Source organism: Actinoplanes sandaracinus (assembly GCF_030009775.1).
Classification (GTDB): Bacteria; Actinomycetota; Actinomycetes; order Mycobacteriales; family Micromonosporaceae; genus Actinoplanes; species Actinoplanes sandaracinus.
In genome coordinates, this window is the sequence record NZ_JASCTH010000018.1 from 56,272 (window position 1) to 143,077 (window position 86,806).

The following is an 86,806-nucleotide window of genomic DNA, read 5'->3' on the forward strand; positions in this document are numbered from 1 at the left end:
ACGGGAGATGCGCACGGAGGCGGCGGCCGGATGGAGCCGGATCGCGGCCGAACGCAGCCGACAACTCGGACCGGTGCATCCCGAGACGGTCGACGCCCGTGAGTTCCACGCCAGCCTGCACGGAGCCTTCGTCAACGAGGCCGACCGGCTGCCACTGCTGGAAGGGCTCACCACCGACCACGAGCGCGTCCTCGGCCCCGACCACCCACGGACGCTGCACGCCCTGGTCGAACTCGCCAACCATTATGGATACACCGATCCACGGCGGCTCGCCCTGGGTGAACGCGTCATCGACCGGGTCCGCTCCGTCCTCGGCCCGGCGCATGAGGACTCCCGCAGGATCCGTCACGTCATCGCCTCCGCTCACGTCGTGGCCGGTCGCATGGACGACTACAAAGCGGTTCACGACCGCTACCCGGTCCCGGACGACGACCACGATTAGCTTGGTGACGACCTACGTTCGCCTGGTCGTTCGCTCGGGATCCGTTGCGGCCTTCCCCGGTCGCCGTCACGGAACCCAGGACGCAAGCCGACCAACGACACGTGCGGAACCCACTGACCAAACCCTTGAACGCGATTCCATTTCAGGGACGCCCTCCACTCGACAGTTCAGGACGCCGGGTGACACGGAACTTCGGCCATGCAGTGTGACGGCTCGCCGCTGGCTGACGGGCCCGGTCGCGGCACGAGTGCGTTGCTCGGTTGGGGCCACCACACGATGACGGGCTGGCCGGTACTCGCCCGATCAGCGGCCATGAGCGGACGGTCAGACACAGTCCCAGCAGAACCGGCCCTCCCGCTGATCGTGGCTAAGGAAGGCGTATCCGGTTCCCCCACCGAAGTTGAGCGCGAACGCGTCCTCACCCCAGCCCTCGGCACCGTCTAACTGGAGGAAGAACCGCCACGAGGCATCGACTTCGGGAGGCGTCCAGGGCTGCCAGAACAAGGGCTCGCCCCCGACGTAGCTACGGCAATCCACAGCGTGAAGATCGGTATCCTCCTCTACCGGCATACCGTTCAGCGCTGCGTCACGGTAGATGACCTGCCGCTCGAATGCTGCAACCGCCGTCTCGTCCGGCGTTTTCAGGTCGAGACGTAACTCCACCGGCTGCCGTTCGAACCAGTCGCTGCCTCGCCGCCACAGCGTCGGACCCGTACGTCGGACCTCGCCGCTCACAAACGGCGGCACACGCCCTCCCGGCTGAATCAGGAAGGCGTTCCCCCCTGCCTCCAGATCAAAGGTTCCGTCCTCGTCGCCGAGGAACAGGTACGCCATCGCGACGCCCGATCCAGGCAAGGGAAACTGCCCGATGAACGTCATCGGCTCCCCGGAACTCCGCGACACCGGCCAAAAGTCATCCGTGCCAGGCGGCGGGGTCCGTGTAGTGGTTCGCAACGCCCTCGCGCAGGACCGCGCGCAGCTGGGGCAGGTGCTCGGTGTCGGCGGGCAAGTGCAGGCTGTCCAGCAGGGCCTCAGCCTCGGCCGGGTCAAGGCTGCCGGAGACGGCGTGATAACTGCCGAGCAGGGCGCGGAAGACCGCCGGACGAAGCTCGGCGATGGTGGCGGCAGCCTGGTAGACGTCGCGCTTGTCGTTCCAGTCGACCGAACCCGAGTCTTCCAGGACGTGGCGGGCGCGCAGGTGCAGCGGACCGGTGGCCAGCTCGGGCAGGCGGCCAGCCGCTGCGAGGCGGCGCACATCGTCGCCGAGCAGCGCGTTGAAGGCGGTCTTGGTGGTGGTGCGCCCCCAGAACCAGTAGGTCCTCAAGTCCAGCCGCAGATGCTCGATCGGCTCCGCGACCGCCATCCGGACGCGGAAGCCGGCCCAGAAGGCATCGGCGACGGCCGGGTCGGCATTGTTGCAGACGTAGGCGTTCAAATGGGTCAGCACCTCGAAGGCACAGGTCAGGTCGAATAGGCCGTGCGCCGTGTGCACGCGCTGCACAGCGTCCAGGCTCTCGTCGGTGGTGATCTCGAATGCCGTGTGGAAGGCCACGTCTTCGTTCGACATCTCCTCCGGTGGCGTGCCGTCCCACCCCCACCGATCGGGTCCGATCGGCGCGAACCCATGGCCTGCCAGATATCGCAAGGCCAGGTCGGCATCCGTCGTACTCATCCGCGGGAGTGTGCCCGGCGAGAGCTTGGATGTCCACGCGATTGCGGCATCGCTACCCGCTGGCCTCAACTCACCCTGGCAGGGAGGGCACGGCCGCGTGAGGCAGCCGGGCGGGGCAGCGTCGGACCGTCAACATCATCCGCCCCGCCTCGCAGTGACGGGGCGAATTCGCCACCAGTCACAACGGGCCGGGGCTGAAGATCGCGGATGCCACTCGCGCCTGGTGCTGACCGTTAGTCGGGCGGGAAGAGCTCGTGCCCGGCCCAGGGATCGACCGGCTCGGGATAAGCGGGCTTCGACGAGACCGGCTCACCGTGCGCCGGCGCCACCCGCGTCGGGTCGGGCCGGGCGGGCTCGACCCGCGTCCGGTCAGGGCGGGCGGGCTCGACCCGCGTCCGGTCAGGGCGGGCGGGCTCGACCCGCGTCCGGTCAGGGCGGGCGGGCTCGACCCGCGTCCGGTCAGGGCGGGCGGGCTCGACCCGTGACGGGTCGGGATGGGCGGGCTTGACCAGCAACTGTGCGGCGGCGGCCCGCTCCTGGTTGAGCCGGGCGCGGGCCGACTCGAAGACCGGCCCGGTCAGGCCGGCCAGTGGCTCGTCCTGCCAGAGGCCGAGCGCACGGCGTACCTCATCGGAGGCCGTGCGGGGATCACCGATCCGGTGTTCGCCGCGGGCCTGGGTCAGCGCGGCGCGGAACAGGGCGGCGTCGACGGCGGTCTCGCCGGCGTGGAGGACATACCCGCCGGGGGTCAGCGCGATCAGCGACGTCCGTTCCGGGTCGAGCGCCCGGCGTAGCCCGCCCACATACCGCTGCACGATGTCGATGCCGTTCTCCGGCGGGTCGCCGCCCCAGAGCGCGGCGATGATGCTCGATATCGGCACGGGCGTGCCGGCGTGCAGCAGCAGGACGGCGAGGACCGCCTGCTGTTTGACGGGCCCGAGGTCAACCGGTTCGGCGCCCCGGTAGGCCCGGACCGGGCCGAGGATCTCGAACCGCAGCCCGACGGCGGGCGAGCCGTCGGTCATCGCACTGTCCCCCCATCTAGCAGCAGTTTCCCGACTGCGACGGTACGGCAGTCGGCAGCAGCATAACGGCGGTGCGGCGGACGGAGACTCCAGCACCGTGCCGGCGCACGATCAGGGCGCCGATCGGGTGATCGGGGTGCGGAGGCCGGCGGGACGGCACCGCACCGCACCGTGACCCCAGACACCCGCCTAGGTATGCCTAGACGGCCCGCCCACGCCGCCTAAGCATCGATGACCAGCGAAGATAGGTAAACGCTTCCGATGTGGCGGCTCGCCGGCCGGCCGACGATTGACCCATCACCAACCGATGGGGAGACAAGGTCATGTTGATGCATCCGAGCGTGTTGCTGGATCTGGCGAACGACCACAACCGTGGGTTGATCGCCGAGGCCGAGAGGGGCCGTCTGCTCGCGAGCGCCGCCCGCCGGGTACGGAAGGGCTGGGCAAGGAAAGGCGGAGCGGTACGCGGACAGCCCACCGGTACCCTGTCGTCGTGCGAAGCGTCCGCGGCGGTGCCAGCCCGGTGATGATCGGGCGAGACAGCGAGCTGCGCCGGTTGGCGCGGCTCGCTGCGGCGCGTGAGCCGGCTGTCGCGATCATCGCGGGCGAGCCGGGCATCGGGAAGACCCGGCTGGTGCACGAGCTGCTGGCGACTCTGTCGGCGGAGACGGTGGTGCTGGTCGGCCAGGCGGAGCCCGGTTCGCTGTCCCGGCCGTACGAGGTGCTGCTCGACGCCATCGACGGGCGGCCGGAGGTCGATGAGGAACAGTTGGCGGCTCTCGCGGATCCGCGGCGGAGCCCGGTCGAGCGTCTGCACACCGGCCTGGCCGTGCTGGCCGACCTGATCGGTGACTCCCCCGCGGTCATCGTCTTCGAGGACCTGCACTGGGCCGACTCGGAGAGCGCGGCGCTGTTCGAGCGGATCGCCGACCAGCGTGGGCCGCGGCTGCTCATCGGGACGTACCGGCCGGACGAGGTGACCCGCCGCCAGCCGGTGGCGGGCCTGCTGGCGCGGATGGAACGCCGGCACGCCGTCACACACGTACGCCTCGATCGTCTGACGCCGTCGCAGACCGCGGCGTTGCTGGCGGCGGCGACCGGCGCTCCCGCGCCGTTGCGCGCCGCGACGGCGCTGCACCATCGCACCGGCGGCAACCCCTTCTTCCTGGAGGAACTTCTCCGGGCACTGCCGGGGTACGACGTGGAAGCGCTGGTCGAGCAGCCACTGCCGTGGAGTCTCGCCGAGGTGTTGCGCCGGCAGGTCGACGATCTGGATCCGGTCAGTCACCGCATCGTGGAGGCGGCGACGGTGCTCGGCCACCGGATCCCGTTCGATCTGCTCGCCGATGTGACCGGCGCCGGCGAGGACGAGCTGATCGCGGTGCTGCGCGATCTGGTGACCCGCGGTGTGCTGGTGGAGTCCGGCGACGACGAGTTCGCGTTCCGGCACGCGCTGGTGCGGGAGGCGATCACCGACCAGATGCTGGGGCGGCAGCGCCGGCGGCTGCACGAGGCCGCGCTGGACGTGCTCCTGCGGGGTGGCGCGTCCGATCCGGCCATGGTGGCGCATCACGCCCGGGGCGCCGGCCGGTACGACGACATGATCACCGCGGCCCGGCGCGGCGCGGCGCTCTACCTCTCGATCGGTTCCGCCTATCAGGCTCTGCAACTGGCCGAGATGGGCCTGGACGAGGCGCCCGACGACATCGACCTGCTGGCGTCCGCGGCGCGGGCGGCCTGGCTGGCCGGTCTGCTGGACGACGCCCTGCGCTACGGCCGGCGCTGGCGGGACCTCGCGGGCAGCGCCACCGACCGGGCCGAGTCGCTCTACCTTCTGGTCCGCCTCACGTGGGAGACCCGTGAGACCGACAACATGCGTGCCCTGACCCACGACATCGAGACCTTGATCGCGCAGCTTCCGCCGGGCGCTGATCAGGCGCGGGCGATGACGGCGATCGCGCAGTCGGCGTACCTGCGCGACGAGTTCGACGACGCGGTGCTCTGGTCGGATCGCGCGCTGGCGCTGGCGGAGAAGTTCGACCTGCCGGCGGTGCGCCTGACCGCGCTGGTGGAGAAGGGCTCGACGCTGATGGACCGGGGGCCGACGGCAGCCGAGGGCCGCGAGATCCTGTCGGGCCTCATCGACGAGGCGGAGCGGCGCGGCGAGTGGGTGCTGGCGGCCCGTGCGCTGCACGCCCTGGTGGACGGTGAGCCGCCCAAGTCGCCGGCCGAGCACGCCGCGGCCCTGGAGCGGATGCGGATCAACGCCGAACGCGCCGGTTTCGAGTCGCTGGCGGTGGCCACCTACTTCCGGGGCCGTGCCCGGCTCGCGCTGCGGACCGGCGATCTGCGCGCCGCGATCCGGGCGCTGGAGGAGGGGCGGGAGCGGGACCGTAACTATCGGCGCCGGGGCCGCTGGGCGGAGTACCACGGGGTGTTCCTCGCCGGGCTCTACCTGGAGGCGGGCGAACTGGACCGGGTCGACGGCCTGATCGCCGATCTGGCGGTGCTGACCACCAATCCGCCGACCGTGATTCCCGGCATCGCGTTCCACCTGGCCTGCCGGCGGGGTGATCTTCCGCGTGCCGAGGCGGCCATGGACGAGCTTCTCGCGGCGCTGGAGGGGCAGGCGTGGCGCAGCGGTGAGCAGGCCCACGACCTGATCTCGGCGGCGCTGGAGATCGGCCTGCCGGCGCAACGGCTCGACCGGTTGGCCACCGCGCTGCTCGACGCCGAGGTGTGGGATGCCTACCGGACGCTCGTCGACGCCCAGCTGGCGGAGGCGCACGGCCGGCACGCCGAGGCCCTGGCCGGCTATCTGTCCGTCGCCGAGGCCCACATCCTGGGGCCGGCGACCCGGGGCACCGTGCGTGTCGGCGCCGCCCGCTGCCTGCTGGCGGGCGACCGCCGCGCGGAGGCGGCCGCCCAGTCGGAGGCGGCCGCGTCCCTGCTGGCCGGGTGGGGTGGCTGGCGGGTGGCCCAGCTCGCCCAGGTGCGCGCACGGCTGGGTCTGGCGCCGGCCGACGCCGAGCCCGCGGTCTCCGGCCCGGCCGCGCTGACGCCCCGGGAGCGCGAGGTGGCCGTGCTGATCAGTGATGGGCTGACCAACACGGAGCTGGCGCGCCGCCTCTACATCTCGCCGAAGACCGCGGCCGTGCACGTGTCGAACATTCTGCGGAAGCTGGGCGTCTCGTCACGGACCGAGGTGGGCGACCTCGTCGGCCGCCGGTAGGCCTCGCGAACACCGGCGTTGATCGGCGAAAGGTGCGGTGACGCCGCACCGACGGGACAATCGGTTCATGAACCAACCGGATCTCGACCCCGAGGACTACCCGCCGATCGACCCGCGGGAGCCCGTGCCCGACGACGTCTCCGCGCTCCTGCCGGACGCGCCGACCGAACTGCCGGAGGCCCCCGCCGAACCGATGCCGGACGACGGCGAGGGCGGCGAGGGCGGCGAGGGCGGCGTCCGGGAACCAGCCTGACGGTCGGTGATCCGGCCCGGCGGAATCCGCGGCGCCGGCCCGGGTGCCAGGACACGACCCCGTCCTGGCACCCGGTGTGCGCGGGCGTCTGGTCGAGATCACGGGCGGGCCGTGCCGGCGTCACGGATGGCATCATCGCCTGATGCCGACTCCTGTGACGGTCATCCGCGACGGCGCGGTCCGGGCCGCCGGTCACCGCGACGGTGACGCGATCGTGTACGACTGGGGCTTCACGTGGCAGGGCGCCGACTGGGAGCAGCGCACGTTTCTGCTGCTCGACACCGGGTTCCAGATCAACCAGCCGGTCATCTTCCCGGAACATCAGCGCGGCTGGTGGTACTGCGACCTGGTCCGCATCGTCGACGAGGGACACACCGTGCACGTCGCCGACCATTGGATCGACGTCATCGTCGGGCCGCCCGACCTCCCCTACCGGGTTCTCGACCTGGACGAGTACGGCGACGCGATCGCCGCGGGCGACCTCGACGCCGCCACCGGGGCCGACGGGCTGCGCCGCACCCAGACCTTCCTCGACCGGCACCTCAACCGCTGGCCGGACATCAGCCGCGACTCCTGGCCCGACTTTCCGCCGCGCGCCATCGCCGTGCTGGCGGACCTGCCGTTCAGCCCGCGATGGGAAGCACTGCGACCGTGAGGGCTCGCGAATCCACCGAAGCTGGCTAATCTTTCATGGCATGACGGAGCGCAAACCCCACGGAATGAGTGCCGAGTCGTGGGTCGAGCAGCAGATCAGCGACGCCGCCGACCGGGGCGACTTCGACAACCTTCCCGGTTCCGGCAAAGCCCTGCCGCCCGGCGACGACGGCGAGGACTGGTGGATCCGCGGTTACCTGCAACGCGAGGACGTGCCCGCCGACACGGCCCTCCCCATGCCGTTGCTGCTGCGCAAGGAAGCCGAGGACCTCGCCGGAGCCGTCCGTGGCCTGCCGACCGAGGACGAGGTGCGCGCCACCGTCGCCGACCTCAACCGCCGCATCGAGGAGTCGTGGCGGCTGCCCGCCGAGCGGGGCCTGTTCGTCCGCAAGGTCGACACCGAGGCGATCGTGGCCGGCTGGTGGGCGGACCGGCCGGCGCCGGCGCCCGAACCGGTTGCCGCCGACCCGGAGCCCGCGCTTTCCTGGTGGCGCCGCCTTGCCCGGTGGTCGCGGCAGCGGCCGTGAGGGGCAGCGGCCTCGCGCGGGAGGCACGGGACGGGCCGGCTGCGGTCGGCGGCGGGCTGACCCGTACGACATCTGTCTCTTGAACGGCCACCAGCGGCGCTTCGGCGGCGTTCGCCGGGGTTCCGGCCCACCGCCGCGCCGGGCTGCTGCGTCAACCGGCGAGCAGCCGGCCGGGGTTGGCGGTGAAGAACTCGGCGGCGTTCGTCGCCGGGTCGAGCGGCTCGGCGTAGGGGCGGTCGGATCCGTGCACGATCGCGGCCGCGCCGACGACCGCGGTCAGCGCGCCGATGGCGTCGGCCCGGTAGGAGGACGTCTCGTAGAAGACGTTCGGATCGGCCGGGCCGAAGGCGCCCCCACCGCGGGCGGTGAGGCGTTCGTGGTGCAGGGGCGCGAGCCCGGCCAGCGCGACGAACGCGATCCGCAGCCTCGGATGCAGCGTGCGGCCGGCGACGTGCCAGGCCATCCACGACCGGTGCATCTGGGCGACGTACGGAACCAGCGCCGGCCACCAGCCCGGCAGGTCACCGTCCTCGGCGGGGGCCGGGCCGGGATGCACCAGCAGCGGCTTGCCGGCTTTCTCCAGGACGGCCAGCAGCGGGGACAGTCGGGCGATCGCGGACGGGCTGCCGAGAGCGGTGGCCGGCAGTTGCAGGCCGGCGACCCGCTCCTCGCGCAGCACCCGGGCCAGCGCCGGCGCATCCGGCGAGGTCACCGATGCGGCCGCCCACACGTGGAACGGGTCCGGCAGCACGAGCGCGCTCGCATGCCAAACGTCGATCAGTTCGGCGCCGTCCGCGGCCGGGAGGTGCTCGATGCCGAGCGGGCTGGACAGCGACACCAGCACCCGGCCGGCGCCCTCGGCCAGTTCCCGCTCGCGGCGGAGCGTGACATCGTGGGCGGCCGGGTCCACCTGGTAGGGGTTCTCCCCCGCCAGGTGCAGCGTCCAGCCCCGCAGGCAGGGGAAGCCGTCCCGCCTCCGCAACGCCTCGACCAACGCCGGCGGCCACAGATGCTGATGGCAGTCGACCCGCGTGCTCATCCTGAGGATCCTAGGGCGTGCGCCGGAAGGCGGGCAGCAGGCGGGACGCGCCGGAGGTGAGCGCTCCCACGCGGCGCGCGTTTGAGACGATGCGGCGCATGACGAGTATCGACAGGGTGGCGTTCGGTGAGCTGGCCGACGGCACGGGCATCGACAAGTGGACGCTGACCAACACGAACGGGATGTCGGTGTCGGTCCTCACCTGGGGCGCGACGATCCAATCCGTGCTGGTGCCGGACCGCGACGGCCGGCTCGGCAACGTGACCCTGGGCTTCGCGAACCTGGACGGCTACACCGATCCGGCCTACCTCGCCGGGAACCCGTTCCTCGGCTCGACGGTCGGCCGCTACGCGAACCGGATCGCCGGGGGCGCCTTCACCCTCGACGGGGAGACCTACAAGCTGTCGCAGAACGAGGGCCAGACCACCCTGCACGGCGGCTCGCACGGCTTCGACCAGCGAGTCTGGTCGGCCGAGGCGGTCGACGGCGGGGTGCGGATGAGCTACACCTCGGCCGACGGCGAGCAGGGCTTCCCCGGCACGCTGCGGGCGAGCGTGACGTTCACCCTCGACGAGAACAACGGACTGCGCCTCGACTACGCGGCCACCACCGACCGGCCCACGGTCGTCGCGCTGACCAACCACGCCTACTGGAACCTCGCCGGTGAGGGCAGCGGAACCGTCGCCGACCACCTGCTGCGCATCGACGCCGCCCGCTACACACCGGTCGACGCCACCCTGATCCCGACCGGGGCGCTCGACGAGGTGGCCGGCACGCCGTTCGACTTCCAGGACTTCCACCCCATCGGCGAACGGCTGCGCGACGACCACCCGCAGCTCGGCATCGGCCGGGGGTACGACCACAACTACGTGCTCCACGACGGTGCCGGCCTGCGGACGGCGGCGGTCGTGCGGGACCCGGCCAGCGGGCGCGAGATGACGATCGAGACGACCGAGCCGGGCCTGCAGTTCTACTCCGGCAACTTCCTCGACGGCAAGCTGCGCGGCGGCGGCGGCCGCAGTTACCGGCAGGGCGACGCGTTCGCGCTGGAGACCCAGCACTTCCCGGACAGCCCCAACCAGCCGGCGTTCCCGTCGACGGTGCTGCGGCCGGGCGAGACCTACACCTCGACCACGACCCACATCTTCGCCACGTACGCCTGACGCGCGAACCCTCAACGCACCACCATGGGCCGGGGTCGTGGCGGGCCGGGACGCGTTCCGCCCTCGGCGGCACGCTCGCCACGCCTCGTTCCCATGGTCGTGCGGACCGGCGCGGACGAGGTCCGTATCCGCCGCGGGTTTCCCTGATCGGGTGATTGAGGGGCGTCTCGTGGGGCACACGGGCGGTATGACGAATCCGAGTGAGAATCCGTTCGCCGTCGTCACCGGCGCGTCCAGTGGGATCGGCTTCGAGCTGGCCCGGCAGCTTGCCGGGCACGGCTTCGACCTGCTGGTCGTCGCGGAGGACGAAGGCATCGAGGAGGCGGCCGCCGACCTGCGAAGGGACGGCCGGAACCAGATCACCGCGGTCCGCGCGGACCTCGCCCAGTACGACGGGGTCGAGCAGGCGTGGGCAGCGATCGAGGCGACCGGCCGGAGCATCGACGTGCTGGCGCTCAACGCCGGCCGGGGCATCGGCGGGGAGTTCGTCGGCGGCACCGACCTGGCCGACGAGATGAACGTGATCGACGTGAACGTGACCTCGACGGTGCACCTGGCGAAGCGCGCGCTGCCGGGGATGGTCGCCCGGGGCCGCGGCCGGGTCCTGATCACGTCGTCGATCGCGTCGATGATGCCGGGCACCTACCAGGCGGTCTACAACGCGTCGAAGTCGTTCACGCAGTCGTTCGCCGAGGCGCTGCACGCCGAGCTGAAGGACACCGGCGTCACGGTGACCTCGCTGATGCCGGGCCCGACCGACACGAATTTCTTCCACCGTGCCGAGATGGACGACACCCGGGTCGGTGCCAGCGACAAGAAGGACGATCCGGCGCTCGTCGCCGAACAGGCGATCCGGGCGCTGCTCGACGGCCGGGAGAAGGTGCAGGCCGGTTCGGTGAAGACGAAGGCGCAGGCGGCGGCGAGCAAGGTCATGCCGGACCGGGCCAAGGCCGAGATGCACCGCCGGATGGCCGAGCCCGGATCGGCTTCGTGAGTGTGACGATCTGATCGCCGCTCGTTCGTCATCTCGGTGCAAGGCACACTCGAACCGAGGAGGAACGATGCGGTACGCACTGCTGATGCACTACCAGGAGCCGGGTGACGGGGAACTGAGTCCCGAGATCGTCGCCGAGGCGCAGCGGGCGTTCGACGCCTACGCCAAGGCGCTGGAGCAGGCCGGGGTGCTGCACTCCGCCGACGTGCTGCGCCCGAGCGACGGGACGACCACGGTCACCCGGCGCGACGGCGGCCTGCGGGTGCAGGACGGCCCGTTCGCCGAGACGAAGGAGGCCTTGGCCGGGATCTTCCTGGTCGACGTGCCCGATCTGGACGCGGCGATCGGCTGGGCCGAGAAGTGCCCGGGCTCCCAGTGGGGTGTGATCGAGATCCGGCCGGTGGCGACGTCGTTCCTCGACGGCGGATGGACACGCTGACCGACGGCGGCAAGCGGGCGGCCGCCCTGGCCGCCCGCGACAGCTACGGGCGGCTGCTCGCGCTGCTGTCGGCGGCGACTAGCGACATCGAGGCGGCGGCGGACGCCCTGGCCGACGCCTTCGAGCGGGCCGTCCGGACGTGGCCGGAGCAGGGCGTGCCGGCCAACCCCGACGGGTGGCTGCTCGCGGTCGCCCGCAACCGGCTACGGGACTGGTGGCGGTCGGCCGAGGTGCGGCGGACCGTCGCCCTCGACCCCGACCTGGACGCGCCGGCACACCTCGACGACCTGGACGTCGACGCGATCCCGGACCGGCGGCTGGAGCTGATGCTGGTCTGCGCGCACCCGGCGATCGACCGGACGATGCACACCCCGCTGATGCTCAACACCGTGCTCGGCTTCACCGCCGCCCAGGTCGGCCGGGCGTTCTCGATGCCGGCGTCCACGATGGCCACCCGCCTGGTCCGCGCGAAGAAACGCATCAAGGCCGCGGGCATCCCGTTCCGCATCCCGGACCGGGACGCCCTGCCGGCTCGGATGGCGGCGGTGCTCGAAGCCGTCTACGGCGTGCACGTCATCGACTGGTCCACGACCGGCCCGCAGGCCCGGCCCGTGCCCTCCGAGGCGCTGCACCTCGCCGACGTCCTCACCACGCTGGTGCCCGGCGATCCGGAGGCGCACGGCCTGGCCGCGCTGGTACAGCTGTCGACGGCGCGGGCCGGTGCTCGCACCGACGGCCGGGGCCGGTTCGTGCCGCTCGACGAGCAGGACCCGGCCCGGTGGGACCACGAACTGATCCGTCGCGCCCACGAGCACCTGCGCGCCGCCCACGCACACGGGCGGTTGGGCCGGTTCCAGGTGGAGGCCGCCATTCAGGCCGTGCACTGCGCGCGGTCCCGGACCGGCGGCACCGACTGGCGTACCCTGCTGGATCTGCACCGGGTGCTGAGCGATCTCGCGCCGTCGCTCGGCGGCGGCGTCGCGCTCGCCGCGGTCACCGCCGAGGTGGAGGGCCCGGCGTCCGGTCTGGCCCTCCTCGACGCGCTGGCGGCCGATGCGGGTGAGCCGGCCCGGCGCTTCCAGCCGGCCCGGGCGGCCCGCGCCCATCTGCTCGGCCGCCTCGGCCGGGGCGACGAGGCGGCCGCCGAGTACGACCGGGCGATCGCCCTCACCCACGACCCCGCCGAGCGTGAGCACCTGCGGCGACAGCAATCAGCGTTACGACGGCGCGAGGACGGCCTGTAACCCGTCTGCGACGGTCCGCCGCCAGTTGACGTAATCGTGGGCGCCGCTGTACTCGGCATAGCTGACGTGATGGCCGTTCGCGCGCAGCGCGTCGCGCATCGCCCGGCAGAACTCGACCTGTGACGGCATGCCGTCGGCCATCGCATGGAATTCCAGGACGCCCACGTCGAGATAGAAACGCACCGGGGACCGCGGCGCCCGGGCGGCGTCGCGGATCAGCCGGCCCGGCTCACCATGGTCCGGGACCGGCCACCAGAAGCTTCCGGAGTGGGCGACCACCCCACCGAAGACGTCGGGACGGGCCAGCCCGAGGTACGTGGCCGCGAGGCCGCCCAGCGACATCCCGCCGGCGACGTCCTGCCCCGGCCGGCCGGCGCCGACGGTGGCCCGCACCCACGCCAGCAGGTCGTCGACCACGTACCGCGCCAGGGTCGGCAGTGGCCGTAGCTCCGGTTCGCGGCGGGCCTCGACGTTGTGGACCAGCAGCGCGGCCACCGGTGGGATCCGGCCGGCCGCGATCAGATTGTCGAGGACGGTCGGCAGGCGCAGCATGGTCCGGGCCAGGTGGCCGTCGAAGAACACCACCACGGGCAGGCCCTGGGCCGAAACGCCGGCCGGCCGGTACAGGGTGACCGGCAGTTCGTAGCCGAGCACGTCGCTGCGCACCCGCGCGGAGGTGAGCGAGCCCGCCGCGACCCCGGGCGCCGGGCTCGTCCACTGCTCCTCCGGAGCGCCGGGAAGTTCGAGCAGCGACCCCCAGCAGTCGTGGTCGTCGGGGTCCAGCGGGTCGCGGGAGAAGTGCACGCGGCGCGGATTGATCGGGTCGACGTGCACCGGGCCGTCGCCGTCGAGGTGCCGGGGGAACCGCTCCGGGCCCTCATGCCGCAGGCAGTAGACCGTGCGGAGGTCGGTGGGCAGCAGTCGCGCGCCGTGCCACAGGTCAGTTCCCGGCAGACGGGTCATCGGCAGGCTCACGCCCAGGCCGACCGAGGTTGCGGCGGTGTCCCCGCGCCACAGGAAGGTGACCAGGGACGTCGTGTCGTCCCCCGGATCGATGAGCGGGCCACCGGCCGCGACCGCCTCGCTCCAGAGCTTCTCCACCGCGGCCGGCGAGGGATTCGACATCAGGCGGGAGACCCGCGGACCGACTACATGACCGCCACTCACATCGATGGACGCCATAGCGTCGGACGGTAACGCATGCCCGCGACCCGCCGCGGGCCATGAGACGATCGGGGGATGCTTCGAGGAATCAGCAAGGCCCGGATCGGGGTCCGCGACCAGGAGCGGGCTAAGCGGTTCTGGGTGGAGACGATGGGGTGCGACGTCGTCCAGGACGAGACCTACGGCGACGAGCGCTGGCTGGAGGTGCGGCTCCCCGACGGTGTGGTGCTGATCCTGGAGCGCGCCGCCGGTCCCGCGCCGGCGGCGTCGCCGGGGCAGCCGAACACGCCGGTCTTCCTCTCCTGTGACGACGTGGACGCCACGTGGCGCGAGCTCGCCGGTCGCGGTGTGGCGTTCGCGCAGGAGCCGGTGGACATGCCGTTCGGGCGTTGGGCGCTGCTGGAGGACACCGAGGGCAACCGGTTCCCGCTGCTCGCCGGCCAGGCGGCGCCGTAACCCCGCTCGCCGGTCAGGCGATACCGTGACCCTGCTCGCCGATCAGGCAGGGCCGTAAGCGGCGAGCCACACGCGCACGCCCTCGTCGGCCGCTGGACGGCCCGAGATCTCGGCCGGGGCCACGCTGGCGTATGACAGCCTGCTCAGCGACCACACCGGGCTCCCCACGCCATCCGCCGGAGCCTGCCGGGAGAGTGGCACGGCGTCCCGGCGAGCTGTTCACCGTCCGGCCGGCTCACGACACGGCGACCTCGACGATCCGGGACTGATCGCCCAGGCCGTTGCCGGCCAGGGTGAGGATGCGCACCGCCTTCGTGACCCGCGGGGTGAACGTGCTGTTCACCCTGGCGGCAGTGTTGCCGCGGACGGCGGCGACGGTCTGCCAGGCGCCGTCCGCCCAGACCTGGACGTCCCAGTCGCGCAGGCCGCCCTGGGCAGCCGGGAGCGTCACGACGTCGACCCGGCTCGCGGTGATGCCGACATCCCAGTCGAGCTGATGCCAGTCGGGCCACCGCCGGTTGGTGCTGTCCGCCCAGAGGCTGACCGGGTCGCCGTCGGCCGCGCCGCAGATCGGGGTGACGGCCCGGAACGACGACGCGGTCACCCGGGCGGCGCGGCTGGTCAACGGCGCGGACGTGGCCGGGGCGGTGACCGTGACCGGGACGTCCACCCGCTGCCCCCCGCTGCTGACCCGGACCAGGCGGGTGCCGGCGGGGGTGCCGGTGGCGGCGCTGACCCGCACCGGCACGGCGCGGGTGTAGCCCGGGGACAGCCACGTCGAGACCAGCGTGCGCTGCAGGTGCAGGGCCGGCGGGGCGGACAGGTGCGCGTCGGCGTACACCGGCTGGCCGGAGGTGTTGCTCAGGCGTACCGAGAGATTTCGGGCGTTGCACTGGCCGGTCGTGATCGGAAGGTTTTTGGGGTCCACCGCCAGGTGGACCGGGTCCGGCGCGGGAGAGGCCGGCGGCAGCGCGCAGAGCAGGGCCGCGATCGTCTTCATACGGGAACCAGTCCGGGGCGGGCGCGCTCGGAGATGAACGAGGCGCGCGTGATGATCGGCGAGCCGGGCCGCGTCACGTGCGACAGCACGCGGAAGTCGGCGCGCAGCGTGTCGCGGGTGAGTTCGCAGCGCACGTAGCCGCGCTGCCCGTTGGTGAACCGCAGGTGCGGGCTGTGCCGGCGCTGCTCCTCCAGTTTGGGGATGACGTCGGCGCCGTCGCCGCTGCTGGTGATCGAGGTGCCGACCAGTTCGACGGCGACCGGCGCCGTGTCCGGGCGGGAGAAGTCGGCGCGCAGGTCGGCGGCGTAGTTGAAATGGATGTCGCCGGTCAGCACGACCGTGCCGGGGATGCGGGCGGCCGACTCCAGGATCGCCGTCCGGTCGGCGGGATAACCGTCCCACTTGTCCATGTCGAGGCGGCCGGCCTCGCCGCCGTACCGGCACTCGGCCATCATCACCTGCTGGGCCAGCAGGTTCCAGCGGGCGCCGGAGTGCTTCATGCCGTGGAGCAGCCATTCCCGCTGGACCGGGCCGAGCAGCGTACGCCCGGGCTCGTCGCGTTGCGCGCACCCGGCGCGCACACCGTCGCCGCAGGCCTGGTCCGCCCGGTACTGGCGGGTGTCCAGGACGTACGCGTCGGCGAGGTCCCCGAACCGCAGCCGCCGGTGCAGCGCCATGTCGGGGCCGGCGGGCTGCCGTGGCCGGCGCAGCGGCTGGTTCTCCCAGTAGGCGCGGTACGCGTTGGCCCGGTGCGCCTCGAAGTCGGCGGGCGGCGCGTCGAACCGGGGCACCCCGGCCGCGTAGTTGTCCTGCACCTCGTGATCGTCCCAGGTCAGCGCCCATGGGAAAGCGGCGTGCGCGGCCTGCAGATCGGGATCGGTGCGGTAGAGCGCGTACCGCATCCGGTAGAGATCGAGGGTGTCGGTGAGCAGCTCGAACGTGTCTGGCAGGCGCAGCGAGGCGTCGTGGCGGTCGCCGCCCACCGCGTCGACGGCGCCCTCGTAGATGTAGTCGCCCAGGAAGAACAGCACGTCCAGATCCTCGGCCGCGAGGTGCCGGTGGGCGGTGTACCAGCCGTCGGTGAAGGACTGGCAGGACGCGATCGCGAACCGCAGCTTCGAGGGCTGCGCCGCCTTGCCCGGCGCCGTGCGGGTGCGGCCCACCGGGCTGACATGACGGCCGGCGCGGAAACGGTAGAAGTAGTCGCGGCCCGGCCGGAGGCCCCGCACGTCGACGTGGACGGAGTGCCCGTAGGCGGCGGCCGCGGTCGCGGTGCCGTCGCGGACCACGCGGCCGAACCTCTCGTCCTCGGCGACCTGCCATTTCACCGGGAAATCAGCGCTCGGCAGGCCCGCGGCCGGCTCGAACGGCCGCGGGGCCAGGCGGGTCCAGATGACGACGCCCTCCGGCAGCGGGTCGCCGGAGGCGACCCCGAGCGTGAAGGGATCGGCCCGGGGTCCGGGTGCGGCCTTCGCGGGTACGGGTGTGAGCGCCGCCGTCAGCGCGGCACCGCCCATGGTGAGCAACCCGCGGCGGTTCACCATCCGAACCCCTCTCCCCCGAACATCGGGTATTCGGGAGAAAAGGTACCGTCCGTCGCGGCCCGAACGCCCGGGAACGCGCGAGGCGGACCGGGAACGGCCCTCAGGCGATGGTGCCCGCCCGCTGTTTCGCCTTGGCGATCAGCTCACGGACCAGCGACTCGTCGCCTCCCATGTTCTCCCAGCCCAGGTCGGTGACCACCACGACCGCGTCGTTCACCGTGGCCACCGCCGCGAAGTGGCTGACCGTCGACGGCTCCTCGTCGGCATAGCTGATCCGCTGGTCGATGCGCACCAGAGCCGAGGCGTCATCGGACTCCAGCACCGTCCACTTGCGCTGCCCCTCGCCGAGCCCGCCCGGGCACCGGTCCAGGGCCGCGTCGATGTCACGCAACTGCGCGGCGGCGCCGCCGGGCGTGTGCAGGCCGACGAACTCGATCACGACCGTCGGCGTGCTCCCCTCGGGTCCCGGAACGACGTATCGCATGGCAACCGCGTCGGTCCGGGACTCGTCGCTGGGATAGCGGCCGTCGCCACACGGCCGCAGCGGCCGCACGTGGGCGGACTCGCCCTGATCCAGCGGTTCTCCCCGCACGCCGCGCACGTCGTCCGGTTGCAGCAGCGCGCCGCCCGGGATGCCCTTCTCCTTGGCCGCCGAGGTCTGCGGCACGGGGCCGCTCCGCGCCGCGGCGGTCGCCGGCGACCCGGAGGCGGGGCCGGGCCCGGAGCCGGAACTGCAGGCGGTGAGCGCGACAGACAGCAGCCCGGCGCCGACGACGAGACGAGTCGAATGGGTTCGCATCCTTGTGCACTGCCCTCCCGGACGCCCCGCCACACCCGGCGGACATGGGCGGGTCAGCGGCGGAGGCGCTGCTGGAGGAGCTGGACCAGGTGGACGCCGGAGACGCCGGCCAGGTCGTCGGCCTGGGTGCGGCAGGAGAATCCGTCGGCCAGGAAGACGTCGCCCTCCTCGGCAGCCGACAGGGCCGGCAGCAACTGCTGCTCGGCGACCTGCACCGACACCTCGTAGTGGCCTCGCTCGACGCCGAAGTTCCCGGCCAGCCCGCAGCAGCCGCCGAGCCGCTTGACGGTCGCGCCGGCCTGCTTGAGCAGCTTGGCGTCGGCCTCCCAGCCCATCACCGCGTGGTGGTGGCAGTGCGGCTGGGCGACCACCCGTACCCCGTCGAGGGAGGGTGGGGTGTAGCCGGGAGTGGCGGCGAGGAGCTCGGCCACCGTCATCGTCGCCTTGGCGACCGCCCGCGCCGCCTCGTTGTCGACGAGCTCGACGGCGTCCTGACGGAGCACGCCGGTGCAGGACGGCTCCAGGCCGACGATCGGGACGCCCTTCTTCGCGGCCTCGTGCAGCTCGGCGACAGTGGCGCCGAGGATGCGGCGGGCGGCGTCGAGCTGCCCGGTGGAGATCCAGGTGAGGCCGCAGCAGGCCTTGCGGCTGGCGATCCGCGGCGCGTAACCGGCGTCGACCAGCACGTCCACGGCGGCCCTGGCGACCTCCGGGGAGAAGTGGTCGGTGAAGCTGTCCACGAACAGGACCACCGGCTTGCCCGTCGGGACCGGCGTGAAGGAGGAGCGGAACGTCTTCGCGGCGAACGCGGGGATGGACCGCCGCTTGTCCACGCCCGCGAGCCAGAGCGCGACACTCCGGATGCCGGGCAGTCTCATCGCGAGGTTGGCGAGCGCGGGCATCCGGGACGCCAGGCGGGACCAGCGTGGCAGCCAGCCGAGCGAGTAGTGCGACCGCGGCCGTACCCGGCCCTTGTAGGCCTGGTGCGTGACCTCCGCCTTGTAGGCCGCCATGTCGATCCCGGTCGGACAGTCCGAGGCGCAACCCTTGCAGGACAGACAGAGATCAAGCGCATCGCGTACGGCCGGGGCGCGCCAGTCCGGCGCCAGGTCCCCGTCGAGCATCTCCTGGAGGACGCGGGCCCGTCCCCGGGTGGAGTCCTTCTCGTCCTGGGTGGCCAGGAAGGACGGGCACATCACCCCGCCGAGCACCCGGGTGTCGACACGGCACTTGCCGACGCCGGTGCACCGGTGCACGGCCTGGTTGAAGTCGCCGCCGTCGTGGTGGTAGGCCAGCGCGAGCTGGGTGCGGACCGGCCGCGCCTGGGAGACGCGGATGTTCGCGTCGACCGGGTCGGGGTCGACCAGGTTGCCGGGGTTGAGCAGGTTCCGGGGGTCGAAGACACCCTTGATCTGCCGGAACAGGTTCATCGCCTCGGGCGAGTACATGCGGCTGAGCAGTTCGGAGCGGGCCCGGCCGTCACCGTGTTCGCCGGAGAGCGACCCGCCGTAGCTGACCACCAGGTCGGCGGCGTCCTCCAGGAAGGCACGGAACAGCTTGGGGCCGTCCGGCTTGTCCAGCGGGAAGTCCAGCCGGACGTGCACGCAGCCGTCGCCGAGGTGGCCGTAGGGCATCACGGACAGCCCGTGCCGTGCGGTCAGGGCGTCGAAGTCGCGCAGGTAGGCGCCGATCCGGGCGGGCGGGACGGCGGCGTCCTCCCAGCCGGCGTGCGCGGGCAGACCGCTCGGGGCGCGGCCGGCCAGCCCGGCGCCGTCCTCGCGGATCTTCCACAGCGGGGCGGCCTCGGCGGTGTCCTCGACGATGCGATGGTCGACGGCGTCGGCGGCTTTCACCAGACGCGCGGTCCGGTCGCGGACGTCGTCCAGGTCGTCGCCGGCGATCTCGACCATCAGCCACGCCTTGCCACCGGGCAGAGGCGGGACGGCGTCCGGGCCGCGACGGGCGCGGACGACATCGCAGATGCGGTGGTCGAGGCCCTCGCAGGCGGTCGGCGTGAACTCCAGGATCGCCGGGATGACGTCGCCGGCGGCGCCGAAGTCCGGGTAGCCGAGGACGACCAGGGTCCGGTGGGCCGGGTCGGCGACCAGCCGTACCGTCGCCTCGGTGACGATCGCGAGGGTGCCCTCGCTGCCGACCAGGAACTCGGAGAGGTTGAAGCCGTTCTCCGGCAGGAGGTGCTCGACGGCGTAGCCGGAGACCTGGCGGCCGAAGGTCGCGAACTCGGTGCGCCCGGTCGCCAGATTGGCGCCGATCAGCTCCCGCAGGGAAGAGACGATCTTGTCGGCGCCCGAGAGCGGGTTGGTGACCAGCTCGTCGCCGTCGATCGTGAACGCGCGCAGGCCGATCGTGTTGTCCGAGGTCCGGCCGTAACCGAGGGTCCGCGAGCCGCACGAGTTGTTGCCGATCATGCCGCCGATCGTGCAGCGGGTGTGCGTCGACGGGTCGGGGCCGAACCGCAGCCCGTGCGGCTTGGCGGCGGCCTGCAGCACCGCCTGGACGGTGCCGGCCTGCACCCGCGCCGTCCGGGATGGACCGTCGACTTCGAGAACCTGGTTCATGTGCCGGCTGAAGTCGAGGATCAGGCCCGGGCCGATGGCGTTGCCGGCGACCGAGGTGCCGGCGCCGCGGGCGGTGATCGGCACGCCGAGGTCACGGCTCACGGCCAGCGTCGCCAGCACGTCGTCGGAGTGCCGGGGCCGGACGATGGCCCGCGGGACCACCCGGTAGAGCGAGGCGTCGCTGGCGTACGCGGACCGGTGTGCCGCGTCGGTGAGGATGTCGGTGACTCCGGCCCGGCGCAGGCGGGCGGTGAGGTCGGCGCTGGTCACGCGGTCTCCCAGGCTGTATTCGTGCTGGTCCGCCTTGGGCAGCGTGCGGCGGTGAACCTGCTTTGGACGTCGCCGGACATGGTAGTCGCCGTCCGTTCACCCGCCGGCGGAGTGCTGGCCGCGCTGTGAGATCGGCAATCCGCGGACGGAATGTTGGCTCCACGCCAATAGGGCGATACATTCCGTGCTCGTACGATCCACGAAAGATCACACTGATACGGCACAAGGAGACGTGTGTGGGCCGGTTGGAGCCTCCCGCCGACGAGCGTGGGTTGCGCATCGGCGGCTACGTGGACCGGGCCAGACACCGTGCCCCCGAGCCGGATCCCGCGCCCCGCCCGCCGGGCGTGAGCCTGCCGAACATCTCCGACTACTGGCCGGACGCCCCACACCAGCGCCGCACCCGGTGGGAGGGTTTCCAGCCGGTGCCGCCCGGCGGCCGGGCCCCGCGGATGGGCGACGACGACCGGCCCGGCTCGGCGGACCGCCGCTGGCTGCAGCGGCCGGTCGTCCTCACCGGCGTGGTGGCCCTGACGGTGGTCTTCGGCACTGTGCTGCTGGCCCGGCCGCTGGCGGACTCGGAGATCCGCCAGCAACGGGCGGCGCTGCCGCCCTCGGCCATCCCGCTGGAGCCGCAGTTCGCCGTCCCGCCCCAGCCGCCGCCGCTGCTGCTCTCCCCCACCCCGTCGCTGTCACCCAGCGCGCCCGCGGTCCGGGCGGCACGGCTCGACTTCGTCACCGGGGTCACCGAGCTCACCGTGCGCACCGCCGACCTCGGCGGCCAGGAATTCCTGGTCACCGCCCCGGATGGGACGCCCGTCGAGGCCGGCGCCACGTTCGTCGACGGAGTGCTGCGCATCGACGTCACGAAGTCGGGCGGCACCGTCGAGGTCTCGCTCAACGACCGGATCACCTGGCACCTGCGGCTGGCCGCCGGCGTCAAGCTCGCCACCTTCGACACGACCACCGGCACGGTCAGCCGGATCGACCTGGACGGCGGCGCCGAACGCATCGACGTGATCCTGGGCCGGCTCGCCGGGGTCGTCCCGATCCGGATGACCGGAGGAGTCGGCACCTGGGTCATCCGGACCGACGGGCGGGTCCCGGCGCGCGTCACCGTCGGCGACGGCGCCGGGAACATCGCCGTCTACGACGACAGGCGCGGGGGTACGGGCGGCGGCGCCGTGATCGAGTCGGGAACCCTCGGCGCGGGCCCGGGCCTGGACGTCGACGCCGCCGCCGGCATGGGCTCTCTGGAGATCACCCGCCGTTGACCATCCGCCCGGCCGGCGGGCGTCTTCGCCGGCCGCGACGACATCGCCCTGGACGGCTGCCGCGCCGCGGGTCCCCGACTCCCCCACGCCACCGCGCGAAGCCGGGTGATCAGCTTGAGTAGACTCCCGGGCGCGACGGCCGGAAGGCGGAGGGGACGAGATCTGCATGAGTACGCCGCTGCGCCCGGGAGACCCGGCCACACTCGGCCGGTACGAACTGGCCGGCCGGCTCGGCGAGGGCGGCATGGGCACGGTCTTCCTGGGCCGCGGCCCGGACGGCCGCCCGGTGGCGATCAAGATGGTGCGGCCCGAGCTGGCGTACGAGTCGGAGTTCCGCGCCCGGTTCCGCAGCGAGGTGAACCGGGCCAAACAGGTGCCGCCGTTCTCCACCGCCGAGGTCCTCGACGCCGACCCCGACCATGAGCCGCCCTACCTCGTGGTCGAGTTCGTCGACGGGCCCAGCCTGGCCGCCGAGGTCCGCGAGAAGGGCCCGCTGACCGGCGCGGCCCTGCACAGCGTGGCCGTCGGCACCGCCACCGCGCTGACCGCCATCCACAGCGCCGGAGTGATCCACCGCGACCTGAAACCCGGCAACGTGCTGTTCGCCCGGGGCGGCATCAAGGTCATCGACTTCGGCATCGCGCAGGCCTTCGACGCGACCAGCCAGCACACCCGCACCGACCAGATGGTCGGCACGGTGGCCTACATGGCCCCGGAACGCTTCGACCCCAAGGACGGCCGGCCGGTCACCGCGGCCGCTGACATCTTCGCCTGGGGCGCGGTCGTCGCCTACGCCGCGACCGGCCGGACCCCGTTCGCCGCCGACTCCGCGCCGGCCACCGCGATGCGCATCCTCACCCAGCCGCCCGACCTGACCGGGTTGCCGCAGTCGCTGCTCGGGCCGGTCGAACGGGCACTGGCCAAGGAACCGCAGGACCGGCCGACCGCCCGCGAGCTGCTCGATCTGCTGCTCGCCGGCAGCGTGCCCGGGCCCGTCTCGCCGGCCCCGCAGTCGTCACCGGCCCCGCAGTCGTCACCGGCAGAGCACGCCGTGCCGATTCCCCCGGAGGCGGACACCATGATGATGGTCGCCGCCACCGCAGCGCCGGAGAAGCCGCGCCGCCACCGGACCCGCGCCGCCGTCGCCGCGGGGGCGGCCGTGCTGCTGGTGGCGGCCGGTGTCGGCGCCGTGCTGCGTTACATGGGCGTGGCGGGCGGCTTCGACGCGGCCGGCGACGCCCCCTCCACCCCGGCATCCGCATCCGCGACGGCGAAGCCGGGGCCCGCGAAATCGGTGACTCCCGAGGAGAAGCTCAAGAAGATCATGACCGGCAAGCATCGGACCCTGATCCACGTCGTCGAGATCGACCGGGACTTCGCGCTGGAAGGCAGGTACAGCGAGCTGGAAGCCAAGGACGGCACCGGCGCGAAGTCGGAGTTCGCGCTCGTCCCGGCGGGCGTGGATCACCTGATCAGGGCACTGTACGACCCGAACGGCCCGGAGGTCTGCCTCGGTATTCGCCTCATACCCAACGAGGCGGCGAAGATCGTGCCGACCACGTGCGACACCTCCGAGGGCACGCTGTTCGAACTGTTCCCCACCAAACGCAAGGACGACCAGGGTCGCCCGACCTACTACATCACCAGCGACAGGCACGGCTCCCTGCAGTGGAGAGCGGACCCTGGCGAGTTCTACGTCGATCACACCGGCGACGCTGAGCCGGCCACCACGTTCAGCTTCGTCGACCGCGGCCCCATGCCGTCGCCGTCGCCCGGCCGCTGACCCCGCCGGCCGGGGGTCAGGCCTGGTGGACCGTGGTCAACTCGGCCAGGCCGGAGACCTCCAGCAGGGGCGCGAGCAACGGGCCCGTCCGCAACTCGATCTGATCGGCCTGGGCGAACAGGGCCGCGAGGCCCGCGCTGTCGAGGTAGTGGACCTCGGTGAGATCGACGATCAGGCGGGAACCGGTGGCGCCGGTGACCGCCGAGGTCAAGGCCTCGGCGAAGGCCTCGGCGTTACTCATGTCGATCTCACCGGCGGCGGTGAGGACGATGACGCCGTCCGGTCCCGGAGCCGCCGTGAGGGTGAGCGCGGTGGTCATCAGGAAAGCCTCGCCTGCATGTCGACGACGGTGCCGGTGGATCCGGAGGTGACGGTGACAGTGTGCATGAAGGCACGCATCAGTTTCAGGCCCCGGCCACGATAGGGGTTCGCGGCCGGGTCCGGGGCCTTCCATCGGCCGGTGTCCACGATCGTCAGGCGCAGGTCACCGGCGGTCGCGGCGGCGCGGAGCCGGATCCGGCCATCCGGGTGCTCGCGGTGACCGTGCTCGATGGCGTTGGCGCAGGCCTCGCCCGCGGCGACCAGGACGTTCTGGACCGTGCGCGGGTCCAGGCCGCAGCGGTCGAGCCAGCCGCGCAGAGCGGAGCGGACCGGCGCGAGGCGGCGGGACTCGGCGGGGAACTCCAGCTCCAGCGGACCGGGATGGCGGTAGAGCAGCAGGGCGACGTCGTCGTCGTAGCCGCTCGCCGGGGTGAGCATGTCCATGATCTCGGTGGCCAGGTCCTCGATCGGGGTGCCGAGACCGTGCCGCACGGCCGCGCTGGCCTGGCCGATGCCGGCGGTCAGTGGCTGCCGGCGGCGCTCCACCAGCCCGTCGGTGTAGAGCAGCAGGGTGGACCGGGCCGGCACGGTGTACTCGGCGTCGGGCCGGTCGTTGCCGGGGCGCACCGCGACCGGACGGGACCGGCCCTGGTCGAGCAGGTGCGTGGTGCCGTCGGGATGCCCGACGATGGCCGGCGGGTGACCGGCGCTGGAATACACCAGGTGACCGGTGCCGGGATCGAGGACGCCACAGAACACGGTGGCGCAGCCGGCGCCGGGCAGCAGCGCGGCGAAACGGTCCAGGGCCATCAGCGCCCGGGAAGGGCTGGAGTCCTGCAGCAGCAGTGCCCGGCAGGCGCTGCGGAGCTGACCCATCACGGTCGCCGCCCGCAGGCCGTGGCCGACGCAGTCACCGACCACGATGCCGATCCGGCCGTCGCCCAGCTCGATCGTGTCGTACCAGTCGCCGCCGACCTTCAGCGGGCGGGTCGCCGGCTCGTAACGGACCGCGAACCCGTTCGGCAGCCGGGCCGGGCCGAGGATGGCGCGTTGCAGGGCCAGCGCGGTCTCCCGCTGCTGGTCGATCTGGTCGATCCGGCGCAGGCCCTGGCTGAGATGGCCGGCGAGCAGAGCCAGCAGCGTCTCGTCCGGAGCGGTGAACGGCCGCTCCGCGCGGGGCTCGATCCACAGGGTCATGGCGCCGTGCGGATGCTCCAGGGCGATCCCGGTGCCGGCCGACGGCTCGGAGACCGGGGTGAGCACCGGCCGGTCGCGCAGCGCGGTGATCGAACGGCGACGCTCCTCGGGCAGGCTCTCCCAGGTCACGTCCGGGTCGGTGGCGGTCACCGCGGGCACGGCGGCGTCGCCGAAGACGGCCGCGAGGACGTACGTCGCCCGCCAGATCTCGCGCACCTCGCCCAGCACCGCGGCAAGCGCGCCGGCCAGGTTCTCGGCCCGCGACAGGTGCATGCCGAGCGCGGCCAGGGCGCTGTCGCGCTGCACCGCGTGATGCTCGGCGGTGACGTCACGGAACGTGCCGACGATGACGCGTTTGCCGCTGTCCGGGTCACGGACCTGGTTGAACGCGGCCGCCGCCCACAGCCTGCGGCCGTCGGCGTGCACGACCGGGATCGTGTACGTCCCGTGCGGCTGCCCGAGCAGCATCGAGAAGGCGCCGGCCACCTCACCGTGCGCCTCGGCGTCGGTCTCGGCGTCCGGCCACCACGGATGCACCGGCAGGTACGGCAGGCCTTCCGGGCCGTACCCCAGGATGTCGGTGAAAGCGCTGTTGATCTCGATGACCGCGCCGCTCTCGTCGCAGACGAAGAACGCCTCCTGCAACGAGTCGATCAACGCGGCCCGCCAGCGGGCGTGCTGGTTGCGCAGCCGGGCCAGCTCCACGTTCGCACGCACCCGGGCCAGCAGCTCCGCGGCGGAGAACGGCTTGAACAGATAGTCGTCGGCGCCCGCGTCGAGGCCCTCGATGGACGCCTCCTGCCCGGCCCGGGCCGACAGCAGGACGACCGGGGTGCCGGCCGTCCGCGGGTCGCCGCGCAGCGCCGCCACCAGCCGCAGCCCGTCCAGGCGGGGCATCATCACGTCGCTGACCACGATGTCCGGCACGTCGGCGCGGGCCGCGTCGAGGGCGGCCTGCCCGTCGACGACCGCGGTCACCCGGTGCCCGGCCGACCGCAGCAGCCGGCTCAGATAGTCACGCATGTCGGCGTTGTCGTCGGCGACCAGCACCGCGGCGCCGGCGCCCGCCGCGCGGCGCAACTCGGCCACCGTCTCCCGCGCCGGCAGGCCGTCGCCCGGCAGCCACCGCAGCGCCTCCTGCAGGAACGGGTCCGCACCGGACGTCACCGTGACCGCGTCGCCCGGCGGCGCCGGGACGTACGCCGGCAGGTGCGCGTGCCCGAACGGCAGCCGGATGGTGAAGGTGGTGCCCCTGCCGACGGTGCTGTCCGCGGTGATCGTGCCGCCGTGCAGGCCGACCAGCTCCCGCACCAGCGCCAGGCCGATGCCGCTGCCCTCGTTGGACCGGGACCGGGCGTTCTCGATCCGGTGGAACCGCTCGAACAGCCGCGGCATCTCCTGCGCCGCGACGCCGATGCCGGTGTCGGCGACCGTCACCACGGCCGCGCCGGCCTCGGCGCGCACGGCCACCCTGATGCCGCCGTCGAAGGTGAACTTGAGAGCGTTGCTGAGCAGGTTGAGGACGACCTTCTCCCACATGCCCCGGTCCAGGTGGACCCGCTCCGGCAGAGGCGGGCAGTCCACCGCGAAACCGAGCCCGGCCCGCTCGATCGCGGAGCGGAACACGCTGGCCAGCTCGGCGGTGGTGGCCGCCAGGTCGACCGGCTCGTAACGGGCCTGCATGCGGCCGGCCTCGATGCGGGAGAAGTCGAGCAGCGTGTTGACCAGTTTGCCCAGGCGCAGCCCGTTGCGGTGGACGACCTCCAGTTCCTCGCGGACCTCGTCGTCCGCTCCGGCGAGCTGGACACGCAGGTCCTCCACCGGACCCATGATCAAAGTCAGCGGGGTACGGAACTCGTGGCTGATGTTCGAGAAGAAGGCGGTCTTCGCGCGGTCCAGCTCGGCCAGTTCCTCGGCACGCCGCTGCTGGGCCTGATAGCTGCGGGCGCTGGCGACGCCGGCCGCCAGGTGACCGGCGATCAGCTCGACGAACCCGCGGTAGGCGTCGTCCACCGGGCGGTACCGGTTCAGGCCGGCCACCAGGAAGCCGTACGGCGCGCCGCCCTGCCGCAGCAACGGCACCAGCAGCGCCTGCGTGGGCGGATCGGGCCAGTCCCCGCCGGGCAGGGCGGCGAACGACGGGCCGTCGAGGTCCATCAGGACCGGCTCCCCGCCGGCCAGCCGTGCCGTGGGCCACGTGCCGGCGGCGGCTGCCGGGTGGCCGGCGTCGATGCCGGTGGAGGCCGCCAGCCGTACGCCGCCGTCCTCACCGTCGCGGGGAAACAGGTAGGTGAGGGTGAACGGGAGGTCCCGCAGGTTGTGGCTCAGCTGGTGGCTCGCGAAAGCGAGCATCTCCTGCTGGGTCCGCACCACGCTGGGGTCGGACCCGAGGTCGCGCAGCGTCGCCATCCGCCGCTCGCCGATCACCCGGTCGGTGTCCTCGCTGACCACGCAGAGCATCCCGACGAGGGCGCCGTCATCGTCGCGCAGCGGGCTGTAGGAGAACGTGTGGTACGACTCCTCCGGGTAGCCGGACCGCTCCACGAACAGCAGCAACGCCTCGTCCCAGGTGGCCTCGCCGGTGCGCAGCACGGTGTCGATGCGGGGACCGATGTCGTCCCAGATCTCCGCCCACACCTCGCTCGCCGGCCGGCCCAGCGCCCACGGGTACTTACGGCCCAGCGTGTTGCGGCGGTAGGCGGCGTTGCAGAAGAAGGTGAGGCGCGGCCCCCAGGCCATCCACATCGAGAAACGCGAGGACAGCAGGATGCTCACCGCGGTCCGGAGGCTCTGCGGCCAGGAGCCGGGTGGCCCGAGCGGGGTCGTCTCCCAGTCGACCGCGGCGAGGTCGGCTCCGACCTCGGGATCGGCGGAGAAGTGCGCGGGAGACGGCCGGCGATCACTACCCTTCATCGCGTCCGCTTGTCCCCCTGCAGCAGGCCGTCGAAACCCTCCTGACGTTAACCGTCCGGTCGACCGGCCCGGGAGCGGGGTCAGCCGTCCGGGGGCCGCCTTACGCGGGGCGCGAAAGTGTCGGTGGCGGCTGCTACCTTCTCGGCACTGTTCCGCAAGGCGTCACTACGGCCGAGGGAGTCCACCGTGGCAATCCACGAATATCTGACGACGTTCGCGGGCCTGCCCGTCGTGGCGTTCGACGAGGAACAGCAGACGGTCGACCCGGCCGGCGCGGCCTGGCGCATCGACATGGAGTTCGAGGCCGCCGCGGGCGACCTCGAGGCCGCCCTGGAGCGGCTGCTGGAGCAGACCGCACCGGCCGGCCCGGCCGCGCTGGTCATCGGCGAGTGGGGCTCGGCCTATGAGGACGGGTTCCCGTTCGACCTGCTGGTCCGCAACGCCCCGCGCCTGACGGGGCTGCGCGCGCTGTTCATCGGCGACCTGACCGGCGAGCAGTGCGAGATCTCGTGGATCAAGCAGGGCGACATCACGCCGGTCCTCGAGGCGTTCCCCGCCCTGGAGCGGCTGTGTGTGCGCGGCTCCGACGGCCTGGAGCTCACACCGGTGCGGCACGAGAGCCTGCGCGAGCTGGTCCTGCAGTCCGGCGGCCTGCCGGCCACCGTGGTCCGGGCGGTCGCCGCCTGCGACCTGCCCCGGCTGACCCACCTGGAGCTGTGGCTCGGCGTCGATGAGTATGGCGGCGACGCCCGCGCCGACGACCTCGCGCCGATCCTGGCCGGCCGGTCGCTGCCCGCGCTGACCCACCTCGGCCTGCGCAACGCCGAGATCGCCGAGGAGGTCGCCGCGGCCGTCGCCGCCGCGCCGGTCGTCGCCCGGCTCACCGCCCTCGACCTGTCGCTGGGCGTGCTCAGTGACACCGGGGCGGAGGCCCTGCTGGCCGGGCAGCCGCTCACCCACCTCGAGTCGCTGAACCTCAGCCACCACTTCATGTCCCCCGAGATGGCGCAGCGGGTCGTCGACGAGCTGCCCGGGGTCGCTGTCGACGTCTCCGACCGGCAGCAGGAAGAGGACTGGGGCCGCTACACCGCGGTGTCCGAATAGATGCGTCTCGCCGTCGTCGGAAACCCTTCCAACCGCCGGGTCTCCCTGTTCGCCTCCGCCGTTCTCCACGCCGGGCTGCCCGCCCCCTCCGTCTTTCCGTGGCGTGATGTTCTGGTCTCCGGCCGGGTTCCCGGGCCAGGTGCGCTCGTGCGGATCGACTCGGCCGGGGAGGACGCCGAGGTGGACCTTCTCCTGCGTGAGCTGGGCGGAGGCCGGCCCGGCAGGCCGGCCGAGCACGGCGAGATCCTCGCGACGGCGGCGGCCTTCGCCGGCCTGCGGACGGCTCTGGGCCGCATCCGCGCCGGTGGCGGGGTGTTGCTGAGCCAGCCGGCGGACATCCTGACGATGACCGACAAGCCACGCTGTCACGCGCTGCTGGCCGAGGCGGGGATTCCGGTGCCGCCGGCCCTGCCGGTTTCGGTCGACGGTTACTCGTCGCTGCGCGCGGCGATGGACGACGCGCGGTGGGGCCGGGTGTTCGTCAAACCCGCGCACGGTTCGTCGGCGTCCGGGGTGCTGGCGCTCGCCGCGGCCGGGCGGCGCGTCACCGCGGTCACCTCGGCCGAACTCAGCGACGGCCGGGTCTTCAACAACCTCCGCGTCCGGCGGTACGACGACGAGGCCACGATCCGGGCGATCGTCGACCGGCTGGCTCCCGACGGGCTGCACGTCGAGCGGTGGTTCCCGAAAGCCGCCCTCGACGGCCGGGTCCTCGACCTGCGGGTGGTCGTGATCGCCGGGCGGCCCCGGCACGTGGTGGTGCGGACCAGCCGGTCGCCGATGACCAACCTGCATCTCGGCAACGCCCGCGGCGACGTGGCGGCGGTCCGGGCCGCGGCCGGCGAGCGGGCCTGGGCGGCCGGCATCCAGACGTGCGCGCGGGTGGCCGCGTGTTTCCCGCGCACCCTGCACGTCGGGGTAGACCTGATGTTCGGCGCCGGCTGGCGCGACCACGCGGTGGCCGAGGTGAACGCGTTCGGTGACCTGCTGCCCGGCGTGCTCGCGGACGGCCTCGACACCTACGGAGCGCAGGTGGCCGCGCTGGTGGACGGTTGGGCCGGTGCCGCATGCGCGACCTGATCGGCAGCCACGACCTGCTGTTCGTCACCCTCGACACGCTGCGTTACGACGTGGCGGTGGAGTGCCTGGCCGCCGGGCGCACCCCCCACCTCGCGAAGGTGCTGCCCGGCGGCGTGTGGGAGCGGCGGCACACCCCCGCCACCTTCACCTACGCCGCGCATCACGCGTTCTTCGCCGGGTTCCTGCCGACCCCGGTGACACCCGGCCCGCACGAGCGGAAGTTCGCGGCCCGGTTCGGGGGCAGCGAGACCAGCGGGCCCGGCACCTACGTCTTCGACGCCCCCGACCTGCCGACCGGGCTGGCCGCCGCCGGTTATCACACGGTCTGCCTGGGCGGGGTCGGGTTCTTCAACCCCGCGACGCCGCTCGGACGGGTGCTGCCCGGCCTGTTCGCCGAGGCGCACTGGGAGACGGCTTTCGGGGTGACCGCACCGGACTGTCTCGGCGCCCAGATCGACCGTCTCGCGGCGATCATCGGCGGGCTGCCGGCGTCACGGCCGCTGTTCACGTTCGTCAACGTCGCCGCCCTGCACCAGCCGAACCGCCACTACATCCCCGGCGCCGAGACGGACGACCGGGCGACGCACGCCGCCGCCCTCGAATACGTCGACGGCCGCCTCGACGCCTTGTTCACGCTGGTCAGCGGCCGAGGCCGGCCCTGTCAGGTGATCATCTGCTCCGACCACGGCACCCTCTACGGCGAGGACGGCCACACCGGCCACCGGGTCGCCCACGAGGCTGTGTGGACGGTTCCCTACGCCGATCTCATTCTGGATGCCCGGTGAACCTCGACGACTCGCCCTACCAGGGCTATCTGTACGCGTACCCGCACAAGACCGCCTACCGCCGCCTCGACCCCCGGCCGGCGCTGGAGTCGGTGTGGGCGGACGAGCCGCAGGACTCCCTCTTCGGATACGTGCATCTGCCGTTCTGTGAGATGCGGTGCGGCTTCTGCAACCTGTTCACCCGCTCCAACCCGCCCGCCGAGCAGGTCACCGCCTATCTCGCCCAGCTCCGCCGCCAGGCGGCCGCCGTCCGTGACAGCCTCTCCCCCGCAGCCGCGTTCTCCCGCCTGGCGATCGGCGGCGGCACCCCCACCTATCTGACCGCCGCCGAGCTCGAGGAGCTGTTCGGCATCCTCGACAGCGCGTTCGGCTCCGGCCGGGTGCCACTGTCCGTGGAGACGTCACCGGCCACCGCCACACCGGAGAGGCTCGCCGTCCTGGCCGCGCACGGCACCACCCGGATCAGCATGGGGGTGCAGAGCTTCCTCGACGCCGAGGCCAGAGCCGCCGGCCGGCCACAGCGCCTCACCGAGGTGCACACGGCGCTGCAGTCGATCCGGGACGCCCGCCTCCCGGTGCTCAACATCGACCTGATCTACGGCATCGACGGCCAGACCGCGCGGACCTGGCAGCACTCCCTCGACGAGGCGCTGCGCTGGCGGCCGGAGGAGCTGTACCTCTACCCGCTGTACGTTCGCCCGCTGACCGGGCTGGGCCGGCGCGCCCACGCCCGCGCCGACTGGGACTCCCAACGGCTGGCGCTCTACCGGCAGGCGGTGGAGGTGCTCACCGCCGCCGGATACGTCCGCCACTCGATGCGGCAGTTCCGGCGGGCCGACGCCCCCGTCCCGGACGGCCCCGACTACTGCTGCCAGGACGACGGCATGGTGGGCCTGGGGTGCGGCGCCCGGTCCTACACCACCGGCCTGCACTACTCGTTCGACTACGCCGTCGCCGTCCCCGGGGTCAGGGCCGTCATCGACGACTACCTGTCCCGGCCCGCCGGGGACTTCCGGTTCGCCGAGTTCGGATTCCCCCTCGACGGGCTCGAACAGCGCCGCCGCTGGCTGCTCAAGTCCCTGCTGCGGGCCGACGGCGTGGACGCCGCCGCCTACCGGGACCGTTTCGGCAGCGGCCACACCGACGACTTCCCGCAGCTCGCCGAGCTGGTCGACCGTGGCTGGCTGGACGCGCGCCGGACCATGCTCACCCCGGCCGGCCTGGAGCAGTCCGACGCCGTCGGACCGTGGCTGGTCTCCGGCCGGGTCCGCGAGGCGATGGGGGCGTACGTCGCCCGATGACACCCACCGACGATCTGTACGTGCTCTATCGAGGGCCGCTCGCGAGCTGCAACTACGACTGCCCGTACTGCCCGTTCGCGAAGCGGGTCGACCCGCCGGAGCTGCTGCGCGCCGACCGGGCCGACCTCGAACGGTTCGCCGGCTGGGTGGAGGCCACCACCGACCGCCGGCTGTCGGTGCTGTTCACCCCGTGGGGCGAAGGGCTGACCCGCTCCTGGTACAGGGACACGATCGTCCGCCTGTCTCACCTGCCGCACGTGGCGCGGGTCGCGATCCAGACCAACCTGGCCGCCCGCACCGGCTGGCTCGCCGAGGCGAACCCGCGGGTCGCGGCGTTGTGGGCGACCTACCATCCGGGTCAGGTGCGGCGCGAGACGTTCCTCGACCGCTGCCGTGACCTTCTCGCGCGGGGCGTCCGCTTCTCGGTGGGAGTCGTCGGGCTGCCCGAGCACCACGACGAGGCCGTGGCGTTGCGGGCCGCCCTTCCGCCCGCGGTCTACCTGTGGGTCAACGCCGCCGACGGCCACGTCTACACCGGGGAGGAGGAGCGCCGCTGGACCGCCCTGGACCCGCGGTTCGGCGACAGCGTCCGCCCGCACGCGTCGCTCGGCCTGCCGTGTCACGCCGGGGAGACCGCCATCTCGGTCCTCGGGGACGGCACGGTGCGCCGCTGCCATTTCATCCCGGCCCCGATCGGCAACCTCTACGACGGGACCTGGCGGGCGGCTCTGCGTCCGCGGGCCTGCACCAACTCCCTCTGCGACTGCCATATCGGCTATGTGCATCTGAAGTCGCTGCGCCTCCGCGACGTCTACGCCGACGGTCTCCTCGAACGCATTCCCGTCGCGTGGCCCCTCCCTTCATCCGCACTTCCACTCCCGATCGTGGCGGCGCGCTGTCCGGGTGCGCATCCCCCACCACCGGCCCGGAGCCGGCCGGCATGACCGCGGGCTCCGGCGGAGAAGGGACCATCGGATGATCAAGGTGCCGGAAGAGTTCGCGCGGTGGCGCACCCGGGTCGACGGGGAAGCCGGCCGGGAATGGTTGCGGTCGCTTCCCGCGCTGGTGGAGCGGCTGGCCGCGCGATGGGACCTCACCGTCGACGACGCCGAACCGCTGCACGGTGGACTCGGGCTGGTGGTGCTGGCCCGTCGCGAGGGGCAACGACTGGCGCTGAAGCTGAGCCGCCCGGGCGGGCCCGTCACGGACGAGGTCGCGGCATTGCGGGCGTGGGACGGCCGCGGGGCGGTGCACCTGCTGGACGCCGAGCCGGAGGCGGGCGCGCTGCTGCTGGAACGGCTCGACCACACCCGGTCGCTACGCGTGCTGCCCCTGTGGGAGGCCGCGGAGATCGCCGGTGCTCTGATCCGTACGCTCGCCGTAGCCCCTCCCGCGGGGCTGCGCACCCTGACCGAGATCGCCGCCGGGACAGCGGACCACCTGACCCGGCGCCAGCAGGCTCTCGGCGACCCGGTTCCGGCACGGTGGATGCGAATGGCCCTGCGGTACGCGAGTGAGCTCCCGTCAGCCGGCGACCAGGCGCTGGTGCACGCCGACCTGCACTACGGCAACGTGCTGGCCGGGACACGGCAGCCGTGGCTCGCCACCGATCCTCGCGCTGTCCAGGGCGTTGCCGAGTATTCGGTGCCTGAACTGATGTGGACCCGTGCCGACGAGATGCACACGCACGCCGACGTGCGCCGCCTGCTCGACCTCATCGTCGCGGCCGCGGAACTGGATGCCGGACTCGCGTACGGCTGGGTCGTCACCCGCTGCGTCGATTACTGGCTGTGGGGCCTCGAACGCGGACTCACCGTCGACCCGGCCCGTTGCGAGGCAATCCTCGGCGCCCTGATCCCCGGATCACGGTGGGCGCGCTGACCGCGCTGGTGTGGTGATCTCCCACCCGATCGGTCATCGGTGCGGACGCGATCGTCCTGATCCGCGGTTGGGAAGGGTGTTGATGTCCGTCGTCACCGACTGATCATCGACACCCTTCACCTTTGACGCCGACCGCCCACCGGGCATCGCAGTCGACGCGTGTACAGCCGTTGTGCACCTCGAGTGGCTGAGCAGTTACGGGAATACTCGTCTCAGCTCGGGATGACCGGCCGGCCGTACGGGTCGAGCGGGTAGGTGGCTCCGCCGCCCGCCGGGTAGACGCGGTGGCAGCCGCGTAGCCCCGGGTACCGGGCGTACCCGGGAGGACAGGGCGCGAGCCTCGGCCGGGCCGGTTGCATGTACGGGGAGACGGGCCGCGGCGGATAGGCGGGCCGGGCCGCCGGGTAGTAGGGCTCCACCTGGTTGGGGTAGTAGCCCGGGTAGACCGGTCGTGGCTGGACGGGCTGCGTCTGCTGATAGACCGGCGGGGCGGGCTGAGCGGGCGGGGCGGGCTGAGCGGGCGGGGCGGGCTGAGCGGGCGGGGCCGGCCTGCCGAGGGTGCCCGACTGCGGCGGAGCCGGTTGTCCGAGGGTGCCCGGTTGCCGCTGGACGGGCGCCGGCTCGGCTGGAGGCGCGGGCGGGTTGTTCTCGGTCTCCAACTTTTGGCCCAGATAGTCGAGAGGCGCGTTGCCGACGTTGGTGGCCAGCTCGTTCCCCTCCTTCAATACCTTGACACCTTTCGATGTAGTGTCCACGGCTTGCTTGCAGGCTTGGCCCAGAAGGCCGCCACCGCAGGGGCCAGCGGGTGTCGCGGCAGCCGGCCCCGCTCCGATCGCCGCGCCCGCGAGGAGGCCGATTCCGGCCGCCAACGCCCGGGTCAACGTGTTCATGGTGGTCCGCCTTTCGGGGTGGGTAGTTCCTCCGGATGGCAGTCCACCACCTGTTTTCGGGCGTCGTTTCACATTCGGTGAGGGGTCGGCCGTTCAGCCATGCTGGGATCGGCTGAACGGGTTGCCACCAGGGGGCCAGGCCGTGGGCCCGCGACCGGGCCCGACACACTCAAGCGGCTCATCTCCGGAGCGGGGCCGTCGGCCACGACGAAGCGGATCCCCTTCGAGACGCCGCGGTCGGCGAGGCGATGCGCGACGGCGACGGCCGGCTGACGCCCCCTACCACCCGCCGGCGAGATCGGACGGGTATCGAGGTTACCGGGCCATACCCGTCGCCGGGCGTGCCTCTCCGCCCGCAACGGGGAACACCCACGGAGAACGCGGGTCAGGTCTGGACCAGCGGCCGGTATTCGTCGCCGGTGAGGCCGAAGGTCCAGGCCACGCCCTCGCGGGCGGTACGGGTCCGTGGTGGGACGCGCAGCCAGTAGACGCGGCTGGTGCCGTCGGGCTCCGGCGTGGAGTTGACCACCTCGACCATGACCAGAGGCTCGTCGCCGGGAAGGTCGAGCCACCACAGGGTGCCTGTCTCGTCGGAGCCCATGTCGCGGGCGCCGGCCTCGCGCAGATAGCGCTCGTAGCCGAAGTGCTCCAGCATCACGCGACGGATCTCGGCGTTCTCCTCCCGGCGGATGCGGTCCACCGTCAGAGCCGGCAACTCGGCGGCCAGCGAGACCGGGATGGGCATGCCGCGCCAGGCCCACAGGCCGTAGCCGTCGGGGAACTCCATGGCCGCGCCCTCACCGCGGTGCAGACGGCCGACGTTGTCACGGGCCAGCGACACCGGACGGTCGGTCAGCACGGCGGCCCGCTCGTTCGCCCACCACCAGCCGGCGTGCCGGGCCACCTCGGCGAGGCCGGTCAGGCCGGCTGTCAGCCCGGCGCCCGGGCAGAGACGGTCGGCGGCCTCGAAGGTGGACAGCCAGGTGCCGTCATGCTGGCCGTAGATGGCGTCGAGCACCGGCACGCGCACCGCGCGGCCGTCGTCGCCCGGGAAGTCGGTGGCCAGGTCTTCGCCGAGCCGCAGGCGCAACCGGGCGGCGAGCTGGTCCATCACCAGCACCCACGAGCGGCGGCCGGCGGCGGCGGTGAGCTGGGCCCAGCCGTCGGCGCCGAGGATCTCCACGGCCGCCTTACGAGCGGCCGCCCACGGCTCGGTGCGCACCTGGCGGCGCAGCGACCGGCCGGCGGTCTCACCCGGGAGCCGGCCTTGGCCGCGCAGCTCGGCGTGCACCTCGACGAACCAGGCCGGGGCGTCCGGGCCGGGCGCGGCGGCTCCGGACAGCAGCGCCACGGCCGCCGCGCCGGCGCGGGGCGAGCCGAACCAGTAGATCCGCTCGGGCGCCGGGGCTCCGGCCAGCCGGTATGCCTCTCGCACCCCCGCCTCGGCGGCCGGGCGATCGGCGGCGCCGGTCTCGACCGCGGCGGCCAGCCACTGGTCCTCGACGGCCGCGGCCATCGCCTCCTGAGCGTGACTCAGCTTCATTTCCCACTCCCCCACAGTCCGCGTTCGGCTCACTCATGACCGGCTCGACAACGAGCCGCCGACATCCCACCCGCGCCCACACCACACACCGCCGGCGCGATGACGAACGGCCGTAACCCACTCCGCGACCCCGCTCGGTCGCCGTCACCTCGATGACGGACGGCGGAACTGTCAGTCCGCGACCGCGCGGAAGGCGCGGCATGGCTCGGCCGGCGCCGGCGCATTACGTCCGTCAGTCCGCGACCGCGCGGAAGGCGCCCGGGATGTACTCCCGCTGGCGGATCACCCGATAGTGACCGGACGGCAGCGAGATCGGCCCGTGCTCCTCGTGAGTCACCCGGCCGTGCCCTGGCACGTCGAGGAACATCCGCTCCGGATCGTCGAGGTCGGCGATCAGCCGCAACCCCGGCCCGCCGACGACGTGGGCGTGACCGGTCGCCTCGCCGCGCGCCAGCACCATCCGCCCGCGCCGGTCGCGGGGAACCGGCGCGCACGCCGGCACCTCGGCCTGCGCCACCGGAATGATCAGCACGTCGCCCTGCCGGTACATCGGACCTCCCGAAGAGTTCGACCCTGTCGCGCCCCGGACGCTACCGACGGGGTATGACACTTTCGGCCGACCCTCGCCCGACCTGGGCGAAAGCCGTCAGCCGGCGGCCCGGGAGAAAGCACGCCAGGCCAAAGCCGGGCGAAGCCGTCAGCCGGCGGCCCGGGAGAAAGCACGCCGGGCCAGAGCCGGGCGAAGCCGTCAGCCGGCGGCCCGGGGCGAGACCAGGCCGGACTCGTAGGCGATGACCACCAGTTGCGCGCGGTCCCGGGCGTGCAGCTTGGTCATCGCGCGGTTGATGTGGGTCTTGGCGGTCACCGGGCTGATCACCATGCGGGCGGCGATCTGATCGTTGGCCAGGCCCCGCGCGGCCAGGACGACCGCCTCCCGCTCCCGGTTCGTCAGCTGGCTCAGGACGGCGGCGGTGTCCGCGGGCGGCGGCTGGGTGACGTACCGGTCGATCAGTTTGCGGGTGATCGAAGGCGCGAGCAGCGCGTCTCCGCGCGCGGCGACCCGGACGGCGTGCAGGAAGTCCTCCGGCTCGATGTCCTTGACGAGGTAGCCGGCCGCTCCGGCGCGCAGCGCGTCGAAGACGTACTCGTCGAAGCCGTAGTTGGTCAGGATCACCACGTGCACCCCGGCCAGGGCCGGGTCCGCGGCGATACGGCGGGTCGCCTCGATGCCGTCGACCAGCGGCATCTGGACGTCGAGCAGCGCGAGGTCGGGTAGGTGCCGCCGGGCCAGGTCGACGGCCTCGCCGCCGTCGGCGGCCTCGGCCACCACCTCGATGTCGTCCTCGGCGTCGAGCAGGGCGCGGAACCCGCTGCGGATGAGCGGCTGGTCGTCGGCGAGCAGGACACGGATCACGGCACCCGCTCCACGGGCAGTTCCGCCTCGACGGTGAAGCCACCCTCGTCACGCGCCGACGCGCGCAGCCGCCCGCCGAGGGCCGTCACCCGTTCCCGCATGCCGAGCAGGCCGACGCCGGGCACCGGCTGCGACTCGGGAGTGGCCCGGCCGTCGTCGTCGACCCGCACGGCGACCGCGCCGGGGCGGTAGTCGATCCGGACCGACGCGGTCGCGGCCGCCGCGTGCCGGGCGACGTTGGTCAGTGACTCCTGCACGATCCGGTAGGCGGTGCGGTCCACGGTCGCGGGCACGCCGGCCCGGTCGCCCTCGATCGTGCACGTCGCGTCCAGCCCGGCCGCCCGGGCCCGCTGCACCAGATCGGGGATCTGCGCTATCCCGTACCCCGGTGTCTTGTCGTCGTCGCGCAGTGCCTCCAGCGTCGCCCGCAGCTCCCGGGCCGCTTCGCGGCCGGCGTCGCGGATCGCCAGGAGCACGTCCGGCACCGGTTCACCCTTCTTCCGAGCGAGGTGTACGGCCACCTCGGCCTGCACCTTGATCACCGAGATCTGGTGGGTCAGTGAGTCGTGCAGTTCCCGGGCGATGTGCAGGCGCTCCTCGTCGGCGCGGCGCAGGGCGCTCTCCTCCCGGGTGCGCTCGGCCTCGTCGGCCCGGCGCTCGGCCTGGCGCAACGCCTCGCCCGCCGCGCCCGCGGCGATCAGCCAGGCCAGTTCCAGGACGCTCCGGGACCGCTGGAACACGTCGTCGAAGCCGGCGAGCATCGCGGTGAGCGGCAGGGCCACCAGCATGGCGACGCTGGTCGCCACGGTCGCGGCGAGGCGCCCGGCACGGACCGCCGCGTAGACCGCGACCAGGTAGGCGACGGCGAACACCGGGAAGCCGGCGGCCTGGTAGCCGACCGCACAGACTCCGGTGACGATCAGGACGGCGACCGGAGCGATCCGGCGTACGGCCAGAGCCAGCCCACCGGCGGCCAGCAGCGCGTAGCCGAGCGCCTCGGGCCCCGCGCCGGAACGCTCCCCGGAAAGCCCGTTCACCAGCAGGATCGCCGCCACGCCGACGGCGATCGCCCCGTCCCGCAGATCGATCCGTCCACCACTCATGCGGGCACCCTAACGCCGACGGCGGCCGCGGCGAGTCGTGCGGATGTGGGCGTGCGCGTCTACCACGGACGCGGTAGACGCGGTGTTCCTGCCACGCCCGCGGCAGTGTCAGGTGTCCACGCCTGTACGACGCGGCCGGGCCGGTGCGGCAGACACGATCGGTCCACAACAATCCGAACAACCGGAGGAAATCGTGTCCACCTTCACCCCTGAACGTCTCATCGGCGCCGTGGCCGCGCTGGCGGCCCTGGCCGGAGTGATCGCCGGCGTCCTGGCACTGACCCGCCCCGCCCGGCGGCGGCCGATGATCGCCCTGGTGACGGGTGTGTTCGGCATCGTGGTCGGCGGGCTGGTGGTGGTGACCGCCGACGGTGGTCCCGGCACCGGCAACGGCATCGTCGGCGGGTGGGCGGCCGTCGTGCTCGGTCTGATCGCCACCGCCATGGGAGGCCTCACGATGTCGCGCCCCGGCCGGCTCACCCGACGTTGAGCTTGGCGACGGTGGTCACCTCGCCACCACGGATCGTCAGCAGAGCCGGGGACAGCTGATCGTCGTCGAAGGCCGTCACGAATTCCTGGAACGGGACCGGGCACGTGCCCGCCCGAGTCTGCGGGTCCGTGCATCTCGCCGGGTCCGGCCGGAAGTCGAGGTATCTCCGCTCGGCGGCGAGGGGCAGAGCGACCTTGATACCGCTGCGCACCGACACGTACCTGCTCGCGCACTTCGGGGTGTTCTCCGGCAGTCCGGATCGGCGGCAGTACTCCGCTCCGGTGATGAACTCGGCCTGTTCGGCGATGGTGACCCGGCCCTTGTCGTAGACCATGTCGGTCTCCACGGTGAGGGTCGCGTCACCGGTCACGAAGGCGGGCACGGCGGGCGCCTCCGGGTTCGTGCCGGAGCGCAGCCGGGCATCGGTGAACGTCACCACCGCCCGGCCACCGGGCGGGGCGGTCGCGCCCAGCAGTACCCGCCCACTGACCAGGCTGTTCTCCTCCAAGGAGCCGCTCAGCACGGGAGCGCCGTCGATGCGGACGGCGGCCTTCCGCTCATCGACGATCACCTGGACCAGGTGGGCCGCGCCGATCGTGGTGGCGCGGCGCTCCGAGGCGATCGGAACGTCGCCGCCGCCACCGGTCGAGGCGAGCAGGCGAACCTCCTCCGGGCAGACGTCGACCCGGTAGGCGTCGGTGCCGGCCTCCTTCTCGACCCTGGCCCGGAACCAGATCGACGCGCAGGAGCGGTCGCTGCCGAGCTTCGCCCGGACGCTGAGATTCTGTGTGGGCGGGAAGACGGTTTTCAGGAAATCGCCGCACGTCATCTCGCTCGACGCCTTCGCGGTGACCCGGAGTCCGTCCTGGTAGGTGCACGAACCCTGGTCGGCGGACGCGTCGACGAAGAAGGAGTCCGACGTCAACGGGTCGAAGATGGCCGGCCCGGCGACGACCGGCGCGGCGGCAGGCGTGGTCGCGGTCACCGGCGGCGCGTCCCGGTCGCCCCGCTCGCGCAGGGCCGCGCCGGCGCCCGCCGCGGCCACCACCGCGGCGGCGGTCACCGCGCCGATGAGGGCGACGTTGCGGCGGCGGCCGCGCTTGCGGGCGCCGGTCTGGTAGCGCCCGGACTGCTGGGCCGCCTCGGCCGAGCGCCGCAGGCTCGCAGGCAGCGGCGGCGCGCTCGGCGCACCGGAGACCAGCAGCCGGTCGAGCAGTTCCGGCGCGGTCGGCCGGTTCTCCGGCTCCTTCTCCAGCGCCGCGGTCACCAGCTCGGCGAGGTACGGCGGCAGGTCACCGATCCGTGGTGGCTGGGTGAGGATCCGCGCCGCGGTCACGGCCGGGCTGTCCCCGCCGAACGGGGTCCGGCCGGTGCCGGCGTACGTCACGACCGCGCCCCAGGCGAACACGTCCACCGCGGGCGTGAGCAGCCGGTCGGTCTCCGGGTCGAGGCGTTCCGGAGCCATGTACGCCAGCGTCCCGACCACCTCCTGGGCCCGCGTGTGAAAGCTGGTCGGCTCCAGGGGCCGGGCGATCCCGAAGTCGATCACCTTGGGGGTGCCGAGGGCGAACAGCACGTTGCGCGGCTTGAGGTCCCGGTGGATCACTCCGGCGCCGTGGATCGCGGCCAGTGCCGCCGCCACCCCGACGGCGACACCGTGCAGGCTGCCGCCGGTCAGCGCGCCCTGGTCGGCGACGACCTCGTTCAGGCTCGGCCCGTCCACGTACTCGACGACGAGGTAGGGGGTGACGTGGTCCGGGTCGGCGTCGAGCACCTCGGCCGTGCAGAACGGCGGGACCTCCCGCGCCCGGTTCACCTCGCTGCGGAAACGGGCCCGGAACTCGGCCTCGTGCGCGTACTCCGACCGGATGATCTTGACCGCCACCAGCCGGCCGCCGGGATCCTCGGCGAGGTAGACCGACCCCATGCCGCCCTCACCGAGCCGGGACAGCGTCCGGTATCGCCCGATGGACCGCGGGTCGGTGGGCCGCAGGGGATTCGCCACGGGGTGACAAACTACCGGGGACCAGCCGGAGGTGGGGCGTGGCCATCAGCACAGCCGTGTGGGCGGTCGCCGGACGGCGCCTGGCCTGCGCCGCGGGCACCGTCGTCGGTGACCGTTATCACGCCAACTTCGACGTGCTGCACCTCGATCCCGGGCGGCCGCTCGCGGTCGTGGCCGACGGCATGGGCGACAGCGAAGGCAGTGCGGTCGCCAGCCGTACCACCGTGACCGTTTTTGCCCGGGAAGCGGCGACCGCGAGCGGACCGGCGGCCTTGCGCGCGGCGGTGGCCGAGGTGCAGCGGACCGTCCGCGCCGCGGGCCGGAACCTGCCCGGGCTCACCGGCTGCACCCTGACCGCTTTCGCCGGTGACGGCGAGGGCGGGGCGTGGCTGGTGCAGCTCGGCGACTCGCGGGCCTACCGGATCCGCGACGGCATCCTGGAGCTGCTCACCGCCGACCACACCGCGGCCTGGCTCGGTGTGCTGAACGGCTGGTACCGGCCCGACTCACCGGAGGGATACCTGGCCCGGCACCGCCTGACCCGCTTCGCGGGCCATCCCGGCATGCCGGAACCCGACCTGCTCAACATCAGCCTGCGCCCGGGCGACCTTCTTCTTCTGTGTACGGACGGAGTCTCCGACCAGATCGACGACCGGACCCTGGCCGACCTGCTGACGGCGGAGAAGGAGCCCGCCGCGACGGTCGAGCGGGTGCTCGCGCGGACTCTGGCCGCCGGTGGCGCCGACAACGCCACGGCCGTCGTCATCCGCGTGGGGTGACCGTTCTCATCCTCCCGGGCATTCATTCGCGCGGGCGGTGACGGACCCTCATCCGCGCGCGCTGACCCGGTGCAGTACGAGCAGGCCGCCGATGCCGGGGACCAGGCCGAGCAGTCGAGTGCCCGCCCCGAGGCCCGGGCGGCGCAGCGTCAGGATCACCACGAACAGGTAGGCGCAGCCGTGCACCGGGCCGCCGAGCGAGGTGATCGCCGGAACATGGGCGGTGGCCAGGTTGAGCAGCAGGACGGCCAGCGAGACGAACTCCGCCCACGACGCGGCCTCCAGCGGGCGTCCCGAGATCCGCACGGTCAGGATCCCGTCGTGGAGCCGGGACGGATGATCATCAGCACCGTCACGGTGGCCCACAACAGGTTGAAGACGCCGGTGACCATGCCGAGACGGGCCGGTGGAGTCGGTGTTCCCGCCAGCGTGCGCTCCTGTCCGGGAAGGATCACCAGGCCGAGCAGGAGCGCCGCGACCGCGGTGAGACCGATCGAGGTGATCAGCCATGCGTCGCCGAGCACACCGAGGCTGCTGGCGGTGGCCAGGCCGAACACCGGGACGGCCACGCCGATCAGGCTGTAGACGCGGCAGATGCGGTGTAGCAGGGCGAGCCGGGCCCGGTCGCCGACGGTGGCCGAGGGAGCGAGGACACGACGGGTCACCGCGGGGAACATGCTGGCCGCGACGGTCACCGGGCCGATCGCGACGATGGCGGCGAGCACGTGCAGGGAGAGCAGGAACTTTGTCACGCCGGGGACGTTAGAGGCGTGATCGGCGCCGGAGAACTGGCTGGATTGCCCACCTGCAACGGATTCTGGCCAAAGCAGTCTCGTAGGGTGCGACGCATGCACACGATCGCCGTCCTCGCCCTGGACCGGGTCATCCCGTTCGATCTGTCGACGCCGATCGAGGTGTTCAGCCGGGTCCGGCTGGCCGACGGCTCCACGCCGTACCAGGTGCGGATCTGCGCGGCGACCGAGAACGTCGACGCCGGGGCGTTCACCCTGCGGGCGCCGTGGGGACTGGAGGCGCTGCTCGACGCGGACACCATCATCCTGCCGGGGTGCGCAGAACCGGGCGTAGCCGTACCAGAGACCGTTCTTGATCATTTGCGGAAGGCCGCCGGAGGCGGCGCCCGGATCGCCTCCATCTGCGCCGGCGCGTTCATCCTCGCCGCGACCGGCCTCCTCGACGGGCTGCGCGCCACCACCCACTGGCTCGCCGCCGCCCAACTCGCCGAGGATCACCCGGAGACCGAGGTCGACCCGAACGTCCTCTACGTCGACAACGGCCAGTTCCTCACCTCGGCCGGCGCCGCCGCCGGCCTGGACCTATGTCTGCATCTGATCAGGCGAGACCACGGTTCGGCGGTCGCCGCCGACGCGGCCCGCCTGTCGGTGATGCCGCTGGAACGCGAGGGCGGCCAGGCCCAGTTCATCGTGCCCGGCCACCCACCGGCGCCGCGCGGCTCCGGCCTGGAGCCGCTGCTGCGCTGGATGCAGGAGAACACCAGCGCCGACCTCACCCTCGGCGACCTGGCCGCGCGGTCCGGGATGAGCGTCCGCTCACTGAACCGGCACTTCCGCGAGCAGACCGGCACCACTCCCCTGCAATGGCTGTTCAGGGCCCGTGTCCGCCGGGCGCAGCACCTGCTGGAGAGCACTGACCAGCCGGTCGAGACGATCGCCGGTCAAGTCGGGTTCGGTTCGCCGACCGCGTTCCGGGAACGCTTCAAACGCGTCGCCGGAACCAGTCCACACGCCTACCGGTCCACCTTCCGAGGCCGAAACTGATCGAGATGCCCCCGACGTGCCCTCGGCGGGCCGGGCTCGCTCTCCTCAGCCGAAGATCGATGACACCCACTCGGGGTGGTCGATGAACGGGTTGCGGTTGCGCTGGTAGTTGGAGTAGATCACCTGGTTGCGGGTCCTCTCGGCGGCATCCGGCGGGTCCTGCGCGTTCCACGCCACCAGGGTGGAGAGCTTGCCGAGGTACGGGACGCCGCCGTTGCCGGTCACGTTGTTGACCTCGAGGTTCGCCCAGGAGTCGTCGCCCTCGTAACGCACCGCCATGTAGAAGACCATGCGGGCCACGTCGCCCTTGACGGCGGCGCGCGGCTCCCACGAGTCGGAGTCGGCATAGTTGCCGGAGGCGCCGGAGACCGCGCTGCCACCGTTGTCGAAGTCCAGGTTGCCGCGCAGAGCGTTGACCGTGACGTCCTCCGGCCGCAGGTGGTGCAGGTCGGTGCCGGGCCCCGCGCTGGTGCCGAAGTCTCCGTGCGACTGCGCCCACACGTGCTCGCGGTTCCAGTTGCCGCTGCTGCCACCGTTGAGCGACTTGGACCGGCTGAGCCCGGAGTACAGCAGCTTCACGTTCGACGGGTTCGCCGGATCCTGGTCGGTGACCTTGAGGGCTTCCCAGACCGCGTCGTACGACAGTTTGGTCGTCCCGGTCGAGATGATGGTGTGCAGCGCCGATTTGAGCCTGGGGCCGGACTTGCCGATCGCGGCCGCGTAGTAGGCGTCGGTGCTGCTCGACGTCGTCGGGGAGGCGGTGGCCGTGGCCGTGGCCGTCGGGCTGGTCGTGGCGGCGGCGCCGAGGGTCATCGCGGCCGGCGACTTGAGGCCCGGGTGCGAGAAGTACGCGGTCAGCGTGCCGGTCACGGTGAGCTGCTTGCCGATCAGCGACGGATTGCTCAGCAGCCCGAACGACGACCGGTATGAGCTGGTGATCTGGACGTACAACATCCGGGCCGTGCTGGTCTCGGTCCTGCTGTCGGCGATGGCCAGAGCGGTGTCGCCGGTGAAGGAGCTGAACTTGACCGTGTTGGCGGCGGTGGGCTCGCCGACGATGTACCCGGCGACGGTACCGGTGCCGCTCTGCCCGCTGATCGCCTGAGCGACCGTCAGCGGCGCCGCGGCGGCCGCCGAGGGCGCGATGGCCACGGCGACGAAGGCGGCCAGGAGGCCGACGAGGGCGGGCATGGTCAGCGCGACGATGCGCCGATGACGAGTCGGACCGGGCATGGAGGGCTCCGTTCGCCTACCTGTATAGACAGGGATCAGTGTGAGTGAGCGGTCCGCCGCCGGGTCCATACCAATTCGGTCATACGCGCTGCCGGAACGGCCGGCTCTGCCGGCCGTTCCGCGTGGTTCCCAAGGTGGCCGCTGTCTCCTCGGCCGTGTCCCGCTTCACCGCTTCGCCGTGCGCGTCGCCGCGATGCCCACGGACGGCTCCTACTTCACGGTGCGAGGAACGCCGCCAGCGCGTCGGCGGTGAACGCGGCACCCTTGTCCGACATGTGGAGCAGGTCGTCGCAGTACAGGCCGAGGCTGTTGTCCGACGTCGGCGAGACCTGCCGGGCCGCGAGATCGAAGTAGGCGACCCCGCTGCCCCCGCCGTGCCCACCGGTGTCCTCGGCCGCGATCTCCCGCCAGGCTTCGGTGAAATGTGCGAAGTCCTGCGCACGCCGGTCGGCGGTGACCCGCGGCGGCCCGTAGACGACGAACGACGGATCGGTGTCGGTATGTGCCCGCACCGCCGCGATGATCGTCTGAAGGTTCTCCTTCATCACGGCGGCGGGCACACCGATCCGCCAGTCGTTGACGCCCAGTTGCAGGATCACCAGATGTGGCCGGACGGTCCGCAGCCGGGGCGCCCAGGCGTCCACACCGGAGGCGAAGTCACCGCTGGTCCGGCCGCCGTGTCCACCGTTGTACAGGTGGATTCCCCGGTCGGCGTCGCCGTCGAACGTGGCGAACCCGTGAATCCGGGCGCCGGGGTCCAGGCAGGTGACCACGATCGTGTGACGGCCCGGAGCCAGGGCGGACGACGTCCACTGCGCGTCCCTGCCGACCGGCGCGCCGCCGCCGACCGAGGCGGCCACGGTGACACCGTCGACGGTCACCGAGAACCTGCCGCTACCGGAGATCGAATACCACACCTGCGCGCTGGTGCCGATGAACGCGTAGGTCAACGTCTGCCCGGCCCCGGTCAGGTCCACGGCCTTCAGCCCCCAGCCGGCGGTCTTCGACCTGGTCCCGCCGCCGTGCGAGACCACCGGCCACCATTCGGGCGTACCCCACGCTGCCACGTAGTTGTCCCCACCGGAGGCGCCGGCCACCGGAAACATCGACCGCAGGTTCTCCACGAGCACGTGCGCGTAGCCCCGGCCGAGCCCGGTCGCGCCCACACTCTCGCTGCTGGAGGACCCCAGAACGGCGATCACCGCGGGCGCATAGCGCCGGTTCGCCAGGGCGGCATGCCAGCTGAGCAACGGCAGCGCCGCGGCCGGGGCGGCGGCGCTGGCCGGCCCCGCCGTCGCCGTCGCGACGGCCAGGCCGCCGGCGAGCAGCCCTCCCGCGCGTATGAACGATCGACGATCCGTCACGTTTCCCCCCGGGTCGGTGACAGCGAACCCCCGCTACATCGCCGGGCTTCTCTTCGCACCATCCGACCAGACCGGCGCAAGGCCCGCCCGGCGTCGCCACCACCAGGTGACAAGCACGCCCACCAGGGCGCCGACGGTGGCCAATGCCATGTCCTTGTGGGCGTCCCACATGTCGCCCTGCTGGCCGTTGTAGGCCTCAGCATCACCCGGCGCCAGCGTCAGAGCGATCCCCCACTCGAACAGTTCGTAGAGCGCACTGGTCGACAGCACCGCCTCAACGGCGATCAACGGCGCCCACCGGCTACGCACCGCCCGGACGATCACCGGACCGAAGCAGATCCCATAGGCCAGGTGAACCAGCCGGTCGAAGTGATTGCGTTCCCACCCCGCCACCTCCGACAGCCGCACCCCCAGAAGCACTTCGGTCCACTGGTCGTAGGGAACGTAGGAATACATCCACCGCGCCGCCACCGAGTGCAGGCTCAAAAAGATCAAAATCAAGACGATCGAGGGGTACGGCAGAGCCCGCCACCGGTGCACGAACAGCAACGCCACCAGTCCGATCACCGTCAGCGAGTGGTGCATGGCCTGCTCGGCGGGATGCGGTGGCCACCACCAGGAGGCAGCGAGCAACACGAAGAACCCGGCCAGCGTCCACCGGAGGCGGCGATCATTCACGATCGGCGATCTTAGCCAGCGGCGTCACCACGCTCCGCCGAACTGCCACCGACCAGCAGCGTCGCCGCGGGCCCAGAAGCCCTCACCCGCCGCCGCGACCGCTCGCACCGTTCCCCACAGAACCGGCCCCACCGCCACCGGCCCGCAACCGCCGCTGCCTTCGCCCTCCCACAGGGGGCGGGGCACCCAGCCGCCATCACCGGGCTCGCCCACACGCCGCAGGGCAGTTCCGGTTGTCTACCGGTGGGCTTCACCCGCGCACCTCATAAGGGACTCTGTTGGCGAATTCTGAAGTAGACGCTCGCCCCGGCATGATCTCCTTTGATCATGCCGGGGCGAGCGTCGTGGAGGTTGGGGTGTCGCTGCGTCCGATGGACCTGTGTGAGGTTCCGGAACTGACTGCTCGTGTTGCCCGGACCGCGTTCCCGTCCGGGACCGCCGCGATGCGGGTGCGGGACGCCCTGAGGACGATCTTCACCGACGACATGTCCCGCGCCGCACCTGGGGTCAGTCCTGGGGCTTCGCGTTGGACGGCTGCTCGGTGTTGGCGGCTCGCACACTGCTCCACAGCGTGTCGTACCAGCGGTCGGGCGCGGCTGCCGGGGCGGGTTCCGCCACTTGCGAACCGGCACTCTCCTCGTCGCCCATGACTACCAGAGGTGTCTCACCCGGGCGCACGTAGTACTGCTGCCGGGCCATGATCCGCACGTACTCCGGATCGTGCCACTTCTCCAGTTGCTTTGCCGTTTCGGCGATCTTGGCCCGCTGCGCGGCGGCCGACTGCTTCATCTCGGCGATCTGGGACTCCTGCTCCAGATACATCCGCAGAGGGTACGTGTAGGCGAGCGCCAGCGTGATGACGAGCGCGATCAGGATGGTTGCCCGGCTGGTCAGCGCGGGGGGCCGGTGAGCATCGGTGCGTTCGGCGGCGGTGCCGCCGGATGAGGAGCCACGGGGGGTACGGCGGGCGAACGGCGCCCGGACCGGACCGGTGTTCCGCGCGCGGGACGGGGTGTCGCGGGTGCGTGCGGTGGTGTCGCGGGTGCGGGCCGGGACGGCACGGCCATCGGCACCGGCGCGGCGGCGGCTCGGGCCTTGGCCGCTCGGCGTGCGGCGTTCCGTCATCTCCGTCCTCCCCGCTAGCCGGGCCGGTCATGACACCCGCCGGGAAACCTAGTCATCCGCGGCAGAAGACCACAGTGATCTTGGGACTAGTCCCAGTAGTTGAACAGGCCCTCGCCTAACGTCTGGGGCTGCCAGTAGCGCATGTCGTATTGGCTGATCCGTGGCCACTTCGCTGCGTCGATCGGCCCACCCAATTCTGTGGCGGTCAGCAGACGGAATCCCGGTGTGGCTTTCAAAGCCGCGACCAGGTCGGGAAGGTCGACGAAAGTCAGCGGACCCGCTTCACGTGCTGGGGTGAACTCGATGACGCGGGGAACGGCGAGTGCTAAGAGTGGGGCGTCGCGGACGCAGACCACCGCGACGTTTCGGCTTGAGTAGGTAATGATCGCCTGGTGAAAGTTCGGCGTCGGCTCGTCGCTGATCCGGAACTCAGTCAGCTCGCCGCCGGTTCGTCGCGCGACCTCGTAGCAGACGCGACGAAACGCCTTCAGGTCGGTCACGACGACCAACCCTACGCCCCCGGCCCGCCAAGCAAAACCATATGGCGCCGGCAAGGCGCATACCGCTTCACGGCGACGAACCTACGCCAGGTAGGTGTTCAGGTCATACGCAACGTGACGGCGTCGCGGTCGCTGCGCACGCTCGGCGGCAGATCAGTGCTCGGGTCGGCTCGGCGCCCGGCTTACACGACGCAGGACACCTACGCTGTTCAAGCGCCGGGCGGTGGGCCCCCATTCGTGAGGTTCTCCCCGAGCGATGCCCTCCGTCCGACGTTCGTGGCGCGATTCCTTCTCGATCCCCACGCGGACACCACGAAACGGTGGCCAATGTCGACGCGTTCGTCGACATTCATGATGGCACCACGTGGGCGCTGACGATTTCACCGTTGACGAGGTCGCGGGTCCGTTGGCGCGGTGAAAGGACACTGGCGAGGCTGCCAACGGCAGCTACTTTGGGTGGTCGCCCAGCTCATCGCGCCGGAGCCGGGCGTTGCGGCAATGACCGCGGCCATCCGGGAACTGGTGCGCACCGGCGAGATCACGAGCGTCGGTGTCAGATGCGACCACCCAGACTGAGACGACTCGGACACCGCCGGTGAAGTGCCACGCCGCTAACCAGTACTCGGACTGCGGCTATGAGAGTAGATTCTGGCGATCGGTACGGAACATTCGCCTACGTCCGCCGACTCAACTGGCAGGAAGTGAGGAAGCCTTGTCCAGCGGAATACCCCGTTCGCCGCTCGTCCTGTCGATCTCGTGGGGTCGCATGGATGTCGAGAACCTTGAAGTGGGCAAAGACTTCAAGCTCTACCCCGGCGGTGGTCGCCCGTGGGACTGGTCCGAAACCGGAACCCGGCACAGCCCCGGCATTCAGCCCGACGATGTCGAGGAGCTTCTGGCTCATGGGGCCACGAACGTCGTACTGTCGCGCGGCATGCAGCTGCAACTCCAGATCGACCCGCGCACGCTCGACCTACTAGACGAGCGAGGCGTCACGGTCCACGTGGCCGAGACCACCGAGGCGGTAGAGATCTACAACGACCTTATTGCCACCGGTATCGCTGCCGCGGGCCTCTTCCACTCAACCTGCTAGACGCGATCACGAACCTACCCCCTCAGCGGCATGAGAGTGAGCCTTCTATCAAGCCGATGCCCGCTGTCAGAAGCCAGGTCGACTTCCGTAGCCGTGCGGAAGTGAACCACCGTCGTCAGCTCAGCGGGAGCGGCGTCCGGCGGTGGGTAAGCCGTGCGTCCGCGGCGATGTCGTAGCGGTGCAGCACCTTGCTGATCAGCGCGACCGCCTCGTCGAGGCCGTCGAGCACACCGACGGAGATATGGGTTGTGATCGGCGTTCCGTCGACGGAGCTGAGGCCGGCGCCAGCACCGACAGTGCGTTCAACGCGGCGCGCATCGTCTCGATACAGCGTTCCAGCCTGTTGATCTCACGCACCGCCGTGATGACGTGGGTCGAGTCGGTGCGCTGCTTCCCCCTGGTCTTCACCAGGCCGGACGCTCGTGCCGCGTCGACGACAGCAGTGAACACGGCCTGCCGCCGGCCGCCGTTGATCAACCGGGAGCGGAACTCCGAGAGCACCGAGTAGTCGAAGCCCGGATCGGTCAACTCCAGGCCGAGGGCGTACTTCCAGTCGATGCGGGCCGTACGGCGTCCGCGGCCTGCCGATCCGCCAGGCCCTCCGCGAACTGCAACACCGACACCAAGGTCAACCGGGCAGGAGACAGCGCCGGTTTGCCGCGCGAAGGGAAGGCGTCGCGGAACATGTCGTCAGTAAGGATCGGCCCCAGGAAGTCCCGTACCCCGCATCGCGGCAGTCCCGGACGGGAACGCGGTCCGGGCAACCCGAGCAGTCAATTCCGGAACCTCACACAGGCCCATCGGACGCAGCGACACCCCCACCTCCACGACGAACGCCCGGCATGATCAGGAGAGATCATGCCGGCGCGAGCGTCTACTTCAGAATTCGCCAATAGAGTCCCTCATAAGGTCCGGGGCGTACTCCACCGGCATCGGGCTATCCGTGTTCCAAGGCCAGCCGTGGCAGTCTGCGCGCCAAGCCCGCCGGCAGCCACCAGGCTCGCATGCCGAACAGGTGCATCGTGGCCGGCAACAGCAGGCATCGGATGATCACCGCGTCCACCAGCACCGCCACCGCAAGCCCGAGGCCGAACTGTTGCAGCATCCGGTCGGGGGACAGAACGAACGCTCCGAACACCACGATCATGATCGCGGCTGCCGCGGTGACCACCTGTCCGGTGGTGGCCAGTCCCTCCCGGACCGCTCTGGCGGCATCCCGGGTCTGCTTCCATTCCTCGTGCATGCGAGCGAGCAGGAACACCTCGTAGTCCATCGACAGCCCGAACACGATCGCGAAGATCATGACGGGGACGTAAGCCTCGATCGGGCCCGGCGGCACACCGAACGCGCCGTGTTGGAACACCAGCGTGATGACGCCCATCGCCGCCCCGACGCTGAGCAGGTTGAGCACTGCGGCCTTCACCGGAATCAGCAGTGAGCGGAACAGGACCAGCAACAGCAACGCGGACAGACCCACCACGACCGCCACGAACAGCGGCAGCCGCCCGGCGATCGCAGCCGAGACGTCGATGACCGCGGCGGTCGGGCCCCCGACCAGCACCGAGACTCCGTTGTCACGGGCCACCGGACCGAGCACGTCGTCACGCAGGGCGGCCACCAGTTTCTCGGTCGCCTCGTCCTGCGGAGCCGACGCGGGGAACGCGATCACGGTGGCCACGTCGCCGCCCTCGGCAAGGATCGGTGGGGTGGTGACAGCGACGCCGGCGGTGGCCCCGAGAGCCCGCTGAACCGCGAGGGCGGCCGGCTCGGCAGGCCGTCCCGCACCATCGACCACGACCACGAGCGGACCGTTGACGCCGGGCCCGAACCCCTTGGCCAGCAACGCAAACGCCCGGGTGCTCGTCTTGCTGTCCGCGTCGTTGCCGGCGTCGGCGAACCCGAGCCGCATATCGACAACCGGTGCGGAGATCGCGACCAGGGCGACCAGCGGCAGCAGGACAGCCGGCCATGGCCGGCGCGCCACCGCGTCGCTCCACCGGCGCCACACCCGGCCCTCCACCCGTGGCGCCCGGCCTCGGTGGGCCGCCTTTTCCTTGCGCCGCAGCACCGTGCGCTCCAGGCGGGCACCGAACAGGCCCAGTAGCGCGGGCAGCAGCACCAAGGCGGCCAGCATCGTGACCAGCACGGTCACCGCCAGAGCCACCGCGACGCCCTGCAACGCGCCGAGGCCCAGCAGCACCAGCCCGAGAAGCGCGATGATCACCGTGGTTCCCGCGAAGAAGACGGTGCGGCCCGCGGTGTCCAGTGCGGTCCGCACGGCCACCGCCCGCTCTGCCCCACCGACCAGCTCGCCGCGGAACCGGGAGAACACCAGCAACGCGTAGTCGATGCCGACGCCGAGTCCGACCAGGATCACCAGCGGAGTGGTGAAATCGGCGACGGTGGCGACATGCGAGGCCAGGGCGACCAGCCCGATGGCAGTGCCCACCGCGAACACCGCGATGATGATCGGCAGGCTGGCGGCGAGCAGCGACCCGAACAACAGGACCAGCACCACCAGGGCGGCGAGCAGCCCCACTCCCTCGGCCGCGCCGCCCTCCGCCTCCTCGGCCGCCCGAGCCGGATCGCCTCCGACCTCGATGGTGAGCCCCTTGCCGTCGGCCGCCCGCGCGGTGTCGATGATCCGGAGGGTGTCGGCGGTGGGCATCGTCTCGGCCGGCACGTCCAGTGCCACCGTCGCATACGCGATCGTTCCGTCCCCGGAGATCGCGGTCGACGGGGCGGAGCCGGGTGGATAGGGGCTGACCACCTCAGCCACGTGCGGCAGTCGTCGCACCTCGGCCAGCATCGCCTCGACGGCGGCCCGGGTGGCTGGTCGGTTCACTCCGGCCGGATCCTGGACGACGACGTCCAGGGTCGCACCCGCCCGGATCGGCGCCCGGTGGGCGAGCAGGTCCTGCGCCTGTTGCGACTCGACGCCGGGCAGTGTGAAGTCGTTGCGGAAATCGTCGCTGGCCAGACGCGCTCCGGCGGTCACCCCAACCAGCACCAGCACCCACAGCAGCAGCGCCGTCCACCGGTGCCGGTCGGACCACCCGGCCAGCCGCTCGAACACGCTGCGCCTTCGTTCGACGGCCACGGTCATCGTTTCCTCCATCGAGACGTCGTCGCGCTCATGGACGGTGACGCTATGGAGGCCGGGCGCTGCCCCGAAACGCCCTGAGGTGGTCTCCTGTCGTACCCCCTCGGGGGGATGACGGATGCTCCCGTGGAGGGATCCGCGTGACCGTGGCGTCGCCGTACGCTGACTCTCGTGTGGGCGAAGATGGGAACGCGCGGCCGGACCGCGGCGGACGCAGCGGTGGCGCTGACCGCCGGGGCCTTCACGATCGTGATGCTGAGCGAGGGCGGCCTGGGCACAGCCGAGCCGGGCTATCGCGCCCTGGATCTGCTCGGGGTGGGCCTGACGGTCGCGACGGCTGCCCCGCTGCTGTTCGCGCGCCGTTTCCCCGGGTTCGCCTGGGGAGTCGTCGCGCTGGCCAGCCTGTTGCTCATCGTGAGCAACTACGGTCTCGATGTGCCACCGGGCCCGTTGATCGCGGCGTGTGTGCTGGCCGAGGCGGTGGGCGGTGGCGAGACGCCACGGCGGCGCCTGGTGGCGGCCGTGAGCGTCGCCGCCTACCTTCCGGTGGCGTTCATCCTGATGGCTCTCGCCGGCAAGTCGATCGCCGACATGTCGTCCGGCCTCTTCGCATGGGCGGTCATGTTCGCGCTGGTCTGGATCGCCGGTGATCGCAGTCGCCTGCGTCATGAGCGCATCGTCGAGTTGGAGGAACGGGCACGGCTGCGCGAGCAGGAGATGGCGGCGCAGCGGCGGGCCGCCGCCGCCGAGGAGCGCACCCTGATCGCCCGCGAGTTGCACGACTCCGCCGGGCATGCGATCAACGTGATCCTGGTCCAGGCGGGTGCGGCCCGGCTACTGCACGAACGCGATCCCGAGCGTTCCCGGCGCGCCATCGAGACGATCGAGGAGGTAGCGCACAGCACGATCGCCGACATCGACCGCCTCGTCCGCGCGTTGCGAACCGCACCGACCGACGCGAGCCCGGCCCCTGCAACCGTCGCCAACGCCACCCCACACAACGCGAGCCCGTTGAGCACGAACCCGCACAACCCCAGCCCACACAGCTCGAACTCCCGCGGCGCGGTCCCGAGCGGCGCAACGCCCGCCAGTATGACGCCGAGCGGAATGGCGCCAAGCGGCACGGCACCGGGCTGCACAGCTACGAGCAGCACCGTCCCAAGCAACACGACTCCGAGCAGCACGACTCTGAGCAGCACGGCTCAAAGCGGCGCAATGCCGGACGCCGTAATGCCAGGCACCGTGATACCGGGCACCACGAGGCCAGGCACCGCAATGTCGGGCACCGCGAGGCCAGGCACCGCAATGTCGGGCACCGCGAGGCCAGGCACCGCAATGCGGGGCGGCACGACACCGACCGGCACGACGCCGGGCGACCTGGTCGCAGGCGCCGGCACCCGGGCCGGCAGGGCTTGCCGCGCCGTGGACCGGGACGACACGACCCTAGGCGCGGCGACCTGGGCCGATGTGATCCCGGCCGATCCGGCCCCCGCCGACACCGCGGCCCTGGAGCAGTTGGTCGACCGGCACCGAGCCAGCGGCCTGCGGGTGGCGGCGACGTTCCACGGCGCTCCGCGCGGCCTGCCCAGCGGGGTCGCCTGGGCGGCCTACCGGATTCTTCAGGAGGCGCTGACCAACGCCGCCCGGCACGGTTCCGGGTCGGCCGAGGTGCGGATGTCCTACGGTCCAGCCGCGGTCGACATCGTGGTGAGCAATCCGGTGGGCGACCAGACCCGCCCCGGGGGCGGCATGGGCATCATTGGCATGAAGGAACGCGCCGCGCTGCTCGACGGGACGCTCGACGCCGACCCGGAGGATGCCGGCACGTTCCGGTTGCGGGCCCGCCTGCCCTATGTCGCGCCCGTGGCCATGGAAACTCCCGCATGACCGGCCACGCAGCCGCCACGGACCGGGCCACCGCCGATCGTCCGTTGCGGATCCTGGTGGTCGACGACGACGATCTGATGCGGGCCGGGCTGCGGGCCGTCCTCTCCAGCGACGATTCGATCGCCGTGGTCGGCGAGGCAGCCGACGGGTACGAGGCGGTGGAGGTCGCCCGGTCCACGACACCGGAAGTCGTGCTCATGGACGTGCGGATGCCCCGCCGGGACGGCATCGCCGCCACTCGCGAGCTGGGTGAGACCGTGCCCGGGGCTCGGGTGCTGATCCTGACCACCTTCGAGGACGACGACTACGTGTTCGGCGCGCTCAACGCGGGCGCTTCCGGGTTCCTGCTCAAACGCACCCGCCCGGAGCAACTGATCGAGGCCATCCACATGGTCGCGGCCGGCGACTCGCTGCTGTCGCCGTCGGTGACCCGCACGGTGATCGACCGGATGGCCGCCAGCGCGCCACCCGACCCGGCGATCGTCGGGCGGCTTCGCGAACTGACCGCCCGCGAGCGTGATGTGCTGCAACTGGTCGCGCGAGGCCTGTCCAACCTCGAGATCGCAGCGAAACTGTTCGTCGAGGAGTCGACGATCAAAACCCACATGAAGCGAATCCTCGCCAAGCTCGATCTGCGCGATCGTGTCCAGGCGGTGATCGTGGCCTACGAGACGGGCCTGGTCCGGCCGGGCGCCGCAGGACCGCACGGCGACAGCGGATGAGCCCGGCACGATCCGCGGTCAAGGCCCTTCGATACCGGTGCTCGCCGGTCTGATCCACGACGGACACCGGCCCGCTTGGAAGCGCACGAGGCGCTCGTCGAGCGGTGGATCGAGGGGTAGGGCCAGCCTGGTTCCACCAGCAGCCGAGCCGTCCCGCGCTACACCGCTACGATTCCGCCACTCACCGCCACGGCGCGGGCTGCTGCCTCTGGTTCCACCACGGGGTGTTCGCCGTCATGGACCACGGCTGCCGGCGCTCGCTCGAAATCAACGGTTCGGGGTGCCGGGGAGCTGGTGGTGTCAGGGTGGCGCTTCGGGCGTACACGAGAAAGGTCCTGATCTTGACCCTGCGACGTTTCCTGGTGCTGCACGACTACGGCATGGGCGCACTGTGGTGGTGGGTTCGGGCGCGCTCGGCGCGGGAGATCGTGGAGACGTTCGCCGAGGTGGAGGTCATCGACGATCCGGAGGACCTGGCCCGGTTCGCCGACGGCGAGCTGACCGAGGTGGACATCGACGCGCCCACCATGCCGGAAGCGCTGGACGAGTTGCGCGAACAGCGCGACGCCCAGCGCGGCCGGCCCGGGTTCGGCGCGCTCGCCGGGCGGGACCGGGTCTGGCTCCGGCAGCCCGGCGAAGAGGGCGTGGTCTGGGCTGAGGAGCTCGGCCCGGACGGACGACGGCTGCGGCAGGTCGAGGTTCAGCCCGACGGAACCCTGGTCCCGAGCCGCGCGGAGGACTGGGCGTTCAATCCGCCGACGGATCTTCACGACCCGGATCTGGTGCGGTGGGAGATCACTGAGGACGAGTTCGAGCAGCTCTGGGATGCGGCCTGATTTTTTGTCGGTGGGTGCCGCTACGGTGTGCGCCATGGTGACCTTCCCGCAGCTGGAGTCGTGGATCCGCGCCGGCGACATCGACAGCGTCGTCACCGGTCTGCTGGCTCTCGACGAGCCGGCCCGGCGCGCCTTGGCCGCTCCGGTCAAGGGCATCCAGTTGCACTGGTCCGACCCCGAGTTGCAATCGATCATGATCAGGCTCGAGGCGCGCCGCGCGTCGGTGAGCGTCTCCGACGTCCAGTGGCGTCGCGGGCGACAGCGAGACGGCGCGTTGTGCGTCGCCGGCGTCGCCTGCCTGCCCCGTGCCGCCGATGTCGTCTCCTGGCTGCGTTCCGACCGATTCCGGCAGGCGCCATTGCCGGAGACCCTCGACGCCGTCGTGCGGCTGCTGCGTTCCCCCGGCCGTCCCTCGCTGCCCGCGATCGCCCGGTCCATGGCCGACAAGTTCCGGCCGGCCCAGATCGACGAGCAGTGGCCGCTCATCGAGCGACTGCTCGCCGAGGCCGAGCTGCCCCTGCCGGTCACCGAGGCGACGGTGCGCGGGTGGATGCGCCGGGTCGGCGCCGACCGATATCGTGAAGATCTGGCCGGCCTGCTGCGCGCCGACCCACTCCTGGAGCGGTTGCTGCCGCACGTGTTCACCATCCCCCTGCTCGGCCAGGAGCTCGACGAGGAGTGGACCAGGGCGCTGGCCCGGCTCGCCGCCGAAGGCGCCGTCGACCGGCAGTCCCTGCTCGACGGCTGTGCGCTGCGCTTGCACTCCGGTGACCGGCCTGGGGTGATCGCCCGGGTCGTGGTGCTGCACCGTCTGCTCGACCCCACTCCCGGCGAGTTCGCGGCCCGCCGCGCGGAGTATGCGGGCATGCTCGCCGGCCCGCATTCCACCGTCGCCGAGTTGGCCCAGCTGGGTCTGCGCGCCGCCGATGACGCCGGCCTGCTGGAGCCCGACACGGTGGCCGAGGCCGCGTTCGCGGTCCTGCCCCGTAAGGAGAAGAAGCTGGTCCGCGTTCAGCTCGGCTGGCTCGACGCGGCATTGACCCGCAAACCCGACCCGCTGGTCTTCGAGGCCCTGCTCACCGGCCTCACCAACCCGGCCGGCGACCTCGCCGAGCGCGCTCTTCGGGTGGCCGCCCGACACCTGGCCGACTTCGGCCCGGCCGAGCGGGACATGCTCGCCGCCACGGCCGCCGGCCTCCGGGGTGACCTGCGCCGCCAGGCCGATGCTCTGCTCGGCGCGACGGGCGACACCGCCGGCGTCCCTGAGGCGACGATCGGCGAGCTGACACCCGTCGCCGCGCCCACGCCCATGCCGGCTCCGATCGCCTCGATTCCGGAGCTGGTCGCCGAGTGCAGACATCAGATGTACCAGGCGGAGGATCCGGTCCGCTTCGAGCTGATCCTCGATGGACTGGCCCGGTTCGCGGCGACCGACCGCGGCGCCCTGGTCAAGGCGCTGAAACCGATCCTCCCGCAGTGGCGGATGCCGTTCCCCAACCTGCTGCACACGATCGTGAGCGGGGAACAGGTGGCAGAGGACTCGCCGTGGTGGCCGGTGCAGGCCGCGCCACCGCACTGGATGCTCGTCGAGCGGATGGACGAGCTGGCCCGGCAGATGTGCCGGACCCCACCGGCGGCCCTGCTGGCCACACCCGCCACGGTGAAGGGTCACGTCGACCCTTCCCGGGTGCTGCGGCTGCTCGGCGACGGTGCGGAGCCCGGTCCGGTGGACCTGTCCCAAGCTCTGTTGCGCCTGCCCCGCGAGGTCGATCCCGATGTCCGCGCGGCCGCTGGGAGGCTGACCTCCCCGGCTGGAAAGGCGTTCGCCGCCTATTTGGAGGGTGGGGGCCTGCCCGACCCTGACGTCGTCACCCTCAGGACCGTCCGGCGTCCCTGCGCCCACGTCGTCAAGGAGTTCTGCGACTGCGCCACCGCCGTCGGCCGGCGCACCGTCGCGTTCGAGCCGATCGGTCATCAGCTGACCGGCCCGCCCCACCTGCTCCACCTGCCGGCCGACGCCGCCTTCGACCGGGCCTACGGCTTCGCGCACGACACTGCGATGGGCGGCTGGCCGCTGATGTTCCCCAGCCATCGTGAGATCGCCGCCGCGCATGTCCAACCGCATCTGATCAAGGCGTCCGAGTACAACGGGGCCAGTAGCCAGATCGCCGCCGTCCTGCCGGCGCTGGCCGCCTCCGACGGCCCGTTCGGCCCGGCCATGGCCCTCTGCCTGGCCTACGGTTTCAGTGCCGCCCGCGCTGAGGGCCGCCTGGCCACCGCCGACGCCTTCGTCGAGCTGGCGGCGCGCGGCGTCCTCGACGGCGCACTGGTCGGCCGCGAGCTCGCCGCCCTCCACCGGTCCGGCGCCCTGGTCCTGAAACGCGTCGCCGACGCGCTCGCCACGATCCTCCAGGCCGGCGCCGCCATCCAGGTCTGGGCCGTGCTGCGCGAGTCGCTGCCCGCGGTCCTGACCACCCCGAAACCCGCCGCGGGCGCCTCCGACCTACTGATGCTGGCCGAGTCGGTCGCCGCGGCCACGAACGCCACCGACGACTTCCCGGAGGTGACCGCCCTGGCCGCCCGCCCGGGCCGCAGCCGCTTGATCACCGAGGCCGCCCGGCTGTCCCGCACGCTCACCGAGAACCGCGCCCGCTAGGCCGTGTCTTCACAGGGCCATGGCCGTGGGTGATGTGCTGCGTGATCCGTCGCTATGAGGTGACCGACGCTGAGTGGGGATCCTTGTCACCGCATCTGCCGTCCGTGATCACCGGCGGTCGCCCGCGTGAGGACGACCGCCGGGGTGCTCCACGGCATCGTCAAGATGCTCGCCGCTGCTCAGGCCGCGGCGGGCGCGGACTGCGTCGATCAGTTCGGTCAGCCGCGTGACGGTGACACCCTCACCGCCGGTGCGGCCGTCAGTGGAAACGTCGACCTGCCCGAGGGGCAGCAGGTGTGGCTGCTGTGGTTCCACGGTGCCGGCAACGCGTACCACATGGTCGGTTCCTGCCGTGCCGGCCGCACGTTCACCTGCGGTGATCTGGGCCTGGAGTCCGGCGGCGACGACAGCACCCTGGTCGTGGTCGTCGTCGATCAAGGTGCCGGCCGGTCGTTGAGCGCGGGGAGTCCCGGGATGCGCTGCCCGCCCATGTGGCACGTAGTGAGGTGACGGTCCGCCGGGCCCCGGCGGCCTGAGGTCCACGGGCCCGTCTACTAGATATGCAAGATAATTGCATATTCGGCGAACGCGACCACGCACGCCCGCTCCGCGGAAGCCCTCATGCTTCGTCCTAGCCGCCCTCCTCGACGGGCGCCTGCACGGGTACGCCGTCGTCAAGCGCGTGCAGGAACTGTCCGACGGGCGCGTGAAGCTGGCCGCCGGATCGCTGTATTCGGTGATCGACCGGCTGCTCGGCGAAGGTCTCCTCGTCGCGGACGGCGAGGAGATCGTCAACCGAACTGCTGGAGATCCTGATGAGTGACGCCGCGCCCGGCCGCCGGTGGCCGGTGCCGAGGCAGGCCCTCGCGCTGGTGCGGGCCGCCCTGCGGGTGCGCTCCGGCAGTGCCGCGCCACGTCCCATGGCTGTGCTGGTCTGGCAGGGCGTGCAACTGGCCGCCATCGCGGTGCTCGCCCTGGGCGCACTGAAGGCAGTCAGCATTCTCGTCGAGGCCATCACTTCCGGAGGAGGCGACCTTCTGTGGCCCGTGCTGCATGAACACGGTCCGGCACTGGCTCTGGCCGTTGCGACCCTCGTAACTCTGGTTTTGAGCCGCCAGCGGCTGGCGGCAGGCTTGGTGCTCGCAACGATCGCAGTACAGGCCGCCGTTCCCGACTACCCGTCCGGTGGCGGAACACCACAGTGGTGGGCAGCGGTGGTGGCGGCCCCGCTGGTGCTTGCCGGCCTGCGCCGTCCGGCCGATGTTCCATCGGTCGGGCCTTGTACCGCCGTCGCGGTCACGGTGAGCGTGCTGGCACTTCACCTGGTGCGGATCGATCAACTGACGATGGGCGATGACCCGATGCCAGCTTGGATGGTGATCGTGAAAATCGTGGTACCGGCTGCCTTCCTGTGGGTCGCGACAGCGGACCGGCGAATGCTGCTCGCCGTCGCGCCTACCTTCGTTCTCTTAGGGCTGGAACAGATGACCCTTGAGGTGCAAAGGACGGGCCTTCTGCGCGTCGAAGCCGTCGCGTCACCAATTGTCGGTGTTGCCCTGGCGGCCGGCATAGCCGCAGCAGCACCATGGCGACACGCGCGTCTCTGACTGTCGCCATGACCTAGCTAGGCCGTGTCGCCAAAGGGTCATAGCCACTGCAGCAGCGCGGCGATGGTGATGGTGGCCTGGAACGACGTGCTCGTCTTGTCGTAGCGGGTGGCTACCGAGCGGCATTGCTCGAGGCGGTTGAAGCAGCGTTCCACGACGTTGCGGTGCCGGTAGATCAGTTGTTGAACGTTGGCGGGCGACCGCCGGGTGGCCCACGATTGCGGCGATGTCTCTGCAGGTCCGAGCGTTCCGGGATGGTGTGGGCGATGCCGAGGCGGCGCAGGTGGTAGCGGATCGCGCGGGTGCTGTAGCCCTTGTCGGCGATGACGTGATCGGGTCGGGTGCGCGGCCGCCCCGGCCCGATCCGTTCGACGCGCCGCGCGTTCATGACGTGCTCGAGGCGGGTGCAGTCGTTGACGTTGCCGCCGGACAGCACGAACGCCAGCGAGCCGGCACGTCACGCCACGGCGCGCCGGAACGGATCTTCCACACGATGCCGTTGAGTACCCGGCGGTCGTCCTCACGCGGGCGACCGCCGGGGATCACGGACGGCAGATGCGGTGACAAGGATTCCCACTCAGCGTCGGTCAGCTCATAGCGACGGATCACGCAGCACATCGTCCACGGCCATGGCCCTGTGAAGACACGGCCAAGCGGCGTTGTGCGCTGCGACGCGGGGAGGCGACGACCGTCTCAGCCGCGGCGATCTCGGCCTCGACTCCGAAGTCACCACCCGACAGCGGTCCAGAGGCCGGGCTGTGCGGCGACGTGGGCCAGGAGCGGGGGCGACGAAGGCGAAGCGGAATGCCGGCATCCTGACCGGCCCACGCGGGCCGGGCCGGCGGCACCCACTGGATCAAAGGACTTCGCCTCGATCGGGCTCACCCAACGGCGGCGGGCGAACACAGGCGGCGGAACGGCGAACGCAGCCGGCGGAACGGCGAGCACAGGCGGGAAAGCGAACGCGGGGCGGCGGATCGACGCGCAGGTGGCGGCCATAGAGCTCAGGCCGCAAAACGACGCAGGCAGCGACCGTCGAGCCCAGACGGCGCAACGGCGACCGCAGGCGACCGTCGAGCCCAAACGGCGGGACGGCGAACGCAGGCGGCGGAACGGCGACGTCCGTACCCGGAAAGGGTGTTGATCTCGAAGGAAGCCGGCGGAACAGGAAACGGTGAGCGAGCAGGAACGCTCGCCCACCGTTTCGCCAGTCGGGAAGGTGGGGTGGGGGGGGGGCGCCCCCCCCCCCCCCCCCACCTCGATCAGCGGGTGAAGGCCTGGAACTCGGCGATGCGCACGTTGAGCGCCTGCGGGCTCGCCGTGGCGCAGTCGGTGTTGGCGCGCGGGTCCAGGTCCTGCTCACCGGCGTAATCCGGCGAGCCGGTGCACTGGTTGGTGACCGCTTCGATCCGCAGGTGCGTGGCCGTGACGTCCGGGATGTCGAAGGACTTCACGAGCAGCTGCGGGGCCCGCGGGCGCGGGGCCACCGCCGGGAAGGCGTCCGGGCGGCTGGTGTAGATCGCCCTGAAGTCGGCCGGGGCCGAGCAGGTGACGGTGGCCGAGGCCGTGCAGGCCAGGACCTTGAACTGGCGCAGAGCGGTGTAGCGGTTCTGCCCGCCGGCGTCCACGTCGCCGGTGACGGCCGGGCGGAGCATGGCGCTGACCTGCACCCGCCGGACCCGCTGCGCGTCGCCGGCCAGGTCGACGGTGACACCCTTGCCGGTGACCGCGCTGCCGAGGGACGCCCAGTTGGTGGCCTCGTCGTCGTCGACGAGCCGGGCCAGGTTGACGCCGTCGCCGGTGGCGGTCGCTCCGCTGGTCGCCGAGGCGACGTTGCGGGGCAGTTTGACGGTCAGCTTCTTGGCGCCGCCCTTGAACGACTGCGGCGACACCCGCGCGTGGCCGTAACCGGGGGCCTGGGCGATGAACCCGTAGGACCCGGGCACCAGGTTGACCGTGTCGGGCAGCGCGGTGGCCGGGTCGGTGTCGGCGACCGCGACGGCCCGTGCCTGGTAGTCGCCCACGAACAGTTTCGCGCCGGTGACGGGCTTGCCGTTCTCGTCGACCGGGCGGAACGTGACCGTGGACTCCTTGGCGTGCGGCGAGCTGAAGCTGGGCGTCGGGTCGGCGTCGCCGGCTCCGGCGCTGGTGGCTCCCTCGCCGAGACCGCGCTTGGCGAACGCGTTCCACAGCAGGTCCTGGTTGGCGCCGCCGAAGCGGACCAGGTCCGCGCCGAGCAGCGCGTCACGGGCGTCGATCTGGCTGTTGGCGCTGTTGGCCATCAACAGGAACGAGTCGAACACGAGCTGGATCCACCGCCGGTTGCCGGGGCACGAGGCGACCGGCTTCTTGCCGACGGCGCACGCCTTCTGCAGGCCCGGGTTGCCGGCGCCGTAGCGCTTGATGAACGCGGACCGGATGTCGTAGTTGGTGGCGCTCCACACCTCGCCGGAGGCGTGCACCTGCAGGCCGACGAAGTCGTAGTCGACCGAGCTGTAGTTGAGCCGGTTGTTGGACATGTTGTAGTTGCGGATACCGGCGACCGGGTCACTGGTGACGTACTCGCCGATGGTGAAGCCGCGCTGGCCCTTCGGGGCGTAACCGTGCTCGGCCAGGTACTCCACGGCGAGCAGGTCGGACCAGCTCTCGCTCATGCCCTGCGGGGAGCTGAGCCCGGCGTTCGGGCCGGCGATCATGCGGTTGGTGATGGCGTGGGTGTACTCGTGCCCGATGACCGACATGTCGTAGTCGCCGTCGACGCACGGGGCGTAGAAGGCGCCGGCGATCGGCTGCCACAGGTACATGTTGGTGATCGGCGCCTGGCCGTCCGGCGGGGTGATCTGGTTGGCGTTGTTGCGGGCCAGGAAGTCGGGCGGGCCGCCGGAGATGCCGCCGGCCTGCGCGTTGCCCTGCTCCGGGTCGCCGCCGTCACCCTCCATGTTCCAGGTCTCCTCGGTGAAGCCGAGGAGGTACGACCAGTCGTGCATCCGGTTGTGCTGCACGAACAGGTTGGCGCGGGCCGCGTCGATGTCGTTGCGGGCGGGTGTGTCGAACGTGGCCGGTGAGCACTTCTGCTCCTGCCACTGGTTGGTCCACGGGTAGGTGTACTCCCGCGTCGGGCTCGGCGTGGCCAGTTCGGTGCCGACCGTGAACGGGTCGTTGGACAGCCAGTTGTGCACCGCGAACCCGTTGTTGCCCTTGGTCGTGTTGGTGGGCGTGCCGGTGGCCGGGTCGACGTCCCACGGCTGCGGCGAAGCCGGGCCGGCGACGACCTCGTCACAGCCACGCTGTGGCGCCCAGCAGAACCGCTTGCGGGTGTCGCGCGACGAGTAGTCGGTGCGCGGCGAGTTCGGGAAGACGTCCCACTCCGGGTTGTCGGCGTCGTGGTCGACGATGTTCTCGCGGACCAGGATGCCGCCGGTGCGCGCGTCGACCCAGGTGGTGTAGGCGACCGGGTCGGCGCTGGTCAGATCGGCGCCGAGGGCGACCTGGTAGGCGGCCCGGGCACCCTGGTCGGGCGTCGGGACGGCGACGAGTTTGGTGCCGAGCTGGGTCGGGTTCGTCAGGCCCGCGTTGGCGGCGGCGACGCGCTCGGCGTCGGCGGCGCTCAGGGTGGCGGGCTGCGGCGCGGCGGCGTCACGGGCGAGTGAGGAACTCACATACCAGACCTTGCCGTCCCGGACACCGACGGAGAGCAGGCCGTCACGGCCGGCTTCGAGGTCGCCGAACTTCTGGCGCAGCAGGACGATCGCGCCTTCGCCGAGTCTCTGTGTGGTGAGGACTTCGAGGGACGCGGCCGCGGCGGCGGTGATGCCGAGGACGTCCCGGTTGCGGTCGACATACGCCCTGGCAGCGGCCACGGGGTCGGCCGGAAGGCCGGTGGCGAGCGGCTCGGCGGTGGTGGCGGTGAGGCTGGCCGGGGTGCCGAACGGGTTCCACCGGGCGGACGCGCTCGCCTCGGCGGCGAGGGTCCGTTGTTTCGAGGTCGGCGCGATGCTGCCCTTACGGTTGTCGATGGTGTCGGCATGATCCTGGTCGCCGTGCACCTCCGGGGTCCCCGCCGTCTGGGCCGGGGCGGTGTGCGCCGCGACTCCGCCGGACCCTGGGGCGAGAACGAGCGCTGCTGCGACTAATGCTGCGGTGGTGCCCGCCATCGCACGGGATGGTGTGCGCACGGAACCTCCTTTAAGGACGGTCGTTACCGGTCTCTACGCATCCGATCGCACGAAAGCATGATCACGGGATGGGCCGAACGTCCAAAATCGAGATGCGTCGATCAGAGATCCGGGCGTCGCAGTCGCAGTCCGGCGAGGCTCCCGGCCAGTAACGTGACGCCCGCGATCAGCAGCGCCCCGCTGGATCCGAGAGCGCCGCCGGTCACCTCGAAGAGGAACTCCGGAACGGCCAGAGTGGCGGCGACGACGCCGCCGGCCAGCGTGGCCCATTCCCGGCCGCGGGCGTACGCCACGAAGCACAGCACGGCGACCACGGCCGTCAGCAGGTGCCCGACGTACACCATGCCCTCGTCGTCGAGGACCAGGATCTGCGGGCCGAGCACGCCGTAGGTCGCGGCCACCCCGAGGGCCAGCCGTCGCTCGGTGAAGGCCCGCACCGCGATCAGCAGGGCCCAGATCCCGGCCAGCGCCATCGTGCCGAACGCGAACGGCACGGTCTCGTCGGCCTCGGTCAACTGGAGCAGGCTGCCGTAACAGGCGAGCGCGGCCACGGCGACGGCGAGCTGGCCGAGGGCGCTGCGGACCAGCAGGTAGCTGCCGGCCGCGACGGTGAGCCACACGGCCGTGCCCGCGAGTGTGGCCGGATCGTCGCCGCCGACGGGCTTCACCGCCTGCAGGGCGGCCGACCCGGCCGCGACGGCGGCGCCGGTCAGCAGCGTGCTGGACAGCCGGCGGCGCACGTCGTCGGGGATCCGGCCGCGGGCCGCGAGACCCGCCCCGAACAGGATCGACGCTCCCACGACGAACACCAGGAAGCGTTGCCCGGCGGACATCTCGGCCCACTGGCGGCCGAGGCACAGCAGGGTCGCCCCCAGCACGAACGAGCCGCCGAGGTAACCGGCGATCTCGGCGAGGACCCGGCGCGGCGCGGCGGGCGGGGCCACGGGCGGGGCCGGCGCGACCTCCGCCATGACCGCATCCGCCTGGGCGCGGTCGATCGTGCCCCGTTCCACGAGACGGTCGAGGGCCGCGGTCAGCGGGTCGTCTCCGGGCTGCGCCACGCCGAACCTCCCCGAGAACGGTTGCCGGACCGGCTCATCATGCCGGTACCGTGCCCGTCTCAGGGGGCAGTGGCCGCCGGCATGCCGAGCGCTCATCCCCGCGAAGGCCAGCAGTCCGCCGTGGTTTCCGGCAAAACATGAAATAGTCTGAAAGATGCGGAAGGGCTGGCGTTTCCTGGCTGTGCCGCTCGCGGTGTGGCTGGTTCTGACCTGCGTCTGCGCGACCGTCCTGACGTGGGTGGAGCGCAGCACCCGCGACGACGCGGCGCAGCGATACCACCTGCGGGTCAATCTGGCCGGCGACTTCGTCACCGCGATCGTCGGCGACCTGATCACCCGGCAGCGCACCCAGGCGGCGGCGTTCCTCAGCGACGACTTCGTGTCGGCCCGCGACTTCACCCGCACGGTCGGCGGTTTCGGCTATCCGGCGGCCGTGCTCCTCGACTCCGAGGGCCGGGTCCTGCAGGTCATCCCACCCAACCCGGCGCTCGGCGGCCAGGTCATCACCGACCGCTACCCGCACCTTCGCTCCGCCGTGACCGACGGCCGGCCGGCTGTCTCCCCCGTGGTCCCGTCGGCTTCCCGGGGGCTGCCCGTGGTCGGGTTCGCCGTGCCCTTCGACACCCCGTCCGGCCTGCGTGTCTTCTCCGGCGCCGTGGACGTCTCGCACAGCCCGGTCTCGGCGTACCTGGCCACCGCCATCACGCTGGAAGGCGTGAAGGTACACGTCGTCGACGCCACCGGTGCGATCGTCGCCGCGAACCACACGCACCCGGACGGCGTGACACAGCTCCGCAACGAGGAACCACTCCTGGCAACGGCTCTGGCCGCCGCCGGCGAGGGCCGCTACCTGGAGAACGGTCAGTGGTGGCGGTACACCTCGCGGGCCATCCCCGGAACGCCGTGGACGATCTCCTCCACCGTCACCGAGGACGTGCTGTTCGCCGCCACCTCGGGCAGTCGCGCCGCCGGCCGGGCCGCCCTCGTCACCGCCGCCGCGGTCGGGCTGCTCGTGGTCGCCGCCACCGCCCGGGCCCGCCGCAACCGCCGCGAGCTGCGGTCCAGCGAGCAGCGGCTGCGCAAGGTCTTCGACAGCTCCCGCATCGGCATGGCGCTGTCCGACCTCGAGGGCCGGTTCGTCCGGGCCAACCCGACGCTGTCGCACATGCTCGGCCGCCCCGAGGCGGAGCTGATCGGCCGCAGCGTGGTCGACCTTACCCACCCCGACGACGTGGAGCCGGCGCTGCGCAACATCCGCGACTGCCGGACCGGTCGCATCGACGGTTTCGACATCGACAAGCGTTACCTGCACGCCGACGGCCACGTGGTCGAGGCCGCTCTCACCGCCAGCCTGCTGCGCGACGAGGCGGACCGCCCGCAGTACATCGCCACCCAGATCATCGACATGACCGAACGCCGGGCCCTGGAGAACGCCCGCCGCGCCGACGCCGCCGAACTCGCCCGGCACGCCGAACGCCTGGAACACGCCAACGAGCAGATGGCCGACTTCATCGCCATGCTCACCCACGACGTGCGCCAGCCCCTCACCACCATCGTCTCCGCCGGCGAGCTGCTGCTCGACGACTGGGCCGAGATGGCCGACGACACCCGCCGCCACTACCTGCGCCGGATGACGATCGCCGGCCACCGCGCCGACCAACTGGTCACCGAGATCCTCACCCTCGCCCAACTGGACGCCGGCGCCCTCACCGCCCGCCCGGCCCCTCTCGACGTCACCCACGCCGTCCGCGAGGCGGTCAACGCCCAGGCCGCCGACCCGCACCAGACCATCACGGTCACCGCCCCCGACGAGGCCATCGCCTTCGCCGACCCGGTCCACCTGCAACTGCTGCTGGGAAATCTGCTGGGCAACGCCATCAAATACGGCGCTCCTCCGGTCCAGGTATCGGTCATCCCCGACCAGGACCGCGTCGTCATCCGGATCAGCGACCACGGCGAGGGGGTGCCCGCCGCCTTCATCCCGCATCTCTTCGAACGCTTCACCCGCGCCGAAACCGGCGTGGCCACCACCAAACCCGGCACCGGCCTCGGCCTCTATCTGGTCTCGCGCCTCGCCCAGGCGTCCGGCGCGACCATCGCCTACCAGCCGAACCAGCCGCGCGGCGCGACCTTCCTGCTCTCCCTCCCCCGCACGCCCATCCCCATCACCGCCGCCCCCGCCGAACCCGGCCTCTCCCACACGGTCTCTTGAAAACCCTTCTCTCGTACGGCCACCGGCGTCGCGGGCGAACCATCGGCGTCCCGGACCACCACGTCAGGCCCAGCCCACCTCCCGGCCACCGGGCTGCTGCCGCCCGCCACAAGCGGGTCCTGCCGCACCGGTCAGCAGCGCTCGTCGCCGGCCTTTCCCCGCCAAGGCGATGGACCGGCCGGACGCGGGAGGTGCGTCCCGGCTCCCGCATACGGCGTCCCGAGCACGATCCGGTCATGCAGGCTGAGACGAGGGGGTCGGGTCCGGGACGGGGGCGGTCATGCGATGGGTGGCGGTGCCGGCGGTCCTGCTCGCCGCGGGATGCTCCTCCCCGGCGCCCTCGCCGCGGCCCTCATCGCCGCCCTCACCGCGGCCGTCCGCGCAGCCCGCGCCGCCGTGGACCGGCACCTGGGCGACGGCCGTGGAGGGTGGGGGCCGCTCCTTCGAGGCCCAGACGCTGCGGCAGATCGTGCACACCAGCATCGGCGGCGACATCGCACGGATCCGCCTGACGAACGAGTTCGGCGAGAATCCCCTGGTGGTGGCGTCGGTGAGGATGGCCCTGCCGGTCGATGGCGTCACCATCGACCCGGCCACCGACCGCCAGGTCACGTTCGCCGGGGCCACCTCCGTGACGATCCCACCGGGTGCCGCCGCGGAGAGCGACGATCTGGCCTTCCCCGTGCCGGCCGACGGTGACGTGGCGGTCAGTGTGCACCTGCCGACGGCGACCGGTCCGAGCACCCGGCACGGCATCGCGGTGCGCGACAACTACACCGCCCCCGGCGACCAGACGTCAGCGCGACGCCTCACCGGGGCGGCCAAGGAGACCAGCTGGTACTTCCTGGCCGGCCTCGACGTGCGCGGCGGTGAGGGGGCCGTGGTCGCGTTCGGCGCGTCGATCACCGACGGCCTGGGGTCCCGCTTCGGCGCCGATCAGCGCTGGCCCGATCTGCTCGCCGACCGGCTGCGCGCGGCGGGGCGGACGGTCGGCGTGCTCAACGCCGGCATCAGCGGGAACCGGCTCACGGTCGACGACCGGGGACAGAGCGCCGCCAACCGTTTCGAACGGGACGTGTTGCGGCAGCCGGGCGCACGATGGGTGATCATCTCGGATGACGCGCTCAACGATCTGGGCGCCGCGGACCCGCCCGCGCCCGCGGAACTGATCGCCGTGATCCGGGCTCTGATCGAACGGGCGCACGGCGCGGGGATCCGGGTGATCTGCTCGACGCTCACCCCGTACGCGGGCGCCGGCTATTGGACGACCCGCGGCGAGACCGGCCGCATCGCGATCAACACATTCGTCCGCTCGGACGGCAGTGGCTGCGACGCCGTCCTCGACCAGGACAAGGCGACCCGCGACCCGGCCGACCCGGCCCGCTACCTGCCCGAACACGACTCCGGTGATCACCTGCACCCGTCCGCCGAGGGTCTGCGAGCCATCGCCGACGCGGCTCAGATGTCCTGGTTCACCGGTTGACCTGTCACGCTCCGGCCGCCGGCGGACACCTCCGCGACACCGCTGTTCACGGGCTCTCCCGCCGCGGGTCCTCTCGCCGCGGACTCGGGAGCAGCGGTTCGCCGTTGAGGTGGGTCCGGTCGGCGAGATCCCACCAGAGGTTCCCGGTCACGGTCAGATAGGGCTGCCATTCACCGACCTGGCCGCCGTCCTCCAGCGCGTCAGCGACGGCGGTCAGATAGGCGCCCAGCGACGGCCAGCCGTCGGCGAAGTATCCCGGGTTGCTGGTCGGCGCCCATCCGAGGCGGCCGTGACCGGGCCCGTCCCGCAGGTCGATGACGTGAAGGGCGCGGTCAGCGTCGGCGAACGGCATCCAGCGTTCGTGCCGCCACGGTTCGCCGCCGGGCTCGTGAACGGTGAAGCCGTCGACCTCCGGGGCGATCTCCATCCGGTCCTCGTACAGTCCTCGATCCGAATCCAGGCCTCGGTGACGTCTCCCATCACGACAGGCTAAGACCGAGGCTCTGACAGCCCGCCCCCACCGTGTCCCCGTCGGACCGGAACTCACGACCGTTTCCCGGCGGGCCAGTCACGGCCGGGCCTGAGACCGACCGCTGCCACGTCGGCGGCACCGCGATCAGGCTCCGCGAGCGCGGCGGGCCACCACGCCGGAAGGGGCCGGGCGACGACCTTGCGGGCATCGCCCTCGACCAGTCCGAACATGCGCAGCAGGCTGACCGCGAGCCGATCGGCCCGCTCGTCGATCTCCGCCGGGTCGTCGACGTCGAGCCCGTGGTGCAGCACGCCCAGAACCGCACCCGCGACGCAGGCGAACGCCACCTGGTCGTCGTCGTAACAGAGCCGACCCACGTCTCGGGCATGCCGCAGATCGTCGATCGCATACGCCCCCGGATAGCCCACCCCGGCCCGGTCGATGATCCGCGCCAGCGACGGGTGGGTCCGGGGGAACCGGGCGGTGATCCGCACCGCCACCGCGAGCGCCTCGGCCGGGTCGGACAGGCCTGCGGTCGCCCGGGCGATCATCGCCCGATGCTCGTCCGCGACGGAGGCCACCGCCAGGTCGAACAGTTCCTGCTTGGACGGGAAATGGTTGTAGAAGCTGCCGAACCCGACATCAGCGGCGTCGGTGATCTCCTGAATGCTCACGCCCGCCGGATCACGCTCGACGAGCAGGGCACGAGCGGCCGCGATCAGCGCGGTGCGGGTCTGCGCCTTGCGCCGTTCGAGTCGGCCCACCGTCATGCCGCAAGTCTAGGCGCGCTCGCAACTGATGAAATCCTCAGTTATGATCCCACCATCATAAATCGAGGAGCATCATGACGATTCTGAAAAACGCGGGTCAGGCCGTACTCGGCTCGATCCTGATGTTCGCCGGCATCACCCACCTGACCGTGGCCCGCCAGGAATTCCAGGCGCAGGTGCCCGACTGGTTCCCGCTCGACGCCGACTTCGTCGTGATCGCCTCCGGCATCGTGGAGGTCACCCTGGGCCTGGCCCTGCTGACGATCTGGAAGCAGCCGGCCCGTGGCGTCCTCGGCGCCATCGTGGCGACGTTCTTCGTGGTGATCTTCCCGGGCAACATCGCCCAATGGCTGGAGCACAAGGACGGCTTCGGCCTGGACACCGACACCAAACGGTTCGTCCGCCTGTTCTTCCAGCCGCTGCTGGTGTGGTGGGCGCTGGGTGTGACCAGCGCGATCAGCACGATCAGGTCGATCCGCGCCGCCCGCACAAGCGCCACCCGCTGACGCCCCAGACGCCCCGTCCAGGCAGAAGCGACTCACCGATCCCGGTCACGCACCACCCGAGAGACGCTGCCCTAGGCCCGGCTCACCGGCTCACCGGCTCACCGGCGAAGGCCGTGCCGCCGGTGGATGATCTTCTCCACGATGCCGCCGGGAAGCAGCCGCCGCAGCGCGAAGACCACCGGCGCGTTACTCCCGACCGCATACCGGGCGGCGGGCCGGTCAGCCTCGACAGCGGAGACGATCGTCTCCGCCACGCGATCCGCTGTGATCCCGGCACGCTCGTTGCGGTCCAGCGCCGCCAGCATCCGCGCGAAGTCGTCCCGATAGACCGAGTCGGCCCCCACATACCTGGTCCGCCGCTCGCTGATCCCGGTGGCGATCGACCCCGGCTCCACCGTGGTCAGCCACACCCCGAACGGCGCCAGTTCCTGCCGGGCCCCGTTGCTGAACCCTTTGATCGCCGCCTTGCTGGCGACGTACGACGACCGGTACGCGAGCGGAAACGACGCCAGCATCGACCCGACCATCACGACCCGCCCGTACCCACGTTCACGCATCCCCGGCAGCGCCAACTGCGTCAGCCGAACCGGCCCGAGCACATTCACCTCGAAGATCCGCCGAAGCGCTTCCCCCGGCAGTTCCTCGATCGGCCCCGACTGGCTCTCCCCCGCGTTGTTGACCAGCACGTCGACCCCGGCGAGTGTCGCCGCGAGACTCTCGATCGACTCCTGGTCCTCAAGGTCGAGCGCGACGTACTCCACGCCTTCCGCCCGCTGCGCGGGTTTCAGCGCCTCCGGGTCGCGGCTGGTCCCCAGCACGCGATATCCCCGGGCGGCCAACGCCGCCGCCGTAGCCTTACCGATCCCGGACGAGGCCCCGGTGACCAACGCGGTGCGATTCATCGCCAAACCTTAAAACCCACGGGGTACGCCGACGCAAGCCACCGCCCCGCCGCCCGCCTCGCCCCGCAATCCCGCCGCCCTCGCATCCTCCCTGTCCCACGACTCCACAACCTCCCTGTCGCAGGGCCTCGCCGCCTCGCAGCCCCCTCACGGCCTCGTTGTCCCCTCACGCCCCGCTACGCGCCGCCGTCCCGGCATCCCACCACCCCCGCGATCTCGTGAGTCTGCGGTCGGTGACGGTGCCGGTGGTGCGAGTGAGGACAGGATGAGGGGCTGACGGCTGGCGGGCCGGTGGGATCGCTGATCATGTCGGTGGTGCCGGTGTGGTTACCGGGACACGGGCCGGGACACGCTTAGGGTTGGGGCGCTATGACTGTGCAGGATTCCGAAACCGAAACCCGTCCCTGCGCCCACTGCGGGCGCCCCGTGCCGCAACGCGCCTCCGCCGGCCGGCCGTTCCGCTATTGCCGGGACAATGACGGCGAGTGTCAGCGCGCGTCGCGGAATGTGCGGATGCGGCATCGTTCGTCGCCGGGGCTGGCGGGGCAGGTGGCGCGTACGTGGGAGGTCGTCGACCGTCTCGATCAGCTGGTCGGTTCGCTGGAGGAGGCGCTGCATTCGGAGATGTCTCCGGCCGGCGTCGAGCGGCAAGTCGCCGAGGTGCGGGCGGAGACGTCCGGCCAGGTCGCGGCCGCGCACGCGGAGCGTGACGACGCCCGTCGTGACGCTGAGCAGGCGGAGACGGCGGCGATGGCCGCGCAGCGGATCGCGGCGGCGGCCACCGCTGAGCGTGACGAGGCCCGCCAGCGGGCCGAGGAGGCGCAGCGTACGGCTGAGGAAGCCGTCAAGCAGGCGCGGGAAGCGGCTCAGGCCCGCGATGAGGCGGTCCGCGCGGCGACCGCCGCAGCGGCGCTGCGTGAGCGCGCCGAGGCCGAGCGGGACGCGGCGGCCGACGAGTTGGGCACGGCGCGGCGCGAGATCCAGGAGGTGCGCGGTCAGCGCGACACCGCCGAACGCGACTTGAAGACGGTCATTCAGGACGCCAAAGACTTCCGGGGTACGGCGGAGGAGGCGCAACGCCGCGCGCAAGAGGAACTGGCGGCCGCCCAGGAGGCGACGCAACGGCTGACCGCTGAGTCGGTCCGGGACCGGCAGCGCGCCGACACGGCCGAACATGATCGTGACGAGGCGGCGGAGCAGGCGCGCCGGGCCCGGGTGGAGGCGACGGCCGCACAGGAGACGCTGGCGACGGTGGTGGCCGAACGGGACGGCTTACGGCGTACCAATGAGGATCTGGAAAGGGCGGCGGACCGCGCCTCGCGCGAGCGCGCCGATCTGGAGCGTCGCCTCGCGTCCGCCCGCGCGGACGCCGATGCCGCGCAGGAGCGTGTCGCGCAGCTGACGTCGCAGGTCAGTGATTTGGCGTCGGCGTTGGCCGCACTGGGTGCCGCCCGCCCGCCCGCGCCGGCCCAGTCCACCGCCTCCAACAACAGCTGACCGGGCGCCGCCTTCCCCACCCCGCAGCTGTCAGCCGACCAGGCCTTCTCCAGCAGGGCGACACGGAGAGAAACGCGGAAGGACGGCGACTGTAGGACGGAATTCGGGGTATTGACCGTGGTCAGACGGTATGGAGAGCCAGCACTGGCGGCGACCGCGCGGACCGGGTGAACATTCTCACCAGGGGTGGCCGCTGAATTGGTCGCGCAGGAGACTTCAGTGGACCGCTGGGCAGCCGATCATTACAGTGCGCACACCGTTGGGTGACCGAAGGTTCCGCCGATCACGAGTGAATCCCGTCGAGTGACCGACATCGCACCATCCGCACAAGGGTCAAACAATCATAAAGTGGACCAAGGTCCATTCGGGAGCCGGTTCGGTTTGCCGTGTGGGGTGAGTGGGCGGTTACGCTCATAGCGTTAACACCGCCGATACAGGCGGTCGGAACAGACTTTGGCGGTCGTCGGGATGTCCGGCGGAGGAATCCCGGGGCCGCCCCTTTCGTTACACCAACGAGAGCAGCACCACGAGCGAGGGGAAAGCCGATCATGGGCGAACGCATGCTGCGCGGCAGCCGTCTTGGCGCAGTCAGCTACGAGTCCGACCGTAACACTGAGCTGGCGCCCCGTCAGACCCGTGAGTACCTGTGCGTGAAGGGTCACCAGTTCGAGGTGCCGTTCGCCGTCGACGCCGAGGTGCCGACCACCTGGGAGTGCAAGTTCGACGGCAGCGTGGCCCGTCTGGTCGATGGCAACGAGCCTGAGGCGAAGAAGGCGAAGCCGCCGCGCACCCACTGGGACATGTTGCTGGAGCGGCGTTCGATCGCCGAGCTGGAGGACATCCTCAACGAGCGTCTGCAGGAGGTCCGCACCCGCCGGGGTCGCTGACCGCACAACGTAGAGAGGCCGCTTCCCCGGGCAAGGGGAGGCGGCCTCTTCGCGTCCGCGATGATGCGGGCGCGGCCCGAGGCGTCCTGCCCGAGCCCGCGCCCTTTCACGCAGACCGCAACCCGCGCGCCTCGCTGAGGCGAAAGCTGCCCGGTTCACGCGGACCACATCCTGCCCGCCCCTCTGGAGCACAGGCCACCCGAGCCGCCCGCCTCACGCGGACCGCGACCTGTCCGCGTCGGTGAAAGCAGTCGGTAAGCAGTCAGTAAAAGCAGAAGGCCGCCTCCCCGTCTCGGGAAGGCGGCCTCGTGAATGCCTAGCGGACGATCTCGCCCTCGATGGCCCCGGCAGGCGGGCGCGGCTGGTCGTCGTCGACCACGACCGTCACCGGGTCGCCGTGGTGGACCCGCACCTTGCGCGGCCCGAACAGGTCGCCGGTGGCCGCGCCGCCGAGGCGGCGCTCGGCGAGGCGCTCGACGCCGCGACGGGCCAGGACCCGGCCGGGCGGGAACAGCAGGAGCAGGCCGCCCACCCCGGTGACGAAGCCGGGCAGGGCCAGCAGCAGGGCCCCACCGAGACCGATCAGGGAGTTGGCCGCCTCGGCGCCCGGCGGGCGGCCGGCGCGGGCCGACTCCTGGAAGGCTCGCCAGCCCCGGATGCCCTCACGCCGGAGCAGGAGGATGCCCGCCACGCTGAACGCGGCGAGCAGCACTGCCGCCCAGCCGAAATCGATGGCCTGCGCCACCGACAGGAAGACCACGAACTCCGCCAGCGCGAGAAGCGGGAACGCGATCGGTAGGTAGGCCAGCCTGCTTCGCCGCATCACATCAATCCTCCGGTGCCATGAGCCCGTCTCGCGACGGGCTCATCCAGCATGACACCTCACGGCCGGGTGGTGCCCTACCGCGGCTTGCGGCTGATCATGTTGCGGAGGTCCTCCTTGCGGGCCTGTGCGCCCCACACGGTGACCCTCAGCAGCTGTTCCTTGAAGATGTTGCCGCTCATCTTGCTGACGCCGTGTTCGCGCTCGGTGAACGTGATCGGCACCTCGGCCATCCGGAAGCCCTGCCGGTACGCGCGCCAGGCCAGCTCGACCTGGAACGAGTAGCCGGTGGATGCGATGGTCGCCACATCGATCTTGTCCAGAACGCCGATCCGGTATGCCCGGTAGCCACCGGTGGCGTCCCGGAACGGCATGCCCAGCGCCATCCGGATGTAGATGTTGCCACCGCGCGACAGCAGCAGCCGACGCATCGGCCAGTTGTGCACGCTGCCGCCGGCGATGTAACGGGTGCCGAGGACCGCGTCGTGGTTGGCGAGCGCGTCCAGGAGCTTGTGCAGTTCCTCCGGCGCGTGCGAACCGTCCGCGTCCATCTCGACGACCGCGTCGTAACCCTTGTCCTTGCCCCATGCGAAGCCGGCCTTGTAGGCCTCGCCGAGGCCCTCCTTGCCGGCCCGGTGCATGACGAAGATGTGGTCGTCCGCCTCGGCGAGCTCATCGGCGATAGCGCCGGTCCCGTCCGGGGAATTGTCGTCCGCCACCAGAATGTCGACGTTGGGAACCGCCTTGCGCACCCGCCCCGTGATCAGCCGGACGTTGTCCGCCTCGTTGTACGTGGGGATGATCACGAGGACCCGTCCCACTCCCGGGTAGCCTTCCGCCTCGCTCACCGTGCCTCCGAAACCGTCACGCCGTCACTGTCATCAATCACTCGGTCAATGGTTGCTCGCCGACGGCGCAGAAGCGCCGCACCGGCAAGGGCGACGACCGTACCAAAGACGATCGCCGCCTCGGGCCAGAGGCCCGAACGAGTCGCCAGCGTACGCGGTCCCTCAAGGCTCATGTCACGCACCACTACAGCAGCGGTGTTGAAACCGGTCGAACCGTGCACAGTGCCCTGCGCATCGACGAAACCGGACACCCCGACGGTCGAGACCATCAGCGCCTCCCGCCCGTGCTCCACGGCCCGCAGACGTACCATGGCGAGCTGCTGGCGGGCCTCGGCCTCGTTGAAGGTGGCGTTGTTCGTCTGCACGGTGAGCAGCTGCGCGCCGCCGTCGACGGTGTCCCGGACGATGCCGTCGTAGGCCACCTCGAAGCAGATGACGTCACCGAGGATCCCGGCGCCGGTGTCGATGACGCCGGGGCGTTCGCCGCCGAGCATGTTGCGGACCAGGTCGACCTTCTCGCTGACGAGGCGGGCCACCGAGCGCATCGGCATGTACTCGGCGAACGGCACGGGGTGGCGTTTCGCGTACTGCTGGGGGTGGTCCGGGCCGGAACCGGGGCGCCACAGGATGCCGACGTTGTAGATGTCGCCGGGCACGTCGGTGCGCTGCAGCGTGCCGACGAGGATGGGCGCCTTGATCGCGTCGGCGGCCGACTGGATCAGGCCGGCGGCGTCGGCGTTGCGCAGCGGGTCGATGTCGCTGGAGTTCTCCGGCCACACCACCACGCCGGGCTGCCTCTGCCGGCCGGCGGCCACGTCCGCGGCGAGCGCCTTGGTGGCGTTGACGTGGTTGTCGAGCACGGCCCGCCGCTGGGCGTTGAAGTCGAGGCCGAGCCGCGGCACGTTGCCCTGCACGATCGCGACCGTCGTGACCGGGCCGCCGGGCTCGGTGAGCGGCAGCGCGGCCGGCGCCGCGATCAGGGTCGCGGCGGTGACGGCGAACCCGGCGGCGGCCGGCAGGCCGCACCCCTGGAAACGGCGCCAGGCGAGCGCCACCAGGGCGCCACCGGCGACGGCGACGGCGAACGTGACCAGCGGGGCGCCGCCGTACGCGGCCAGGCGCAGCATCGGGGCGTCGCCCTGGCTGAACGCGAGCCGGCCCCACGGGAAGCCGCCGAACGGGGCCCGGCCGCGGAGGAATTCCTGGGTGGTCCAGACCAGCCCGGCCAGCAGGGGCCACAGCACCCGCCACCGGTCGATCAGCGGCGACAGCCAGGCCCCGGCGAGACCGGCCAGGGCGAGGTACAGCGCCTGGAAGACGCTCAGGATGACCCACGGCAGCCAGCCTGCGGCGATCCTGGTCCAGTCCAGCAGGGGCACGAACAGCACCAGGCCGGCGAGCAGGCCCAGCCCGAACCCGGCGCGCAGCCGCCGGCGGTGCACGGCGGCGGCGAGCAGGGCCACTCCGGCCGGGGAGAGCCACCACAGGTCGTACGGCGGTAACGCGAGCAGCAGGGCCGCACCCGCGGCCACGGCCAGCGCCGCCGCCACCGGCAGCCGCAACGGGCGCCTCGGCGAGGCCGCCACGGCATCCGTGCCGGGCAGCACCGGCGGAGGCATAGTCATTTCCACGCCAGGCAGGCTACCCGGCGATGAACAGGCACGACGGAGGGGCGCGGTCACAGTTTCGACCACGCCCCTCGGGTGCTTCCGTCTTTTCCCGGCCGGTGAAATCCGGTGACCTCGCCATGACCTTCGGACCGACCCGCTGCGAGCTGGCTGCCCGCGTCGTGCCGTTGTCTACTGGCCATGGACCTGGTCCCCGGAAGGGCCACCCGTGCGCGGCCCGCGCCGTGCCGCTCCGCGCTCCCCGCCCCCTGGACCTGGCTGAACGCGCGACCCCTGCGAGGACTGCGGCCAGTGGGTGAAGGAACGAAGCGGAACACGACCGCTCGCCGTGGAACAAGACTCGAAGACGGTACGTTGCGCCCCCGCCCGTCTGTCAACCGCGCGGCCCGTGTCCCGGCGTGTCTCATTCATCGGCGTGTCATCTGCATTACCGGATCGAGTTACCCAGAAGACGCGCCGCGACGTCCGGATGCTCGGCCGCCAGCAGCCCGGCGGCGGCCAGGACATACTGCTGGTCAACCAGGGCGCGGGCGTTCTCCGGGGGCGCCCAGCCGCCGCCGACGTCGGCCAGGACCGCGTCGAGGACCCGGGCGCCGCCGCCGTGGCGCAACACCCCGCCGGAGCCGATGACGAGGCGTACGTCTCTCAGCCCGGGACGACCGCGGGCGTGGCGGCGCAGCGCGACCACCGCGGCCGCCGCCGCCAGTTCCGGCGTGTCGCCGGGTGGCGGCAGCTTCTCGGCCACGGCCGCCGCCCGGGTGCCGTCTGCGCCCACGGCCACGCCCAGGTCACCCTCGACGGTGCGGGCCCGCCACAGTGTCCCGGCCACGTCGCGGCGCGGCCCGGTCTCGGCTTCCGCGTCCGGGACGAGTGCCGAGTACACGTCGGTGGTCGCCCCGCCGACGTCGACGACCAGGATCCCGTAGCCGGTCAGGTCGGCCAGCGCCTCCACCCCGGCGAGCACGGCGTCCGGGGTGGCGGCGCGCACCAGCGACGCGAACCGCCGCCCTTTCGACAGCCGCTTGCCGCCGATCACGTGCCGCAGGAACACCTCACGGATCGCGGCGCGGGCCGGCAACGGGTCCAGGACGCCGATGCGCGGCAGCACGTTGGCGGTCGCGGTCACCGGCACGCCCCGGCCGGCCAGCAGCGCCTCGGCCTCGTCGCGGACGGCGGCGTTGCCGGCCAGAACCACCGGCAGCCGGATCCGGGCCGCCGCCAGCCGCCGGGCGTTGTGCAGCAGCACCTCGCCGTCGCCGCCGTCGGTGCCGCCGGCCAGCAGCAGCACGTCCGGGCGGGCGGCCCGGAGCCGGGCCAGGTCGGGGCCGGACATCGGGCCGGCGGCGACGTGCACCACCTGCGCCCCGGCGGAGAGGCCGACGCGGTGCCCGGCCTCGGCGGTGACGAGCCGCTCGTATCCGATGACGGCCAGCCGCAGCCCGCCGCCGGCGGACGAGCAGACGTAGAGCCGGTCGCCGCCCCCCCCCGGGGGGGCGGCGGCGGGCAGACCCCCCCCGGAGGCGCGAGGGGGGGCGGGGGGGCCCAAGGCGCCCCGGCGCCCGCCGCGGGGGGCGGCGCCCCCGTTCCGCGGGCCGCCCCCCCCCCCGGCGGCGACGGCGGCGTCCAGACCCTCCAGGACGTCCGAGGAGGACGTGGTGGGCACCTCGGCCCGGCTGATCAGTTCCGCGCCGCTCAGATCGATCTTGGCGGCTTTGGTGTACGTGGACCCGACGTCGACGCAGACGGCTGTTCTACGACTCGGCATGGGTCTTCCGCCCCGAGGTGGACGCGGTCACGGCTTCGGTGGCACTACGACCGTCCCGACCGCCGTGGTCGCCACGATCGGCTCGTCGAGCACGGCGGCGCCGGATCCCTCCGTACCCCGGCAGACGACTTTGACCTCGAAGTTGATCTTCCGGGAGCGGGTGCCCGTCTTCACCACCGTTCCGGAGATCTCCAGCATGTCCCCGGCCCGCACCGGCGCCTTGAACTGCACGTCGTCGTAGGAGGCGAACAGCCCCTCGTCGCCGTCGAGCCGGATGCAGATCTCGGTGGCCACGTCGCCGAACAGGCCGAGCGAGTACGCCCCGTCGACCAGGTGCCCGGCGTAGTGGGCGTGCGAGTACGGCACATAGCGACGATGAGTGACGGTGATCACTGGGCACCTCCGGCGAGAGCGTGAACGAGATAGGAGGCGACCTCACGGGGTGTGGTGCCGCGGCTGAAGATCCGGTCGACGCCCAGTTCGGACGCCATCAACTCGTCGAACCGGGGCCCGCCGACGATCAGCAGGGGCCGTTTCCCGGCCGGCAGCGCCTCCCGGAACGCCGCCGACATGGCGAGCGTGTTCTGCAGGTGCGCGTCGCGCTGGGTCACCACCTGGGAGACCAGCACCGCGTCCGCCTTGCGTTCCCGGGCCGTCTCCACCAGCTCGGGCACCGACACCTGGGCGCCCATGTTGGTGACCGACAGCTCCGAGTAGTACTCCAGGCCCTTCTCGCCGGCGATGCCCTTGAGGTTGAGGATCGCGTCGATGCCGACGGTGTGCGCGTCAGTGCCGATGCAGGCGCCCACCACGTTGAGCCGCCGCCGCAGCCGCCGCTTGATCGCCGCGTTGACCTCCTTGGCGCTCAGCAGCGGGAAGTCACGCTCGACCACCTGCACCTTGTCGGTGTCGACGAGATGGGTGACCTTGCCGTAGACGACGAAGAACGTGTAACCGTCGCCCATCTGCTTGGCGTGCACCAGCATCGCAGGGTCCATGCCCATCTTGTTGGCGAGCTGGATCGCGGCGCCCTCGGCCCGCTTGTCGTGCGGGATCGGCAGGGTGAAGGAGAGCTGCACCATCCCGTCCCCGGTGGTGTCGCCGTAAGGCCGGACGATGCTCATTCGAGGCCCTCCGTGACAGGGTTGTAGTAGTCCGCGTCCTGCTTCGCGACGCCGTCGAGGCCCTTGCCCCGGTCCGCGGGCCGTTTCATGATCCCGAAGGTGCCGTCGGCGATGGCGTTCAGCAGCCCGTCGTCGACGATGCGCTCCATCAGGTCGATGGCCTCGGACAGGACCTGGTTCGCGCGGCCCCGGATGAACTCCCCGGGCACGAAGTCCTCGTGCAGGTTCCCGGCGCCGTTGAGCACGTAGCGGACGTTCTGCAGGGCGATGTCCCGGTCGGACAGCCACGGCGTGACCACCGCCTCGGTCATCATGCCGACCAGCAGGATGCCCTGGCCCGTCAGCGCGCCGGCCAGGTTGAAGAAGCCGTCGAGCAGGTTGCCGCGGAACACGTCACCGGTCATGTGCTTGGTCGGCGGCATCCACTTCAGCGGCGCGTCCGGGAACAGCTCCCGGGCCAGCAGGGCGTGCGCCAGCTCCAGCCGGAACGACTCCGGCACCTCCGGGTTGATCTCGAAGGCGTGGCCCAGCCCGAGCTGCCAGTCCGCCAGCCCCGCCTCGTGCGCGAAGTACTCGTTGAGCAGCTGCGACACCGTCACCGTGTGCGCGGCGTCGACCGCGTCGGCGGTGGTCAGGTAGTTGTCCTCACCGGTGTTGATGATGATCCCGGCGCGAGCGTGGATCTGCCGCGAGAACCGCTGGTCGACGAAGGTCCGGATCGGGTTGATGTCGCGGAACAGGATGCCGTACATCGAGTCGTTCAGCATCATGTCGAGCCGTTCCAGACCGGCCATCGTCGCCATCTCCGGCATGCACAGCCCCGACGCGTAGTTGGTCAGCCGCACGTACCGGCCGACCTCCTTCGACGTCTCGTCCAGCGCGGCCCGCATCAGCCGGAAGTTCTCCTGCGTGGCGTAGGTGCCGGCGAAACCCTCCCGGGTGGCGCCCTCGGGCACGTAGTCCAGCAGCGACTGCCCCGTCGACCGGATCACCGCGATCACGTCGGCGCCGGCCCGCGCCGCCGCCTGCGCCTGCGGGATGTCCTCGTAGATGTCGCCGGTCGCGACGATCAGGTAGATCCACGGGCGCTGCTTCGGATCGCCGTACCGCTTGATCAGCCGATCGCGCTCGGACCGGCGCCGGTCGATCATCTTGAGGCCCGCCGTGGCGGCGCGCCGGGCGCGCCGCCGAGCCGCGGTGAGCTCCGCCTTCTTCTCCGGCAGGGCGAACCGCACCGACCCGGCCGCCGCCTTCTGCGCGAGGACCGTCACGTCCTCGACGCCGGACGCCGCCATCGCGTGGAACACCGGCACCGCCACCCCGTGCCCCAGCCCGACGTCCGAGCGCACCGCGTCGACCAGGCGGTTCACCCACGGGATGCCGTCCGGGTCGGCGCCCTGCACCCCGGCCAGGCGCAGCACCGCCCGTTCCACCGACACGGTGGTGTGCGACCGCGCCAGGTCGACGACCGGCTGCCCCGCCCGCGCGGCCAACTCCCGCGCCCGCGCGACGACCGTCGCGTCCAGATCCAGCTTCCCGTGCACCGCTGTGGTTCCCCTTACCCCTCGAAGATCGTGTCGCCGTGCAACACCGTGCGCCGGCACACCGGCCGCGCCGGATCCGTGCCGTCGATGTCCGGCAGCAGCGCCGGAAGTCCCTCTACCAGCCCGGCCGGGGTGTCCCAGGCCGCGAACGTCGCCGACGCGCCCGGCTTGAGCACACCGGCGCCGCCGACCCCGGCCGCCCGCCAGCCGCCACGGCTGCTCGCCGCGAACGCCGACCGCACCGTCATCCGGAACCGCGGGTTCCGCGGCGCCGCCGCCGCGACGACCATCGCCCACGGGTCCAGCGCCGTCACCGGCGAGTCCGAACCGAACGCCAGTGCCACCCCGGTGGCGTGCATGGCGCCGATCGGGTTGCTCGCCAGTGCCCGGTCGACGCCGAGACGCTGCGCGTACATGCGGTCGGCGCCGCCCCACAGGGCGTCGAAGACCGGCTGCACCGAGGCGATCACCCCGAACTCCACCATCCGCGCGATCATCGCCTTGTCGATCAGCTCGACGTGCTCGATGCGGTGGTTGCCCTCCCGCAGCCGGTCCACCCCGACGCTCTTGGCCGCGATCGCGAAACCCTCCAGGACAGTCTCGATCGCCGCGTCGCCGATCGCGTGGAAACCGCCCTGGAACCCGACCCGGATGCAGTCCAGCAGATGGTCGGCGGCCTGCTCGGCCGTCAGGAACGCCTCACCGCACCCGTGGTCGCCGTCGTGGTACGGCGACCGCACCGACGCCGTCCGCGACCCCAGCGCACCGTCCGCGTAGAGATCACCGGCCGCGCCGTGCGCGTTCAGGTCCCGCGCGCGCTCGGCGCCGCCCAGCTCACCCCAGTACCCGAACACCTGCGGCAGACCCTGCCCGGACAGCGCCAGCACCGACGCGAAGTCCGCCTCGCTCGACGTGCCCGGGCCGGCGCACTCGTGCACCGCCGCGATGCCCATCGACGCCGCCCGCGACAGCGCCGTCCGCTGGGCGGCCGTGCGCTGCTCCGCCGTCAGCGAGCCGAGCGCGATCGCGCGCACCGCGTGGTGAGCCGCCTCCCGCACCCAGCCGGACTCGTCATAGCCGGCCACCCCGGCCGCGGCCGGCAGCAGCGCCGACGACGCCAGCGCCGAATGCACCGAAGCCTGCGACAGATAGACCTTGCGGCCGCCACCGACGCGCGCGAGCTCCGCCGCGGTCGGCGGTGTCTGGTCCACCCAGGTCGACTCGTCCCAGCCGTGCCCGTGCACCACGCCGTCGGCCGGCCGGGTCGCCGCGAACGCCGCCACCCGGTCCAACAGCTCCCCCGGTGACCGCACCGCCGACAGATCGAGGCCGTCGATGGCCAGCCCGGTGTCCGTGGCATGCAGGTGCGCGTCCACGAAAGCGGGCGTGACCAACGCACCGGCGAGATCGACGGTCCGGTCGGCGACCGGGGCGTCGGCGGTGTCGCCCAGCCAGGCGATGGTGCCGCCGCTGGTGACCATGGCGGTGGCGCGGGGTTCCGCGGCCGAGTAGAAGCGGCCGTTGACGTAGCGGACGGAGGGAGTCGTCTTCATGCCGGTCAGTCTGCCGCGATCCGCGCCTCGAACAACGCCCGCACCGCGGGAACCTGGCGCAGCAGGTCCACCGCGAAATCGGCGTGCCCGGGCACGTACCCGTTCCCCACCAGCATCGTCACGTCCGCCGCCAGACCCTCGGCGCCGAGCGCGGCCGCCGGGAAGCTGGTCGCCATCGAGAAGAAGATCACCGTGCCGCCCTCGGCGGTCGCCAGGATCGCGCCGTGCTCACAGCCGGGCACGTCGACGCAGACCACGGTCACGTCGGCGGGCTCACCCACGGCCTCGCTCACGGCCACCGGGTCACGGGCGTCGGCGATCGCGATGTGGTCGGCGAGCCCGGTGCCGCTCAGCGCGTCCCGCTCCGCTTCGCTGACGACCACCGCGGTGGTATGGGCACCCGCCCGCTTGGCCGCCGCCAGAGTCAGCGACCCGCTCTTGCCCGCCCCGCCCAGGACCGTGACCCGCGCCCCCGCCGGGTACTTCCGGATCACCCGGTCGGTCAGCGCCGGGGCGCCGCACACGTCGTAGACCGCGAGGGCCAGTTCCGGCGCCAGATCGTCGGGCAGCACCCCGACCACGGACCGCCCGAACAGGATCGCCGTGCCCTCGGCCGGCACCTGCTCACTCAGGCCGTCCCAGCCGGCCAGCCCGTCGGTGATCCGCAGCGGCGTCAGCGTCAGCGACACCAGGGTGGCGACCCGGTCCCCCGGCTTCACCGGCAGCGGCGACTCGGGCCCGACCTCCTCGACCACGCCGATCAGCATGCCGCCGGAGCCGGTGACCGGATTGTGCATCTTGCCGCGGGCGCCCACGATCTCCAGCACCTCGGCACGGATCGCCGCACCGTTTCCCGCGTGCTTCTCGGCGAGCTGCCGATAACTGGCGGCGTCGAGGTTGAGCCGCTGCACCCGGATCCGGGTCTCCTCCGGCCCGATCTCCGGGGAGGCATCCAGTCTCCAGGCGGCCTGCGGCAGCACGCCGGCCGGTTCGATAACCCGCCGCAAACCCACCATGCTCATGCTCCTCACGATCTCCACGCGTTAAAAACACTCTCATACTGAAGGCTGTACCGTAAATCCTTCAGGCACATGGTTACTAGACCGGAGATTCTCCGGTACGTTGATCCGAGTTTGAACGAGGGAGGATCCGGTGGCGGACAACTTGGCAGGCCAGCCTTACGAATACCAACGGCGGGAGCTCGTCGAGCCCGACTGGACGAGATTCCCCGGCTGGCGGGACGTGACAGCCGCGCAGTGGCAGTCCGCGCAGTGGCAGCGGGTCAACTGCGTGAAGAACATCAAGCAGCTGCGGACAGTCCTCGGCGACCTGGTCGACGACAGCTTCTACACCGACCTGGAAACCGACATCCAGCAGCATGCGACCATGTCGATGCTGCTCCCGCCCCAGATGGTCAACACGATGGTGCCGGACCGCGTGCCCGACACCGCGTCGCTGCTCGCCGACCCGGTGCGCAACTACATGCTCCCGGTCGCCAGCGACCGCCACCCGGTCTGGCCGTCGCACCCGCACGCCACCCGGGACTCGCTGCACGAGCACGACATGTGGGTGGCCGAGGGGCTCACCCACCGCTACCCCACCAAGGTCCTCGCCGAGCTGCTGTCCACCTGCCCGCAGTACTGCGGGCACTGCACCCGGATGGACCTGGTCGGCAACAGCACCCCCACCGTCGCCAAGCTCAAACTGCTGCAGAAGCCGGTCGACCGCTACGAGGCCCACCTGGCCTACCTCAAGGCCCACCCGGGCGTCCGCGACGTGGTCGTCTCCGGCGGTGACGTCGCCAACGTGCCGTGGAAACAGCTCGAGGCGTACCTCATGGGCCTGCTCTCGGTGCCGACCGTCCGCGACATCCGGCTCGCCACCAAGGCGCTGATGGGCCTGCCGCAGCACTGGCTCCAGGACGACGTGGTCGAGGGCATGCACCGGGTCGCCGTCACCGCCGAACGACGCGGCGTCAACCTGGCCGTGCACACCCACGTCAACCACGTGAACTCGCTGACGCCGCTGGTCGCGCGCGCCGTGCGAACCCTGCTGGAAGTGGGTGTCCGGGACGTCCGCAACCAGGGTGTCCTGATGCGCGGGGTCAACGCCACCGCCGGCGACCTGCTCGACCTGTGCTTCGCCCTGCAGGGCGAAGCGGGCATCCTGCCCTACTACTTCTACATGTGCGACATGATCCCGAACGCGGAGCACTGGCGCGTCCCGGTCTCGCACGCCCAGCAGCTCCAACACGACCTGATGGGCTACCTGCCCGGTTACGCCACCCCGCGCATCGTCTGCGACGTGCCGTTCGTCGGCAAGCGCTGGGTGCACATGGTCTCGGAGTACGACCGGGAGAACGGCATCTCGTACTGGACCAAGAACTACCGCACGTCCATCGAGGCCGGCGACAGCGAGGCCCTGTCCAAGCTGTACGCCTACTACGACCCGATCGACACGCTGCCCGAGGCCGGCCAGCAGTGGTGGCGCAAGCAGCAGACCGCGGCCGTCTGATCTCACCACGGCGCGGTCTCGGGGAAAGCCGCGCACGAGTCGAGGGGGGCCCACACGTGGCGCCCCAGCCACGAATACGACAC

General features: G+C 71.8%; 75 protein-coding genes and 2 pseudogenes (1 of these 77 cut by a window edge). 35 read left to right on the top strand and 42 right to left on the bottom strand.

Going from position 1 to position 86,806, the window contains the following annotated elements:
* Positions 1-442, top strand: partial view of a hypothetical protein gene (locus QLQ12_RS26225; RefSeq protein WP_282763135.1) — the final stretch only. The gene continues 560 nt to the left of window position 1, outside the view; 442 of the gene's 1,002 nt are visible here — the last part of the coding sequence; its start codon lies beyond the left edge, outside the window; the stop codon is at positions 440-442.
* A 324-nt stretch (positions 443-766) separates the two neighbouring features.
* Here QLQ12_RS26225 and QLQ12_RS26230 read toward each other — a convergent pair whose 3' ends face one another.
* From QLQ12_RS26230 to QLQ12_RS26240, 3 genes are all read right to left on the bottom strand, one after another.
* The gene (locus tag QLQ12_RS26230; RefSeq protein ID WP_282763136.1) at positions 767-1,321 is read right to left on the bottom strand and encodes a hypothetical protein; all 555 of its coding nucleotides are present in this window, start codon (positions 1,319-1,321) and stop codon (positions 767-769) included.
* Between the two features lie 34 nt (positions 1,322-1,355).
* A complete protein-coding gene (locus QLQ12_RS26235; protein WP_282763137.1) occupies positions 1,356-2,114 on the bottom strand; it encodes a hypothetical protein in 759 nt (252 codons plus the stop codon).
* A gap of 233 nt (positions 2,115-2,347) precedes the next feature.
* The gene (locus QLQ12_RS26240; RefSeq protein ID WP_282763138.1) at positions 2,348-3,139 is read right to left on the bottom strand and encodes an AfsR/SARP family transcriptional regulator; all 792 of its coding nucleotides are present in this window, start codon (positions 3,137-3,139) and stop codon (positions 2,348-2,350) included.
* 493 nt (positions 3,140-3,632) lie between these two features.
* Here QLQ12_RS26240 and QLQ12_RS26245 point away from each other — a divergent pair, with 493 nt between their 5' ends.
* From QLQ12_RS26245 to QLQ12_RS26260, 4 genes are all read left to right on the top strand, one after another.
* A complete protein-coding gene (locus QLQ12_RS26245; RefSeq protein ID WP_282763139.1) occupies positions 3,633-6,371 on the top strand; it encodes a helix-turn-helix transcriptional regulator in 2,739 nt (912 codons plus the stop codon).
* Positions 6,372-6,438: 67 nt separating this feature from the next.
* Positions 6,439-6,624 (top strand): hypothetical protein, encoded by a 186-nt coding sequence (locus tag QLQ12_RS26250; protein ID WP_282763140.1) that lies wholly within the window; start codon positions 6,439-6,441, stop codon positions 6,622-6,624.
* Positions 6,625-6,766: 142 nt separating this feature from the next.
* Positions 6,767-7,279: a DUF402 domain-containing protein gene (locus QLQ12_RS26255; RefSeq protein ID WP_282763141.1), complete on the top strand. Its 513-nt coding sequence runs from the start codon at positions 6,767-6,769 to the stop codon at positions 7,277-7,279.
* A 40-nt stretch (positions 7,280-7,319) separates the two neighbouring features.
* On the top strand, positions 7,320-7,805 hold the full coding sequence (locus QLQ12_RS26260; RefSeq protein ID WP_282763142.1) for a DnaJ family domain-containing protein: 486 nt from the start codon (positions 7,320-7,322) through the stop codon (positions 7,803-7,805).
* 151 nt (positions 7,806-7,956) lie between these two features.
* On the opposite strand, the gene QLQ12_RS26265 is transcribed toward QLQ12_RS26260, so the two are convergent.
* Positions 7,957-8,844, bottom strand: coding sequence for an amidohydrolase family protein (locus QLQ12_RS26265; RefSeq protein WP_282763143.1), 888 nt, complete (start codon positions 8,842-8,844; stop codon positions 7,957-7,959).
* A 98-nt stretch (positions 8,845-8,942) separates the two neighbouring features.
* Here QLQ12_RS26265 and QLQ12_RS26270 point away from each other — a divergent pair, with 98 nt between their 5' ends.
* The 4 genes from QLQ12_RS26270 to QLQ12_RS26285 all read left to right on the top strand — a co-directional run bounded on the left by QLQ12_RS26270 (position 8,943) and on the right by QLQ12_RS26285 (position 12,684).
* On the top strand, positions 8,943-10,007 hold the full coding sequence (locus QLQ12_RS26270) for an aldose epimerase family protein (RefSeq protein ID WP_282763144.1): 1,065 nt from the start codon (positions 8,943-8,945) through the stop codon (positions 10,005-10,007).
* Positions 10,008-10,194: 187 nt separating this feature from the next.
* On the top strand, positions 10,195-11,001 hold the full coding sequence (locus QLQ12_RS26275) for an SDR family NAD(P)-dependent oxidoreductase (protein ID WP_282763145.1): 807 nt from the start codon (positions 10,195-10,197) through the stop codon (positions 10,999-11,001).
* Between the two features lie 67 nt (positions 11,002-11,068).
* Positions 11,069-11,440, top strand: a complete 372-nt coding sequence (locus QLQ12_RS26280) for a YciI family protein (RefSeq protein WP_282763146.1) — start codon at positions 11,069-11,071, stop codon at positions 11,438-11,440.
* A complete protein-coding gene (locus QLQ12_RS26285; protein WP_282763147.1) occupies positions 11,428-12,684 on the top strand; it encodes an RNA polymerase sigma factor in 1,257 nt (418 codons plus the stop codon). Before QLQ12_RS26280 ends, QLQ12_RS26285 begins: the two co-directional genes overlap by 13 nt.
* Here the strand turns inward: QLQ12_RS26285 and QLQ12_RS26290 are convergent.
* On the bottom strand, positions 12,658-13,866 hold the full coding sequence (locus QLQ12_RS26290) for an alpha/beta hydrolase-fold protein (RefSeq protein ID WP_282763148.1): 1,209 nt from the start codon (positions 13,864-13,866) through the stop codon (positions 12,658-12,660). The genes QLQ12_RS26285 and QLQ12_RS26290 overlap by 27 nt on opposite strands.
* 57 nt (positions 13,867-13,923) lie before the next feature.
* Between QLQ12_RS26290 and QLQ12_RS26295 the strand changes: the two genes are divergently transcribed.
* Positions 13,924-14,304, top strand: a complete 381-nt coding sequence (locus tag QLQ12_RS26295; RefSeq protein WP_282763149.1) for a VOC family protein — start codon at positions 13,924-13,926, stop codon at positions 14,302-14,304.
* 235 nt (positions 14,305-14,539) lie between these two features.
* On the opposite strand, the gene QLQ12_RS26300 is transcribed toward QLQ12_RS26295, so the two are convergent.
* The 4 genes from QLQ12_RS26300 to QLQ12_RS26315 form a co-directional block, all read right to left on the bottom strand.
* Positions 14,540-15,304: a galactose-binding domain-containing protein gene (locus QLQ12_RS26300; RefSeq protein ID WP_282763150.1), complete on the bottom strand. Its 765-nt coding sequence runs from the start codon at positions 15,302-15,304 to the stop codon at positions 14,540-14,542.
* Positions 15,301-16,848 carry an alkaline phosphatase D family protein gene (locus QLQ12_RS26305; protein ID WP_282763151.1) on the bottom strand — a complete coding sequence of 516 codons (1,548 nt, stop codon included), beginning with the start codon at positions 16,846-16,848 and terminating at the stop codon, positions 15,301-15,303. The genes QLQ12_RS26300 and QLQ12_RS26305 overlap by 4 nt, the downstream gene beginning before the upstream one ends.
* Positions 16,849-16,948: 100 nt before the next feature.
* Entirely contained in the window at positions 16,949-17,647 is a 699-nt protein-coding gene (locus QLQ12_RS26310) for a hypothetical protein (RefSeq protein WP_282763152.1), read from the bottom strand.
* A 53-nt stretch (positions 17,648-17,700) separates the two neighbouring features.
* On the bottom strand, positions 17,701-20,496 hold the full coding sequence (locus QLQ12_RS26315) for an FAD-binding and (Fe-S)-binding domain-containing protein (RefSeq protein WP_282763153.1): 2,796 nt from the start codon (positions 20,494-20,496) through the stop codon (positions 17,701-17,703).
* A gap of 236 nt (positions 20,497-20,732) precedes the next feature.
* Between QLQ12_RS26315 and QLQ12_RS26320 the strand changes: the two genes are divergently transcribed.
* Positions 20,733-21,770: a hypothetical protein gene (locus QLQ12_RS26320; RefSeq protein ID WP_282763154.1), complete on the top strand. Its 1,038-nt coding sequence runs from the start codon at positions 20,733-20,735 to the stop codon at positions 21,768-21,770.
* Positions 21,771-21,936: 166 nt separating this feature from the next.
* Positions 21,937-23,553 (top strand): serine/threonine protein kinase, encoded by a 1,617-nt coding sequence (locus tag QLQ12_RS26325; protein WP_282763155.1) that lies wholly within the window; start codon positions 21,937-21,939, stop codon positions 23,551-23,553.
* Positions 23,554-23,569: 16 nt separating this feature from the next.
* Here QLQ12_RS26325 and QLQ12_RS26330 read toward each other — a convergent pair whose 3' ends face one another.
* Complete coding sequence (locus tag QLQ12_RS26330) at positions 23,570-23,872, bottom strand: STAS domain-containing protein (RefSeq protein WP_282763157.1); 303 nt, start codon at positions 23,870-23,872, stop codon at positions 23,570-23,572.
* Positions 23,872-27,984, bottom strand: coding sequence for a SpoIIE family protein phosphatase (locus QLQ12_RS26335; protein ID WP_282763159.1), 4,113 nt, complete (start codon positions 27,982-27,984; stop codon positions 23,872-23,874). Before QLQ12_RS26335 ends, QLQ12_RS26330 begins: the two co-directional genes overlap by 1 nt.
* A gap of 186 nt (positions 27,985-28,170) precedes the next feature.
* On the opposite strand from QLQ12_RS26335, the gene QLQ12_RS26340 reads away from it, so the two are divergent.
* Genes QLQ12_RS26340 through QLQ12_RS26365 form a run of 6 tightly spaced genes read left to right on the top strand, consistent with a single transcriptional unit; the run spans position 28,171 to position 34,135 of the window.
* Positions 28,171-29,088, top strand: a complete 918-nt coding sequence (locus QLQ12_RS26340; RefSeq protein ID WP_282763160.1) for an STM4015 family protein — start codon at positions 28,171-28,173, stop codon at positions 29,086-29,088.
* Entirely contained in the window at positions 29,089-30,168 is a 1,080-nt protein-coding gene (locus QLQ12_RS26345) for an STM4014 family protein (RefSeq protein ID WP_282763161.1), read from the top strand.
* Entirely contained in the window at positions 30,156-30,953 is a 798-nt protein-coding gene (locus QLQ12_RS26350; protein WP_282763162.1) for an STM4013/SEN3800 family hydrolase, read from the top strand. The genes QLQ12_RS26345 and QLQ12_RS26350 overlap by 13 nt, the downstream gene beginning before the upstream one ends.
* Positions 30,950-32,254 carry an STM4012 family radical SAM protein gene (locus QLQ12_RS26355; RefSeq protein ID WP_282763163.1) on the top strand — a complete coding sequence of 435 codons (1,305 nt, stop codon included), beginning with the start codon at positions 30,950-30,952 and terminating at the stop codon, positions 32,252-32,254. The genes QLQ12_RS26350 and QLQ12_RS26355 overlap by 4 nt, the downstream gene beginning before the upstream one ends.
* Positions 32,251-33,198, top strand: a complete 948-nt coding sequence (locus QLQ12_RS26360) for an STM4011 family radical SAM protein (protein ID WP_282763164.1) — start codon at positions 32,251-32,253, stop codon at positions 33,196-33,198. Before QLQ12_RS26355 ends, QLQ12_RS26360 begins: the two co-directional genes overlap by 4 nt.
* Before the next feature lie 31 nt (positions 33,199-33,229).
* Positions 33,230-34,135, top strand: a complete 906-nt coding sequence (locus QLQ12_RS26365) for an aminoglycoside phosphotransferase family protein (RefSeq protein ID WP_282763165.1) — start codon at positions 33,230-33,232, stop codon at positions 34,133-34,135.
* 212 nt (positions 34,136-34,347) lie between these two features.
* On the opposite strand, the gene QLQ12_RS26370 is transcribed toward QLQ12_RS26365, so the two are convergent.
* The 5 genes from QLQ12_RS26370 to QLQ12_RS26390 form a co-directional block, all read right to left on the bottom strand.
* Positions 34,348-34,860 (bottom strand): hypothetical protein, encoded by a 513-nt coding sequence (locus QLQ12_RS26370; RefSeq protein ID WP_282763166.1) that lies wholly within the window; start codon positions 34,858-34,860, stop codon positions 34,348-34,350.
* A 550-nt stretch (positions 34,861-35,410) separates the two neighbouring features.
* On the bottom strand, positions 35,411-36,568 hold the full coding sequence (locus QLQ12_RS26375) for a DUF6745 domain-containing protein (RefSeq protein ID WP_282763167.1): 1,158 nt from the start codon (positions 36,566-36,568) through the stop codon (positions 35,411-35,413).
* 232 nt (positions 36,569-36,800) lie between these two features.
* Positions 36,801-37,118: a hypothetical protein gene (locus QLQ12_RS26380; protein WP_282763168.1), complete on the bottom strand. Its 318-nt coding sequence runs from the start codon at positions 37,116-37,118 to the stop codon at positions 36,801-36,803.
* A 198-nt stretch (positions 37,119-37,316) separates the two neighbouring features.
* The gene (locus tag QLQ12_RS26385) at positions 37,317-37,982 is read right to left on the bottom strand and encodes a response regulator (protein WP_282763169.1); all 666 of its coding nucleotides are present in this window, start codon (positions 37,980-37,982) and stop codon (positions 37,317-37,319) included.
* Positions 37,979-39,085 (bottom strand): sensor histidine kinase, encoded by a 1,107-nt coding sequence (locus tag QLQ12_RS26390; RefSeq protein ID WP_282763170.1) that lies wholly within the window; start codon positions 39,083-39,085, stop codon positions 37,979-37,981. Before QLQ12_RS26390 ends, QLQ12_RS26385 begins: the two co-directional genes overlap by 4 nt.
* 193 nt (positions 39,086-39,278) lie before the next feature.
* Here QLQ12_RS26390 and QLQ12_RS26395 point away from each other — a divergent pair, with 193 nt between their 5' ends.
* On the top strand, positions 39,279-39,575 hold the full coding sequence (locus QLQ12_RS26395) for a DUF6223 family protein (protein ID WP_282763171.1): 297 nt from the start codon (positions 39,279-39,281) through the stop codon (positions 39,573-39,575).
* Here QLQ12_RS26395 and QLQ12_RS26400 read toward each other — a convergent pair.
* Complete coding sequence (locus QLQ12_RS26400) at positions 39,562-41,580, bottom strand: serine/threonine-protein kinase (protein ID WP_282763172.1); 2,019 nt, start codon at positions 41,578-41,580, stop codon at positions 39,562-39,564. The two genes, QLQ12_RS26395 and QLQ12_RS26400, sit on opposite strands and share 14 nt — an antisense overlap.
* Positions 41,581-41,618: 38 nt before the next feature.
* Here QLQ12_RS26400 and QLQ12_RS26405 point away from each other — a divergent pair, with 38 nt between their 5' ends.
* Positions 41,619-42,359 (top strand): PP2C family protein-serine/threonine phosphatase, encoded by a 741-nt coding sequence (locus QLQ12_RS26405; RefSeq protein WP_282763173.1) that lies wholly within the window; start codon positions 41,619-41,621, stop codon positions 42,357-42,359.
* 48 nt (positions 42,360-42,407) lie between these two features.
* On the opposite strand, the gene QLQ12_RS26410 is transcribed toward QLQ12_RS26405, so the two are convergent.
* Complete coding sequence (locus QLQ12_RS26410; RefSeq protein WP_282763174.1) at positions 42,408-42,665, bottom strand: DUF3817 domain-containing protein; 258 nt, start codon at positions 42,663-42,665, stop codon at positions 42,408-42,410.
* A 2-nt stretch (positions 42,666-42,667) separates the two neighbouring features.
* Positions 42,668-43,111, bottom strand: coding sequence for a hypothetical protein (locus QLQ12_RS26415; RefSeq protein WP_282763176.1), 444 nt, complete (start codon positions 43,109-43,111; stop codon positions 42,668-42,670).
* Between the two features lie 96 nt (positions 43,112-43,207).
* Between QLQ12_RS26415 and QLQ12_RS26420 the strand changes: the two genes are divergently transcribed.
* Positions 43,208-44,155, top strand: a complete 948-nt coding sequence (locus QLQ12_RS26420; RefSeq protein WP_282763178.1) for a GlxA family transcriptional regulator — start codon at positions 43,208-43,210, stop codon at positions 44,153-44,155.
* Between the two features lie 45 nt (positions 44,156-44,200).
* Here QLQ12_RS26420 and QLQ12_RS26425 read toward each other — a convergent pair whose 3' ends face one another.
* The 5 genes from QLQ12_RS26425 to QLQ12_RS26445 form a co-directional block, all read right to left on the bottom strand.
* Positions 44,201-45,388 carry an endonuclease gene (locus tag QLQ12_RS26425; RefSeq protein ID WP_282763180.1) on the bottom strand — a complete coding sequence of 396 codons (1,188 nt, stop codon included), beginning with the start codon at positions 45,386-45,388 and terminating at the stop codon, positions 44,201-44,203.
* Positions 45,389-45,603: 215 nt separating this feature from the next.
* Positions 45,604-46,752 carry a GDSL-type esterase/lipase family protein gene (locus tag QLQ12_RS26430; RefSeq protein WP_282763181.1) on the bottom strand — a complete coding sequence of 383 codons (1,149 nt, stop codon included), beginning with the start codon at positions 46,750-46,752 and terminating at the stop codon, positions 45,604-45,606.
* A 33-nt stretch (positions 46,753-46,785) separates the two neighbouring features.
* Positions 46,786-47,430, bottom strand: coding sequence for a DUF2238 domain-containing protein (locus QLQ12_RS26435; protein ID WP_282763182.1), 645 nt, complete (start codon positions 47,428-47,430; stop codon positions 46,786-46,788).
* A 507-nt stretch (positions 47,431-47,937) separates the two neighbouring features.
* Positions 47,938-48,555: an FtsB family cell division protein gene (locus QLQ12_RS26440; protein ID WP_282763183.1), complete on the bottom strand. Its 618-nt coding sequence runs from the start codon at positions 48,553-48,555 to the stop codon at positions 47,938-47,940.
* Positions 48,556-48,641: 86 nt separating this feature from the next.
* Entirely contained in the window at positions 48,642-49,055 is a 414-nt protein-coding gene (locus tag QLQ12_RS26445; protein WP_282763184.1) for a hypothetical protein, read from the bottom strand.
* A gap of 712 nt (positions 49,056-49,767) precedes the next feature.
* Between QLQ12_RS26445 and QLQ12_RS26450 the strand changes: the two genes are divergently transcribed.
* Positions 49,768-50,148, top strand: coding sequence for an Mth938-like domain-containing protein (locus QLQ12_RS26450; RefSeq protein WP_282763186.1), 381 nt, complete (start codon positions 49,768-49,770; stop codon positions 50,146-50,148).
* A 279-nt stretch (positions 50,149-50,427) separates the two neighbouring features.
* Here QLQ12_RS26450 and QLQ12_RS26455 read toward each other — a convergent pair.
* Both QLQ12_RS26455 and QLQ12_RS26460 read right to left on the bottom strand, forming a co-directional pair.
* Positions 50,428-50,964 (bottom strand): annotated as a pseudogene (locus QLQ12_RS26455) (transposase); the annotation flags it as partial.
* Between the two features lie 121 nt (positions 50,965-51,085).
* On the bottom strand, positions 51,086-53,254 hold the full coding sequence (locus QLQ12_RS26460; protein ID WP_282763187.1) for an MMPL family transporter: 2,169 nt from the start codon (positions 53,252-53,254) through the stop codon (positions 51,086-51,088).
* Positions 53,255-53,422: 168 nt separating this feature from the next.
* Here QLQ12_RS26460 and QLQ12_RS26465 point away from each other — a divergent pair, with 168 nt between their 5' ends.
* From QLQ12_RS26465 to QLQ12_RS26495, 7 genes are all read left to right on the top strand, one after another.
* Complete coding sequence (locus QLQ12_RS26465; RefSeq protein ID WP_282763188.1) at positions 53,423-55,138, top strand: ATP-binding protein; 1,716 nt, start codon at positions 53,423-53,425, stop codon at positions 55,136-55,138.
* Positions 55,135-55,860 carry a response regulator gene (locus tag QLQ12_RS26470; RefSeq protein WP_282763189.1) on the top strand — a complete coding sequence of 242 codons (726 nt, stop codon included), beginning with the start codon at positions 55,135-55,137 and terminating at the stop codon, positions 55,858-55,860. The genes QLQ12_RS26465 and QLQ12_RS26470 overlap by 4 nt, the downstream gene beginning before the upstream one ends.
* 341 nt (positions 55,861-56,201) lie before the next feature.
* Positions 56,202-56,696, top strand: coding sequence for a hypothetical protein (locus QLQ12_RS26475; RefSeq protein WP_282763190.1), 495 nt, complete (start codon positions 56,202-56,204; stop codon positions 56,694-56,696).
* Between the two features lie 34 nt (positions 56,697-56,730).
* A complete protein-coding gene (locus tag QLQ12_RS26480) occupies positions 56,731-59,352 on the top strand; it encodes a DUF7825 domain-containing protein (protein WP_282763191.1) in 2,622 nt (873 codons plus the stop codon).
* A gap of 126 nt (positions 59,353-59,478) precedes the next feature.
* Positions 59,479-59,862 (top strand): hypothetical protein, encoded by a 384-nt coding sequence (locus QLQ12_RS26485; protein ID WP_282763192.1) that lies wholly within the window; start codon positions 59,479-59,481, stop codon positions 59,860-59,862.
* Positions 59,863-59,923: 61 nt separating this feature from the next.
* The gene (locus tag QLQ12_RS26490; RefSeq protein WP_282763193.1) at positions 59,924-60,175 is read left to right on the top strand and encodes a PadR family transcriptional regulator; all 252 of its coding nucleotides are present in this window, start codon (positions 59,924-59,926) and stop codon (positions 60,173-60,175) included.
* Positions 60,168-60,959, top strand: a complete 792-nt coding sequence (locus QLQ12_RS26495; RefSeq protein ID WP_282763194.1) for a hypothetical protein — start codon at positions 60,168-60,170, stop codon at positions 60,957-60,959. The genes QLQ12_RS26490 and QLQ12_RS26495 overlap by 8 nt, the downstream gene beginning before the upstream one ends.
* 175 nt (positions 60,960-61,134) lie before the next feature.
* Here the strand turns inward: QLQ12_RS26495 and QLQ12_RS26505 are convergent, their stop codons facing one another.
* From QLQ12_RS26505 to QLQ12_RS26520, 4 genes and pseudogenes are all read right to left on the bottom strand, one after another.
* Positions 61,135-61,395 carry a transposase gene (locus QLQ12_RS26505; protein WP_407651582.1) on the bottom strand — a complete coding sequence of 87 codons (261 nt, stop codon included), beginning with the start codon at positions 61,393-61,395 and terminating at the stop codon, positions 61,135-61,137.
* A 5-nt stretch (positions 61,396-61,400) separates the two neighbouring features.
* Positions 61,401-61,565, bottom strand: a pseudogene (locus QLQ12_RS26510) (transposase); the annotation flags it as partial.
* A gap of 656 nt (positions 61,566-62,221) precedes the next feature.
* On the bottom strand, positions 62,222-65,134 hold the full coding sequence (locus QLQ12_RS26515; RefSeq protein ID WP_282763195.1) for a M36 family metallopeptidase: 2,913 nt from the start codon (positions 65,132-65,134) through the stop codon (positions 62,222-62,224).
* Positions 65,135-65,235: 101 nt separating this feature from the next.
* Entirely contained in the window at positions 65,236-66,195 is a 960-nt protein-coding gene (locus QLQ12_RS26520) for a hypothetical protein (protein WP_282763196.1), read from the bottom strand.
* A 154-nt stretch (positions 66,196-66,349) separates the two neighbouring features.
* On the opposite strand from QLQ12_RS26520, the gene QLQ12_RS26525 reads away from it, so the two are divergent.
* Both QLQ12_RS26525 and QLQ12_RS26530 read left to right on the top strand, forming a co-directional pair.
* Positions 66,350-68,407 carry a sensor histidine kinase gene (locus tag QLQ12_RS26525; protein WP_282763197.1) on the top strand — a complete coding sequence of 686 codons (2,058 nt, stop codon included), beginning with the start codon at positions 66,350-66,352 and terminating at the stop codon, positions 68,405-68,407.
* Between the two features lie 280 nt (positions 68,408-68,687).
* Positions 68,688-69,890: a GDSL-type esterase/lipase family protein gene (locus QLQ12_RS26530; protein WP_282763198.1), complete on the top strand. Its 1,203-nt coding sequence runs from the start codon at positions 68,688-68,690 to the stop codon at positions 69,888-69,890.
* A gap of 46 nt (positions 69,891-69,936) precedes the next feature.
* Here QLQ12_RS26530 and QLQ12_RS26535 read toward each other — a convergent pair whose 3' ends face one another.
* The gene (locus tag QLQ12_RS26535; protein ID WP_282763199.1) at positions 69,937-70,317 is read right to left on the bottom strand and encodes an SMI1/KNR4 family protein; all 381 of its coding nucleotides are present in this window, start codon (positions 70,315-70,317) and stop codon (positions 69,937-69,939) included.
* Between the two features lie 116 nt (positions 70,318-70,433).
* Positions 70,434-71,132, bottom strand: coding sequence for a TetR/AcrR family transcriptional regulator (locus tag QLQ12_RS26540; protein ID WP_282763200.1), 699 nt, complete (start codon positions 71,130-71,132; stop codon positions 70,434-70,436).
* Between the two features lie 74 nt (positions 71,133-71,206).
* On the opposite strand from QLQ12_RS26540, the gene QLQ12_RS26545 reads away from it, so the two are divergent.
* Positions 71,207-71,638 (top strand): DoxX family protein, encoded by a 432-nt coding sequence (locus tag QLQ12_RS26545; protein WP_282763201.1) that lies wholly within the window; start codon positions 71,207-71,209, stop codon positions 71,636-71,638.
* A gap of 98 nt (positions 71,639-71,736) precedes the next feature.
* Here QLQ12_RS26545 and QLQ12_RS26550 read toward each other — a convergent pair whose 3' ends face one another.
* A complete protein-coding gene (locus tag QLQ12_RS26550) occupies positions 71,737-72,540 on the bottom strand; it encodes an SDR family oxidoreductase (protein ID WP_282763202.1) in 804 nt (267 codons plus the stop codon).
* Positions 72,541-73,053: 513 nt separating this feature from the next.
* On the opposite strand from QLQ12_RS26550, the gene QLQ12_RS26555 reads away from it, so the two are divergent.
* Together QLQ12_RS26555 and QLQ12_RS26560 are read left to right on the top strand one after the other, a co-directional pair.
* On the top strand, positions 73,054-74,037 hold the full coding sequence (locus tag QLQ12_RS26555) for a coiled-coil domain-containing protein (protein ID WP_328518308.1): 984 nt from the start codon (positions 73,054-73,056) through the stop codon (positions 74,035-74,037).
* 548 nt (positions 74,038-74,585) lie between these two features.
* Complete coding sequence (locus tag QLQ12_RS26560; protein ID WP_067693645.1) at positions 74,586-74,924, top strand: RNA polymerase-binding protein RbpA; 339 nt, start codon at positions 74,586-74,588, stop codon at positions 74,922-74,924.
* Positions 74,925-75,240: 316 nt separating this feature from the next.
* On the opposite strand, the gene QLQ12_RS26565 is transcribed toward QLQ12_RS26560, so the two are convergent.
* From QLQ12_RS26565 to kdd, 9 genes are all read right to left on the bottom strand, one after another.
* Positions 75,241-75,747 carry an FxsA family protein gene (locus QLQ12_RS26565; protein WP_282763204.1) on the bottom strand — a complete coding sequence of 169 codons (507 nt, stop codon included), beginning with the start codon at positions 75,745-75,747 and terminating at the stop codon, positions 75,241-75,243.
* A 77-nt stretch (positions 75,748-75,824) separates the two neighbouring features.
* Entirely contained in the window at positions 75,825-76,595 is a 771-nt protein-coding gene (locus QLQ12_RS26570; protein WP_282763205.1) for a polyprenol monophosphomannose synthase, read from the bottom strand.
* Complete coding sequence (gene lnt / locus QLQ12_RS26575) at positions 76,592-78,220, bottom strand: apolipoprotein N-acyltransferase (protein ID WP_282763206.1); 1,629 nt, start codon at positions 78,218-78,220, stop codon at positions 76,592-76,594. Before lnt ends, QLQ12_RS26570 begins: the two co-directional genes overlap by 4 nt.
* A 430-nt stretch (positions 78,221-78,650) precedes the next feature.
* A complete protein-coding gene (locus QLQ12_RS26580) occupies positions 78,651-79,988 on the bottom strand; it encodes a glutamate mutase L (protein WP_282763207.1) in 1,338 nt (445 codons plus the stop codon).
* 27 nt (positions 79,989-80,015) lie between these two features.
* Positions 80,016-80,381, bottom strand: a complete 366-nt coding sequence (gene kal, locus QLQ12_RS26585) for a 3-aminobutyryl-CoA ammonia lyase (RefSeq protein ID WP_282763208.1) — start codon at positions 80,379-80,381, stop codon at positions 80,016-80,018.
* On the bottom strand, positions 80,378-81,112 hold the full coding sequence (kamE, locus tag QLQ12_RS26590) for a lysine 5,6-aminomutase subunit beta (protein WP_282763209.1): 735 nt from the start codon (positions 81,110-81,112) through the stop codon (positions 80,378-80,380). Before kamE ends, kal begins: the two co-directional genes overlap by 4 nt.
* Complete coding sequence (gene kamD / locus QLQ12_RS26595) at positions 81,109-82,656, bottom strand: lysine 5,6-aminomutase subunit alpha (protein ID WP_282763210.1); 1,548 nt, start codon at positions 82,654-82,656, stop codon at positions 81,109-81,111. Before kamD ends, kamE begins: the two co-directional genes overlap by 4 nt.
* A gap of 14 nt (positions 82,657-82,670) precedes the next feature.
* Complete coding sequence (locus tag QLQ12_RS26600) at positions 82,671-84,209, bottom strand: amidohydrolase (protein ID WP_282763212.1); 1,539 nt, start codon at positions 84,207-84,209, stop codon at positions 82,671-82,673.
* Between the two features lie 5 nt (positions 84,210-84,214).
* Positions 84,215-85,231 carry an L-erythro-3,5-diaminohexanoate dehydrogenase gene (kdd, locus tag QLQ12_RS26605; protein ID WP_282763213.1) on the bottom strand — a complete coding sequence of 339 codons (1,017 nt, stop codon included), beginning with the start codon at positions 85,229-85,231 and terminating at the stop codon, positions 84,215-84,217.
* Positions 85,232-85,361: 130 nt separating this feature from the next.
* On the opposite strand from kdd, the gene QLQ12_RS26610 reads away from it, so the two are divergent.
* Positions 85,362-86,723, top strand: coding sequence for a KamA family radical SAM protein (locus QLQ12_RS26610; RefSeq protein WP_282763214.1), 1,362 nt, complete (start codon positions 85,362-85,364; stop codon positions 86,721-86,723).
* Positions 86,724-86,806: the final 83 nt, after the last annotated feature.

Excerpts from the sequence above, each read along its gene's own strand:
- QLQ12_RS26300 (WP_282763150.1), bottom strand. The coding sequence starts at position 15,304 with ATGAAGACGATCGCGGCCCTGCTCTGCGCGCTGCCGCCGGCCTCTCCC.
- QLQ12_RS26345 (WP_282763161.1), top strand. The coding sequence starts at position 29,089 with ATGCGTCTCGCCGTCGTCGGAAACCCTTCCAACCGCCGGGTCTCCCTG.
- QLQ12_RS26440 (WP_282763183.1), bottom strand. The coding sequence starts at position 48,555 with ATGACGGAACGCCGCACGCCGAGCGGCCAAGGCCCGAGCCGCCGCCGC.
- QLQ12_RS26265 (WP_282763143.1), bottom strand. The coding sequence starts at position 8,844 with ATGAGCACGCGGGTCGACTGCCATCAGCATCTGTGGCCGCCGGCGTTG.
- QLQ12_RS26495 (WP_282763194.1), top strand. The coding sequence starts at position 60,168 with ATGAGTGACGCCGCGCCCGGCCGCCGGTGGCCGGTGCCGAGGCAGGCC.
- QLQ12_RS26545 (WP_282763201.1), top strand. The coding sequence starts at position 71,207 with ATGACGATTCTGAAAAACGCGGGTCAGGCCGTACTCGGCTCGATCCTG.
- kdd (WP_282763213.1), bottom strand. The coding sequence starts at position 85,231 with ATGAGCATGGTGGGTTTGCGGCGGGTTATCGAACCGGCCGGCGTGCTG.
- QLQ12_RS26250 (WP_282763140.1), top strand. The coding sequence starts at position 6,439 with ATGAACCAACCGGATCTCGACCCCGAGGACTACCCGCCGATCGACCCG.
- QLQ12_RS26310 (WP_282763152.1), bottom strand. The coding sequence starts at position 17,647 with ATGCGAACCCATTCGACTCGTCTCGTCGTCGGCGCCGGGCTGCTGTCT.
- QLQ12_RS26280 (WP_282763146.1), top strand. The coding sequence starts at position 11,069 with ATGCGGTACGCACTGCTGATGCACTACCAGGAGCCGGGTGACGGGGAA.
- QLQ12_RS26235 (WP_282763137.1), bottom strand. The coding sequence starts at position 2,114 with ATGAGTACGACGGATGCCGACCTGGCCTTGCGATATCTGGCAGGCCAT.
- QLQ12_RS26530 (WP_282763198.1), top strand. The coding sequence starts at position 68,688 with ATGCGATGGGTGGCGGTGCCGGCGGTCCTGCTCGCCGCGGGATGCTCC.
- QLQ12_RS26230 (WP_282763136.1), bottom strand. The coding sequence starts at position 1,321 with ATGACGTTCATCGGGCAGTTTCCCTTGCCTGGATCGGGCGTCGCGATG.
- QLQ12_RS26270 (WP_282763144.1), top strand. The coding sequence starts at position 8,943 with ATGACGAGTATCGACAGGGTGGCGTTCGGTGAGCTGGCCGACGGCACG.
- QLQ12_RS26285 (WP_282763147.1), top strand. The coding sequence starts at position 11,428 with ATGGACACGCTGACCGACGGCGGCAAGCGGGCGGCCGCCCTGGCCGCC.
- QLQ12_RS26480 (WP_282763191.1), top strand. The coding sequence starts at position 56,731 with ATGGTGACCTTCCCGCAGCTGGAGTCGTGGATCCGCGCCGGCGACATC.
- QLQ12_RS26535 (WP_282763199.1), bottom strand. The coding sequence starts at position 70,317 with ATGGAGATCGCCCCGGAGGTCGACGGCTTCACCGTTCACGAGCCCGGC.
- lnt (WP_282763206.1), bottom strand. The coding sequence starts at position 78,220 with ATGACTATGCCTCCGCCGGTGCTGCCCGGCACGGATGCCGTGGCGGCC.
- QLQ12_RS26380 (WP_282763168.1), bottom strand. The coding sequence starts at position 37,118 with ATGTACCGGCAGGGCGACGTGCTGATCATTCCGGTGGCGCAGGCCGAG.
- QLQ12_RS26290 (WP_282763148.1), bottom strand. The coding sequence starts at position 13,866 with ATGGCGTCCATCGATGTGAGTGGCGGTCATGTAGTCGGTCCGCGGGTC.
- QLQ12_RS26255 (WP_282763141.1), top strand. The coding sequence starts at position 6,767 with ATGCCGACTCCTGTGACGGTCATCCGCGACGGCGCGGTCCGGGCCGCC.
- QLQ12_RS26420 (WP_282763178.1), top strand. The coding sequence starts at position 43,208 with ATGCACACGATCGCCGTCCTCGCCCTGGACCGGGTCATCCCGTTCGAT.
- QLQ12_RS26555 (WP_328518308.1), top strand. The coding sequence starts at position 73,054 with ATGCGGCATCGTTCGTCGCCGGGGCTGGCGGGGCAGGTGGCGCGTACG.
- QLQ12_RS26470 (WP_282763189.1), top strand. The coding sequence starts at position 55,135 with ATGACCGGCCACGCAGCCGCCACGGACCGGGCCACCGCCGATCGTCCG.
- QLQ12_RS26330 (WP_282763157.1), bottom strand. The coding sequence starts at position 23,872 with ATGACCACCGCGCTCACCCTCACGGCGGCTCCGGGACCGGACGGCGTC.
- QLQ12_RS26540 (WP_282763200.1), bottom strand. The coding sequence starts at position 71,132 with ATGACGGTGGGCCGACTCGAACGGCGCAAGGCGCAGACCCGCACCGCG.
- QLQ12_RS26365 (WP_282763165.1), top strand. The coding sequence starts at position 33,230 with ATGATCAAGGTGCCGGAAGAGTTCGCGCGGTGGCGCACCCGGGTCGAC.
- QLQ12_RS26375 (WP_282763167.1), bottom strand. The coding sequence starts at position 36,568 with ATGAAGCTGAGTCACGCTCAGGAGGCGATGGCCGCGGCCGTCGAGGAC.
- QLQ12_RS26600 (WP_282763212.1), bottom strand. The coding sequence starts at position 84,209 with ATGAAGACGACTCCCTCCGTCCGCTACGTCAACGGCCGCTTCTACTCG.
- QLQ12_RS26260 (WP_282763142.1), top strand. The coding sequence starts at position 7,320 with ATGACGGAGCGCAAACCCCACGGAATGAGTGCCGAGTCGTGGGTCGAG.
- QLQ12_RS26295 (WP_282763149.1), top strand. The coding sequence starts at position 13,924 with ATGCTTCGAGGAATCAGCAAGGCCCGGATCGGGGTCCGCGACCAGGAG.
- QLQ12_RS26580 (WP_282763207.1), bottom strand. The coding sequence starts at position 79,988 with ATGCCGAGTCGTAGAACAGCCGTCTGCGTCGACGTCGGGTCCACGTAC.
- QLQ12_RS26560 (WP_067693645.1), top strand. The coding sequence starts at position 74,586 with ATGGGCGAACGCATGCTGCGCGGCAGCCGTCTTGGCGCAGTCAGCTAC.
- QLQ12_RS26550 (WP_282763202.1), bottom strand. The coding sequence starts at position 72,540 with ATGAATCGCACCGCGTTGGTCACCGGGGCCTCGTCCGGGATCGGTAAG.
- kamE (WP_282763209.1), bottom strand. The coding sequence starts at position 81,112 with ATGAGCATCGTCCGGCCTTACGGCGACACCACCGGGGACGGGATGGTG.
- QLQ12_RS26305 (WP_282763151.1), bottom strand. The coding sequence starts at position 16,848 with ATGGTGAACCGCCGCGGGTTGCTCACCATGGGCGGTGCCGCGCTGACG.
- QLQ12_RS26240 (WP_282763138.1), bottom strand. The coding sequence starts at position 3,139 with ATGACCGACGGCTCGCCCGCCGTCGGGCTGCGGTTCGAGATCCTCGGC.
- QLQ12_RS26335 (WP_282763159.1), bottom strand. The coding sequence starts at position 27,984 with ATGAAGGGTAGTGATCGCCGGCCGTCTCCCGCGCACTTCTCCGCCGAT.
- QLQ12_RS26565 (WP_282763204.1), bottom strand. The coding sequence starts at position 75,747 with ATGCGGCGAAGCAGGCTGGCCTACCTACCGATCGCGTTCCCGCTTCTC.
- QLQ12_RS26390 (WP_282763170.1), bottom strand. The coding sequence starts at position 39,085 with ATGAGTGGTGGACGGATCGATCTGCGGGACGGGGCGATCGCCGTCGGC.
- QLQ12_RS26425 (WP_282763180.1), bottom strand. The coding sequence starts at position 45,388 with ATGCCCGGTCCGACTCGTCATCGGCGCATCGTCGCGCTGACCATGCCC.
- QLQ12_RS26325 (WP_282763155.1), top strand. The coding sequence starts at position 21,937 with ATGAGTACGCCGCTGCGCCCGGGAGACCCGGCCACACTCGGCCGGTAC.
- QLQ12_RS26360 (WP_282763164.1), top strand. The coding sequence starts at position 32,251 with ATGACACCCACCGACGATCTGTACGTGCTCTATCGAGGGCCGCTCGCG.
- QLQ12_RS26525 (WP_282763197.1), top strand. The coding sequence starts at position 66,350 with ATGCGGAAGGGCTGGCGTTTCCTGGCTGTGCCGCTCGCGGTGTGGCTG.
- QLQ12_RS26460 (WP_282763187.1), bottom strand. The coding sequence starts at position 53,254 with ATGACCGTGGCCGTCGAACGAAGGCGCAGCGTGTTCGAGCGGCTGGCC.
- QLQ12_RS26275 (WP_282763145.1), top strand. The coding sequence starts at position 10,195 with ATGACGAATCCGAGTGAGAATCCGTTCGCCGTCGTCACCGGCGCGTCC.
- QLQ12_RS26350 (WP_282763162.1), top strand. The coding sequence starts at position 30,156 with ATGCGCGACCTGATCGGCAGCCACGACCTGCTGTTCGTCACCCTCGAC.